A 114,226-nucleotide genomic window follows, 5' to 3' on the forward strand; every position below is an offset into this window, starting at 1 on the left:
GAGAGAAACAGAACGATGGACAACGAAGCGGTTGGCTCCGTGCGGGTCCTGGCACCGACGGGCATGCTCGGCGCCGGTTTTCCCGACATCACGATCGAACGCGGCCTGGAACTGGGCGCCGACGTCATTTCCGTGGACGGCGGCAGCACCGACTCCGGCCCCTACTACCTGGGCTCTTCGCAGCCCAAGACCACGCGCGCGGCGGTCGCCCGCGACCTGCGTGTGCTGCTCAAGGCCGCAGCACACGCGGACATCCCGCTGATCGTGGGCTCGTGCGGCACCAGCGGCACCGACAACGGTGTGGACTGGGTCGCCGGCATCGTCGCCGATCTCCTCGCCGAGGAGGGTCTGGACCTGCGGGTCGCGCGCATCTACAGCGAGCAGGACGCCGGCCGCCTCAAGGAGCGGCTGGCCGACGGCCACATCCGCCCGCTGCCCCCGCTGGGGGAGTTGCAGCCCGAGACGCTCGACGACTGCACGCACATCGTCGGCATGATGGGACACGAGCCGATCGTCGCCGCCCTGGAGGCCGGCGCCCAGGTCGTGCTCGCGGGCCGCGCCACCGACACGGCCGTCGCGGCCGCCTACCCCCTCATGAAGGGCATGCCGGCCGGACCGACCTGGCACGCCTCCAAGATCGTCGAGTGCGGCGGGCAGTGCACCAGCAACCCCCGCTCCGGCGGGGTGCTGGCCACCATCGACGCCGACGGTTTCACCATCGAGCCGCTCCACCCGGAGGTGTCGTGCACACCGATCCTGGTCGCCGCGCACATGCTCTACGAAACCGTGAACCCGTACCGGATGCGCGAGCCCGACGGCACCCTGGACGTCAGCGAGGCCACGTACACCGCCCTCGACGACCGCCGAGTGCGCGTGGAGGGCTCCCGGTTCCACGTCGCCGAGCAGCACACCGTCAAGCTCGAAGGCGCCCGGATCACCGGCTACGAGACGGTGTCGTTCAGCGCCATCCGCGACCCGCACATCCTCGCGAACATCGAGGACTGGGCCCACCTGCTGCGCGTGACGCTCACTGAGCGCGTCGAGCAGACCCTCGGCCTCGGCGCGGACAAGTACACCTTCGACGTGCGCCTCTACGGCTACAACGCCGTGCTCGGTGAGCACGACCCGGCCCAGGGGCCGCCGCGTGAGGTCGGCGTCATGCTCCTCGTCAACGCCCCGGACCAGGCCACCGCCACCGCCGTGGCGAAGATCGCCAACCCTCTGATGCTGCACCTGCCGACCCCCGACATGAACTACCTGCCGAGTCTCGCCTTCGCCACCTCGCCCGCCGAGACCGAACGCGGACCCGCCTACGAGTTCGTGCTCAACCACGCCGTCGACAGCATTACCCCCACCGACATGTTCCGCATCGAGACCGAGGAGCCCGCGCACCATGGCTGAGACCGGCCCCACCACCCTCGCCGACCTGTCGTTCGAGGTCCGCTCCAAGAACGCCGGACCCTTCTGGGTCACTATGGAACTCTTCCTGCGCAACGCGGAGGCCTACCGCATCGCCGCCGACGAGGCGTTCCTGGACGAGCGCACCGTCGCCCGCCTCTACGGCGTGCTCCCCGACGAGATCCAGATCTTCCGCATCCCCTCGCTGAACGTCGTCAAGATCTCCTTCCCGCGCCCCGTCACCCAGGCGTCCCTGCACGACCGTGACGTTCACTCCGGTCAGCACCACGTGCCCCTGGCCATGCTGCCCGTGCCCTCCGCCTGACGACATTTGGGCCCTTCACCGGCCTCTCCATATCGAGGTTCCATGGCAGCGCGTAAATCCGGTGAACGGGGTGCCTTATGTCAGATGGTCAGAATACGTTCGAACCGGTCGTCGTCCCGGCCGCGACGGCCCGGCCGGAGGAGTACGACACCGCGACCCGGGCCGCGCTCGACCACACCGACCGCCAGGCCGTGCGCACCGTCGCCGACGGCCGCCCGGAGTCCACCCGCAGAAGCTACGCCCAGGACTGGGCGAGCTGGACGAAGTTCTGCGCCTCCTCCGAGGTGCCCGTGCTCGCCGTCACCCCCGGCACGCTGGTGATGTTCGTCGAGCGGTTGTGGACCCAGCCCGGCGGGAGGAAGGGGACGTGCACCGCGCCGTCGACCATCGACCGCCGCCTCTCCGGCACTGTGGTCTCCGCCCGCGCCGAACACGGCGTGCGGCTGGAGGCCGGCGGAGAGATGCCGCGACGGGTTCGGGGAGCGATCTACGAGCCGGCCGACTCACGGGATCCGCCCGTCGAGGTGCAGGACCGTGTGCTCGTCGACCCGGCCCAGGTGCTCGAGGTCGGCGAACGGTACAGCTCGTTCGGGCCGGGTCGGGCCGAGGGGGAGAAAAATTGAGCACCGCACTCAACTTCCCTGGTCACGGCTGGATTTGATGTGCAGGACGAGCGAGATGATCGCACCGGTCACGACGGCGAAGGCGGCGCCGCCGTAGTTGTCCTGGGTGATGCTGCCGGCGGCGATCACGGTGCCGATGACGAGGGGGAAGCCGGTGGTCATGCTGTCGTTCTTCTTCACGAGAGCTCTCCCGAGGGGTGGACCGGAGCTCTTGCCCCGTGAGCATCGGGCTGTTCCTGGTGAGAGGTCCTGGCCACACCGGGGTCAGCCTGCCGCGTCATGATGGCGCCCGCCTGCGCGGCCGACCAGGGCGAAGACGGTCAGGGCGACCGTCGCCGCGGACCCCGTGGCCAGGGCATCCGCCACGTACCGGCCCAGATCCGGCCGCAGGACGTCCACGAGCCCGAACAGCACGACAGGCCCCGCGAGGCTCGCCGCGACCGCGGCCCGCCAACAGCGGTGACGCGCGAAGAACCACTGGGCCAGCCTCAGGCCGATCAGGGGCGCGACGGACAACTGCGGCTCGTCGAGGGCTGCGAGCACGCCGTGTCCCAGACCGCTGACCGCCCAGCAGACGGCGATCACGAGTGCCGCCTCACTCCAGGGCACGGGCCGCTTCACTTGTGCCGCCCGACGGTGGCAGCCCCGGCCCGACGGCGTGCCCGCCGCCGGGATACGTACGCCGCCGTGATCGAGCACACCAGGAACGGCTCGACAGCCCAGTAGGTCATGGCCATCAGCCGGGCCGGCTCCTTGCCGACCAGCCTGGTCACCATCCTGACGGCCATACAGGGACCCATCAGCACGTAGCCGAGCTCCCAGGCGCGGACCACCCGCACAGGCCCCCCGGACGGCTTCGGCGGCCGGAGCACAGCCGGCCCTCCCCACCACGCACAGCCCAGCCCCACGAACGCCATGAACACTCCCCCGGCCGTCTCCAGCGGATCGGCCTGGACCCCGAGCCTCCGCGTCTCACTCTCTCACTTCACGCGACCCCAAACGCCAAGGGCCGCCCCGATTCGACAGGATGGCAGTCCGGACGCGACGCCTCATCTGCAGGGCACGGCAGACAACAGGCGCGGATGCTTTCCGGCATCCGGCAATGCCCTCACCCCCCGCGAGCGCGACGCGCTGGTCCTCCTCGCCGGCGGCGACGCCGACGTCGCCGCCGCCCTCGGCATGCGGGAGAGCACCGTCACAGCACACGTCAGCCGCATCCTCACCGCCCTGAACGTCACCAACCGCGTCCAGGCGGCCCTTCGGGCCCAAAATGCCGGGCTGACCGGTACTTGACATGTACTGCTTCCTACCGGCCGGGCGTCGGGGGTCCTTCCCTCTGCTCGCCGCTCTCGCCGCCCCGGCGCGGGGAGACCGCGGACTGGTCCTCCCGTTCTCCCCGCGCCTGGGCCGGCAGGTTCCCCGGAAGCATCCATGTGCAGGCGTCCGGGGCGAAGGCGTGCAGCCGCTCGACGAGCCGCCGGGTCGACCAGGGCCGACAGAAGGTGTTGACGCCGGGAAGGCCGAAGTGGGAGCCGGGGCTGCCGGAAGTGTTGTGGACGGTGGCGCGCAACGCCTCGTGCAGGGCCTTCTGAGGGGCGTCCTCGACGTCGCGCCTGACCTCCGGGGCTGCGTGACCGTCGGCGCGCAGCTGGGTCAGGGCGGCGCCGACGCAGCAAGGCCGTGCTTCCAGGACGGTCCCGACAACCATGGGAACCGACCGTAGTGACAGCCACCGGAGGGGAAAATGGCCTGATTTAGAACCTGTACGAGTGAATTTTCATGATGCGCGCAAAGAGTCCGCTTCCTTCCGTGGTTGGCTACTGGGCATGACGACGAGGGAGGAAGTGTCCGGGGTCGAGGGCCCGCCCCCGGTCACGAACACGCCGGAGGGGCATCTCCCGTATTCCGGCGGCTGGTTCTGCCTGGCGCTTTCGCGGGAGCTCGTTGAGGCCCACCAGGACCTGCGGATCTGGAACACCGAGCGCTACGTGCCCCGTCCCCGGCTCGCCGCGAGTGACGAGGCCACCGGCTTCTTCCGGCACGGGGCCCGGCAGTTCCATCCATCGCCCTGACCCACGTGAGGGTGGTCGACGACCACTTCCCTGAGCGTCGTCCCGGGCCGTCGGCGCCGCATCGCCTCACCTCAGGGGCCTGCCGGGAGAGAAGGGCGGGCCCCGGCAGCGAAACGACAGCTGTGGCTTACGCCCCTCCGACCACGCGCGGGCCAAGCTCGGCAGCGCCTGAACAGCGCGGGCCCGCTGACCGTATCTCTCCCCAGATCACGCAACCCCCGGAAGGGACACATCCGCATGACCAGCGCATCGCATCAGCTCGCATCGGGACCGGCCCGTCGAACCGTCGTGGCGGCCGCCGGAGCGGCGGGCCTCGCCGTCGCGCTGACCGCCTGCGGAGGCTCCGACGATTCCTCCGGCTCGTCCGCGGACTCCACCGCCACCGGCGGCTCCACGGACAACAACGAAGCGAGCGGCAACGGTCCGGACGGCGAAAGCGACGCTCCCGCCGGTGCCGCGCTCGCCTCGACCGCCGACATCCCCGAGGGCGGCGGGAAGGTCTTCGCCGACAGCAAGGTGGTGGTCACCCAGCCGACGGCGGGCGAGTTCAAGGCCTTCTCGGCGACCTGCACCCACCAGGGGTGCGCGGTGAAGAGCGTCGCCGACGGAGTCATCAACTGCCCCTGCCACAACAGCAACTTCTCCATCGCCGACGGCAGCGTGCAGAGCGGTCCCGCGACCAAGCCGCTGCCTGTCATGGAGATCACCGTCAGCGGGGACTCGATCACCCTCGCGTGAGCCGTCGGCGCCGGACCGTACGGCGCCGACGGACCCATGCCGGTCGGCACACCGTCCGTGGTCGCGAGAGTGCCGACCGGGGACAGGACGTGACGGGCCATCGCGGAGGTGCGGTCAACGGGCACCCCGCGATGGCATCCGTCTGCGGCCGGCGGGGAGGTCCGGTCGCCCTTGCGCGGAGAAGGAAGACGACTCACCCTTTTCTGACGTGATGTCAGAGGATTTCTCTGGCACGACGTGAGAGAAGAGGAGGCCGTATGACTGCCACGCAGCGCCGGGGCCGGAAGATCATGATGACGCCGGGCGAACTGGACGACTTCCTCACCACCCAGCGCACCTGCCGGGTCGCCACGGTGTCGGCCGACGGCGCGCCCCATGTGAGCACGCTCTGGTTCGCCTGGGACGGCACCTCACTGTGGCTGTACTCCGTGGTGCGCTCCAAACGCTGGGCGGACCTGCGCCGGGACCGGCGGGTGGCGATCGTGGTGGACACCGGCGAGGAGTACGACGAGTTGCGCGGCGCGGAACTGTCCGGGCGGGTGGAGTTCGTGGGCGAGATACCGCGCACCGGCGAACTCCGCGCCGAACTCGACTTTCCCGAGACGCTGTTCGCGCGCAAGAACTTCAACCTGGACGAGATGCCGCACGACGGCCGGCACGCCTGGATACGGCTGACCCCGGAGAAGGTCGTGTCCTGGGACTTCCGGAAGCTGGGCGCGCGGTAGCGGGCCCGGCCCGAGGGGCCTCGGGCCGGGCCCCAAGGGCCCGCCCCGAGTCTCCCTCTCCTCGCTCGCCCCTCACGGGACCACACGCCTAGGCATACGTCCTGGACTCCTCCGTCTCCGGTCCGATCGCCTCGCCGATCGCCTCGCTCAGGGGCCCGATGTCGTCCGCGGTGAGCGTCGACACGGTGACGCGGATGCCGGGCGGGGCGCCCATCCGGAAGCGGGCACCGGGCGCCACCGCCCACCCCGCGTGCAGCAGCCGCGCGACGGCACCGGTCTCGTCCGGCACGGGCACCCATACGTTCATGCCGCTGCGCCCGTGCGCCGTGACCCCCTGTCGGCCCAGCGCCCCGATGAGGGCGTCCCGGCGCCGCCCGTACTGCGCCGCCACCGCCGCCGGGTCCACCGCGCCACCGGTCCAGAGCCGGAGCACCGCGCGCTGGAGCGTGCGGCTGACCCAGCCAGGCCCGAGCCGCTGCCGTCCGCGGACCCGGTCGAGGGTGACCGCGTCCCCGGTGAGCACGGCGAGCCGCAGGTCGGGGCCGTACGCCTTGGCAGCCGAGCGGACGAAGGCCCAGCTGCGGGTGGGACCGGCGAGGGGGTGCAGGGGGAGGTCGACGATGTGATGACCGTGGTCGTCCTCGATCAGCAGCGTCTCCGGGTGGTCCGCGAGCACCGCCCGCAAGGCCCGCGCACGCGCCGCGCTCAGTGCGGCACCGGTCGGGTTCTGCGCCCGGTCCGTGACGATCAGCGCGCGTGCCCCGCCGGTCAGCGCCCGCCGCACGTCGCCGGGGAGCGGCCCCTCGTCGTCGACGCCGACCGGGACGGTCCGCAGGCCGAGCGCCGGGACGAGGTCCAGCAAGCTGCCCCATCCGGGGTCCTCCACGGCCACCGCGTCGCCCTGCCTGAGATGGGCCGCGAGCACCCGCTCCATCGCGTCGAGGGCGCCGGAGGTCACGGTGACGGGGCCGTCGGGGACGCCGTCGGCGTCCAGTCCGGCGCGGGCGAACCGGGCCAGCCCGGGCTCCACGGGTGCGTGCCCGTAGAGCACCGGTTCCCGGTCGCCCTGTTCGGCCGCGGCGGCGAAGGCCTCGGCCAGCGGGGGCAGCAGCGCGGGGTCGGGGTTGCCGTCGGAGAGGTCCCGTACGCCCCGCGGGACCTCCACCCGGACGGCGTCGCGTGCCGTGGTGGCCGGCCTGGGCCGCACCCGGCTTCCCCGACGGCCCGCGGTCTCGATCACCCCTCGCTCGCGCAGGGTGCGGTACGCGGACGCGACGGTGTTGGGGTTCACCCCGAGCCGGTCCGCCAACTCCCTCATGGGCGGAAGCAGTTCGCCCGGCCGGAGTGCGCCTTCACCCACCGCTCCCTCGATGCTCGCCGAAATATCCGCAGCACGCCGACCCGTGATCCGATAATCTTCTAGCACAAAATCAATTATGCACTAGTGCAATGGAGAACGCCATGGCAGCGTCCCGGCCACAGCAGCAGCCCGCCGACACCGGCCCTTACCGGCCCACCGAGCGCACTGTCCCCACCCGTTCCCCGGCCCGTGCCGCGTACGACAGGGGCCTGGTGCACGCGATACTCGACGAGGGTTACGTCTGCCACCTCGGTTTCGTCCGCGACGACGCACCGGTGGTGCTGCCCACGCTGTACGCCCGGATCGCCGAGCGTCTCTACGTACACGGTTCGACGGGCTCGCGCCCGCTGCGCGCGGCGGGCCTGGCCGACCCCGGGCTCCCGGTCTGCCTGACCGTCACCCACGTGGACGGGCTGGTGCTGGCCCGCTCGGCGTTCCACCACTCGATCAACTACCGCTCCGTGGTGGTGCACGGCCTCGCGTACGACGTGACCGACCCCGAGGAGAAGCGGCAGGCGCTGGACGCCCTCGTCGACCACGTCGTCCCCGGCCGCGCCGCCGACTCCCGTCCGGCGAACAAGAAGGAGCTGGCCGCCACGGCGGTGATCCGCCTCGACCTGACCGAGGTCTCCGCCAAGCTCCGCACCGGCGGCGTGAACGACGAGCCGGAGGACCTCGCCCTCCCCCACTGGGCCGGCGTCGTCCCCTTGACCCGCGCGTACGGCACCCCGCTCGCGGACCCCGCCCTGCCCGCCGGCACGGAACCGCCGGAGTACCTGGCGGCCCTGTGACACCGCGCCGCCGCCCTCGAAGGGGGCGCGCCGGACGTCGTCACCGGACCGCGACTGTCGAGGCCGGGCCATGCTCCTCCTTCGAGGAGAGGTCCTCCCTCGGGTCAGGCCTCTCCTCGAGGGCCCGCGTCGTCACGCCGGCGCCGCGTCCCCCTCCACCCGTCCGGTCCGCGCGCCCCGCGCCTCGTCGAGCGCGAGTCCCGCGACCGAGCCGAGCATCAGCAGGGTGCCGGCCAGCATGGCAGGGGTGAGCCGCTCGCCGAGCAGGGCGACGGCGAGCACCGCCGCGCTCACCGGCTCAAGAAGCATGATCACGGACACGGTGGCAGACCGTACGACTGCCGCGCCCGCGAAGTACAGACCGTAGGCGAGAGCCGTCGGGATCGCGGCGACGTACACCAGGAGGCACAGCAGCAGAGCGGGATCGCCGCTGTACGGCACCAGCCCTTCGACCGCGGCGAACGGCAGCAGCAGCACGCTGGTGACGGCGAACGCCCCGACGGTCGTGCCGGAGGCGTCCAGACCACCGTTCCGCCCCCACCACCGGGTGAGCAGGGTCATCGCCGAGTAGCCGGCCGCGGCCAGGAGCGCGAGCAGGATGCCCCACGGGTCCACGGTCGTCTCCCCGCCGCCGAGGACGAGCACGGCGAGCCCGGCGAGCGCCCCCACGACGGCGGCGGCCCCGCCCCGGCCGAGCCGCTCCCCCAGGAACAGTCGCGCGCCGAGCGCGATCAGCACGGGTCCGGCGCCGAGAGTGACGACAGTGGCCACGGCAAGTCCCGTGGCGGCGACGGCCGCGAAGTAGGCCGTCTGGAACACGGCGAGCCCCACCCCGGTGGCCACGGCCCGCCGCACCCGGGAACCCGGCGCCTCGGTCACCACGGGCCGGGCGCGCGGGACCAGCATCCGGGCGCCGAGCAGCAGCGCCAGGCCGGTCGCGCAGCGCCAGAAGGAGAGGGCTATCGGCCCCATGTCACTGGTCCGGTAGACCAGTGACGCGGCGGCGCCCGCGGTGCCCCAGGCGGCGCCGGCGACGATCAGATAGAGCAGGCCTCGCCCGACGGGCAGGCCGGAGACGGTGTTCGACACGTTTTCTCTCCGCAGATACACACAGATACGCGCGCGTACGCACCCCTCGCAGAGGTGCCTGCGCTGCGCGAAAGGCCGGATGGAGGCCCCGGGTCAGGGCCGGATCGAACCGGTCCCGCGGGGCCCGCGGACTGCGTCTGCGGGCAGCACCACGACACCCGGCGGCAGCACGCCGGGCGCGGTGAGCTCAGGGCCCGCCTCAGGCGGCGGGCGGCGGAAGAACACGTGCACGCGCATGCATGATCAGCACCCTAGATCGACGTTCCCCGCGTGGACAACTCTCTTTCGGCTCCCCCGCTCGCCACCGGGCGGTCGGGGCTTTTGGCCGGCGCCGAGGACTGGGCGATGAACGCGCCCGCCAGCACCACCGCGCCGCCGATGATCTGCGGCGCCGACAGGTGCTCGCCGAGCAGGACCCAGGCCAGCACCGTGGCGATGACCGCTTCGAGGCAGGCCACCACCCCGGCGACCTGCGGCGAGAGCCTGCGCACGGAGAGCACTCCGGTGCCGTACGCGGCGACCGTGGCGACGAGGACGATCCAGGCGAGCAGCACAGAGGCCGCGACCGGGGTGCCGTCCATGCGCGCGCTGCCCGCGAGCACCGACCAGTCCATGGACCAGGGGCGGGCGACGACGGTGAGGACGGCGGCGCCCACGAGCAGGCCGTAGGCGATCACACCGAGCGGGTCCGGCGCCCGGTCGCCGTGGTCGCTGCCCTGGTCGGAGAGGACGAAGTAGCCGACCTGGCAGCATGCGGCGCCGAGCGCGAGCAGCAGTCCGACGACGTCGAAGCCGAGGCCGGACCACACCTCCACGACACAGGCCAGTCCGCCCACCGCCAGCACCACACCGACCGCCGCCGCCCGGGTCACCGGCCGCCGCTGCACGAACCGCACCCAGCCGAGGACGAGCGCGGGCGCCAGGTACTCGACGAGCAGCGCGACGCCGACGGGGATACGGGATATGGCGGCGAAGTAGAAGGCCTGGACCCCGGCGACGGCGAACAGCCCGAACCCGGCCAGCAGCGCCGGATGGCTGCGCAGGAGAGCCCGGTGGCGCACGGCCAGCGGCAGCATGACCACGGCCGCGCCCGCCACCCTCAGCCACACGACGTGCAGCGGGTCCAGGCCCGCCTCGATCAACGGCTTGGCGGCGACTCCCGATCCGCCGAAGGCCACCGCGGACAGGAGCGCGAGACCGAGCCCGACGCCCTTCCCACGGGTGCTCCGGACGTTCCGAGTGCTGGCAGAGGTAGGCACCGGCACATGATGTCAGGCGTCGACAGGAGCGTCACCCCCCATAACACCTGTCTCATGGGCTGGACGGCTGGACACGATGGTCCGGCGGCAGGAGGGAACCGTCCCCGGCGGAGAGCCGCCCGGCCCTCACCCCGCTCTCAGCCCCTCAGCCCCTCAGCCCCTCAGCAAGCGGGGTCGCCGGCCCATGCCTCGAGCCGGGCGGACAGGTCGCGGAAGTCGATGGCGGCATGCTCGAGCACCTCCACCGCCCGCGCCTGCGGGTCCGCGATGATCGCCGCGAGCAGGTCCACGCCGCGCGCGGGCCCGCCATGACGTGCGGCGCGTTCACGGGCGTACTCCAGACCGGCCGCCGCCAGCGGCGAGAACCCGGCGGCCCGCGCCACCACCGGGGCGGACCCGGAGTCCTCGACGGCGCTCTGCCAGCGCAGGCCGTAGCCGATGCTGCGCTGGACCAGGTAGCCGAGCAGCCGGGCGGTCCGCGACTCCTCACCGAGGACCGCGCGCACCTCGGCGTCGGACTCCAGCAGCGAGTGCAGCAGATGGGCGGTGTCGATCTGGCGGTCCGCGTCCCTGACCGCCCTGCGGCGGGCACCGCTGACCACCGCCGCCAGCTCCACACTGAGTCCGGCACCGTGTTCCGCGCGGTGAACGCCCTGCTCCTGGGCCTTGCCGGCCGACGGCCGGGGGATACGGTGTTGCACGTCTCCCACCACATCAGCCCCGCGGGTCCGTGGCATCCCCGGCGGGGAGCATCTTCCTGTCCCACAGGAAGTGGACACGTCGGTCCGCAATCTCCTCCTTGGGAAGGAGAATCAGCCCCGCTTCCCCTCGGGGCACACCCGCCACCGCAGCCCGAGCCGAAGAGACGGCCGCCCGGCCGAGGTCGGCGCGGAGGCTCGCAGACACGCAGACACGACGGTGCCCCGTGGATCACTCCACGGGGCACCACGTGTACGCCGGCCGACCACCCGGTACCTCAGGCACCCGGGCTCAGCCTTCAGTCCTCATCCTCAGTCGTCGTTGGCGAGGATGAGATACAGCTTCTTGCGGGCTTCGTTGACGACGGCGAGCGCCTTCTCGCGCTGCTCCTTGCTGCCGGTCTTCCAGACCTGCCCGAAGGCCTCCATCAGGCCGAACCCGGCCTGCCGGATCTCACTCAGCGCCTCCCAGTCGACCCCGCGGGAGGCCTCCTCCCAAGGCGCTTCGGGACCTTCCTCGGCCGCCGTACGACCGGTGTCGGTGAGTGCGAACAGCTTCTTGCCGCCCTCGGACTCACTGACGATCAGCCCCTCGTCCTCCAACAGCTGGAGGGTGGGGTACACCGAGCCGGGGCTGGGCTTCCACGCTCCGCCGCTGCGCTCGGCGATCTCCTGGATCATCTCGTAGCCGTGCATCGGCCGGTCCTTCAACAGGGCGAGGATCGATGCCCGTACGTCACCGCGCCGCGCCCTCCCCCTGGGCCCGCCGCGCCCTCGTCCGCCCCAGGGACCGTGCCCGAAGCCCGGACCGAAGCCGGGGCCCCCGGGGCCGCCCGGCCCGCCGGGACCGAAGGGCCCGAATGCGGCCCGCAGCCTGTCGAAGTCGCCCCGGCCACCCCTCGGACCACCGTGACCATGTCCATGCTCGAAACCATGGGTACGCATCGCAGCCACTCTCCATTCCATCGTTGATCTGTCGCGATATCTCAACGATATATCGGAGAGGTGGTGGCGGCAACCCTGCCGTCACGGCGACCGCTCCGTCCCGTGGCTACGCGGAGCGCGGGGCGGGAACCGTCGGCGGGGCGGGAACCGGCGGCGACCCGGTCGGCGGCGTCGTGACCCCTGAGAGGATCGGCGCATGGCCGACTCGCCTCTGCGCATCAACGCCCTCATCGTCGACGCCACCGACCCCGAGCGGCTCGCCGCGTTCTGGTCCGAGCTGCTCGGCCGCCCGGTCGTGGGTCGCACGGGGCCCTACGTGTGGATACGACGCGAGAACGGTCTGGGTCTGGGTTTCCAGCAGACCGGCGAGCCCAAGTCGGGCAAGAACCGCATGCACTTCGACGTCACCTCACCCGACCCGGCTGCGGAGCAGCGGCGGGTAGAGGCACTCGGCGGGCGTCGGCCGGCGGAGTACGCGGACGGCGGTTTCCTGGTGATGGCCGACCCGGAGGGCAATGAGTTCTGCATCATCCCCGAGGGCCCCTTCGAACTAGACGACGAGGGGCGGGCGAACTACCTCGCCCCACCGACGCCACCCCCTGGGTCCGAGGCCGCCTCGGCTCCTTGACGGCCGGCCACCGGATCAGCGCCGGAATCCGGTCCGGTGTCTTCGGATTGGCCTTGGCCCGCGGCTCCGTCCACGCCCTACCGTCGGGGGATGCGCATTCGAATCGTCGACGCCTTCACCGACCGGCCCTTCGCCGGCAACCCGGCCGGAGTCCTGCTCCTGGACACGGACGCGTTCCCGGACGACGGCTGGCTCCAGAACGTCGCCCTAGAGGTCAACCACGCCGAGACCGCCTTCGCGCACCCGCTGCCCGGGAGCGGGGACGCCGACTGGGCGCTGCGCTGGTTCACTCCCGTCGCCGAGGTCGCCATGTGCGGCCACGCGACCCTCGCCACCGCCCACGTCCTGCACACCACGGGCTCCCACGAGGGCCCCGTCCGGTTCGCCACCCGCAGTGGCGTCCTCGTCGCGGCGCCGGCCGAGGACGGTTCCGTGACCCTGGACTTCCCCACGGCCCCGCTCACCCCCCTCCCCCTTCCCGAAGGGTTCGCCGAGACGCTGGGGGCCGAGCCGCTCACCGCCTTCGACACCGGTCCGAACGTCGGCGACCTGCTGGTCGAGGTCTCCGACGAGCGGACGGTCCACGCCCTGCGGCCCGATCTCAAGGCCCTCGGCGCCCACTCCGCGCGCGGCGTCATCGCCACCGCCCGCGCGGAAAACCCCTCCCTGGGATACGACTTCGTTTCCCGCTGCTTCTTTCCGAACGTCGGCATCGACGAGGACCCCGTCACCGGCAGCGCTCACACCGCGCTGGCCCCCTACTGGTCCGAGCGTCTGGGCCGCACCGCCCTCACCGGCCTCCAGGCCTCACCCCGCTCGGGCCGCGTCCGTACGGAACTGCGCGGCGAGCGCACCCTGCTGGGCGGCCGGGCGGTGACCGTCATCGAGGGTGAGCTGCAGAGTGCCGCGCTACCGCGCGGCAGGGCCATGAAACACGGCGGACCGACGGGCTGAGCCGGACCCGGGGACGAAAAGGGGGCGTACGGCACCACCGCACGCCCCCTTCCCGAATCGGTTCACGCGGTAGGCAGCCAGCCCACCTTGCCCGCGAGCAGCGCGTACCCCACGAACGCCCCGATGTCGAGCAGCGTGTGCGCGACCACCAGCGGCCCCACCCTGCCCCAGCGGCGGTAGAGGTGGACGAACACCACGCCCATGACCATGTTGCCGATGAAGCCGCCGATGCCCTGGTAGAGGTGGTACGAGCCGCGCAGTACCGAACTGGTCGCCATCGCGGCGCCCGGCGACCAGCCCAACTGCTCGAGCCGGCGCAGCAGATAGGCGAGGACGATGACCTCTTCGAGAATCGAGTTCTGCATCGCCGAGAGGATCAGTACCGGGAACTTCCACCACACCTCGGGCAGCGCCTCGGGCACCACGGTGAGGTTGAAGCCGAGGCCGCGCATGGCCAGGTAGAAGGCGATGCCGCTGCTGCCGATGGCCGCCGCGACCGCCGCCCCGCGGCCGAGGTCGGACCAGGGCCGGGTGCGGTCGAAGCCGAGGGTGCGCAGTCCCGCGCCCTCGCGGATCAGGAAGTGGGCGACCAGCGCGACGGGGACCAGCGCGCTGGTGATTCCGAAGAGCTGCCAGGCCAGGTCGAGCCAGGGACGGCCCGGTGCCGCCGAGCCGTTCAGCGTGGCCGCCTGGTCCTTCAGTCCGCCCGGCCGGGTGACCGAGCCGACGAAACTGATCAGCGCGGACACCGCGCTCGCACCGAGTGACACCGCGAGCACGAGCAGCGTCTCGTCGCGGAGCGTCTTCCGCGTGAGCCGCCGCCGAGGATACGCATCGGCCTCCGGGCCCGCCTCCGCCTGCACGCCTGCCTCCACATCACCGATCCGTCCGATCGGTTCAGTATGAAGGCACCGGTCGGGGGCCCGACGGGCGGTCCGCACCCGGTGGCCCCGTGCCCTTCCGCGGCCGGCCGTGCCGTCGGCGGTCCCCGGGCGGCCCTCCTTCCGGCTGTCCGGGGCGCGTCCGCCCGCCCGCTCGGAGGGTCAGCCCGCGGGCACCGGCTCCGGCAGCCCGACGGGCCAGGCGTGCACCGGCTCGCCCCGCAGCATCAGCTCACGGTAGCGCCGGGTGGTGGCCGCCAGCGCCGCCTCCCGGGACAGGCCCCCGTCCAGTGCCCGGCGGAAGGTCGCGGCCTGCCAGCTCGCGCCGTTCTGCCGGCGCCGGCAGCGTTCCTCGATCACACCGAGGTACAGGTCCCGGTCCGCGGGTTCGATGCCCCACGCGTCCAGTCCCGCCTCGGCCAGCGGCAGCAGTTCGTCGCGTACGAGGGCGACCGCGTCCACCTCTGCCGTGCCCCCGTAACGCCCGCGCCGTGGCCAGGTGAAGCGGGCGTCGATGCCGTGCTTGCAGGCGGCGTCGAAGTTGGCGGCGGCGGCCTCGAAGGGCAGTCGGGTCCACACGGGGCGGCTGTCCTCCGCGAGGGCACGGACGAGGCCGTAGTAGAACGCCGCGTTGGCGACCACGTCGACGACGGTGGGCCCGGCGGGCAGGACCCGGTTCTCCACCCGTAGGTGGGGCACGCCGTCGGCGACGTCGTAGACCGGGCGGTTCCAGCGGTAGACCGTGCCGTTGTGCAGGACGAGTTCCGCGAGCGAGGGGGTGCCGCCCCGGTCCAGCACGTCGAGCGGATCCTCGTCGTCGCAGATCGGCAGGAGTGCGGGGTAGTAGCGCAGATTCTCCTCGAAGAGGTCGAACGCCGAGCCGACCCAGCGCTCACCGAACCAGGTGCGCGGCCGCACCCCCTGGGCCTGGAGCTCGGGCGGACGGGTGTCGGTGGACTGCTGGAACAGCGGCGGCCGGGACTCGCGCCACAGCTCACGCCCGAAGAGGAAGGGTGAGTTGGCGCCGACGGCGATCTGGGCGGCGGCGACCGCCTGGGCCGCGTTCCACACGTCGGCGAAGCGGGCCGGGGTGACCTGGAGGTGCAGCTGCACCGAGGTGCAGGCGGCCTCCGGCGCGATGGACTTGGAGGTACAGCTGAGGCGTTCCACCCCCTCGATGTCGAGCCTGAAGTCCTCCCCGCGGGCGGCCACGATCTGCTCGTTGAGCAGGGTGTAGCGGTCGACGGCGGAGAGGTTCGAGGAGACCAGGTCGTCGCGGTCCAGCGTCGGCAGAATGCCGATCATCACGATTCCCGCGTCCACCTCGGCGGCTTTCCGATCCGCGTACGCGAGGGAGGTGCGCAGTTCCTCGGCGAGCCGGTCGAATACCCGACCGTCCAAACGGTGTGGGGCTATGTTGACCTCCAGGTTGAACATGGCGAGTTCTGTTTGGAAGTCGCGGCTCGCAATCCGCTCGAGGACTTGCCCATTCAACATTTTGGGCATCCCGTCGGCACCCGTGAGATTCAATTCGATCTCCAGCCCCATGAGGTTCCTGGGGCGGTCGAACCGCTTCTCCGCCAGGAGTCGCTCCAAACCCGTCAGACACCTGCGGAGCTTGTCGCGGTAGCGCTGGCGATCGGACAGGTCGAACCCGCCTGCCACGACCTTCTCCCCCATCGAAGCCTCCCTCCTTCTCTGACGGGCGGCCCGGCGACCGGCCGCCGGGTACCGGTCCACAGTGGAGGATGCCCAGCGGATGCGATTGATAACGCCCCGAAGTGACCTGTCGGCCGCTACGCTGATCGAAGGTGACCAGTGGCACATTCACGCGGCATGGCCGGCACATGATCGACAGCGCACGTTACAAGGCGACGGCGAACTCGTGAAAAACGCCGACGACAATAGGCCTACCACTGCGCGGCCATTTATCGAGGTCATCGCCGTATGCCTGGCCGAGAATCGGGATAATTCCCCCGTTTCATCGTCCAGAAGTGCCCTTGCTCCGCGGGTCGAAAACGGCTAGCCGAAACATACTCCGAACACGCGTCGTATAAACTCCATGGACAAGGCAGAAGGTTGGCGCCCACGGTCGAGTGATCCAGCCGACGAGGTGACGTGCGGCACTCCTCACCCCCACCTCTCGTACTCAGACCCCCGGCCCCTGCCTTCCGGCCTCCGCGAGCTGACAGCGCCGTCCGCCCCGCCCTCGCGTCACTGTGCCTTCGAATGAGAGGCGACCCACCATGCCCCTGCATGTCCCCCCGGCTCCCGCGCCCGCACTGCGTTCCGTCCTGACCGCACTGTCCTCCCCCACCGCGGTCAGCGAGGCCCGAACTCCCTCCCTCCTCGGTGCCGAGGGGATCGCTTCGCCCGAACTGCCGCTGCCCGTGCACGTCCTGGACCGGGTCACCACCGAGGGCGTGTCCGCGACGCGCCTGACTGGCTGGCGCTTCCTGATCCGCTGCGGCGACCGGGCGGTGGCCGCGGCGGACACCGTACTCACCCCCGACGGCTGGACCTTCTCCCGCTTCTTCGAGGGCCCCTACATCGCCTCCACCGAACTGGCCCTGCGCCAGGCCGAGGCCCTGCCGCAGTCGTACCAGCCCCGGCTGCTGTCGGTACCCGGCCTCTACATGCTGGCCCTCTGGCTGCACGGCGACCGCACCGCGGACGGCGCCACCGGCCATCCGGCAGCCACCGACCTGCTCGTCCCGCTCGCCCCGGCACCGCCCGGCATCGCGGCCCACCGCCCGTACCGGGCCGCCGAACTCCTCCCGGTGCTGACCCACCGGGTCACGCCCGACCGGCTGCTCGGCTCGCCCGCCTGACGTCTCTCACCTCGCGCGAGCCCTCTTTCCGCGCCCTTGCCCCTCCCGCACCTCCTTCTCCCGCGCCTCGCTCTTCCGTGCACCGCCGCCGGACCGCCGGCGGCGGTGCACGCCCTCACCGGAACCACGAGGAAGCCCGACGTGGCCCTGGGCACCGGAGCAACCGGAGCCCAGGACCGGACTAGCCTCATCCGGCCATGCGGAACCACCCGAAGTGACAGGGCAGTTGAGCTGAACCGTCCACCAGGGTGACGCGTCATCAATCTGTGAAGGGCGGTGCCGCGAAATCCCTGCGGATCGCCGCCCGAGGGGCAACACTTGTTTCCGACCGGCCTGTCTCAACGGGCCCATCACAACGGGGGGCGGCCATGAACGAAGCTTCACGCCGCGGAACTGAAACGACAGCCAGCCCACAGGTCACGCCAGAGCGAAAGATCCCATCCATGTGCCAGCACCAGTCACCCTGCCCCGCAGCCGATTCCGCCGACCGGGAGTCCGCCCGCCTCGTGGCGCACCACCCGGAGCAGGGCTGGAGCCTGCTGTGCAACGGTGTCGTGCTCTTCGAGGACACCGGTGAACTCCTGCCCGACGGCAGGTGCATCGCCCCGCAGCGCTCCCGGGGCGCCATCCAGGTGATGACCACCGCCTAGCTTTGCCGGGCGGAGCGGAGCCCGCCCGCCCACGGAACACCAGGGGCCGGACCACGGGACTCCCGCGACCCGGCCCCGACGCGCATCCAGATCTGTCACACTCCGTCACGTACCGGGCGCGTGTGCGTCACCCCTTGGTCACGCCCGCGGTCAGGCCGCCGACGAGCCGGCGCTCGGCGACCGAGGAGAAGGCGAGCACGGGAACCATGGCCAGGACGAGGTAGGCAAAGACACGCGCGGTGTCCGCGGAATACTGGTCCTGGAACCGCTGGACGCCCATGGGGATGGTCCACACAGCTTGTCGTCGAGGAGGTAGGGCTCCTTGGCGACCGGCAGCAGACCGTCGGCGAACGCCTTGGTGGAGCCGGTGAGGTCCTCGACGAGCCCCGCGTCGACCTGCTGCTCGAGTACGCCGCCGCCCCAGGTGTGGAAGATGTCCGGCAGCTTCCCGGAAGCGGTCAGCGCGGTCGTCTTGGACTTGTAGGCGTCGTTCTCGAGCTGCACGATCTTTGTCTTGACCACCGGCACTCCGGACCACGGCTCCTTCGGAGGTCCGGTTCGAAGCGGCCGATCAGTGCGCGACGACGATCCCCAAGACGCCGGGCGGCGCCGCATCACTTCCGCCGAGGCATGCAAAACTTTCGGATCATCCGGCGAACCTTACGGTCGAGGGTGCGGAACCACTCACCCTCATCGCCCCCGCGCCGCCCGGCCCCGCCGCCCGCCCTATCGTGATCGGCATGCAGTCCTACACGATCGGCCAGGCAGCGCGGCTGCTCGGCGTCAGCCCGGACACCGCTCGCCGCTGGGCGGACGCGGGCCGGGTCACCACCCACCGCGACGAAGGCGGACGGCGGCTCATCGACGGGCGGGACCTGGCCGCGTTCTCCGTGGACCTCGCGAAGGCCGGCACGGCCGAGGAGGGCACGCCGTACACCTCGGCGCGCAACGCCTTTCCCGGCATCGTCACGGCGATCAAGCTCGGCGACGTGGCCGCCCAGGTCGAGATCCAGGCGGGCCCGCACCGACTGGTCTCGCTGCTGACCCGCGAGGCCGTCGAGGAGCTCGGGCTGGAGGTCGGCATGGAGGCCACGGCGCGGGTGAAATCGACAAACGTCCATATCGACCGTGCCTGACGCACGGCAACGGCCCCGCGCCTGCCCTGGGCCCGGGCCCCGCAGGGCAGGCGGGGGACGACGAAGGGCTCCGCCCCGGCCGCATGGCCGAAGCGGAGCCCTTCCACTCCTCGGTACGGGTCCCGCTTACAGGTACCGGTACCGGGCGTTGCTCCTCGGTCGCCGGTCCCGGCCCCGTGGGGCCCCGCCGCGTCAGTCCTCGTACGCCTCCAGCGGCGGGCAGGAGCACACCAGGTTGCGGTCGCCGAAGGCCTGGTCGACGCGGCGCACCGGCGGCCAGTACTTGTCGGCGGCACTCACGCCGGTCGGGAAGACGGCTTCCTGACGGCTGTACGCGTGCTCCCACTCCCCACCGAGCGCGGCGGCGGTGTGCGGGGCGTTGCGCAAGGGGTTGTCGTCCGCCGGCCACTCGCCGGAGCCGACCTTCTCGATCTCCGCGCGAATCGCGATCATCGTCTCGCAGAACCGGTCGAGTTCGGCCAGGTCCTCGGACTCGGTCGGCTCGATCATCAGCGTCCCGGCCACCGGGAACGACATCGTCGGCGCGTGGAAGCCGTAGTCGATCAGCCGCTTGGCCACGTCGTCCACGCTCACGCCGGTCGCCTTGGTCAGGGGGCGCAGGTCGATGATGCACTCGTGCGCGACCAGCCCGCCGGGACCGGTGTACAGCACGGGGTAGTGCGGCTCGAGGCGCTTGGCGATGTAGTTGGCGCTGAGTACCGCCACCTGGGTGGCCCGCTTGAGCCCCTCGCCGCCCATCAGCCGGACGTACGCCCACGAGATGGGCAGGATCCCCGCCGAGCCCCACGGCGCCGCCGAGATGGGCCCGATCCCGGTCTCCGGCCCGGCTTCGGGCTGCAGCGGGTGGTTCGGCAGGTACGGCGCCAGGTGCGCCCGCACGCCGACCGGGCCGACGCCGGGACCTCCGCCGCCGTGCGGGATGCAGAAGGTCTTGTGCAGGTTCAGGTGCGAGACGTCCCCGCCGAAGTGTCCGGGCTTGGCCAGCCCGACCAGCGCGTTGAGGTTCGCGCCGTCCACGTACACCTGGCCGCCGGCCTCGTGCACGGCCGCGCAGATGTCGGCGACGTGCTCCTCGAACACCCCGTGCGTCGAGGGGTAGGTGATCATCAGCACCGAGAGCTCGTCGCGGTACCGCTCGATCTTCGCGCGCAGGTCGTCGACGTCGACCTCGCCGTCCTCGGCCGTCTTCACGACGACGACCTTCATGCCGGCCATGACGGCGCTGGCGGCATTGGTGCCGTGCGCGGAGGACGGGATGAGGCAGACGGTGCGCTGGTCGTCGCCGTTGGCCCGGTGGTAGCCGCGGACGGCGAGCAGCCCGGCCAGTTCGCCCTGGGAACCCGCGTTGGGCTGGAGGCTCACCTTGTCGTAGCCGGTGACCTCCGCGAGCCGGTCCTCCAGCTCGTGGATGAGCGTGAGGTAGCCCTGGGCCTGTCCGGCCGGCGCGAAGGGGTGCAGCTGCCCGAACTCGGGCCAGGTGATGGGCTCCATCTCCGCGGTCGCGTTGAGCTTCATGGTGCAGGAGCCCAGCGGGATCATGCCGCGGTCCAGCGCGTAGTCGCGGTCGGCGAGCCTGCGCAGGTAGCGCAGCATCGCGGTCTCGGAGCGGTGCTGGTGGAAGACGGGGTGCGTCAGGTACTCGTCGGCGCGCAGCAGGGCGTCCGGGAGGGTGTTCCGCGCGGCCGCGTCCAGGGATTCGACGTCTCCCTCGACACCGAAGGCGCTCCACACGGCGGCGAGCCGGTCGCGCGTGGTGGTCTCGTCGCAGGCGATCGAGACGAGGTCGGCGTCGACGAGGTGCAGGTTGACGCCGTTGTCCCGGGCGGCGGCCACGACCTCGGCGGCCCGCCCCGGGACCCGGACGGTCAGCGTGTCGAAGTAGGAACCGTGGACGATCTCCACGCCGCCGGCCCGGAGCCCTTCGGCGAGGACCGTCGCGTAGCGGTGGGTGCGCCACGCGATCGTCCTCAGCCCCTCGGGGCCGTGGTAGACGGCGTACATGCCGGCCATGACCGCGAGCAGCACCTGGGCGGTACAGATGTTGCTGGTGGCCTTCTCGCGGCGGATGTGCTGCTCGCGGGTCTGGAGCGCGAGCCGGTAGGCCCTGTTCCCGTCCGCGTCGACGGAGACGCCGACGAGCCGGCCGGGCAGGCTGCGCGCCATCTTCTCCTGCACGGCCATGTATCCGGCGTGCGGTCCGCCGAATCCCATCGGTACGCCGAAGCGCTGCGTCGTGCCGACCGCGATGTCCGCGCCGAGTTCGCCGGGGGACGTCAGCAGCGTGAGGGCGAGCAGATCGGCGGCGACGGTGACGAGCGCGCCCAGCTCGTGCGCCCGGTCGATCACCGGCTTGATGTCGCGTACGGCACCGGAGGCGCCCGGGTACTGGATCAGCACGCCGTTGATCTCACGCTCGGCGACCTCGGCGGGGATGCCCTCGCTCAGGTCGGCGACGACGACCTCGACGCCGGCCGGCTCGGCTCGGGTCCGGAGGACGGCGACGGTCTGGGGCAGCGCGTCCGCGTCGACCAGGAACAGGCCCTTCTTGTTCTTGCCCATGCGGCGAGACAGCGCCATCGCCTCGGCGGCCGCGGTGCCCTCGTCGAGCAGGGAGGCACCGGAGGTCGGGAGGCCGGTGAGCTCGGCGACCGTGGTCTGGAAGTTCAGCAGCGCCTCGAGCCGTCCCTGCGAGATCTCGGGCTGGTACGGCGTGTAGGCCGTGTACCAGGCGGGATTCTCCATGACGTTCCGCAGGATGACGGGCGGTGTGAAGGTCCCGTAGTACCCCAGCCCGATCATGGAGCCGAGCACCTCGTTGCGGTCGGCCAGCGACTGCAGCTCGGCCAGCACCTCGGGCTCGGTCCGGGCGCCCGGCAGATCCAGCGCGTCGGCGTTCTTGATCACATCCGGGACCGCGGCGGCCGTCAGCTCGTCGAGCGAGCCGTAGCCGACCTGCGCGAGCATCTTGGCGCGGGCCTCGTGGTCGGGGCCGATGTGACGCTGCTCGAAGGGCGTTCCCTGTTCGAGCTCGGAGAGGGGAATGCGATGGGCGGTCATGTGCGGAGGCCTCCTGGTCCGACGACCTTCGAGGGGCACCATGGCGGGTGCCCGGACGGCCTCCCCCTCTGTCATCTCAACCTGAGAGCTTCACCGGCCGCCTGGGGCGGCCGGCTTTCACCGTCGGTGAGAGCGGGAGCCGTCGACACCCGCTCTGCTTTCCAGAGTGACCTCGTCCATGCGGTACGTGGGCCTGAGAGATTCCGGGGAGGATTTGCTCCTTCGGCGCCCTCCTATGGTGCAAAGAGGGCTCTCCCGCACGGGGTCAGCAGCCGCTGCCAGGGTACCAGCGAGGGCAAGACCCGGACTTTCGAGTGGCCGCCCCGCCGATTGTGCCGTTTTGTAGTGCTGACGAATCCTTGCGACCCGTGGAGGGCCCGTGCAGACCGACATCGATCCGCGCAACCTGATCGGCCGCAAGGCGTTCGACCGCAACGGCAACCGGATCGGCACGATCGACGAGGTCTACCTCGACGACGCCACCGGCGTGCCGGAGTGGGCGGCGATACGCACCGGCTTGTTCAGCAGGGACGCCTTCGTCCCCCTGGAGCCGAGCGAGCTGATCGACGGCGGCCTCCACATCCCCTTCGAACGCGCTCTGATCAAGGACGCCCCCGACTTCGGTGTGGGCCGCCATCTCTCCCCGGAGCAGGAACTCCAGCTCTACCACCACTACGGCCTGGACACGGCCCCCCCGGCCCCGCTCCCGGACCACGACTTCGGCAGGCTCGCCGGCAGGGACGACTCCGCCTGACGAGATCACCCGCGGCGCACCCGAGCCACCGCCCCCGTACCGGCCCTTGAACCCTGGCTGCCCCGGGCGGCCCGGCCGTCCCGGGTACTCCGGGCGTCGCCGTCGGCCCCGCCGTGGGCGCCCTCACCGCCCCGGCCGTCACCGCCCTGACCGTTCTCGCCGCTCGGGTCTCCCCCGCCGTCCTCGCTGTCCCCGGGGCTTCGCTCCACCAACGGCAGCGGATCCGCGGGGTGCAGGTCCCGGTCGTCGGTCCGGAAGGTCCTCACCCGCCCCGGCGCCGACCCGGGCGTCTCGAACCGCACCGTGACCCGCCCGAGGCCGCTGCCCTGGACCCACCCATGGCCGTACTCGCTGTGCCTTACGTCGTGCCCGGCCGGCCAGCGCCGCTCGGCGCCCGCCTGTTGCCGTTCTTCCACGGGCACCGCCGCCTCCGCTTCCTCGCCCGGCGGCTCCTTGTCCGGCTCCCCCGCCGCCTGCGCGAACAGGTCCTCCTGCGTGTAGTCGGCGAGCCCGCTGACCCCCACGCCCAGCAGCCGCACGCCGCCCGTCGTGTCGACCGAGTCCAGCAGCCGCGCCGCCGCCTCACGCACCACCGCCGGATCGTCCGTGGGCCCCCGCAGGGTCTCGGAGCGGGTGAGCGTCGAGAAGTCGTACCGCCGCACCTTCAGCACGATGGTCCGTCCCGACAACCCCGCTGTCCTCAGCCGGCGCACACAGCGGTCCGCGAGGCGCTGCACCTCCACCCCGACCCGCACCCGGTCGTGGATGTCCACGTCGTAGGTGTCCTCGACCGACACCGACTTCGTCTCCCGCTCGGCCACCACGGACCGATCGTCCTTCGCCAGGGACATGGCGTGCAGGGCATGTCCGTGTGCCTTGCCGAGCAGGCGTACCAGCTCGTCCTCTCCCGCCTCGGCGAGGTCCCCGACCGTGTGGATGCCGACCCGCCGCAGGTGGTCGCCGGTGGCCGGTCCGACACCCGGCAGTGTCCGGACCGGCAGAGGCGCCAGCAGGGCCCGCTCGGTCCCCGGCTCGATCAGCACCAGCCCGTCCGGCTTGGCCTGCTCCGAGGCGATCTTCGCCAGCATCTTGGAGGCCGCCAGCCCCACCGATCCGGTGAGTCCCGTGACCGCCCGTATGTCCGCGCGCAGCTTCGCGCCGGCCAGCCGGGCGGACCGCTCGTCCCAGGCCGCCCCTCCGGCCTCCAGATCCACGAACGCCTCGTCCAGGCTCAACGGTTCCACCAGGGGCGACAGCGCCCGCAGCAGCTCCATCACCTGGCCGCTGATCGACCGGTAGAAAGCGAAGCGGGGGACGAGATACGCCGCGTTCGGCGCGAGCCGCCGCGCCTGCGCCATGGGCAGCGCTGAACGGACACCGAAGACCCGGGCCTCGTACGAGGCGGTGGCGACCACACCGCGCGGCCCGAGCCCGCCCACGATCACGGCCTTCCCGCGCAGGCTCGGCTTGGACGCCTGCTCCACCGAGGCGAAGAAGGCGTCCATGTCGAGATGCAGGACTGTGGGCGCGGATCTCACATCCCCGATGCTGCCCTACGCCACTGACAATGCCCCGCCGGGCGTGCCGCCGCCCCGGACAGTGCGGACCGCCCGGCCGTGCAGACTGCTCAGACGGCGCGGTTGCGCCGCCTCGCCAGCTCGTCCGCCGGGTTGGGGCCGATCAGCGTCTCCCCGGTGTCGACGCGCTCCCCGTGCAACTGCGACAGCGCGCTCTCGACGTCCCGCCACACCACGCCCACGGCGATCCCGAAGATCCCCTGGCCGCCCTGGAGCAGGGCATGGACCTCGTCCGGCGTGCCGCACTCGTAGACCGTGGCGCCGTCGCTCATCAGCGTCATGCGCTCCAGGTCGCGGAAGCCCCCCTCCCGCAGGTGCTGGACGGTGGTACGGATGTTCTGCAGTGAGACACCGGTGTCCAGGAACCGCTTGACGATCTTCAGGACGACGACGTCCCGGAAGCTGTACAGCCGCTGTGTCCCCGAGCCATGGGCGGGCCTCACACTCGGCTCGACCAGCCCCGTGCGAGCCCAGTAGTCCAGTTGCCGGTAGGTGATGCCGGCGGCCGCGCAGGCCGTCGGGCCCCGGTAGCCGATCTCCTCGGACGCCATGGACGTCGCCGCCCCTCCGCTGCTCGGCACGGCCGCCGGTCGCTGCGGAGCAGGATCGGCCGCGCTGCCGTGATGGGCATACGCCCCGCTCGCGCGGAGCTGAGAGCCTGGGGGAGGGTACGGACCGCTCACCCCGAGACCATGTCCGGGGGCACCCCCAGCCGTACCGTCGCCGGTGCTTCTCACGCCGACCTCCGTCCTTGACCTGCCTCCCCGACGGTAGGCAGTCACCAAGGGTGCGTCAACGATCGCCACACTCGGCACGCCGAGTGATAATCACCCTAAGAGTGGTTTCCCGTGCCCCACCGCGGGGAAAGGCTAGCCGAATGCCCTCCGCGCGGGCCGCGCGAGGCTCTCACGCACCGCGGTTCCGAGCGGCATCCGGCGGGACGGCCGCCGCCCCTCACTGGCTGCTGGAGCCGAAATCCTCCGGCGAGATCTGGTCGAGGAACTCGCGGAACTTCTCCACCTCGTCCTCCTGCTCGTCCGGGATGGCGATCCCCGCGTCGTCGAGCACCGTGTCGCTGCCATAGATCGGCGTACCCGTACGCAGCGCCAGCGCTATGGCGTCGGACGGCCGGGCACTCACCTCGACCCCGCTGGCGAAGACCAGCTCCGCGTAGAAGACACCCTCGCGCAGGTCTGTGATGCGCACTTCCGTGAGCTCCTGGCCGACGGCTTCCAGAACGTCCTTGAAGAGGTCGTGGGTCAGCGGGCGCGCGGGAGCCATACCCTGCTGGGCGAAGGCGATGGCCGTGGCCTCCCCCGGGCCGATCCAGATGGGGAGGTACCGGTCGCCTCCCACTTCACGCAGCAGCACGATCGGTTGGTTCGAGGGCATTTCGACCCGGACACCTACGACATCGAGCTCGTTCACACAGTAACCCTAGGCCGTGCCCGGGACGTTTGGGTAGTCGGGCCCGGATCGGGCGGCCGATCCGGACCCTTCTCGCCTCAGGGCAGCCGCACCCCGAGCGCCGCGCTCACCAGCGCGGCGTGCAACTTCACCGTGAGACCGGCGAGCTCCTTCGTACGCGCCTCCGCGTGCGCCCTGGTCTGCGGGTTGCGGTGCCGTTTGAGCGGGGCGACGACCTGGTCGACCAGTCCGGCCTCCCGGTCGGCGGCGGCCTTCATCGCCCTCAGGTGCCGCGGCTCGATCCCGAACCGCCCCAGCTCGGTGAGGAGGCCGGCGACGGTGACCGCCTCGGCGTCGTACACCTCGTCCTCGACCGGCGCGAGCAGCCCGTACGACTCCCACTCCGCGAGCTGCTGCTGGTCGACGCCGGCCGCCGCCAGCAACTGGGCCCTCCCGATCCGGGCCGCTGTCGCGCGCGGGTCGGCGGACGGCTCAGGGCCGGTTTCCCCGTCCCGCGGCCGGGCCAGTGCCGGAAGCGGGAGGGCCTCGCCGCGCTCCATGGCGTCCAGGTGCTCGCGGATCACCTTGAGCGGCAGATAGTGGTCCCGCTGCATCCTCAGGACATGGCCGAGACGCTCCACGTCCCCGGCGCTGAACTTGCGGTACCCCGAGGGGGTCCGCTGCGGCTCGATGAGCCCCTCCGACTCCAGGAAGCGGATCTTGGAGATGGTGACTTCGGGGAATTCCTCGCGCAGCACGTTCAGCACCGTGCCGATACTCATCAGTCCAGTTTCCGCGGCGGCGGTACCGTGCCCGGCACCGCCGCTCGGTGTATGAAGCATGGACCTTCCCTGGGGTCAGGGTGTCCCGGACGGAGTCCGGGGAGGGTCAGTAACCCCGCTGGCTCGCGTAGAAGACCAGCCGGTACTTGCCGATCTGCACCTCGTCACCGTTCGACAGACCGACCTGGTCGATCCGCTCGCGGTTGACGTACGTGCCGTTCAGGCTGCCCACGTCGGCCACGGTGAACGAACCGTCCTGGCTGCGGCGGAACTCCACGTGCCGACGGGAGACCGTCACGTCGTCCAGGAAGATGTCGCTCTGCGGGTGGCGTCCGGCCGTGGTCAGATCGCCGTCCAGCAGAAAGCGGCTGCCCGAGTTCGGCCCGCGGCGCACGACCAGGAGCGCGGACCCCATCGGCAGCGCGTCGACGGCCGCCTGCGCCTCCGGGGACAGCGTCGGCACCTGCGTCTGGCCGGTGACCTCGGCGTCGTACGCCTCGAGACCGGAGATGGAGATGGTGGACGTCGTCTCGGAGGGACGCTCCGGGACGGCTCCGGGCCTGAGCGGGGCTCCACAGTTCGAACAGAAACGGCTGTTCTCCGCGTTGCGGTTACCGCACCTCGTGCACACCAAGGCCGACATGGACGGATCCTCCTGCCCACCGGGGGCCTGGGACGCGTACGGGGCGGAGAACCCTCCACCCGTACCTGAGGTTGACGGTTGCCCGAAACCTATGCCGCTCGACTGCGCAGGGTCAACCGACGGCGCGCCCTGGCCTCCTGCAACGTTCTCACCCGGACCGCCGACCTGATCCCGGTACAGCGGACGCGGTGCCTCCGCGTCGGGCTGTGCGCGATGACGAGCGGTCGCATTGTCGCGGCCTTCTCGCGCGCTCTTGCCGAACAACTTCCCAAACAACTTCACGGGCGATTCCCCTTGACCTCAACAGACCCGCCCGTGGGGCAGGACGAACCCTGACTGAACACACTGGCCGACCCGGACATCCTCACAACGTCCGTATCCACCAGACAGTTTCCACCACGCACCACCCATTCGGTGCGGCGACCCCCCGCAACCTCTTGCTCTCGCCGGTCGCCCTCCATGCACCCCCGGTTCACTGCGAGGACGACCGAGCGTAGCCAGGCTGCTTCGCCGACCGCAAGGCATCCACGACGATCTTGGTCGATCGCTCCACCGAGGCGGTGGCCTGTTCCTTCTCGAGAGTCTGCACCACTCCTCCAGGGATGTTGAGCGCCGGCTCGAGGTCCTGCGGCTTGCCGATGACCTTGAAACGATAGGGGGCGGTGATCTTGTTCCCGTCGACGCTCACTCCGTCGCCGGAATCCGACAGGTAGGTGCCCGCCACGACCCGTACGCCGTTCACCTGAATGGCCTCGGCGCCGGCCGCGCGCAGTTCCTGGACCGCGTCGAGCAGCATGTTCGACTCGACCATCCCCTTCGGGTCCTCGACGACCAACGTGATGCCGGGGCCCTGTGCAGCCACCGTGCCCGCCAGAATGCCGAGTTGGCGTTCCCTCTCGAGCGTCTGCCGGCGAGCCTCCTCGGCCTGGTCCGAGCTGTTCTCGAGCTCGTCGCGCTGCTCCTCGAGTCCTTGCTTCTCGTCCTCAAGACGCTCTGTACGGTCATCGAGTTCATCGAGGATGCGGACGAGATCCTCCTGGCGTGCGCCGCGCAGGGCACTGTCGCCCTCGCTGTTCGAGGCCACCTGGACGGCCAGTCCGAAGCCCAGGCCGAACAGCAGGAGAGCGACGATGAGTTGGGCCCGGGTGATCCGTGGCGGCCACAGGCCTTTCACCAGCCGCTGCCGTCCGGACAGATCGGATCCCAGCCGCTCCGGCGGCGCCTCCTCCTCCGTGGACGCGGAGGAGGCGCTCGCGGGCGCCTCGTCGGGCAGTTCCTTCCGGAAGCTGTCACCGGTCGCCGCGGCGGGACGCGGCGCGGGAGCGGGACGCGGCGCGGGAGCGGGGGTCGGTGCCGGAGCGGGGGTCGGTGCCGGAGCGGGGGTCGGTGCCGGAGCGGGGGTCGGTGCCGGAGCGGGGGTCGGTGCCGGAGCGGGGGTCGGTGCCGGAGCGGGGCGGGGCGGGGACTCCTGGCGGGCTCCGGGGTCCGTGTGCGGTCCGGCCGGCGGCTCGGGCGTCATCCTGTCGTCCTGACGGGGGTGCTTGTGCTCGGGCTCGTGGTCCTGGTCGCTCATCGGTCTCACGCCCGGAAGACGTGCCGGCGGATCGCCGCGGCGTTGGAGAAGATCCGGATACCGAGGACGACCACCACGCCCGTGGACAGCTGGGCACCCACGCCCAGCTCATCGCCGAGGAAGACGATCAGCGCGGCAACGACCACGTTGGACAGGAACGACACGACGAAGACCTTGTCGTCGAAAATGCCGTCGAGCATGGCCCGCAGCCCGCCGAAGACGGCGTCGAGGGCCGCCACGACGGCGATCGGCAGGTACGGCTCGACGACCGCCGGAACCTCGGGCCGGACCAACAGGCCGACCACGACTCCCACGACGAGGCCCAGTACGGCGATCACGATGTGCCTTTCTCAGGTGCGGTCTCGGTTATCGGTTGAGCAGTTCGGACGATCACACTCGGTGCGGCGGGCAGCCGGAGGTCGTCCTCCACCGAGAGAGCGGTACGGATGTCGTAGTTCTCCTGCAGGGCATGCAGATACAGCCCGTCCGAGCTGTTCTGGAACCGGCTGCTCAACTGGCGGCCGTCCCCCACGGCGAAGACCGTGTACGGGGGTACCAGCGGCCTGTTGTCGACCAGTATCGCGTCTCCCGCCGCCCTGATCGCCGAGAGGGCGGTCAGCCGCTGCCCGTTGATGGAAATCGCCTCGGCGCCGGACTCCCACAGGCCATTGACCACACGCTGCATGTCCCGGTCGCGGACCCGCCCGGTGTCGGAGAACCCGGTGGTCGAACGAGCGTCGCCGTCTCCGCCGGTGCTCGTGTCCTTGGCGTCGTTCACCACGAGCTTCACGCCGGGCCCGTGCACCGCGACAGCGCCCGCCAGGACGCCCACCAGGTCGGTGCGGTTGCTCTGGCCGCTGCGCCTGAGCGCCTCGCGCTGCCGCGCGCTCACGTCGGCGCGGAGGGCGTCGATGCCGTCCTCGAGCTTGTCCGCCGCCTCGGTTTCCCGGTCGATCCTGTCGATCAGTTCCTCGCGCTCCTTGGCGACGACGGGAGCCTCAGCTCTGGCCTGCGCGGCTCCGACGGTCACCACCAGGGCCGCGAGGACCAGACCGCCGGCGAGCCCCAGTTTCGCCCTGAGGGTCTTCGGCATGCCTCCGGTGCCGTCGGCCTGCTTCCGCGCGGCAGCCTCGGCGTATCCCTCGTCGAGGCTGTGGTCCATCACGTTGGTGATCAACGACATGGACGCGTCCGGACGCGGTAGCCGCTGGGGGGTGCTCCGAACGGGGGGTTGCTGCGGCATGCCGCACATCGTCGCATGCCGCGGGCGCTACCTCCGAACGGGCCTACGTGCGTGCCGGACAGGCCCCGTCGGGGACACTTGTCCGGCACGCACGCGGACCGCTCTTCGCCCGGTTCCGGCTACCGTCCGGCGCTGTCCACAACTGCTGCCCACTCGTCGAGCAGAGCCTGGGCGGAGGCGTCGTCGGGGCCCTCGGCCCACAGGTGGGTGACCGCCTCGGCCGGGTCGGGCAGCACCATCACCCAGCGGCCGTCGGCTTCCACCACACGCACACCGTCAGTGGTGTCCACGAAGCGGTCACCGGCCTCCTCGACGACCCGCCGCATCACGAGTCCCTTGACCGCCCACGGGGTCGCCAGGTCACGCCTGATCACGTGCGCACGCGGGATACGCGCATCGATCTGGCTGAGCGTGAGCTGCGTCCTGGCCACCAGGCCGATGAGCCGGACAAAGGCCGCGGTGCCGTCGTAGACCCTGTTGAACTCCGGAACGATGAAACCGCCCTTGCCGTCCCCGCCGAAGATCGTGCCCTCCTCACCGCCCACGCGGGTGAGGTCGTCGGGCGAGGTGGTCGTCCACTCCACCTGGGTGCCGTGGTAGGCCGCCACCTGCTCGGCGATCCTGGTGGTGGTCACGGGGAGCGCGACACGACCGCTGCGCCGCTCGGCCGCGATGAGGTCGAGCATGACGAGCAGCGCCCGGTCGTCCTCGATGATCCTCCCCTTCTCGTCGACGAGGGAGAGCCGCTCGCCGACCGGGTCGAACCGCACACCGAACGCGGCACGGGAGGATGCCACCATCTCGCCGAGCCGCACCAGTCCCGACCGCCGGACATCTGCCGTCTCGGTCGGCCTGGACTCGTCGAGCCCCGGGTTGATGGTCAGCGAGTCCACTCCGAGCTTGCCGAGCAGACTCGGCAGCACGAGCCCCGCGCTGCCGTTGGACGCGTCCACGACCACCTTCAGCCCGGACTCCGCGATTCCTGTGATGTCGACGTTCCGCAACAGCGAGCCGGTGTACGAGTCGAAGACACTCGCCGGGAAGTGCAGATCACCGATCTCGCCCGGGAACGCGCGCCGGTACTCCTGCCGCGCGAACACCCGGTCCAGTTTGCGCTGGCTGCCCTGCGAGAGGTCGGCGCCCTGCCCGTCGAAGAACATGATGTCGACGGAGTCCGGTACCCCGGGAGTGGTCCGGATCATGATGCCGCCCGCGCTGCCCCGGGCGGTCTGCTGCCGGGCCACGGGCAGCGGTACGTTCTCCAGGTCCCGTACGTCGATGGCGCTGGCCTGCAGCGCGGAGATGACCGCACGCTTCAGGGCTCGGGCACCGCGGGAGTGGTCCCGGGCGGTGGTGACCGTCGATCCCTTCTTCAGCGTCGTCGCATAGGCGCCGGCCAGCCGAACGGCAAGTTCAGGCGTGATCTCGACGTTCAGGATTCCCGACACCCCGCGGGCGCCGAAAAGGTGTGCCTGTCCTCTGGACTCCCAGATGACCGAGGTGTTGACGAACGCACCGGCCTCGATCGTCTTGAACGGGTAGACCCGTACATTGCCCTGGACAATGGATTCTTCACCGATCAGGCACTCGTCGCCGATGACGGCGCCGTCCTCGATTCGCGCCGCGCGCATGACGTCGGTGTTCCTGCCGAGCACGCAGCCCCTCAGGTTGCTGTGCGGTCCGATGTACACGTTGTCGTGGACGACGGCCCTGTGCAGGAAGGCCCCGCTCTTCACCACGACGTTGGATCCCACGACCGTGTGCTCACGTATCTCGGCGCCGGCTTCGACCTTGGCGTAGTCGCCGATGTAGAGCGGTCCGCGCAGCACGGCATCGGGATGTACTTCGGCGCCCTCGGCGACCCACACGCCCGGAGAGATCTCGAAACCGTCGATGTCGACGTCGACCTTGCCCTCGAGAACGTCGGCCTGCGCCTTCACATAGCTCTCGTGCGTGCCGACGTCCTCCCAGTAGCCCTCGGCGATGAAGCCGTAGATGGGCTTGCCTTCCTTCATCAGCTGCGGGAAGACGTCCCCGGACCAGTCGACGGGCACGTCGGGCTCGACATAGTCGAAGACCTCGGGCTCCATGACGTAGATCCCGGTGTTCACCGTGTCGGAGAAGACCTGTCCCCAGGTCGGCTTCTCCAGGAAGCGCTCGACCTTGCCTTCCTCGTCCACGATGGTGATACCGAATTCCAGCGGATTGGGCACCCGGGTCAGACAGACCGTGACCAGCGCACCCTTCTCCTTGTGGAAGTTGATCAGCTCGGTCAGGTCGAAATCCGTCAGCGCGTCGCCGGAGATGACGAGGAAGGTGTCGTCCTTCAGTGCCTCCTCGGCGTTCTTCACGCTCCCTGCGGTACCGAGTGGCTTCTCCTCATTGGCATAGGTGAGCTCCATTCCGAGCTCTTCACCGTCACCGAAATAGTTCTTGACGAGCGACGCCAGGAACTGGACAGTCACAACGGTTTCGTTGAGCCCATGCCTTTTGAGCAGCCGCAGAACGTGCTCCATGATCGGCTGATTGGCCACCGGCAGGAGCGGCTTGGGCATGCTTGAGGTCATAGGCCGAAGGCGCGTGCCTTCGCCCCCAGCCATCACGACGGCCTTCATGTCGGAAGCGTCCTCCTCTAAGAGACGACGGTCTAGCCGACTTCACCCGTCAAGATTGTCCCGCACTTTTCCACTGCGGGCCATCGCGCGACGTTGCGCGTGCCAATCAGCGAGTTCAGCCGGCCATGGCGTCCGCACGAACCAGGCGGCGGACCTGCACCACGTAGAGGACTCCTGCCCACCAATAGAGGGTTGTACCCCATCCGGCGAACGCCCATCCGAAAATAGCAGCGAGTGACGAGATCCAGCCACTACCGTCACTGAGCAGGAGCAACGGGAAGGCGTACATCAGGTTGAAGGTAGCTGCCTTCCCAAGGAAGTTCACCTGCGGGGGCGGATAGCCGTGCCGCCGGAGGATGCCCACCATCACCAGGAGAACCAGCTCACGGGCCAACAGTACGGCCGTCAACCAAAGCGGAAGAATCTCGCGCCAGGTGAGACCGACAAGGGTCGAAAGAATGTAGAGCCGGTCCGCCGCTGGATCCAGAAGCCGGCCGAGGCTGCTGATCTGGTTCCAACGGCGCGCGAGCTTGCCGTCCAGATAATCACTGACACCGCTCAGAGCGAGCACCAAGAGCGCCCAGCCGTCGCTCTTCGGGCCACCGAACTCCGGTCGGAGGATCAGCCACAGGAAGAGGGGCACGCCGAGAAGCCGCGCCATGCTGAGGATGTTCGGGATGGTGAGGACACGGTCCGTCTGGACGCGAGTCTCCTGGACCTCCACCCGGGGACCTCCTGGGGGAAAAGTATTGATGATGCTCATTGACCCTACCTCAAAACAAAAAAGCTCTGGCTCTCGGGCTGCGTGCCCAAGAGCCAGAGCTCTAAAAGGAGTTCGGCGGCGTCCTACTCTCCCACAGGGTCCCCCCTGCAGTACCATCGGCGCAATAAGGCTTAGCTTCCGGGTTCGGAATGTAACCGGGCGTTTCCCCTACGCTATGACCACCGAAACACTATGAAACAGACAACCGCACCATGTGTGGCACATGGGGTCGTTCGTGGTTTCAGAACCAACACAGTGGACGCGAGCAACTGAGGACAAGCCCTCGGCCTATTAGTACCGGTCAACTCCACACGTTACCGTGCTTCCATATCCGGCCTATCAACCCAGTCGTCTACTGGGAGCCTTACCCCATCAAGTGGGTGGGAGTCCTCATCTCGAAGCAGGCTTCCCGCTTAGATGCTTTCAGCGGTTATCCCTCCCGAACGTAGCCAACCAGCCATGCCCTTGGCAGGACAACTGGCACACCAGAGGTTCGTCCGTCCCGGTCCTCTCGTACTAGGGACAGCCCTTCTCAAGACTCCTGCGCGCGCAGCGGATAGGGACCGAACTGTCTCACGACGTTCTAAACCCAGCTCGCGTACCGCTTTAATGGGCGAACAGCCCAACCCTTGGGACCGACTCCAGCCCCAGGATGCGACGAGCCGACATCGAGGTGCCAAACCATCCCGTCGATATGGACTCTTGGGGAAGATCAGCCTGTTATCCCCGGGGTACCTTTTATCCGTTGAGCGACGGCGCTTCCACAAGCCACCGCCGGATCACTAGTCCCGACTTTCGTCCCTGCTCGACCCGTCGGTCTCACAGTCAAGCTCCCTTGTGCACTTACACTCAACACCTGATTACCAACCAGGCTGAGGGAACCTTTGGGCGCCTCCGTTACTCTTTAGGAGGCAACCGCCCCAGTTAAACTACCCATCAGACACTGTCCCTGATCCGGATCACGGACCCAGGTTAGACATCCAGCACGACCAGACTGGTATTTCAACGACGACTCCACCCGAACTGGCGTCCGAGTTTCAAAGTCTCCCAGCTATCCTACACAAGCCGAACCGAACACCAATATCAAACTGTAGTAAAGGTCCCGGGGTCTTTCCGTCCTGCTGCGCGAAACGAGCATCTTTACTCGTAGTGCAATTTCACCGGGCCTATGGTTGAGACAGTCGAGAAGTCGTTACGCCATTCGTGCAGGTCGGAACTTACCCGACAAGGAATTTCGCTACCTTAGGATGGTTATAGTTACCACCGCCGTTTACTGGCGCTTAAGTTCTCAGCTTCGCCACCCCGAAGAGTGACTAACCGGTCCCCTTAACGTTCCAGCACCGGGCAGGCGTCAGTCCGTATACATCGCCTTACGGCTTCGCACGGACCTGTGTTTTTAGTAAACAGTCGCTTCTCGCTGGTCTCTGCGGCCACACCCAGCTCAGAGGGAAAACCTCATCACCGGACATGGCCCCCCTTCTCCCGAAGTTACGGGGGCATTTTGCCGAGTTCCTTAACCATAGTTCACCCGAACGCCTCGGTATTCTCTACCTGACCACCTGAGTCGGTTTAGGGTACGGGCCGCCATGAAACTCGCTAGAGGCTTTTCTCGACAGCATAGGATCATCCACTTCGCCACAATCGGCTCGGCATCGGGTCTCACCCTTATGCCATCCGGATTTACCTGGATGACGGGCTACACCCTTACCCCGGGACAACCACCGCCCGGGCTGGACTACCTTCCTGCGTCACCCCATCACTCACCTACTACGGGTTGGGTTCGTCGGCTCCACCACTTTCCTTTCCCCGAAGGGTCCGGAACGGCTTCACGGACTTAGCATCGCCCGATTCAATGTTTGACGCTTCACAGCGGGTACCGGAATATCAACCGGTTATCCATCGACTACGCCTGTCGGCCTCGCCTTAGGTCCCGACTTACCCTGGGCAGATCAGCTTGACCCAGGAACCCTTGGTCAATCGGCGCACACGTTTCTCACGTGTGTATCGCTACTCATGCCTGCATTCTCACTCGTCAACCGTCCACCACTGCCTTCCGGCGCGGCTTCACCCGGCAGACGACGCTCCCCTACCCATCACAGCGGGCGTTGGCCCTATAGCTGCAATGACACGACTTCGGCGGTACGCTTGAGCCCCGCTACATTGTCGGCGCGGAATCACTAGACCAGTGAGCTATTACGCACTCTTTCAAGGGTGGCTGCTTCTAAGCCAACCTCCTGGTTGTCTGTGCGACTCCACATCCTTTCCCACTTAGCGTACGCTTGGGGGCCTTAGTCGATGCTCTGGGCTGTTTCCCTCTCGACCATGGAGCTTATCCCCCACAGTCTCACTGCCGCGTTCTCACTTGCCGGCATTCGGAGTTTGGCTAAGGTCAGTAACCCGGTAGGGCCCATCGCCTATCCAGTGCTCTACCTCCGGCAAGAAACACGCGACGCTGCACCTAAATGCATTTCGGGGAGAACCAGCTATCACGGAGTTTGATTGGCCTTTCACCCCTAACCACAGGTCATCCCCCAGGTTTTCAACCCTGGTGGGTTCGGTCCTCCACGAAGTCTTACCTCCGCTTCAACCTGCCCATGGCTAGATCACTCCGCTTCGGGTCTTGGGCATGCTACTGCGTCGCCCTGTTCGGACTCGCTTTCGCTACGGCTTCCCCACACGGGTTAACCTCGCAACACACCGCAAACTCGCAGGCTCATTCTTCAAAAGGCACGCAGTCACGACGTTGAGTGCAAGCACTCAACGCGACGCTCCCACGGCTTGTAGGCACACGGTTTCAGGTACTATTTCACTCCCCTCCCGGGGTACTTTTCACCATTCCCTCACGGTACTATCCGCTATCGGTCACCAGGGAATATTTAGGCTTGGCGGGTGGTCCCGCCGGATTCACACGGGATTTCTCGGGCCCCGTGCTACTTGGGTGTCTCTTCAACGAGCCGTTGACGTTTCGGCTACGGGGGTCTTACCCTCTGCGCCGGACCTTTCGCATGTCCTTCGCCTACATCAACGGTTTCTGACTCGCCTCATGGCCGGCAGACCATGAAATAAGAGATCCCACAACCCCGCATGCGCAACCCCTGCCGGGTCTCACACGCCTGCGGTTTGGCCTCATCCGGTTTCGCTCGCCACTACTCCCGGAATCACGGTTGTTTTCTCTTCCTGCGGGTACTGAGATGTTTCACTTCCCCGCGTTCCCTCCGCATACCCTATGTGTTCAGGTATGGGTGACAGCCCATGACGACTGCCGGGTTTCCCCATTCGGACACCCCCGGATCAAAGTCTGGTTGACGACTCCCCGGGGACTATCGTGGCCTCCCACGTCCTTCATCGGTTCCTGGTGCCAAGGCATCCACCGTGCGCCCTTAAAAACTTGGCCACAGATGCTCGCGTCCACTGTGCAGTTCTCAAACAACGACCAACCACCCGTCACACACCGCTGACGCGATGCTGTACCGGGGTCGGCACTGAAGGCAGCCGATACGGCCGTGCCCTCAGACACCCAACAGCGTGCCCGACCGGTCCCCGTCCGAGGATCGTGCTTTCCACACCCCCGGCAAGGGGGGCAGTACTCGCAGTCCTCGGCCCGAAACGACCGGCCGACTAATCAACGTTCCACCCATGAGCCACCAGCACCGGACGTGCGCCGGTGTACTGGCCTCTGGCCGGGCGAACCCGGCGAGAAGTGCTCCTTAGAAAGGAGGTGATCCAGCCGCACCTTCCGGTACGGCTACCTTGTTACGACTTCGTCCCAATCGCCAGTCCCACCTTCGACGGCTCCCTCCCCACGAGGGGGTTGGGCCACCGGCTTCGGGTGTTACCGACTTTCGTGACGTGACGGGCGGTGTGTACAAGGCCCGGGAACGTATTCACCGCAGCGATGCTGATCTGCGATTACTAGCAACTCCGACTTCATGGGGTCGAGTTGCAGACCCCAATCCGAACTGAGACCGGCTTTTTGAGATTCGCTCCACCTCGCGGTATCGCAGCTCATTGTACCGGCCATTGTAGCACGTGTGCAGCCCAAGACATAAGGGGCATGATGACTTGACGTCGTCCCCACCTTCCTCCGAGTTGACCCCGGCGGTCTCCCGTGAGTCCCCAACACCCCCGAAGGGGCTTGCTGGCAACACGGGACAAGGGTTGCGCTCGTTGCGGGACTTAACCCAACATCTCACGACACGAGCTGACGACAGCCATGCACCACCTGTACACCGACCACAAGGGGGCGCCTGTCTCCAGACGTTTCCGGTGTATGTCAAGCCTTGGTAAGGTTCTTCGCGTTGCGTCGAATTAAGCCACATGCTCCGCTGCTTGTGCGGGCCCCCGTCAATTCCTTTGAGTTTTAGCCTTGCGGCCGTACTCCCCAGGCGGGGCACTTAATGCGTTAGCTGCGGCACCGACGACGTGGAATGTCGCCAACACCTAGTGCCCACCGTTTACGGCGTGGACTACCAGGGTATCTAATCCTGTTCGCTCCCCACGCTTTCGCTCCTCAGCGTCAGTAATGGCCCAGAGATCCGCCTTCGCCACCGGTGTTCCTCCTGATATCTGCGCATTTCACCGCTACACCAGGAATTCCGATCTCCCCTACCACACTCTAGCCTGCCCGTATCGACTGCAGACCCGGGGTTAAGCCCCGGGCTTTCACAATTGACGCGACAGGCCGCCTACGAGCTCTTTACGCCCAATAATTCCGGACAACGCTCGCGCCCTACGTATTACCGCGGCTGCTGGCACGTAGTTAGCCGGCGCTTCTTCTGCAGGTACCGTCACTTGCGCTTCTTCCCTGCTGAAAGAGGTTTACAACCCGAAGGCCGTCATCCCTCACGCGGCGTCGCTGCATCAGGCTTGCGCCCATTGTGCAATATTCCCCACTGCTGCCTCCCGTAGGAGTCTGGGCCGTGTCTCAGTCCCAGTGTGGCCGGTCGCCCTCTCAGGCCGGCTACCCGTCGTCGCCTTGGTGAGCCGTTACCTCACCAACAAGCTGATAGGCCGCGGGCTCATCCCTCACCGCCGGAGCTTTCAACCCCCGCCCATGCGGGCGGGGATATCATCCGGTATTAGACCCCGTTTCCAGGGCTTGTCCCGAAGTGAGGGGCAGATTGCCCACGTGTTACTCACCCGTTCGCCACTAATCCACCCCGAGGGGCTTCATCGTTCGACTTGCATGTGTTAAGCACGCCGCCAGCGTTCGTCCTGAGCCAGGATCAAACTCTCCGTGAATGCTTTCCCGTGATCGGGAGAACACCACGAGAGCGGAACGGTCGGGCGGAATGGGCCCCACCGTTCACAGCGTCCTCGCTGTGTTGTTCTTCAAAGGAACCTCGTCCCGGCCTGCTGGCCGAAGACGGGGTATCAACATATCTGGCGTTGATTTTTGGCACGCTGTTGAGTTCTCAAGGAACGGACGCTTCCTTTGTACTCACCCTCGCGGGCTTTCCTCCGGGCGCTTCCCTTCGGTCCTGCGTGTCCGACTCTATCAGATCTTTCCGATCCGATTTCCTCGGGCTGTTCGCCTTCCCGGGGTTCCGCATTTCGCGTTTCCCTTTCCGGCGACTCCGACTTTATCAGTGTTTTCCCTGCTCCCTGACCACCGTCCTGCGAGAACGCAGAAGTTGACCCCGGGATAGGATCTGACAAGTTGGATTTGCTGCGGGGTAGTGACGCAAGATCGCGCCGTCCGGCCCCAGGCAGGTGCCCGACTGTACAGGGGGCCGCGGAGCAGGTGCAAATCAACAAGAAGAAGTGGTCTAGACCTCTAATCGGTTCTCTCGTACGGAACCGGTACTACCTATGACATACGCTGCATCACAGTGCGCCGTCCGAGACCGACAGTGACGGGCCCTTACCGATCTCCGCCCCTGGGAGGCTTCCCATGACCACCGTGACATCCCCGCTCGCAGGACGGGCGATCGGACTCGACTCCGTGCCCGATCCCGTCTTCTCCGGGGCCATGGTCGGCCCGGGTATGGCGATCGACCCCCTGCGGGAGCCCTCCACGGCTGTCTCCCCCGTCGACGGTGTCGTCGTCTCTCTGCACCCGCATGCGTTCGTCGTGGTCGACGAGAGCGGTCACGGCGTCCTCACCCATCTCGGCATCGACACCGTGCAGCTCAACGGTAACGGCTTCGAACTGCTCGTCAACAAGGGCGACACCGTGACTCGCGGTCAGGGTGTGGTGCGCTGGAGCCCTGCGGCAGTCGAGGCCTCCGGCAAGTCCCCGGTGTGCCCGGTCGTGGCCTTGGACGCCACGGTGGAGGCACTCTCCGAACTGCGCGACGACGGCGAGGTCAAGGCCGGCGACTCCCTCTTCCTCTGGAAGTGACGCCGGTGCCGTCGCCCGACGGCAAGCAGGGCAACCCACACGGCGGCGGATAGCGCCGCATTACCGGAGACAGGTGAGATGGAGACAACGCTGCGAGGCGTCGGTGTGAGCCATGGTGTGGCGATCGGCGAGGTTCGGCACATGGGAACTGCGGTCCTCGAGCCGCCGGCCAGACAGATCCCGGCCGAGGAGGCGGAGCGTGAACAGGGACGCGCCCGCAAGGCCGTGGAGGCGGTGGCGGCCGATCTGATGGCGCGCGGCAATCTGGCGGGCGGCGAAGCCCAGGCGGTCCTCGAGGCCCAGGCCATGATGGCCCAGGACCCCGAGCTGATGACGGACGTGGAACGTCGCATCGTCGAAAGCAGTACCGCCGAGCGTGCGGTGTACGACGCGTTCGCCGCCTACCGCGAGCTGCTGGCCGCTGCCGGTGAGTATCTGGCGGGTCGCGTGGCCGACCTCGACGACGTGCGGAACCGCATCGTCGCCCGGCTGCTCGGGGTTCCGATGCCGGGTGTCCCGGACAGCGACGAGCCCTACGTCCTCGTGGCCCGTGATCTCGCCCCGGCGGACACGGCGCTGCTGGACCCGACCCTGGTGCTCGGTTTCGTGACCGAGGAAGGGGGACCCACCAGTCACAGCGCGATCCTGGCTCGGGCGCTCGGTGTGCCGGCCGTGGTGGCCCTGCCCGGTGCCGGTGAGCTCGCCGAAGGAACACTGATCGCCGTCGACGGCAGCACCGGTGAGATCTTCGTGAACCCGAGCGAGGAGAAGAAGGGGCAGCTCGAGGCCGCGGCGGCCGAGCGTCGGGCGGCGCTGAGCGCGTCGACCGGGCCCGGTGCGACCGCCGACGGTCACACGGTGCCGTTGCTGGCGAACATCGGCGGTCCGGCGGATGTGCCGGCCGCGGTCGAGGCGGGCGCGGAGGGTGTCGGTCTCTTCCGTACCGAGTTCCTCTTCCTGGACGACAGCAAGAACGCTCCCTCCGAGGAGAAGCAGGTCGCGGCCTACCGTCAGGTGCTCGAGGCGTTCCCCGAGGGCCGTGTGGTCGTGCGGGTGCTGGACGCGGGCGCGGACAAGCCGCTGGACTTCCTCACCCCGGCGGACGAGCCGAACCCGGCACTGGGCGTGCGCGGTCTCCGGTCTCTGCTCGACCACCCCGAGGTGCTGCGTACCCAACTGTCGGCGCTCGTCAAGGCCTCGGAAGGGCTGTCCGTCCACCTTGAGGTGATGGCCCCGATGGTGGCGGACCGGGCCGATGCCAAGGCCTTCGCCGACGCATGCCGTGAGGCGGGGCTGCACGCGAAGTTCGGTGCGATGGTCGAGATTCCGTCGGCCGCACTGCGGGCGCGCTCGATCCTGCAGGAGGTGGAGTTCCTGTCGCTGGGGACGAACGACCTCGCGCAGTACACGTTCGCCGCGGACCGTCAGGTGGGGGCGGTGTCCCGGCTGCAGGATCCGTGGCAGCCCGCACTGCTCGACCTGGTGGCACTGGCGGCGGAGGCCGCCAAGGCCGAGGGCAAGAGCTGTGGTGTCTGCGGTGAGGCCGCGTCCGACCCGTTGCTCGCTTCGGTGCTGACCGGTCTGGGTGTCACCTCCCTCTCCATGGGTGCGGCGTCCATCCCCTATGTGCGGGCGGCGCTGGCGAAGTTCACTCTGGCGCAGTGCGAGCGGGCCGCCGCCGCGGCCCGTGCGACGGACAGTGCCGAGGAGGCCCGTAGGGCCGCTCAGGCGGTGCTGTCGGGCGAGTAACAGGGCAGGCAGGACACGGTGGGCGGGCTGACGATCGCCGCCGCTGTTCCCGAAGGGGCGCTCCACGCAAGGGGCGCCCCTTCTTGGCGGCCGCTCCCCGTTTCCCTCTCCGTTCCGCGTCCCCTTTCTGTTCGGGGTTCAGTGGTGGTGGGACGGGCTCGGGTCCTCCCCGAGGTCGGGCGGCTCGCAGTAGTCGACGTTGGACTCGGGCGGGATGGGGTCTCCCGATTCGATGTCGGTGCAGTAGGCGTCGAAGACCTCCCCTGCGGTGAGGGGCTCGAGGCCATGGGCGCGCAACCGCCAGCCGTGGACACGGTCGGGGGTGCCCGGGGCGGTGGTCCGCAGGACGAGCCCGCCCGGCTTGTCGGTGGCGAGGCCGACGGCCAGCACCGTGGTGAATTCGAGGATCTCGGTGTCGTCCAGTTCCAGGTGTCCGCCGTTGTCGTCGGCGTGGAGGACGGCGACCAGGGTCTCGGGTGGTCCGGAGACGCTGCAGACGAGGTGCCGGCTCCCGGGACCCGCCGTGTCGAGGATGCGGACGAGCAGCCGGGAGGCTCGGGTGAAGGCTTCGCGGCCCAGGTCCTCGCCGCACGAGGGGCAGGCGCCGAGACGCGCGAGGAGCATGGTCGCGTACTCCCAGGTCGCGTGGCGGACGCCCTCGTCGACGAGGGCGGGCAGGAGGTCGGTCAGGGGCTGCCCCTCGTAGGGGACGGTGGCTCCGGTGGCCGCGAGTTCGGCCGTGAAGCGGGTGCGGCTGGTGTGGCTGTCCGGGTCGAGGCCGCGTTGTGCGCAGAACTCCGTGTACTCCTCGGGGTCGAAGAGGGCCAGTGTGGTGTGGCTGCCCTGCAGGGCCCGTGTCCTGAGGACGGCCTCCACGTGTTCGAGGTAGATGCCGTGGTCGTCGAAGAGGAAGCTTCGGTAGTGCCGCATGGCTCGGAAGTCGTGCTCGTCGGTCAGCAGCCCGATGGTGCCCGCGATCTCGCGGCGCAGGACGCGTCGCATGGTCCGGTGGTCGGTGTACGTCATGTCTCCCCCTGCACAGTCGATCAAGGTTCACTCACAGTAATCGGGGGCACTGACAACGGCGTCCGGGCGGGCGGCAGCGGGCCGGGCTGGCGGGCAGGGTGAGGTCAGGCGCGTTCGCGGGCCAGGTCCTCGTAGAACGTGAGCAGCTCCAGATTGTCGACGGAGCCGGCGTTGACCGCCTTCTCCAGCGGTGTGCCCTGGAGAAGGCGTTTGACCGGGACCTCGATGCGTTTGCCGGTCAGGGTGTGCGGGACGCCGGGCACCTCGATGATCTCGTCGGGGACGTGGCGTGGGGACAGTTCCTCGCGGATGGTCCGCTGGATGCGGCCCTTCAGTCCCTCGTCGAGCACGGCGCCCGGTGTCAGGTGGACGAACAGGGGCATCCAGTAGCCGCCGTCGGGCTGTTCGATGCCGATGACGAGGGATTCCCTGATCTCGGGAAGGCGCTCGACGGCCTCGTAGATGTCCGCCGACCCCATGCGGACGCCTTGGCGGTTGAGCGTGGAGTCGGAACGGCCGTGGATGACGACGGAACCTCGGGAGGTGAGGGTGATCCAGTCGCCGTGCCGCCAGACACCGGGATAGGTGTCGAAGTAGCTGTCGTGGTAGCGGCTGCCATCGGGGTCGTTCCAGAAGCGGATCGGCATGGACGGCATGGGATGGGTGACCACGAGCTCGCCGACCTCGTCGGTCAGGGGCCTGCCGTTCGGGTCCCAGGACTGCAGGTCCGTGCCGAGGCAGGGTGCCTGCAGCTCGCCGACGTGGACGGGGAGGGTGGGGACGGCGCCGGCGAAGCAGGAGCACACGTCCGTGCCGCCGCTGACGGAGGCGATCCACAGGTCGTCGCGCACCTCGTCGTGCAGCCAGCGGAAGCCGTCGGGCGGGAGGGGGGAGCCGGTGGTGGCGACGCACTGCACCGCTGAGAGGTCGAAGTCGCGCGAGGGGTGCACATCCGCCTTGCGGCAGGCCATGACGTATGCGGCGGAGGTGCCGTAGAAGGTGGCGCCGGTGCGTTCGGCGATCCGCCACTGGGAGCCTGTGTCCGGGTAGCCGGGGCTGCCGTCGTACAGGACGATCGTCGTTCCGGTGAGCAGGCCGGAGACGAGGAAGTTCCACATCATCCAGCCGGTCGACGTGTACCAGAAGAAGCGGTCCTCCGGGCCCAGGTCGCAGTGGAGTCCGAGCTGTTTGAGGTGTTCGACCAGGATGCCGCCCTGGGACTGGACGATCGCCTTCGGCAGTCCGGTGGTGCCGGAGGAGTAGAGCACCCACAGGGGGTGCTCGAAGGGCACCTGCTCGAAGACCGGTTCGGTGTCCGCGGAGGTGAGGTCCTGCCAGTCGAGTGTCCCGTCCGGGGCGTCGGTGCCGAGCAGGGGGATGTGCACGACGGCGCGCAGGGTGGGCAGTTCACGGCGTAGTTCGGCGACGACGTCGCGGCGGTCGTGCTCCTTGCCGCCGTAGCGGTAGCCGTCGACGGTGAACAGGACGACCGGTTCGACCTGCTGGAAGCGGTCGAGCACACTGCGGGCTCCGAAGTCGGGCGCGCAGGAGGTCCACACGCCGCCCACCGCCGCGGTGGCCAGGAAGGCGACGACGGCCTGCGGGATGTTGGGCAGGTAGCCGCTGACGCGGTCGCCGGGGCGTACGCCGAGGGCGCGCAGTTCGGCCGCCAGGGAACCGACCTGGCGGCGCAGCTCGGCCCAGGTGACGGGCCTCGGGTCGTGGGTCTCGTCGACGTGCAGGAGCGCCGGCTCGTCCGCGCGGGTCGCGGCGGCGCGCAGGGCGTGTTCGGCGTAGTTGAGGGTGGCACCGGGGAACCACTGGGCGCCGGGCATCGAACGGTCGCCCAGTACGCGCGCGTAGGGGGTCGAGAAGCGGACGTCGAACCACTCCGTGACGGCTTTCCAGAAGGTTTCCGGCTCGTCCACGGACCAGCGGTGCAGCGTGGCGTAGCCGCCCTCGGCGGGGGCGCCGTGGTGCTCGGCCGCCCACGCGTGGAACGTGGTGATCCGGGCGCGGGCGATGCGTTCCGGATCTGGCTGCCAGAGCGGCTGGGGGTTCACGGTCGACATGGGCTGCTCCCGGACTGTGCGCGTCGTGTGCGTCCTGCGCGCACGGGCTGGGGTGTGCGCGTGACGCGGCTGACAGGGACGATGCCACGTGATCGTCTTCCGTACCAGGGCACGGCCCACATGCTCCCGGTCGTGAAGATGTGGTCCGATCATGGGTGAACGGCAGTTGAACGCCACTCGTGCGAGGTGCGGACAGTGGCAGGGTGAGCACCATGGACGGTCGTGACCTGGTGCGTTCGATGAGATCGGTCGGCTCGGTGGGGACGGCTCAGGGTTTGCGTACCGTACGGGCAGCGTGGCGCAGGCGGCGGGCCGATGCCACCGGGCTGCCACCGCGCGGGGCGGAGCGCGCGCGGACTCCGGGGCCGGTACGGGAGGTGGAACCCGGGCCCGGGGGTGGTGTCGTCCGGTTCGGCCGTTCCGAGCTGCGGATCCGCGTCGCCGTGAACGGGGCCGTCTTCTGGGGCTGGGACGGGGCGGCTCCGGAGCCGTCGTACGCGCTGGCCGGGCGCTGTCCCGACCCGGATCCGCGGGCGGTGCTGGAGCCGGACACCAACGGCGGCTGGCGGGTGGTCGCCGAGCGGGTGACGGTCGCCGTCTCGTGGCACGGCGCGGTGGAGGTGCTCACTCCGGGTGGTGTGGTGCTGCGTCGGGAGCTGCCGCCGCGGTGGTGGGAACCGGTGGCGGGGGGCCCGGCGCGCTGGATGCAGCGGTCCGAGGTGCGTGCCGACGCCCGGTTCTTCGGGCTCGGGGGACGGGCCTCGGGGCCGAGGCTGCGGGACGGCACCTACCGGCTGTGGAACACGGGTCCCGGTCGCGGTTCCGAGGCCGGCGGCGATCCGTTTCCCCTCACGATGCCGGTGCAGCTGGTACTGGCCGACGCGGGCACACATCTCGCGTTCCACGACTGTTCGTGGGACGGCACCGTGACGCTGCGGGAAGGCGCGGAGGGCGCCGGCTCCGGGCACGACCGGGCGGGGACCAGCGAGCTGCGGATGGACGGGGGCCCGCTGCGCTGCTGGGTGATGGTGGGTACTCCCGCGCGGGTGCTGCTCGCCTGGGCGTCGCTGACCGGTGCTCCCGCGCTGCCGCCCGCGTGGGCCCTCGGTCATCATCACGTGCAGTGGGGCGACGGCGGTGAGCAGGAGGTGCGGCGGGCCGTCGCCGGCCATCAGGAGCACGGACTGCCGCTCGACGCCGTCCACCTCGGTAGCGGTCATCACGACGCCCACCAGGGGTTCACCGTGGACCGGGAACGGTTCCCCAAGCTGCCGGCTCTCGCCGACGAGCTGCGGCGGGACGGGATCCGGCTGGTTTCGGTCGTCGGTCCGGCGGTTCCCGCCGGGGACGGTCACGCCGTGTACGAGGCGGGGGCGGCCCGGGACGCGTTCGTGCGGGACGCCTCGGGGGATGTCGTCCGGGGTGTGTCCTGGCCCGGGGACGTGGTCTTCCCCGATCTCACGCACCCGCGCGTGCGCGCGTGGTGGGGTGGTCTGTACGCGGAGCGGCTGGAGCAGGGGTTCGCGGGCTTCTGGCACGACATGGACGAGCCGACGTCGTTCGCCGCGTTCGGGGAGCCGACACTCCCCCGCTCGGCCCGTCACGCCCTGGACGGGCGGGACGGTGATCATCGTGAGGCGCACAACGTGTACGCGTTGTGCATGGCCAGGGCGGCCCACGAGGGGCTGCGGGCGCTGCTGCCCGAGGAGCGGCCGTTCCTGTTCTCCCGCTCGGGGTGGGCCGGCATGCAGCGCTACGGCGGGGCCTTGCCGGGGGAAGCGGCCACGGGCTGGCCCGGACTGCGGGCGTCGCTGGCCCTGGTTCTGGGGCTCGGGCTGTGCGGTGTCCCGTACGCGGGGCCGGACGTCGGCGGCACCGGCGGGAATCCTTCTCCCGAGCTGTATCTGCGGTGGCTCCAGCTGGGCGTCCATCTGCCGCTGCTCCGTACCCGCGCGGGGGCGGGGCACAGGGAGCCGTGGGAGTTCGGTGCCGAGGTGCTGGCGCACGCGCGCGCGGCTCTCGTCGAGCGCCGGCGGCTGCGGCCGTACCTCGTGACGCTGTCGCATCTGGCCCGACGGACCGGTGCTCCCTGTGTGCGGCCGCTGTGGTGGTCGACGCCGGAGGAGCGTGCGCTGCGCGACTGCGAGGACGCCTTCCTGCTGGGCGACAGCCTGCTGGTGGCGCCGGTGCTGGTGGCGGGCGCGGAACGGCGTACGGTGCGGCTGCCCGGCGGGCGCTGGTACGAGACGGCGACGGGCCGGGCGTTCGACGGGCCTGCCCGGATAGTGGTCGACGCGCCCCTGGACCGCATTCCGGTGTTCGCCCGCGCGGGCGCCGTCATCCCCGTGTACGGGGAGGACGGCGGGCTGGAACTGGAGGTGTGGGCGCCCGTCAGGGGGCGGGCCGGTGGCGGGACGGTCGTCGCGGACGCCGGCGACGGCTGGGAGGAGCCGGGCGTCGAGCGGTACACCGCCCGCTGGGCGGGGTCCCGGATCGTCGTCGAGCGGGAGGGCGGGCACGGCACCGGCGGTCTGCCCCACCCGGTGCGTGTCCGCGGGCTCGGACCGGACTGAGCGGGGCGGGTGAGAGCCCGGCCCCGTCCGTGCCCCTGCGGCCGGCCGGGCCAGGCCGTGGGGTCATATGTACCGGCCCTCGAACCAGGCTTGCACGGCGCGCGTGTGCAGCGGGAAAGCGAGCTCCTCCGCGCGGCGCAGCAGGTGCCAGCCCTCCGTCTCGGCCGTGGCGGCCGACGGCGGCAGCCCTTCCGCGGGGCGTTCCGGGAGCAGGCCGAACAGCAGCAGGTGCCCGTCGGGCGAGCTCATGGCCTCGGCGAGGCGTACGTCGCGGCTCGCCGCGTCGATGCCGGTCTCCTCCCGGAGTTCGCGGACGACGGCCTGGCGCCAGTCCTCCCGGTCGTCGATGTAACCGCCGGGCAGGGCCGTGCCTCCGCGCGCGGGGGCGATGGTCCGGGTGATGACGACCAGGGCGGTGCCCTTCGGGTCGTACACGGGCTGGAGGGCGACCGCGACCGGCAGCGGGTTGCGATAGGCGGCTGTGCCGCATGCCGGACAGGTGCGGGGCCAGCCGGAGACGCCCTCGCCGAAGGGCGTGCCGCAGCTCGAGCAGTGGGAGTCCGGCACGGGATCGGGGCCGGGGGTTTGGGTTCTGGGCACGCGCGGACTGTAACCGATCGGGGCGGGGGCGTCTCCGGGGGGCCGCTCAGCGGTGGCCGGCGAGCGATCTCCGGGACACCGGGAAGTCGAAGTAGGTGTCCGGACGGGCCTCCGGCTTGAAGGTGTAGTGCCACCGTTCCTCGGCCAGGTTCACGAAGCCGAGGTCCTCCAAGGTGTTTTTGAGGAGCGTCCGGTTGGCCCGCTGTTCGCCCTGTATGCGGGGGTCGAGGGTGTGGCTGAGGGTGTCGAAGCAGTCGTAACCGGTGCCCATGTCGACGGAGTTGTCGGGGAACCGCTCGTCCTGGTCCGCGAAGCAGGGTGTGAGGGGTTCTCCGGGGCGGTACGGGCGGGTCGGCGTGGCGGGGAGCCGTACGACGGTGAGGTCCACGGTCGAGCCGCGGCTGTGGCCGGACTTCTCGGCGATGTAACCGTCGGCGAACAGCCGGGACTTGTCGACGTTCGGGTAGAACTCGGCCTTCATCGCCTGGTCGTCGGGGTCCTTGGCCCAGCGTACGAAGTGGTCCACGGCGCGTTGGGGCCGGTAGCAGTCGTACACCTTGAGGGAGTAGCCGCGGGGCAGCAGCTTCCGCTGGGCCTCGTGGAGGGCCCGGGCCGCGGGGCGGGTGAGGATGCACAGCGGCTCCCGGTAGCCGTCGATGCGCTCGCCCACGAAGTTGTGCGGGGTGAAGTAGCGGATCTCCTGGATGATCGTCGGGTCCACGCTGCTCAGCGCCACGAAGTCCTTCGGGGCCCTGGGCTCCGGCGTGGCCGGGGCGGATGCTGCGGGGGCGGTCGCGGCGGTCGTCGCCGTCAGGGCGGCGAGTGCGGTGACCAGAGTGCGTACCGCGGCGGAGAGTTGTGTCATGTCTCCTGCATCTATCAGGAGGCGGGGTCGACGGGGAAGCACTCTGTCCCTGTTCGCTCGCCCGTGACACGCTCCTGACGACTCGTCGGGAGTATTGGACGAGGGTGAGGGAGATCCGTTGTCGCGCCGCGGCCGGGTGCGGTCGTACACCGGCCCTCCGGTACCGGGCTCCATCGCCTTGTGCGAGCAACCAGGGACTTCCGTGGGAGCCGTGCACGTCGATCGCGGTGGAGTCGCCCGCCGTGCGGACGGTGGTGCCGGGCAGGACGGCTCTCGGGGCCGCCGTCGCCGGGCCGACGGGTGGGCAGGGAGGTGGAGGCCGTCGTCGGCGTGCTCCGTGAGGGCGGGAAGACGTCCTGGCCGACCTGGCACTTCACAACCGACGGGGGCGACCGGGCGCCGGGAGGGCGCCGGCACCTCGGGAGGAGGTCCGGCCGGGTCGCCTCGGGTTCAGGTGGTGACGGCCTGCCGGCGCCGTGCCGCCTGTGCCATGGCGTGCTGGACGACGCCGATGAGGATCGTCTTGACCGACTCCCGGTCCCGGGCGTCGCCCATCAGGAGCGGTACGTCCGGGTCGAGATCGAGGGCCCGGCGGATGTCGTCGGCCGGGTACCGTACGGCTCCCTCGAAGCAGTTGACGCCGACGAGGAACGGTATGGAGCGCCGCTCGAAGTAGTCGATGGCCGCGAAGCAGTCCTCCAGCCGCCGGGTGTCGGCGAGGACGACGGCGCCGAGGGCACCTTCGGCTAGCTCGTCCCACATGAACCAGAACCGTTCCTGGCCGGGTGTGCCGAAGAGGTACAGCACCAGGTCCTCGCGGAGCGTGATGCGGCCGAAGTCCATGGCCACCGTGGTGGTGTTCTTGGTCTCCACCCCGCTGAGGTCGTCGACCGGGCGCCCTGCCTCGGTGAGCAGTTCCTCGGTGCGCAGCGGCCTGATCTCGCTGACCGCGCCGACGAGCGTGGTCTTGCCCACGCCGAAGCCGCCGGCCACCAGGATCTTGAGCGTGACGGGCTCGACCGGGGGCTTGCCGCGCTCAGAACGCCCGAAGATCATCGTACTTTTCTCCTGCTCGGTGAGGGTCGGGCGGTGGACCGTAGCCGCCACCGCCGGGGGTCTCGATGACCAGTACGTCGTCGGGGCGGACGTCCGCCGAGTCGCTGCCGTCCAGTGCGGTGACGGTGCCGTCCGCGCGGTCGATCCGGTTGGCGCCGGGCGCGCCGGGCGCGCCGCCCGCCATGCCGTACGGGGGGATCCTGCGGTGCTGGGACAGCGTGGAGACGGTCATGGGTTCCAGGAAGCGGATGCGGCGGACCGCGCCGTCCCCGCCGTGCCACCGGCCCGCTCCGCCGCTGCCCTCGCGTACGGCGAACTCGTCGATGAGGACGGGCAGGCGCCACTCCAGGACCTCGGGGTCGGTGAGGCGCGAGTTGGTCATGTGGGTCTGCACGGCGGACGCGCCGGGAAAGCCCTCTCCCGCGCCCGAGCCGGAGGCGACGGTCTCGTAGTACTGATGGCGGGCATTGCCGAAGGTGACGTTGTTCATGGTGCCGGAGCCCTCGGCCTGGACACCGAGCGCCGCGTAGAGGGCGCCGGTGATGCTCTGGGAGGTCTCCACGTTGCCCGCGACGACGGCGGCCGGCGGCCGGGGCGCCAGCATGGAACCGGGCGGCACGATGATCCGCAGGGGCCGCAGACAGCCGTCGTTGAGCGGGATGTCGTCGGCCACCAGGGTGCGGAAGACGTACAGGACGGCCGCGTTGACGACCGAGAAGGGGGCGTTGAAGTTGGTGGGCAACTGCGTGGTGGTGCCCGTGAAGTCGATGGTGGCGGAGCGGTCCGCGCGGTCCACGCGTACGCGCACCCGGATGACGGCCCCGGAGTCGGTCTCGTAGGCGTACTCGCCGTCGTCGAGGGCGTCGATGACGCGGCGGACCGCTTCCTCCGCATTGTCCTGGACGTGCCGCATGTAGGCCTGGACCACGTCGAGGCCGAAGTTCTCGATCATCCGGCCGACCTCGTCGACACCCTTCTGGTTGGCGGCGATCTGGGCACGCAGGTCGGCGAGGTTGGTCTGCGGGTTGCGGGAGGGGTACCGCGCGTCGGTCAGGAGGCGGTGGGTCTCCTCCTCGCGGAACCGTCCGTTCTCGACGAGCAGCCAGTTGTCGAAGAGGATGCCTTCCTCGTCGATGGTGCGGCTGTCGGCGGGCATGGAACCCGGGGCGATGCCGCCGATCTCGGCGTGGTGGCCGCGTGAGGCGACGTAGAAGAGAACGTTTCGGTCACCCTGCGTGGTGTCGGCGGACCCGGTGCCGAAGACCGGGGTGATCACGGTGACGTCGGGGAGATGGGTGCCGCCGTGGTAGGGGTCGTTCACGGCGTAGGCGTCCCCCGGGCGCATGGTGGAGCCGCGCCGCCGGATGACCTCCTTGACACCGATGCCCATCGAGCCCAGGTGGACGGGAATGTGAGGGGCGTTGGCCACCAAGTTTCCGTCCGGGTCGAAGAGGGCGCAGGAGAAGTCCAGGCGCTCCTTGATGTTGACGGACTGGGCGGTGGACTCGAGGCGGGCGCCCATCTGCTCGGCGATGGACATGAAGAGGTTGTTGAAGACCTCGAGCAGAACCGGATCGGCCTCCGGGGCGGATTCGGTACCGGGATCGGAACTCTGCGTAATCGCGACGCGTTCCATGACCACGTGCCCGTCGTCGTTCGGAGCGGCCTGCCAGCCTTCGTCGACGACGGTCGTGGAGCCGGCCTCGGTGATGATCGCCGGTCCGGTGACCGCCTTCCCGGGGGGAAGGTCCTCGCGGCGGTGGAGGGGGACGTCGCGCCAGGTGCCGCCGGTGTGGAGACGGACGGAGCGCGGGGCGGCCGGGCGGCCTTCGTACGGGGCGAGGGCGGAGAGGTCGGGGGGTTCGGTGATGCCGGTGGCTTCGACGGAGAGGGCTTCGACGACGATCGGGCGGTCGAGCGTGAAGGAGTACGTGGCGCGATGACGTTCTTCGAAGGCGCGGCGCATGGCGGTGGGGTCGGTCAGTTCGACGGTGAGGGTGGTGTCGGTGCCGTCGTAGCGGAGCTGGGCCCGGCGGGTGACCTCGATCCGGTCCTCGGGGACGTCCTCGGCAAGGAGTTCGGCGCGGGCCGCCGCTTCCAGGTCGTCGGCGATCCGGTGGACGCCGGGCATCGCGGCGGGCTCCAGGGGTGCTTCGGCGGAGCGTTCCCGCATGGCCGTGGTGTCGGCGAGGCCCATACCGAGTGCGGAGAGGACGCCCGCCAGGGGCGGCACGAGGACGGTGCGAATGCCGAGGGATTCGGCGACCCTGCACGCGTGCTGTCCGCCCGCGCCGCCGAAGGTGGTGAGGGCGTAGCGGGTGACGTCGTGGCCCTTCTGGACGGAGATCCGCTTCACCGCGGCGGCGATGTTGGCGACGGCGATCCGCAGGTAGCCCTCGGCGACCTGCTCCGGGGTGCGGTCGTCGCCGGTCTGTTCGCGGATCTCGCGCGCGAGGCCGGCGAAGCGGTCGCGGACGAGGCCGGCGTCGAGGGGCTGGTCGCCGTTCGGGCCGAACACCGCCGGGAAGTGGGCGGGCTGGATGCGTCCGAGCATGACGTTGGCGTCGGTGACCGTGAGCGGGCCGCCGGCCCGGTAGCAGGCGGGACCCGGGTCGGCACCGGCCGAGTCCGGGCCCACGCGGTAGCGGGAGCCGTCGAAGTGGAGGACCGAGCCGCCGCCGGCGGCGACGGTGTGGATGTCCAGCATGGGCGCGCGCAGCCGTACGCCGGAGATCTGTGTGGTGAAGACGCGTTCGTAGTCCCCCGCGAAGTGGGACACGTCGGTGGAGGTGCCGCCCATGTCGAAGCCGATGACCCGGTCGAAGCCGGCGAGCTGCGACATGCGGGCCATCCCGACGATGCCGCCGGCCGGCCCGGACAGGACGGCGTCCTTGCCACGGAACTGCGCGGCTTCGGCGAGGCCGCCGTTGGACTGCATGAACATCAGCCGTACGCCGTCGAGCGCGTCGGCCACCTGCCGGACGTAGCGGCGCAGTACGGGCGAGAGGTAGGCGTCGACGACGGCCGTGTCGCCGCGGGGAACGAGCCGCATCAGCGGGCTGACCTCGCTGGACAGCGAGATCTGCGGGAAGCCGATGCGGGCGGCGAGTTCCCCGACCGCCTGTTCGTGGGCCGGGTGGAGGTGGCTGTGCATGCAGACCACGGCGACGGCCCGGATGCCGTCGTCGTGAGCCCGGCGCAGCGGCCCGTCGAGGGCGTCCAGGTCGGGGGCGCGCAGGACGGTGCCGTCGGCGGCGACACGTTCGTCCACTTCGACGACCCGTTCGTACAGCAGCTCGGGCAGTTCGATGCGGCGGGCGAAGATGGCGGGGCGGTTCTGGTAGGCGATGCGCAGGGCGTCGCGGAAGCCGCGGGTGACGACCAGGAGGGTGCGTTCGCCGGTGCGCTCCAGGAGGGCGTTGGTGGCGACCGTGGTTCCCATACGTACGGACTCGACGGGATCGCGGGAGCCGGCCAGCAGTTCGCGGACACCCGCGACCGCCGCGTCGGCGGCGGGTTCCGCCCCGCCGGGAGGACGACCGGGCCGATCGAGGGCCGGATGGTCCGACAGCAGTTTGCGTGTGAGGAGTCGTCCGTCGGGTCGACGGGCGACGATGTCGGTGAAGGTGCCGCCTCGGTCGACCCAGAATTGCCAGCCTGTCACGTCAGTACCCCGCTTCCGCGCCGCTCACAGCGCCCGGAGGCCGTTGATCACGTCGCGCAGAATACTCTCGTCCGGCAGTTCGGCAGGGGGAACGGGCCGGTTCACGTGGACGGACTCGAGATCGACGAGATCGCCGACGAGGACGCGCACCACTCCGATCGGCAGGTCGAGTTCCGCCGCGAGTTCGGCGACCGTCTGCGGTGTGTCCCGGCACAGCTCGACGATGTCCACGTGTTCCGGGGAGAGTGTGGGGTCGCTCTCCGGATCGTCCGCGCCGGGCTCGGTGACGACCACCGCGATCAGGTCGAGGCGGTGCTGGGCCGCACTCGAAGTGCGGCCCCGCGTCATGGCATACGGACGGACGACCGGTCCGGCCTCGTCGTCGAACCAGTGGCTTCTTCCCTCACCGTCAGCACTCATGCCGTCCCACTACCCGCCCGGGGGCAGATCGGTACGCGGTTCGGTTCCCAGATGCGGACCCACCCGCTTCACGAGGAGGGTCATCTCGTAGGCGACCTGCCCGACGTCCGAGTCTACGTCGGCGAGAACGGCGAGGCAGCTGCCGTCCCCGGCGGCCGTGACGAACAGGAACGCCTCGTCGAGTTCGACGATGGTCTGGCGGACACTGCCTGCCTCGAAGTGACGGCCCACCCCCTTGGCGAGGCTGTGGAACCCGGAGGCGACGGCGGCCAGATGCTCGCTGTCCTCGCGGGTCAGCTCCTGGGAGGCCCCCGTGGCGAGGCCGTCGCCGGAGAGGACGACGGCCTTTCGGATACTGGCGACGCGGGCCACCAGGTCGTCGAGGAGCCAGTTGAGCTCCCCCTTGCCGTCGTCGGCGTGGCCGGTCGTGTGCGGTGCGGTCATCGACCGTCCCCCTTAGTCGTTCCTGGTCGTTCCTGGTCGTTCCTTGCGGTGCTCGCTGCCCCGCCGGAGGCGCCGTCGCCCGCGGCGTTCTCCTCGCGGCCACGCTGCCAGCCGCGCTGGAGCGAGGCCATGCGGCTGCGTACGTCCTCCGCGTCCCGTTCGACGGGCTGGGATCTCTCCTCGTTCCGTGGTGGCACGCTCCGCTTGAGCTGGGGGGCGAGGCTGGCCTGCCGTACCCGCCGGGGCAGCGACGCGGTGCCAGCCGGGCCTGCGCCCGTGTCCTGCGGGGCGCGGCCGGAGCCTGGCTCCGCCGCCGGGCCCGCCGCGGAGTGCTCGTGGCGGGCGTGCGGCGTGCCCGTGGGGTGTCCGGAGCCGCCCGGAGGGTCACCGTCGGCCGGGGCGGGTGGGCCGTCGTCCCGGGCGGAGCCTCGGGGCGCCCGGTTCGCGGGCCGGTCGTCGGCGCGTGCACCGATTTGGGGGCGGGACTCCGCGCCCCGCCGGCGGGCGGGCAGGGGTGGCGGTTTCTCCCCGCCGGCTGGTCCCGGATCCCGGTCCGGGGAGGGCTGCCCGCCGCGTCGGCGGGTCGGCAACGCGGGCGCCGGTTCCTGTTCCGGGCGGGCGGACGACGTACCGGTGTCCTGGTCCGGCTTCTCCCGGCGGGCGTGCTCGTCGCCGACGGGACGTCCGTGCGAGCTGACCAGCTTGGGCGTTCCCCTGCGGGGCGGCGGGACCGCGGCGCCCGCCCGGCCGTGCGAGTCCGGGTCCGGTCCGTCCGTGTCCAGGTCCGGTCCGTCACCGTTGCCCTTGCCGATGCCGGTGGCCGGTGGGTGGGACTCGCGGCGGCGGCCCGGCCGCTCGTCCTTGGGACGGGCCGGGGATCGGCGGTGGCCGAACAGGCCGCCGCGCTCGTCGTCCTCGTCCCTTGGCGCGCCCGGGTAGTCGTCGAGGGCGTCCAGGTCGACAGGGGCCTCGAGTTCGACCGGACCGTTCAGGAGCGAGGCGGACAGTCCGGGCAGTTGGACGGGCACCCGGGAGAGCGTGAGACGGCGGCTGTCCTCCGGCTCGCTGTCCTTGGCGCGCCGGGGCCGGTCGAGGCGGAAGCCGGCGCCGTTGGTGTCCGGGGCGTCGTCGGTGAGGAGCACGTCCGGGATGAAGACGACCGCGGTGGTGCCGCCGTAGGGAGACGGCTGCAGGGAGACCCGGACGTTCTGCCGCTGCGCGAGACGGCTGACCACGAACAGTCCGAGGCGGTCGGTGTCGGAGAGTTCGAACTCCGGTGTCTCGGCGAGCCGCAGATTGGCGTCGAGCAGCGCCTCGGCGGCCATGCCGAGACCCCGGTCGTGGATCTCCAGGGTGAAGCCGTTGGCGACGCGCTCCCCCAGGACCTGGACGGCGGTGTGCGGCGGGGAGAACACTGTGGCGTTCTCCAGGAGTTCGGCCACCAGGTGGGTCAGGTCGGCGACGGCGGGGCCGGTGACGGCGACCCGCGGCAGCCGGCGGACCTCGATGCGCTCGTAGTCCTCGACCTCGGCGACGGCCGCGCGCACGACGTCCATGAGCTGGACGGGTTTGCGCCACTGCCGGGAGGGCGCGGCGCCGGAGAGGATCACCAGACCCTCGGCGTGCCTGCGCATGCGGGTGGTGAGGTGGTCGAGGCGGAAGAGGTCGGCGAGTTCCTCGGTGTCGTCGGTCCTGCGCTCCATGGTGTCCAGGAGGGTGAGCTGTTTGTGCAGCAGGACCTGGCTGCGACGGGCGAGGTTGACGAAGACCTCCGAGACCCCGGAGCGCAGTTCGGACTGTTTGACGGCCGCCTCCACGGCGGCCCGTTGCAGGGTGTTGAGGGCCTGGCCGACCTCGCCGATCTCGTTCCTGTCGTACTCCAGGCGCGGGACCTCGGTCTCGACGTCCACCTGTTCGCCCGCCGAGAGGCGCCGCATCACGCTGGGCAGTCGCACGCCGGACGCCTCGTGGGCTTCCAGGCGCAGCTGCCGCAGGTCACGGATGAGGCCGCGGCCGATGCGCACGGACAGGAAGAGCGAGACGAGCAGGGCGATCAGGCCGAGGAGACCCGCGACGACGGCCTGGGTGATGACGCCCATGGCGACGGGCCGGACCCGGTCCTGGTATCGGTCGGTGGCCTGGTCGTTGAGGGTGCCGAGTTCCTCGAGCACATGGCCGGCTGCGGTGTCCCAGCTTCTCGCGGTGATGCCGCGGGGCGGTCCGGTGCCGGAGGAGAGGGCCGCCTCCTCGGCGACCCGCAGCGGCGCGGACGCCGCGTTCTTCCAGAAACTCTCGTAGCGGTCCCGTTCCGCCGCGGGCAACTGCGGCAGACCGGCGTCGTACAGCAGCGTGCGCTGGGCCACGAAGTCGGAGATGTCCCGGGCCTCGGAGCGGGACAGCGCGCCGACGATGAGGGCGGAGCCGAGCAGGGCGTCCTCGCGGGCGAGGAGTTCACGGGCCCGGGCGAGGCTGACGAGGGCGCGGTACTGCTTGTCCAGCCCGACGTCGTCGACCACGTGCAGACCGGCCAACAGGGTGTAGCACGGGTCGACCAGCCGGTTGTAGAGGTCGAGGGCCTGAGAGCGGTCGACGGTGCCGTCCTCGACACTGCGGCGCAGGGACTCGATGCCGTCGAGGGAGTCCAGTACCGCGCTCAGCGCTTCGGTGTCCTGGCCCATCGCCTCGCGCACATCGGGGTCCGCCGTGTTCTCCCGGACTCTGCTGACGGCCTTGTCGGTGGCGGCGCGGCTGCGGCGGAGTGCGGCGAGCCCGTCGGAGGCGCGCGGGTCGGCAAGATGGACCAGAGTCTGACGGCGCTCCTGCTGGAGGACACGGACGGTGTCCTCCACGGGGTAACCGACCTCTTCCATCACCGACGACACATCGAGCAGATGGCTTGCCTCACGGCCCGTCAGCAGGGTGGTGAAGGCCCAGATCGTCGTCAGGGACACCAGCGGCACGAGAAGCAGCGCCACGATCTTCCGGCGGATGGACTTCCCGCGAAAGCGCATGGCCTCCCCCAGCTCGGCCCCCGGGACAGCCGGGAGCACACCTGTGCGTCAACAAACGGCGCGAGCCTACTACCGTGCCACGGCCAACTCGAAGAGCTCTCCGGAATCCGAACTTCCGCACCGACGGCGAGACATGGTGAGTTGTCCGGGCATTGGGGGAGATTGCCTCCCGGTTCGCAGAGGAGGCCGACGGAACGAGCCGCGGCACCCGCGAGTAGGATTTGGCCGATTCCTTTTCTTACTCGGGAATCTTTGTGACGCGCCCTTCGTCCTTCTCTGTGGGTGATGGGGGCGTAATCGGCCACAGGAGCCATGCCCCATATCCGGGCGGCGTAAATCAGTGCAAGCCGGGCAGTCGTTGGGGACCCGGGTCTTCGGACCCGGAAAAGCGGTCTGCCGGCGGTGGGGAGTGACACATTGATGGGCACGGCGGAGCGGTACGGGTCGCCCGAGGGCGACCTGGTGGTGGAGCGGCCGGACGACGAGACTGCGAACAGCGGTGCGGCCGCGGCCGGGAGAGTCGCGGTCGGCATCCAGGACCTTCCCACGACCAGGACTGACGAGGTATCGGCGGGCGTGACCGGGACAGGGGACGGCGAGGACCGGACCGGAACCGCCGCGGGCATCGCCGGACCCGGGATACCGGCCACCGGGAAGACCGGTGGGAGCCACGGCGCGGGGGACGGGGCTCACCGGCAGCCGGACCACCGGCCGTTGTGGGTCGAGGAGCCCGCGCGGCGGCGCCGGCTGCCGGATCCGGTGCGGACGTCGGCCGTGCGGGCGGTCCTCATCGTCGCGATCACGCTGATTCAGGCCATGGTGGCCTTCCTGTGCACGCTCGCCGGTTCCTGGCTCGCGTTCCCCATGATCATCAGCAGCATCGTCAGCACCATCCTGGCCACCTGGGGTGTCCTCGACGTGTGGGTGACCCGCCAGGTCTGGAACCAGCGCAACGGCGTGGTGTCCGCACCCAGCAGCACCGCGCGGGCCCTGCGGCGCGAGCGGCGCCGTGCCCGCCGCCGGGAGCGGTCCGCGCAGCGTGCGCAAGCGCGAATACGCCGACGGGGTGGCGGGGCCGGTCAGCTGTCCCACCCCTGACCCGGCCGCTCCGCCGTCCTGCGGGACACGTGGGCGGTCCGGGTCCCGCTCGCCCGGGCCCCGGCCCGGGCGAGCGGGGGGGGAGGATGCCTGCTCAACCGTTCGCCGGGGCAGGCCTCTTGAACATCCGGGTGGCCGTGATCTCGCTGTGCACGGCTTCCTCGTCGGAGGTCTCCCGCGGCAGGCCCGGCCTCAAGTGCTCCTCGACACTGATGTACTTGAGGCCCGCTCGCAGGTCGGCGTCGTTGCGCAGACGGATGACCAGGGGGAACTCCGCGAGTGCCGTCGTGTCGAACAGGCCGGTGGTGTAGAGGAGCTGCACACCGAGCGCGTCGGCCACGGCCCTCTGGAGCTCCAGCAGGTAGGTGGCGTTGGCGCGGCCGATGGGGTTGTCGAGGAACAGGGTGCCGGCGTGCCGGTGCCGGTCGCGGCCCCGGTCGTTGGAACGCAGGGCGGCCATCGTGCAGTACAGGGCGATGGCGGCGGTGAGCAGCTGCCCTCCGGAGAACACGTCGCCCATCTGTCCGACGGGAACCCGCTCGGCGCGCAGCACGGCGTCCGGCTTGAGGATCTCGACGGCGATGCCCTTCGGCCGGAGGGCGGCGGCGACTCCGCGCAACAGCAGGGACATGCCGTCGCGGCGCAGGTCGGAGTTCTTGCGGACGGCCGCGCGGGTCGCCTCGTCGACGACCTCGCCGAGCCGCTCGGTGAGGGTCGCCTGGTCGGGTTCCTCGAAGCGGATACGCAGGAATTCCTGCCCCGACCACTCGCCGAGTCCTTCGGGCAGCCGCGACAGCCGCTGGGCGGAGCGCAGAGTGGCGAGGGCCGATTCGACGAGCCCTCTGAGCCGGTCCACGATCGAGTCGCGGTTGCGTTCCAGCTGTTCCAGTTCGTCGGTGAGCACCCGGAGCCTGGGTGCGAAGGCGTCCGCCCACTTCTGGGCGTGCTCGGGCAGTGCCGAGGCGGGAAGCTCGCGGATCTGCTGCCGGGCGGGGGTGCGGACCTGCTCGTAGCGTGTGGAGTTGGCGTGCCGGACAAGGATGTCGCTCGCCTCGCGCACCGTGGACTCGGCGGCGGACAGGTCGGCGGCGCAACCGCGGAGCGACCTGCGGGCCTCCGCGGCGGACCGGCGGGCCTCCTCGGGGCTGCCGGGATAGGGCTCGGGCTGCTCCGGTTCCTCCTCGGAGGTGTGTTCCCGCAGCAGGTCGCGGAGCATGGCGGCGATCTCGTCGAAGCCTTCGGCCGCGTCCTCGGCGCCGCGGTGCGCGGCGAGGAGATCGCCGTGGATCTCCCTGGCGCTGTCCAGTTCCCCCGTCCGGGAGGCCAGTTCGGTCGTGGCGGTGCGCAACAGCGCCTGGGCGTGCTCGGCGTCGCGCGGCACCATGTCCTCGGGGAGCGCGGTGTGCTGCCCGCCCTCCTCGGGCGCCAGCCGCTCAGCCTCGCCACGCAGTCGCCCGAGCTGCTCGCTCGCGCTCGACATCCGGGTCTCCAGGAGCTGCACCAGTTCCTCGGCGCGGGCCGCGGCGGCCTGCCGGCTGGGACCGTCCGAGCCGTCGGGTGACTCCAGCAGTTGCTCCGCCCGGTTGCGGACCTTGTTGCTCAGCCGGTCCAGCTCCGCGCGGGCCGCGCTCTCGTCGCTCTCCGCACGGGCCTGCTCGGCGCGCAGATCGGCACCGACGCCGACCTTCTCGTACACCTGGGACGCGGCACGGTACGCCTCCCGCAGAGCGGGCAGGGAGATCCGCGCCGGCTCGGCGCCGGCCCCGACCGCTTCGTCGGATACGTCGTCGGGGGCGCCCGCGATCTCGGAGCGCTCGGCGCGCAGCGCACGCGCGGTGCGCCGGGCGTCGTCGGCTGCCCGCTGCGCGCCGCGCCGGTCCTCGTCGGCGGTCCTCGCGCGATCCAGGCAGGCCTGGGCGCGGGCCTCGGCCTCGGCGGCGTCGTCGGCCAGTTCGCGCAGTGTGGCCTGCCAGCCCGCCCGTTCGCGGAGCCGGAAGGCGAGTCCCGCGAGGGCGTCGGCGGCGCGACGTGCCTTCTGCGCGGTCTCCTGGAGCTCGTCACGCACCCGGGCGGCCTCGGCGGCGGCCTCCTCGGCCTCCGCCCGCACGGCGCGTGCCTCGGCCAGTTCCGCCTCGGACTCCTCCGCGAAGGCGCGGGCGTCATGCGCCGCGCGGGCCAGTTCGGTGAGCCGGCCGGGCGGGCAGCCGGTGCGCCAGGAGGTGAGCCGCGCGGTCAGCTCGCGGTCCTTGGCGAGCCGTGCCGCGAGCGCCCGGATCTCCTCGTCGCGTGCGGTCGCGCGGGCGCGCAGTGTCTGCCGTTCCTCGTCGGCGGCGTGTTCGTCGTGCATGGCCGGGTTCGGCGGTACCAGGAAGACGTCGCCGGTGTCCGCGCCCGGTGCCGGGGTCGGCGCGAGGAGGGCGGCAGCCGTGCCGACGGCGACCGCGGAGCGGGGCAGCAGGGCGGCGTCGCTCAGGGCCGCACGGGCACGGGTGTGGGATTCCGGGTCGGTGATGACGACGCCGTCGACCAGTTCCGGACGGGCGGCCAGCACGCGCGCGTGGTCGGCGGGGTCGACGGCCTGGGCGAGGTAGCGCCAGCCGGGCAGGGCGGGAATGCCGTGCTCGCCGAGCAACTCGACCGTGGCCAGCACGTCCGGTCCCGGCGGCAGCAGCCCGCCGTCGCCGAGGGCGCCGAGGATGCGGGCGTCGTCGGCGGCGGCGGTGCGCAGTTCGAACAACTGGCGTTCGGCGGAGGTGACCGCCTCCTCGAGCAGTTCGCGCAGGTCGTCGGCGAAACGGTCCAGTTCCGTGGCGGTGAGGGCGCCTTCGGTGACGGGGCCGTCGCCCGGTTCGGCGTCCGTGTCGGGGCGGGGCCGCGGAACGGAGGGGCGGGACTTCGTTCCGGGCAGGCCGAGGAGTTCGGTCGGCCGTTCCTCCGCGGCGAGGGCCTGTGCGGTGCGCAGCTCGCCCTCGTGGGCGCGGCCGGCCGCCGTGGCCGCGTCCGCCGCGCGGGCGGCGGTGAGTTCCGCCCGGGCTTCGACGGCGGCGGCTTCGCGCGCCTGCTCGGTCGCCCGGTGGGACGTCTCACGAGCCGCGTCCCAGGCGGTGACCGCGGTCTTCTCCGCGTCGCTGGCCGCGAGCGCGGCGCGGGCCGGGTCGGCGTCGGGGGCGCTGTCGTCGAGCCAGCCGGCCCGGACTGCCTCCGTGGTCTCCTGCTCGACCTCGGCGAGCCGCTGCCTGAGATGACCGATCTCGCTGCGGGCGCGCTGCGTCTCGGTGGCGGCGGCGGTGGCGTCGCGGTGGGCGGTGTCGCTGACTTCCTGGAGGGCGGCGGACCGCTCCTCCTCCTCGTTGGCGAGGTTCTCCGCGTTCTGCGCGGCCGTGTGCAGGGCGCGTACGAGGTCGACGGCGGCCTTGGCGCGGGCGGCGAGCGCGGGCGCCGCGTCCCGCTCGGCCTCCTGGATCACGGCGGAGACCCTGGCGACCCTGTCGGCGGCGGCGCGGTGGCGCAGCGCCGCCTCGGCGGCCTGCCAGGCCGCGTACAGGGTACGTGCGTCGGCGAGTTCGCGCTTCTGCGCGGCGGCGGACTTCTCGGCCGCCGCCAGCGCCAGTGAGGCGTGCCGGTAGGCGATCTCCGCGGAGATCAGCGCGCTGTGCTCGCGGGCCGTCCCGGCCCGGGTGACGGCGTCGGCGGCGACGGTGACCCGGTGGGCGAGGTCGGCGGCCCGGACGCGTTCCTGGCGGCCGCGCGCGGAGAGCCTGCGGGCCAGGGTGCGGGTGCGTCGCTCGGCCGCGGTGTGGATCTCCCGTGCCTGGGTACGGGCGCCGGTGGCTTCGACGATCCGGCCGAGCAGTTCGGCGGACCCGGCGGTGAAGTCCCGCTCGGCGATCAGCTCGGCGCGCCGGCCCAGCTTGTTGCCGAAGCCGCCGACCAGGTCGGCGAGTCCGTCGGTGTCGCGGGTGTCGGTGACGGCGCGCAGCAGCAGGTCGGTGAAGTCGGAGTCCTTCTTGACCGCGAAGAGGCCGGCGGCCTCGCCCTCGTCGGCGTTCATCTCCCTCTGGTAGCGGAAGAGTTCGGGGTCGAGCCCCAGGTCGCCGAGGTGCTCGGTCCAGCGCTCGTGGGTCTCCTCCCAGTGCACCTCCAGGTGCGGATACGTCTTGCCCGCCTCGGTGAGCGCGTCCCGGAAGCCCTTCATGGTGCGGCGGCGGCCCCGCGCGCCCGACTGGCCGTCGGCGGGCGGCCGTACTGCGGTGGCCTCGGCGACGGGAAGGTTGTCCAGGCTGAGCCCCGGACCGGGGCGCAGTGAGTACCAGGCCTCGGCGAACTTCCTCGGGTCGTTGGAGACCTGGCGCCCACGCCATTCGCTGACCTTGCCGACGACGACGCACTCGCCGGTCAGCACGTGCTGCCATTCCAGGGCCACATGGCCGCAGTCGTCGGCCAGCAGGAACTTGCGCAGCACTCCGGAGCTGGCGCCGCCGAGGGTGTTGCGGTGGCCCGGGAGCATCACGGAGAAGATCAGTTTCAGCAGGACGGACTTGCCGCCGCCGTTCTCCAGGAAGAGCACCCCGGCGGGCGCGGGGCGACGGGGCGGGCCGACGGGCTCCTCCGCGAAGAACTCCGCCTGCGTCGGCGCGGGTTGCGGCACGGTCTCACCGACACCGCGCAGGTCAAGCACGGTGTCGGCGTAGCGCGCACCGGCGGGCCCGATGGAGTAGAGGCGGACCCGGGACAGCTCGTACATGGCGGACTCTCGAAGTCTTCGGCAGGTCGGGGTGGTTCGGGACGACAGGGAGGAACGGGGAGGTGGGCGCGGACAGGACAGCGGTTTCGGACGGCGGTCGTGGGCAGCGGTGCTGGAGCGGCTCAGGTGGAGTGGAAGGGCAGACCGGCGTCGGCCACCAGGTCCAGGTCCTCTCCGCTGTCCGCGGGCAGCAGGGTCGGGGTGCCGTCGGTGACCGGGACGACGCCCAGCTCCAGCAGTTCGGCCAGGGCCGCGCTGCCGGCCAGGTCGCGCACCTGGAGCTGGTAGCGGGCCGTTGTGCGGTAGGTGCCGCCGTTGTCGTCCCCGGTGCGTTGCAGGAAGCCGGAGTCGGTGAGGAAGGTGACGGCCTTGGCGACGATGCCGGTGGTCGAGCCCGCGAGCCTGCGGGCGTCCTTGGTGGCGCCGGTCGCGCTGCGTCTCGCCCAGACCCGCCAGGCCGTCTCCAGCCCGGGGGCGTCGCTGGCCGGGTCGGTGTTCTCGCCCTGTTCCGCGGCCCGCTCCTCGAGCCGATGGCAGGTCTGGCGCACGAAGGCGTCGACACCGTTGACGGTGACCCGCCCGATGTAGCCGTCGTCGGCGAGGTCCTCGGGGCGGGGGAACGCCATGACGGCGACGGCGAGGTGCGCGAGCCCGTGCAGGAACCTGTCTCCGCCGTCGGCGGAAGTACGCCGCGCGTAGTCACCCATACGGACGGCGAACACCGAGTCCTCGGCGGCGGTCACGGCCATTCCGGCACGCGGGGACACCTCCAGGACGATCAGCCCGAGGCCTGTGGCCACGGCGTCGGCGAGCCGCGCGAACGACGGGTCCTCGCGGTAGCGGCGCAGCAGGTCCGCGTACTCCTGGTCTCGGGCCGGCTGGAGCTTGGGCTGGAGGCCGAAGGCGACGAGCCGCGCCGCGTCGGCCGCGTCGGCGGTGGTGACGGCGCCGCTCGCCGGTGCGGCGGTGGGCTCCGCCTCGCTCCACTCGGCATACTCGGTCACGGACACGGTTCCTCCTCGCACAGGACGACGACGGGGGCGGCAGGGACGACGGGGAGGGCGATGACGACGCCGCGGGCGGCACGGACCGTACGGGCGGTGCGGCCGGCGGCCCCGGGGCCGCCGGCCGCAGCCGGCTCCCGGATCGCGGGCGAAAGGCTCGTCACGCCGCCTCCGTCCGGTCCGCCGCCATTCCCGCCGCGTCCAGCAGGGCCGTGCCGACGATGAGGTCGGCGCCGCCGAACTCAGGGTCGTCCAGCTCGACGCCGTCGTCCACCGCGAAGAGCAGCCGCCGCTCGCCCTGGCGGTAGGCGGTGCCCACCGGGGGGCTGGCCGCATGGACCGCCAGCAGTGCCACCAGGTAAGGGAGTTCGGGGTCCTGACAGCGTGCCTCCGCGAGCAGTCCGGACAGCCGGCGGGGCGCGTCGGCCGGCAGTTCCAGCAGCGCGGTCGCGGCCACCAGCTGCTCCTCGGTGAAGCGGCTGTCGTCCGGTGTGGCGATCAGGTCGGGGTCCGGCATCTCGGCGCCCAGGTGCTCCCGCTCCACCGGCGGGGTCAGCAGGATGTCGACGAGATCGGCGACCCGGACGGAGACCGGTGTACGCAGTCCGGTACCGCGGGCGAAGAAGGTGTCGGTGACCCGGACCGCCTGTTCCAGGGGGAGTGGGAGCAGCGGCGCCAGGAGGTGTCCGTAGAGGTCCGTGCCCGAGGACGACGTAGGGGTGGCGAAAGCCTGCCGGTCCTGTTCGGCGCGGAACAGCGGGCCGGCCTCCAGCAGCCGGGACTGGAGCTGGGTGTGCCTGCGGATGCAGTCCTTGACGATGTCCACCAGCTCGGCGGCCCTGCGCTTGTGCTCCGGCTCCTCCGACTCGTCGCGGGCCTTGCGGATGTTGGTGAGGATCGCGTTCTCGTGGCGGTATCGGTCCGCGACGTGGTCCAGGGCCTCGACGATCATGTCCGGGACGGCAGCGAGCCAGTCCACCGCGCGCACATTGCGCCGGGTGGCGTCCAGGGCACGGCGCAGGGTTTCGGAGTACTGCACGGTCCGGTAGCGGGCCTGCTCGGCGGCGAGCTGGGCGTCGGCGAGCCTGCCCCGGCTGATGAGCACCTCGAGCTTGACCTCGGCGGCGATCTGGGCGCTGGTGACATCGGTGTCCAGGGCGCCGACCAGGACGTTGACCGCCTCGTCCGTGGTGCGGAGGTAGACGGTGCCGCCGGGGCCGGGAACCTCCTCGATCAACTTGAAGTCGTAGTCGCGGCGGACATAGGAGCCGTCCGCGCCGAACACGCCGTACACCGCGCGGAAGCCGCGGTCGACGCTGCCGACGTTGATCAGGTTCTCCAGGACCCAGCGGGCCACCCGCTCGTGCTCGGCGGCGGGCCGGCGCGGGGCCTGGGCGGCGATGCGCGGGATGAGCCGGGCCACTATCTGGTCGTGGTCGGCGCCCGTGTCGAAGTCCATGTTCAGCGTCACCAGGTCGATGGCCGCCAGGGCGATCTCCGCCATGCCGTACACCGAGTACTCGCCGGCCAGGTTGGCCTTGCGCGCGTCGAGGTCGTGCAGCGGCGCGGTGCAGGCGAGCGCGCGCAGCCGCCGGGCCAGCCCTTCGTCGGCCGCCGGGCCCGGCGCGGGCCGCGGCCCCGCGCTGAGCTGGGGCGGAGCGCTGTCCGTCGATGCTGGTGAAGTCACGGTGCACAGACTAGGTCCTCGATCTGACAACGACCCAAACGACGCAGATGCGTCACGGTGTCGCGGTTGTCACACGTCCTGTTCCTCCTCCCTCGTCCTGCGCCGGTGCGCCTCCGCTTCACTGCGGCAGGGCGCCGCTGAATCCCTGGGAGGTGCCCGGCCGCTGCTCCCCTGCCGACAGCGCGGCCAGTGCCGCCGACACCGATGCGGAGGCCCGCAGGTCGAGCCGGATGCTGGTGCCCCGCGCGCGATGCCGCAGTTCGTCGGCGGCGAGCGCGAGGAGCTGGGGCAGCAGGTCGGTGCACCGGCGGGCCACCCATCCGGTGCCGGCGGTGGCCATCCACCACAGGCTCGCCCCCGGGGTGGGTGCCGCGGACTGCGGGTCGGGCGAGGGCGCCGGCCCGGCCGCGAGGCCGCGTTCCACCAGCAGCGCGTGGAACCGCACGGCCAGTTGGCGGTGCCCCCGCTCGCCGGGATGCATCCGGTCCACGCTCCACATCGCACGGTCGGTGACCCAGTCGCCCTCGCCGGCGTGCAGGTGCACCGCGCCGTACCGGTCGGACAGCGCGTGGACGACGGTGTTGACCGCACGCTGTCGCCGGGCCAGCGGCCCGGCCAGTGCCCCGGGCAGGCCCATGACGCCGCCGGGATCGGGCAGGCACGCGGTGAGCAGCACGGCGCCCTGGGCGGTGCAGGCCGCGTACACCCGGTCCAGTCGTCTGGCCACGGCGTGGATGTCGAAGCTCCGGCGCAGGGTGTCGTTGACCCCGACGACGACCGAGACCAGGTCGGGCCCCAGGTCCAGTGCCACGGGGAGCTGCGCTTCGAGCACGTCGTGCGTCTGCGCCCCGCTTCTCGCGAGGTTGGTGAACAGCGAGGGCTCCTCGCCGAGCGACCCGGCGAGCAGCGCGGCCCAGCCCCGCCATCCGCCGTCGGAGCGATCCCCCACACCCTCGGTCAGCGAGTCCCCGAGCGCCACGAAGCGCACGGGTCTCCCGGCGGGTCTCACAGCGGACCTCCCGGCAGCGCCGCGGGCGCGGGCCGGCCCGGCGCCACGTCCTCCCGCGCGCCTTCCCCCGCGCTCTCCCACGCGTGGTCCCGTACGGCCGCCTGTCGCGGCGCCTCGTGGGCGTCGAGGAACGCCGCCACCGCCGCCGCCCATCCGAAGCGTTCCGCACGCGCGCGTGCCCCCTCGCGCCGCTCCGTCTCCGGCCGTCCCAGCAGGAGTTCGACGGCGTCCGCGAACGACTCCCCCCGGTCCGCCGCCGTCGCCCCGGAGGAGCCGATCACCTCCGGCAGCGCGGAGGAGGAGCTCGCCACCACGGGTGTGCCGCAGGCCATCGCCTCCAGCGCGGCGAGCCCGAAGGTCTCCGCGGGTCCCGGCGCCAGACACACGTCGGCGGAAGCCTGGAGGGCGCCGAGGAACGTCCGGTCGAGGACGTGGCCCAGGAAGACGACGGGCAGTCCGCGTTCCCGCGCGCGCTGTTCGAGCCGCTTCCGCAGCGGCCCGTCCCCGGCCACCACCAGGACCGCCCGCCGTCCGCGCCGCCGCAGCGCCTCGAGCGCGTCCAGCGCCGTACCGGGCCGTTTCTCCACGGACAGCCGGGTGCAGGTCACCAGCAGGGTCTCCGTCGCGCGCGCGTAGCGGGCCCGCACGGAGGGGTCGCGCAGCGCGGGGCGCCGCTCCGTCAGGTCGACGCCGAGCGGTGCCCGTACGATGTTGCGGGCCCCGATCCGGGCGAACTCCCGCTCGGCGAACTCGGTGGTGCACACCACGCGTGCGTACGTGTGGGCGGTACGGACGTTGAGGGCGTCGGCGGTGCGCCGCGCGGCTCCCTCGGGCATTCCCCAGGTGCGCAGTACTCCGTCGGCGGTCTCGTGGGAGACCATGACCGCCGGCACCCGGGCCCGCCGCGCCCATCTCCCGGTCCAGCGCAGGGTCGTCCGGTCGGACACCTCGAGCCGGTCGGGGGCCAGGTCCTCGAGCAGGGCGGTCAGCCACCGCTTGTCGGTGAGGACGCGGTAGCCGCCGGTGCCGGGCAGCAGCGGTCCCGGCAGGGTGATCACCCTCCCCTGCTCGGTCTCCCGGTCGCTCGCCCGGTCGCCGGGGACGACGAGTACGGACTCGTGCCCCGCCGCCCGGTAGCCCTTGCCGAGCTCCCGCAGCGCGGTGCGCAGTCCGCCGGAGGCCGGTGCGACGAAGTTCGCGAGCCGCACGATCCGCAGCGGACCTCCGGCCCCCTGGGCACCGTCCGCCGGCGGCGGCGTGCGGACCGCCGGGGCTGCGGCGGACGGGGGCCCGGCGGACGGAGCACCGGTCGGCGGAGCGCCCGTTCCCGCGGTCCCGTTCATGCCGCCACCGCCGTCCGGCGCCCGGTCAGCACGTCCGCGTAGTGGCCGATCAGCTGGTCCCCGACGGCGGCCCAGGTGCGTCCCTCGACCATCGCGCGCCCCGCCGCCCCGTAGGAGGCGCGCAGTCCGGGGTCGGCGGCCAGGGACCGGACCGCGTCCCGCACGGCGGCGGCGTCGCGCGGCGGCACCAGGAACCCGGTGCGCCCGTGGACGACCAGGTCCAGCGGGCCGCCCACGGCGGGCGCGACCACGGGGATGCCGCTCGCCATGGCCTCCTGCACGGTCTGGCAGAAGGTCTCGAAGGGGCCCGTGTGGGCGAAGACGTCCAGCGAGGCGAAGATGCGGGCGAGTTCGTCACCGGTGCGGCGCCCCAGGAAGACGGCGCCGGGCATGGCCTGTTCCAGGTTCGGCCTGCTCGGTCCGTCGCCCACGACGATCACCCGTACTCCGGGCAGGGTGCTCGTCCCGGCCAGCAGCTCGACCTGTTTCTCGGGGGCGAGCCGACCGACGTAGCCGACGAGCAGCTCACCGTTCGGGGCGAGTTCCCTGCGCAGCGCCTCGTCGCGCAGGCCGGGTCGGAAGCGGACCGTGTCCACGCCGCGCGGCCACAGTTTGACCCTGGGAATGCCGTGCGCCCGGAGGTCGTTCCGTGCGGCGCCGGACGGGGCGAGGGTGAGGTCGGCGGCCGAGTGCACGGACCTGATGCGGCGCCAGGCCGCGGCCTCTCCGACACCCATGTACGTGCGGGCGTACCCGGCGAGGTCGGTCTGGTAGACGGCGACGGCGGGCAGTCCGAGGCGCGAGGCCGTCGCCATGCCACGTACCCCGAGCACGAAGGGGCTGGCCAGGTGGACGAGGTCGGCCCGGTGCTCGGCGATCGCCGCGGTGACGCGTCGGCTGGGGAGAGCGACGCGGACCTGCGGGTAGCCCGGGAGCGGAAGGGAGGGGACCCGGACGACGGGGCACGGAGCCCGGTCGTCGGGCTCGTCGCCCGCGGTGGCGGGGGCGACGACGACGGGGGCGTGACCGCGGTCGACGAGGTGCCGGGCGGTCTGGAGCGCGCAGTGAGCCACGCCGTTCACATCGGGGGGAAAGGATTCGGTCACGATGACGACTCGCATACGGGTGTTCTCGCCGTGCCGGGCGTGGCCACGTCAACGTGGATCTTTCCGGTGGGGGAACGTCCTATGAGCGTTGCCTCGCACACCCATGCGGGCCGAACGCCATCCATGCGCGCCTGACCCGCGGGTCATCCCTTGTTCACAGTGCGCGCGCCCGGGCGGTCACACGACGGTCTCCCCGGGACCGATCCGGCTGCGTACGGCGGTCTGCACCTCGGCCTCCTCCGCCGGGTCGGCGGCGAGCCTGCGCAGGCGCTCGACGACCCGGGTGTCGCCGGTCTCCGCGTGCCGCGCGGCGATCTCGCGGGTGGACTCCTCGCAGTCCCAGAGGCACTCGACGGCGAAGCCCCTGCCGTAGGAGGGGTCGGTGGCGGCGAGGGCACGGGCGGCCCGGCCCCGCAGGTGGGAGGAGGCGGTCTCGCGGTAGATGTGGCGGAGTACGGGAGCGGCGCAGGCGATGCCCAGCCGTCCGGCGCCGTCGACGAGGGTCCACAGGGTCGGCGCGTCGGGGCCTTCACCCCGCACCGCCTCGCGCAGAGCGGCAAGAACCAGGTCGCGGTCCTGGACACCGCCCCGGCAGGCGAGGACGCGGCCGGCGGCGGCGCCCAGAGCGTCGGGCCGGCAGGCCCAGCGGCGCGCACGGTCGACGGCGGCGAGGCTCCGCATCCGTTCGAAGGCGTCGAGGGCGGCTTCCACGACGGGCGCCGGCCCGGTGGCCACGGCGCGCTCGATCAGGGCGAGGGCATCCGGGTCGTTGCCGTCGGCGAGGTAGCGCAGGGCGGTGCAGCGGGCGCCCTCCGTGCCGTCCTCGGCGGCACGGAGGATCTCGGACCGGTTCTCGGGGCCGGCCACGGCGGTGAGGCAGCGGGCGGCCGGGACATGCAGGGCGGCGCCGCGCTCGATTCCTTGCTGGGCCCATGCGAACACGGCCTGCACGCTCCACCCGGGGCGGGGCCCGGTGGGGCGCATCTGCCGCTGCCAGCGGTCGAAGCAGCCGGCTTCCTGTGCGGCCCGCACCCGCGTGGCGACGGATGTGCGCGGATCGTCGGCCCACAGGCGCCAGGGGCGTGGTTCGAAGGCGTCGCGGACGGTGACGGCCAGTTCGGCCTCGCCCTCGGGGTCGGTGGCGAACCGTGCGAGTACGGGGGCGGCGAGGGCGCGCAGGCCCGCGTCGTCGTCCCGCAGGGCCAGTTCGTCCAGGGCCCAGGCCCAGTTGGCGCCCTGGGCCGCATACCTGCGCAACAGGACGAGTGCGTCCCGCCTGCCGTAGGAGGCCAGATGGCCGAGTACGGCGAGGCTGAGGCCGGTACGCGACTCGTCGGTGTCGAGGACGTCCTCGGCATCGAAGAGGTGGGCCTCGATGGCGTCCAGTTCGCCGTGCAGGTCGAGGTAGAGGCGGGCGTAGTAGAGGGAGCGGTTCTCCACCTGCCAGTCGTGGCGCGGGTCGTGGAGCACGCAGTGGTTCAGCGCTTCGAGCGTTTCGGAGCGCGGGGCGGTGAGCGCGTGCAGCGTGCCGTCGCCGCGACCCCGCTGGAGCAGGCCGAGCAGCGTACCGCTGGGCGCTATGACCGGATCGAACATGGGAAACAGCCTCACATCAAGCGTCGACGCAACCGGGGACCTGCATTACCTGGCCGCGTGCCAACACGTCGGGGCGCCCGCCGTTTCCTGCTTGCTGTAGACCATCTTCCTCTGCCTCTCGTCGGTGGCCCCTGCGGGCCGCATCACGGCCCGCGTGGTGCGGCAACATCTGCCCAGCCATCGCGTCCGTGAATCACGTCGTCATGATGACCCGGCGGTCACATCTGCCGCGACCGAATTCCGGCGACCTCGTACCGCTTCCCCGTTTACCGTGGGTTTCCGCCGCCGTTCCCGTGCCTTCGCCGGTCGGAGCGGGCGCGCCCGTGCGGCTCAGTGCCGCTCGGCGCGTTTCGCCGGTGCGCTTCAGTTCGCGCCGAACAGCTCGAGCAGCTCCGCGCGGTCGAACATCCGGGCCGTGTCGACGGCCGAGGGAGTGCCGGCGGCCGGATCGGCACCGCCCTGCAGGAGGGCCTTGACCACTTCGGTGTCGCCCTTGAAGGCGGCTCCCGCGAGCGGGGTCTGTCCCCGGTCGTTGATCCGGTCGACGTCGGCGCCGCGCTCCAGCAGCGCGCGGACCGCGTCGGCGTGGCCGTGGTAGGCGGCGAGCATCACGAGCGAGTCGCCGCGGTCGTTGGTGAGGTTGGCCGGCACGCCCGCGTCGACGTAGGCCACCAGTTCCTCGGTCCGGCCGCTCCGGGCCATGTCGAAGATCTTGGTCGCCAACTCCACGACCTCCGGGTCGGGGCCTTCAGTCATATCGGCCGGACCACCTCTCACCACGGATCATTCCGCATATCGGGGACGGGGCGTACGTCTGCGAGCGGTGCAGAGCCGTACAGGTGAATCGCCAGAATACTGGCTCGCGCGGCACATGGGCCGACGTGCCCGAGGTAAAGATCACGGCAGATCCGGCCGTGCGCAACCGCCCGCGTCGTTCAGGCCGGGAACAGTCCGCCGACCGGGCGAAATCTGACGATCTTCACCCGCTTGCACCTTTTATCGTATGGATACATCCTGTGATCCTGGAAGTACTCATGGTGACTGTCCCCCCGCGAACCAGGAGAACTCACATGATCCTCTCGATCTCAGGCGTCGTCCTGCTCGGCGTCGTCCTCTTCATCCTCTGCCGCAAGGACGGCCTGAGGCCGTTGCACGCCTTGGTGGCGATGCTGTTCGGCTTCTATCTGGCCAGTACGGCCATCGCGCCGAGCATCAAGGCCGGCGGCGAGAGCCTGGCCGGCCTCCTCGGCGGCATCAGGTTCTGACCCCGGTCCCCCAAGTCCCCGCCCACCCGTATCCCATGCCCTGGAGGCAGCAGTGGCCCGGCGTCCCCTCCCCCGCATCCTGAGCAACCGCGGCGCTCACCTCGCCCGGAGCCGGGAGCTGGCCCGGACGGCGGCCGACAGCGCCACCGACATCCTCCACCCACTGATCACGATCGTGCGCGGACTGCGCCGACTGGCCTCGGCCGGACGGCGCAGGGTGGCCGACACCCCCAAGGACCGGCGCGGCGCGCTGCTCTTCCTGGTGGCGTCGGTGCTCCTGGTCGTGCTGCTGCTCCCGTACGGTCCGCTGCTCGCCGCCATCGCCCTGATGGCGGCAGCGGCCTGGCAGGGCCGGGACCGCGCCCCGGCCGCGCCCAAGGGCCCCGACGAGTCGCAGGCCCAGCGCCTGAAGTCGCTGTACGACGCCCTGGTGCCGTACTTCTCCTCGGCCGGTGACCCCGACCCCCTCTACACCCACGGCGGCTCGTGGGAGAAGGCCTTCCCGGCGTACGAGTTCGACGGGACGGGCCGCATCACGCACCTGGTGGTCGTCTACCCCGCGTACTACACCGACGGCGAGGCGGAGTCCCGCGCGCGGATCGAGCATCTGCTCGCCGCCAAGTCGGGGCGCGGCCGCGAATACCACTTCGCCTGGGACGAGGAGGGCAACCAGCTCACGGTCCAGGTCCTCGCACCGCTGCCCGCCGACATCGCCGCCCAGCGTTTCGTCACGTCTCCCGGGGAGACGGTCCTCGGTTTCACCGACCCCATGCAGGTGCACCGGACCCTGCCGCTCGCCCACGGCGAGGAGCAGCGCGACGTCCCCCCTGTCGTCTGGCGCACCGGCATCCGCTCCACCGCGCCTCATCTGCTGGCGGCCGGGCAGCCCGGCAGCGGCACTTCCACCCTGCTGCGCTCCGTCGCCCTCCAGGCGCTGCGCCACGGCGACGTGGTGATCGTCGACGGTGGCGGCACCGGTGAGTACGCGTGCCTGACCGGCCGGGACGGCGTGCTCGCCGTCGAGTGCGGCCTGGCGGGAGTGCTGGAGAGTCTCCGGTGGGCCGCACACGAGACGGAGCGCCGCCTGATCGCCGCCAACCGCGCCCACCAGGCGGGCGATCCGCCGCCCGAGGACACCAAGCGGCCGCTGTGGATCCTGCTGGACCGCCCGAGCGCGTTCACGCACCTCGCGGCCGCCGACGGCCGGGAGGACCCCCAGTCGCTGCTCCAGATCCCGCTGCGGCACGGCCGCCCGGCGAACGTCACGGTCGTCGTCGCCGATCAGATCGACAGCCTGGAGACCCTCAGCGACGCGGTACGGCAGCACACGCGCGCGCGTGTCCTGCTCGGACCCGCGACTCCGGAGCAGGTGACGGCCGTCCTGGGCGCTCCCCCGCACACCACGCCCCTCGATCACGTCCCCGCGGGTCGCGGCTACGCCCGCCTGGGCACGGGCCCGGTGCACCGCCTCCAGGTCCCGGCCACACCCGACCCGTACGACGACACGACCGGCGCCGACCACCGGAAGGCGGTACTGGACCTGCTCCCGGCCCGCTCCGCTCAGGGCGACGCACAGACGGAGCCGACGCGGACGGCCCCGGAATCCGGCCCCGTGCGCAGGACTCCGGCGGACGCGACGTTCACGGACAAGCACTCCCTGGAGAAGAAGCCCGTGGACCCGGCCACCACGGACAGGACCGTCACAGAGCCGTATGCGGCAGGCACGGCGGACACAGCGGATACAGCGGACACGGACACGGACACGGCTCCTCCGGAGCCGGTTCCCGTGGAGACGGCCGCCGCCGAATCCTCCTGAAGGCCCGGTCCGCACCAGCGGGCACACCCGCGCCGCCCTCGCGCGCAGGCACCGCTGCGTCCGCTACGCCACGAAGATGCGCGGTGCCTCCACCCCCGACGTCCCGCCGTTCTCGACCATCCGTGCCGCCGCGGCCAGCCGTACCGCGGCCTCCTCGGCCACCGCCCCGCCCACGGTGAAGGGCAGCCGCACGTATCCCTCGAACGCTCCGTCGACCCCGAAGCGGGGCCCCGACGGTGCCCGTACTCCGACGCGTTCTCCGGCCTCGGCGATCCGCGATCCCGAGAGCCCCCCGGTGCGCACCCACAGGGTGAGTCCGCCCCGCGGAACCTCGAACTGCCAGTCGGGCAGCTCCCGGCGCACCGCGCCGACCAGCGCGTCCCGGTTCTCCCGGGCCTGTGCGCGCCGGAGCTCCACGGCCCGCTCCCAGCCGTCCGTGCCGAACAGCCAGTTCACCGCCAGCTGCTCCAGAACGGGCGTGCCCAGATCGGCGTACGCGCGCGCGGCGACGAGGCTGCGGATCATCTCGGGGGCCGCGCGCACCCAGCCGATGCGCAGGCCGGCCCAGAAGGCCTTGCTCGCCGAGCCGACCGTGATCACCGTGGACCCGGCCGGGTCGAAGGCGCACACGGGGGGCGGCATCTCCACGTCCGGGTCGAGCCAGAGCTCGCTCATCGTCTCGTCGGCGACCAGCACCGTGCCCGCCGAGCGCGCCGCCTCCACGAGCCGGCGGCGCTGCTCCTCGTCGGCCAGCGCGCCGGTCGGGTTGTGGAAGTCCGCGACGACGTACGCGATGCGCGGTGCCGCCTCGCGGAGCACCTGGCGCCAGCGGTCCATGTCCCAGCCGGCCAGCCCTTCCGCCATGGCCACGGGGACCAGCCGGGCCCCGGCCTCCCGCATCAGCTGGAGGATGTTGGCGTAGGACGGCGACTCGACGGCGATGCGCTCGCCCCGTCCGCCGAAGAGGTGGCAGATGGCGTCGATGGCGCCCATGGCCCCGGTCGTCACCATGATCTGCTCGGGCATGGTCGGGATGCCCCGCGCGGTGTACCGGTCGGCGATCGTCGCGCGCAGCGCGGGCAGTCCGGCCGGGTAGTCGCCGTGGGTGTGCGCGTAGGGCGGCAGTTCCTCCAGCGCGCCCTGCACGGCGCGGGTGAGCCAGGGTTCGGGCGCGGGCAGCGCGGCGCAGCCGAGGTCGATCATCGAACCGAGGGCCTCGGGGGGCAGCGGTTCCAGCCCTCGCGCGGGGACCGGGTTTCCGGCCGGGACGGCGGTCCAGCTGCCGGCACCGCGCCGCGACTCCAGGAAACCCTCTCCTCGCAGCGCCTCGTAGGCGGCCGCCACGGTGGTGCGGCTGACGGACAGGGCCAGGGCCAGTTCCCGCTCGGCGGGCAGTCTGGCGGCCACGGGGACGCGCCCTTCGAGCACCAGGAGCCGGACGCCGTCGGCGAGGGCCCGGTAGGCGGGCGGGCGGCGGGTACCGGGGCCGGCCGGGCGGTCCTGCTGGGAGTTGAGCAGCCGGGCGAGCTGCGCCGCACCCACCGCTGAGGTCCACTGCGCCATTCGAATCAGTCCACCTTCCCTGAATTGGCCATGGATGAGATCTCCATCCGTGCCACAGGGTGTCACGCATCGGTCCACTTCCACCACAGGGGGACACCTTGTCCAGCCACCCACCCCGGCACGGACATCTCGCACGGCGGCTGTTCCAGCTGTACGCCGGGCTGGCGTTGTACGGCGCGAGCTCGGCGCTGCTGGTCAGGTCCGGGCTCGGCCTGGAGCCATGGAACGTGCTGCACCAGGGCCTGTCCGAGCGCACGGGCCTGTCGATGGGCGTGGTGCTGACCGTCCTGGGTGCGGCCGTGCTGCTGCTCTGGATCCCGCTGCGCCAGCGCCCGGGGCTGGGAACGGTCTCCAACGTCCTGCTGATCGGCGCGGCCATGGACGCGACCCTGAGGGTGGTGCCCGAGGCGCACGGCACGGTCCTGCGCGTGGTGGCGACGGCGGCCGGCATCGTGCTGAACGGCGCGGCGACGGGGCTGTACATCGCGGCGCGCTTCGGGCCGGGGCCGCGCGACGGGCTGATGACGGGGCTTCACCGGCGCACAGGGGTGTCGATCCGGCTGGTACGCACGGTGATCGAAGTCACGGTGGTCGCCACGGGCTTCGTCCTCGGGGGCACGGTGGGCGTGGCGACCCTGCTGTACGCGGTGACGATCGGCCCGATCGCCCAGCTGTTCCTCCGGCTGTTCGCAGTCCCCCCGGCATCCGACGGCCTCGCGGTCGTTGCCGCGGGTCAACCGCGCGGGGTGATACTGCGTCCGTGACCCCACCGATACGCCACCCCTACCTCGACCATCCCGGCCCGATCGCCTTCGCCCACCGCGGCGGGGCCGCGGACGGCCTGGAGAACACCGCGCGCCAGTTCCGGTGCGCCGTCGAGGCGGGCTACCGCTATATCGAGACCGACGTCCATGTCACCCGCGACGGCCGGCTCGTCGCGTTCCACGACGCGACCCTGGACCGGGTGACGGACGGAGCGGGCCTGATCGCCGACCTGCCGTGGCGGGACGTGGAGCAGGCGCGTGTGGCGGGCCGGGAGCCGGTGCCCCTGTTCGAGGAACTGCTCGCCGTCTTCCCCGGGGTGCGGTGGAACGTCGACGTCAAGGCCGAGCCGGCCCTCCTGCCCTTCCTGGAGCTGATCGAGCGAACGGACGCCTGGGACCGGGTCTGTCTCGGCTCGTTCTCCGAGGCCCGCGTGGTGCGTGCCCAGCGGCTGGCCGGGCCCCGGCTCGCGACGTCGTACGGCACCAGGGGGGTGCTGAATCTCCGGCTGCGGTCGTGGGGGGTACCGGTGACGGTGCGCCGGTCGGCCGTCGCCGCCCAGGTGCCGGAGGCCCGGTCCGGCGTCCCGGTGGTGGACCGCCGCTTCGTGCGCACCGCCCATGCGCGCGGGCTCCAGGTGCACGTGTGGACGGTCAACGAGCCCGAGCGGATGCACCGGCTCCTGGACCTGGGTGTGGATGGCATCATGACCGATCACATCGACACACTGCGCGAGGTCATGGAGGACCGCGGGATCTGGGTCTGACACCCCGCCCGGCCACCGAGCGCGTTCACGGGGAAGCGAGGGCACGGGTGGGCAACGACACCGTGCGGTCATCTGCGGCGGACGAGGCGGCCGGCCGACGGTACGAGCAACGCGGCTGGTACGTCTACGACTGGGCGTGCTCCGTGTACTCCACGAGCGTGCTCACCGTGTTCCTCGGCCCCTACCTGACCTCGGTCGCCGAGGCCGCCGCGGACCCTGACGGGTTCGTGCATCCGTTCGGCATTCCGGTGCGCGCGGGGTCCTTCTTCGCGTACGCGGTCTCCCTGTCGGTGATCCTGGCCGTGCTCGTGATGCCGCTGGTGGGCGCCGCCGCCGACCGCACCGGCCGCAAGAAGCCGCTGCTCGCGGCCGCCGCCTACACCGGGGCCGCCGCGACGGCGTGCATGTTCCTCCTCGACGGCGAGCGCTATCTGCTGGGCGGCGTGCTGCTGGTCGTGGCGAACGCGGCGCAGTCCGTGGCGATGATGCTCTACAACTCCTACCTGCCGCAGATCGCGACGCCCCAGGAGCGGGACGCGGTCTCCTCGCGGGGCTGGGCCTTCGGCTACGCGGCGGGCGCCCTGGTCCTCGTCGCCAATCTGATCCTCTACACCGCCCATGACAGCTTCGGGCTCTCCGAGGGCATGGCGGTCCGCGTCTGCCTGGCGTCGGCGGGCCTGTGGTGGGGCGCCTTCACCCTGGTGCCGCTGCGACGCCTGCGCGACCGTCGTGCCCCCGCGCGGGAGGCGGGCGCCCCGACCGGTTTCCGGCAGCTCGCGGCGACCCTCCGCGACATGCGCCGCCACCCGCTGACGCTCGCCTTCCTCCTGGCGTACCTGGTCTACAACGACGGCATCCAGACGGTGATCTCGCAGGCTTCGGTCTACGGCTCGAAGGAGCTGGGGCTCGGGCAGTCCACTCTCATCGTGGCCGTGCTGCTGGTCCAGGTGCTGGCGGTGGTGGGTGCGCTGGCGCTGGGCCGGCTGGCGCGGATCCACGGGGCGAAGCGGACGATCCTCGGCTCGCTGGTCGCCTGGACGGTGACCCTGGCCGCCGGGTACTTCCTGCCCGCCGGGGAGCCGGTGTGGTTCTTCGTCCTGGCCGCGGGGATCGGCCTGGTCCTCGGCGGCAGCCAGGCGCTGTCCCGGTCGCTGTTCTCGCACCTCGTGCCGCCCGGCAAGGAGGCCGAGTACTTCTCGGCCTACGAGTTGAGCGACCGCGGGATGAGCTGGCTCGGGCCGCTGCTGTTCGGGCTGACCTACCAGTTCACGGGAAGCTACCGGGACGCGATCATCTCGCTGGTGGCCTTCTTCGTCCTCGGTTTCGCGCTGCTCGCGCGGGTACCCGTGCGCCGGGCCATCGCCGCCGCGGGAAATCCCGTTCCGGAGAGGATTTAGCACTCGGCACGAAAGGGCGGTAGTGTACGCGTTTGGCCTGCCAGGTGTACCGTTACTGCGCGTCAAAGATGCCGAAACGCTGTGTCATACCTGTCATCAGGTGTGACAAACCGGGCGCCGGTGGGTACTGCACTGGTTGAGAAGGCTGCGGCTACGACGGCGACACATGGCCCGGAACGGGAATCTTTACCGCCGACCGGACGTTGACCGGATGACGACGACAGCGACACCTGTCCTGTGGGCGACAAGCCCGGGAGGCACGATTCATGAGTGAGCGAGCTCTTCGCGGCACGCGCCTCGTGGTGACCAGCTACGAGACGGACCGCGGCATCGACCTGGCCCCGCGCCAGGCCGTGGAGTACGCATGCGAGAAGGGGCACCGCTTTGAGATGCCCTTCTCGGTCGAGGCGGAAATCCCGCCGGAGTGGGAGTGCAAGGTCTGCGGTGCCCAGGCACTCCTGGTTGACGGCGACGGCCCCGAGGAAAAGAAGGCCAAGCCCGCGCGTACGCATTGGGACATGCTGATGGAGCGACGTACCCGAGAGGAACTCGAAGAGGTTCTCGAGGAGCGTCTCGCCGTTCTCCGCTCCGGTGCGATGAACATCGCGGTTCATCCCCGGGACAGCCGAAAGTCGGCTTGATCCCGGCGAAGGATCCGGGCGGGGGAACCCAGCACAGCAGCACAGAGGACCGCGGGCGCCGTACCAGTTGGTACGGCGCCCGCGGTCCTCTGCGTGTCCGGCCGGCCTGCCGGCGTCCGGCGTTCCGCGGCTCTCGGTCCTCGGCGGCTCCCGCCGGCTCTCAGCGGGAGAGCGGCGGGCGGGGTCCTTGCGGGAAGCCGTCCGGCGCGGCCCCGGGCTCGTCCCGGATCACCTCGCCCTGGACGACCTTGCCGTCGGGCCGGTGGATACGCGCCTGCTGGAAGGCGTCGCCCAGGGAGCCCCGGGCGGCCTCGCGGAGCTTGTGCTCGAGGGTGCGCTCCGCGTAGCGGCTCACGGCCTTCTGGACCGGGGGCACGAGCAGGAGCAGACCGACCGCGTCGGAGATCAGGCCGGGGATGATCAGCAGCAGTCCGCCCAGCATCATCAGGCCGTTGCCCTCGCTGTTCGGCCGCGGCTCGGTCAGCACGCCGTTCTGCTGCTGTTGCAGCGTTTCGGTGAGGCTCTTGAAGGCGCGCCGGCCGGCCCGCTTGATGACCACCGAGCCGAGAGCCAGACCGGCCAGCAGCACCAGAAGGACCATCAGCCCGTTCGACGCCCCGGCGACGACCGTGAGCAGCCAGATCTCCAGCACCAGCCACGCGGCGACGCCGAGCGGCAGGAAGGTACGCAGCCTGGAGCGTCGGGGCCGGGCGGGGTTCGAGGTCTGAGCGCCAGTCGTCATACTCCCAGTGTGCCGAACGCCGGCTCAGTACGGGATAAGCGGGACCTCCGGAACAGCGGGCCACCCGGGACACGCCGCGCCGGGGGTCCGACCGAACAGGCGGGACCTACGACTTGGCCCGCTCCGTGGGTTCGGACCGCTCCGTAGAGCCGGACCGCTCCGCCTCCGTCGGCCCGGCGGCCCGCTCGCTCGGCTTCGGCTGCCCGGCCCGCTTGTCGTCCTCGCGTCCGAGGACCTTGCCGACCCTCTCCCCCACGCCCCACGCCGTGACCCGCCACAGCGCCTCGACGAGGATGTCGCGGCTCATCTTCGAATCGCCCAGTTCCCGCTCGACGAAGGTGATGGGCACCTCGACGACGTGGTAGCCGGCCCTGACCGCGCGACGGGCGAGGTCGACCTGGAAGCAGTAGCCCTGGGAGGCCACCTCGTCCAGGCCGAGGCCCTCCAGGGTCTCGCGCCGGAACGCGCGGAAGCCGCCGGTGATGTCACGCAGCGGCAGATCGAGCGCCATGCGCGAGTAGAGGCTGCCGCCGCGCGAGATGTACTCACGGGACTTGGGCCAGTTGACCACCCGGCCGCCGGGCACCCAGCGCGAACCGAGCACCAGGTCGGCGCCCTTGAGCGCGGTGAGCAGCCGGGGCAGTTCCTCGGGCTGGTGGGAGCCGTCGGCGTCCATCTCGACCAGTACGCCGTAGCCGTGCTCCGCACCCCAGTGGAAGCCCGCGAGGTAGGCGGCGCCCAAGCCCTCCTTGCCCTTGCGGTGCAGCACCTGGACCTGGTCGTCCTCGGCGGCCAGTTCGTCGGCGAGCGCGCCGGTGCCGTCGGGGCTGTTGTCGTCGGCCACGAGAACGTCCGCCTCGGGAACGGCCTTGCGCACCCGGCCGACGATGGCCTTGATGTTCTCCGCCTCGTTGTAGGTCGGAATGATCACCAAGGCCTTGCCGAGCGGGCCGAAGGTCCTCCCCTGGGCATCCGCCGCGCGGGTCCCGTCGCCGTCGTTCACTGCAGCCCCTTCGTCTCCTGTGCAGGGTCCCACCATAGTGGTCACAGCCCCTGCGATGACGTGGAAGGACGTTCGTACGATGCTATGGATGTCCGAAGGTCTTTCGAGGGTCGGGCAGCAGCGTGCCCTTGCGTGTACGACGGAGGAGGCCCGGCGCCCTTCGGGCCGACCTGGGACCCGCTGGCTGCGGGTCGACCTGAAGCCGTTGTCTACTGAGCGACCGGGCCCCACCCGGGGTCACACCTTCCCGACCCGCCGGAACGTTCCCTCGGCGTCGCGCCGACGCTGAGCCGGCTCCCAGTGGCGATGGACCGTGCGGCACACCGTCCCTGACCCAGCGGCGCCGCCGCGAGTGAGCGGAAGTTCCCGGTCGGGCGTCGGTGTCCCCGGCCGAACCTACCGGCCTCCCGCCGCTGTCTGTCAACAACCGTGCGCCCCCGCGCCACGTGGTTCTCATGCCTGGTCGCCGGGAGGACGCGCAGGTCGCGCAGGTCGCGCAGGTCGCGCAGGTCGCGCGGCGGGGGTACGCCACATGATCGTCGCCGGACGGCCGGCGTGGATCACTCGCCCGGTCGCACGAAGACCGTGCGTCCGCCGACCACCGTGCGCCGGCAGACCGGCAGGTCACCACCCGGGGTCAGGTCCGGCAGGCCGGGGGTGCCGGAGCGGGGGTCGGTGGACCAGCGTGCCACCCGGTCGTCGGGCGCCTGCACCACGAGAGCGCCGGTGTGCCAGACGGCGTAGTCGGCGGGCGCGCCCGGCACCAGGACGCCCGCGTCGTCGCGCCCGATCGCCCGCCAGCCGCCGCGCGTGTGCGCGGTGAACGCGGCGCGTACGGAGACGCGGTGCTCCGGCGTGCGGTGGAAGGCGGCAGCCCGGACGGTGCCCCACGGGTCGAGAGGGGTGACCGGGCTGTCGGAGCCGAAGGCGAGCGGGACACCGGCGCGCAGCAGGGCCGCGAAGGGGTTCAGGGTGCGGGCCCGCTCCACGCCCAGGCGTTGGGCGTACATACCGTCCTCGCCGCCCCACAGGGCGTCGAAGGCGGGCTGGACGGAGGCGGTCAGGCCCAGCTCGGCGAAGGCGGCGATGGTCGAGGGGGTGAGCATCTCGGCGTGTTCGACACGGTGCCGGGCGGCGCGGACGCGGTCGAGGCCGACCTTCTCGGCGGCGGCGCGCATTCCCCCGGTCACCGCGGCGACGGCGGCGTCGCCGATGGCGTGGAAGCCCGCCTGGAGGCCCGCCCCGGTGCAGTCGACGACGTGGTCGGCGATCGCGGCGGCGTCGAGGTGGGCGGTGCCGGTGTGGCCGGCGTCGGCGTACGGGGCGTGCAGGCACGCGGTGTGCGAGCCGAGGGCGCCGTCGACGAACAGGTCGCCCGCGGCGCCGACCGCGCCCAGTTCGCGCGCCTTGGCGACGTTCCGCTCGGCCCAGTAGCCGACGACGCGCGGGCCGGGGCCTTCGGCGGCGAGCCGCAGCAGGCCGGTGAAGTCGTCCTCGGAGGAGATCTCCGGGCCGCCGCACTCGTGGACGGTGCCGATGCCGAGCGAGGCGGCGTGCGCCAGTGCGGCGCGCTGGGCCTCGGTGCGCTGGGCGGACGTGACGGCGCCCAGGGCGGCGGCGCGTACGGCGTGATGGGCGTCGCCGGTGAGAGGCCCGTCCTCGCGGGTGAACTCGCCGGCGTCCTCGCGGGCGAGGAGGTCGAGCAGCGCGGTGCTGACCACCGCGGAGTGGACGTCGATCCGGCTCAGGTACAGAGGGCGCCCGCCGGTGGCCGCGTCGAGTTCGGCACGGGTCGGTGGACGGCCGCCGGGCCAGCGTGCGGCGTCCCAGCCGTGGCCGAGCAGGATCCTGTCGGCCGGTCGGGCGACGGCGAACTCCCGCACCCTGTCCAGTGCGGCCTCCAGGGAGGGCGCCCCGGACAGGTCGAGGCCGGTGAGCGCCAGTCCGGTGGCCGTGGTGTGCACATGAGCGTCGGTGAACGCCGGGGTGACCAGCGCCCCGTCGAGGTCGATCACCTCGTCCACCCCGTCCGCGAAGGAGTCGGCGGCACCCTCGGAACCGACCCAGGCGACCTGGCCGCCCTCGACGACCATCGCGGTGGCGAAGGGGTCGGCGGGGCTGTGGACCTCTCCGCGGCGGAGCAGGACGGTGCGCGGCGGGTCTGTGTGCTGCGGGGCGGTGCGTTCGCTCATGGCCCCCAGTCTCGCCCCTCGGAGGGCCCGGCCCGCACCCAGGGCCGCTGTTCAACGCCCTGGATGCGCCCTGATACTCCCGCGCACGCCGACGCTCCCGTGCGGATGACGGTTTCAGACGCGTGGCGGCCGGGCCTCGTACGGCGTGGACAGGACCACGGTCGTCCGGGTGGAGACACCCGCCAGCGAGCGCACCCGCGCGAGCAGTTCCTCCAGTTGGTGCGGGGTGGCCACGCGCACCTTGAGGATGTAGTTCTCGTCGCCCGCGACGCTGTGGCAGGCCTCGATCTCGGGCACGCCGGCGAGGCGGTCCGCGATGTCGTCGGGGGCGCTGGGGTCGAACGGTTTGACCGAGATGAAGGCGGTCATGGGCAGGCCGACGGCATCCGGGTCGACCACCGCGGCGTAGCCGCGGATGACTCCGCGCTGTTCCAGTCTGCGCACCCGCTGGTGCACGGCCGACGTGGACAGGCCCGTGGCCTTGCCCAGGTCTGTGTAGCTCATCCGCCCGTCCTTGACGAGCAGCTGCACGATCTGTCGGTCCAGCTCCTCCATGGCGCAAGAACCTACAGTGCCGTTGATCCCGTCGGATACCTGAGCCGTCCAGGTCATGGCCGGTTCGTGATGTGCCGGGCGCCGTCCCGTCCCGGGCGGGGGACAAAGCCGTTGCAGGGGGCACCACGGTTGACGTGTGACGAACGCCACAGCATTCGAACGGTCTCCGTGATGTTCTCGTGATTACCCCCCATGGGGGACGGGAAGTGCTTGCTGTGGTCGAGGCCGCAGCGCCTTCACGGCCCAGCCCGAGGGGGAGAACCCATGCAGAGTCTTAAGCGCCCTGGTCGCAGCACGCCCAAGCGGCAGCAGCCGGTCGTCGAACTCGTCCCGGAGTACGTCGATCCCGACGCGTTCGACGACGAACTCGACGCGTACGACACCTTCGAGATGTACCGGGTCGTGTGCCCGGACTGCGCGCAGCCGATCGCCCTGCTCGCGGACGAGGAGGTCCTGCCGGAGCACGCGCTGTGCGCCACGCCGTGGAACCCGTTCGGGCTGACGGTCTGCGCCGGTACGGGCCGAAGCGCCGACGACGCCCGGCCGGCGGACGAGTCCGCGACGCCCCAGGAGCAGGACACCGCCCTGCTGCTGACGCTCCCTCAGGGACTCGACTGGCGCACCCAGCCGTTCTCGCACGTCGGAGGTCCGGCTTCGCGCCCGATGAGGATCCCCGCCATGCGGCGCCACGCGGCCTGAGCCGTCCCCGGCCGCCCCGTCCGGAGCCGGGCCGGCCCACGGAAGCGCTCCGGACGCGCCGGGCGCACCCGGCGTACCGGCGCACGCGCGTCACTCCCGCCGGGCGCACCGCGACCGCACTGCGCGGTGCGCCGCCGGGTGCCGGAAGCCGGACCGTCCGGGGCCGGCCGTTCATCCGGTCGGCCGCGAACGCACGCACTATTCGGGCGGTCGGTGACCTGCCCGGCCGCTCCCGCGTTGCCCAGGCATGACGACCCCCACGCGCTCGACGACCGGGCGTCAACGACTTGCCCTCGCCCCGCCGTCCAAACCGCCGTCCGAACCGCAGCCCGCACCGCAGTCCATGGTCCGCACCGCGGTCGCGCCGCTGGCCGTACCCGTTGCGCCGCCGCCACCGCCCCAGCTGCCGGATCCGCCGATCTACCGGGACCTGATGCGGGCCTGGGCCGACGAGGGCCGTGCCCTGCCCGGACGGCACGACCCGGAGTGGGTCCGGCTCGCGGCGCCCTGGCAGGGGCTCGGTCGGTTCAGCTCGTCTGCGGCCCCGCGAGATGGCGGGCGATGACCATGCGCTGGATCTGGTTCGTTCCCTCGACGATCTGCAGGACCTTGGCCTCGCGCATGTAGCGCTCGGCCGGGAAGTCCGCGGTGTAGCCGTAGCCGCCGAGGATCTGGACGGCGTCGGTGGTGACCCGCATCGCCGTGTCGGTGCAGTGCAGCTTCGCCATGGCCGCCTGCTTGGCGAACGGCCGCCCGGCGTCCCGCAGTCGGGCCGCCGCGAGATACAGCGCGCGCCCGGCCTCGATCTGGGTGGCCATGTCCGCGAGCATGAACCGCAGCCCCTGGAAGTCGGCGATCGGCCGCCCGAACTGCCGTCGCCCGGACGCGTAACCGAGCGCCTCGTCGAGCGCGGCCTGCGCCAGGCCGATCGCGCAGGCCGCGATGCCGAGCCGTCCGCCGTCCAGTGCCGACAGGGCGATCGCGAAGCCCTGCCCCTCCTCGCCGATCCGCCGGTCGTCGGAGACCCGTACGCCGTCGAAGTGGACCTGCGCGGTGGGCGAGCCCTTCATGCCCATCTTCTTCTCCGGTACGGCCGCGCTCAGCCCTTCGGCGTCGCCGGGGACCAGGAACGCGGTGATTCCGCGCGGGCCCTCCTCGCCGGTGCGGGCCATGACGGTGTAGAAGTCCGCGATGCCGCCGTGCGTGATCCATGCCTTGGTGCCGGTGAGCGTCCAGTCTCCCCCGCCCTCACGCACCGCCCTGGTGCGCAGTGAGGCCGCGTCCGACCCGGAGGAGGGCTCGGAGAGGCAGTAGGCGCCGAGCAGGTCCCCGCCGAGCATCACCGGCAGGTACTCGGCCTGCTGCTCCTTGGTTCCGTGGGTGGCGAGCGCATAGCAGGCGAGGGTGTGCACGCTGACCCCGAGGCCGACGGTCAGGCGGGCCGCGGCAAGTTCCTCGAGGACCTGGAGGTAGACCTCGTACGGCTGGTCCCCGCCGCCGTACGCGGAGTCGTAGGGCAGGCCGAGCAGTCCGGAGCCGGAGAGCAGGGCGAAGGCCTCGCGCGGGAAGCGGGCCGCGTCCTCCTCCTCCGCCGCCTTCGGGGCGATCTCGCGCTGTGCGATGTCTCGGACGAGCGAGATCAGGTCCCGCGCCTCGTCCGTGGGCAGTTGCCGGTCCACCGGCTGCGGGGCGTGGTCGGACATGGCGACGCTCTCCTCCCTGTTCGGGCATGACGGCGGTTCTGCGCCTCGGGTTGGGGGCGGCTCCGCCGGGGTTGTTCCGGCGCCTGGCCAAGGGATCGGCCTCCGGGTCTCGGAGACAGCCGGCCAGCCGCTGTGAGCTGTGAGTATGCCCGATCGAGCAGGGCGCGTCACTTGTTAACGACCGCTTACTCCAAGAATTTTCCGGACACCGGAATTGGTCCGCACCATTGACCGCACTGGTCTAGTCCTCCTACTGTTTCGCTCCATCGAGTCACCGCGTTCACGCCACACCGTGTTCATGTCGAACGACTCGCGTTTCCCCTCCCCCACGAGGAGACACACCGGATGCCGTCCCCTCACCCCCATCGCCCCCTGCGGGCACTCGTGTCCGCCGCCTGCGCCGCCGCGCTCGGCGCCGGACTGCTCGCCGGCTCGGGCGCCTCGACCGCCGCCGCGGCGGCCCCGGCTCAGGAGGCCGCCGCGGGTTCCAAGGTCATCGGGTACTTCACCGAATGGGGCACCTACGACCGCGCGTACCACGTCAAGAACATCGAGACCTCGGGCTCCGCGGACAAGCTCACGCACATCAACTACGCCTTCGGCAACGTCACCGGCGGCAAGTGCGCGATGGGCGACGCCTACGCGGCCACCGAGCGGGCCTACACCGCCGCCGAGTCCGTCGACGGCGTGGCCGACACCTGGGACCAGCCGCTACGCGGCACCTTCAACCAACTGCGCGAGCTGAAGCAGAAGCACCCCGACCTGAAGGTGCTGTGGTCGTTCGGCGGCTGGACCTGGTCCGGCGGCTTCGGCGAAGCCGCGAAGGACCCGGCCGCGTTCGCCCGGTCCTGCTACGACCTGGTCGAGAGCTCGAAGTGGGCCGACGTCTTCGACGGCATCGACATCGACTTGATCGGCGCGGTCAGGTAGCCGCGGGCGGGCACGCCTGGGACGGAGGTTCCACGGGGGACCTCCGCCCCAGGCGCGGCGTCCGTCGTGTCAGGCGTCGCGGCGGGCGGGCTCCGGGGCCGGGTGCGCGGGGTCCAGTTCCTCGATGGCGCGCATGGCTCCGCCGAGCGTCTTCACCAGCAGCTCGCACATGGTCTCGCGGGGCAGCCCGGGGCGGTCGATCCAGTCGAGGGTGGCGCCCTCGACGCTGCAGACCCAGGACAGCAGGCCCATCCGCGCCACGGGCGTGATGTCGGCGGTCCCGTACGCGCCTTCGGCGATGGTCGCGACGATCGCCTCGCGCACCCCGTCCCGGACGGCGTGCACCTCGACGTCGAAGCCGACGCCGCCGCTGACGATCGTGCGGTACGCGGCCTGGTTGTGCTCGGCGTAGCGCAGATAGCCGTCGACGGTGCGGTGCACCCGCTGGGCGGGCGGCAGTTCGACACCACCCGCGGCGAAGGCGACCAGGCCTGCGACCGAGTCCTGGATGATGGCGAGGTAGTAGCCCCGCTTGGAGTGGAAGTAGTAGTAGATCAGCCCCTTGGCAACATGCGCCTGACGTGCGATGTCGTCCATGGAGAGCGCGTCGTACGACGTGTCGGCGAACAGTTTCCTGCCGATGGCGATGAGTTCGGCACGACGTGCCAGCGAACGCTCGGTGCTGCGCGCTCCGGGACGCACGGCGGACTGCTGACTGATGTTCAATCCTCACCTGGTTTCCTGCGGAGGGCGGGACATCCGCAGTATGGCAGGTCGGCCTCGGGGGAGGGCGGAGCCGTCCGGAGCCCGGAACAGCCCGAAGGCCGGCGCGGCCCGAAGGTCAGAGGAGTCCGAGCTGCGTCACGAACATCGCGACGACCACGACGAGGATCCATCCCATGAGGTGCTCGAGGATCTTCGGGCCGTCCTCCCGGGGGCCTCCGGTGCGAGCACCGGGGACGGCGGGGGCGGTGACGGTGGCTGCGTTCGCGGTCATGGCTTCTCGCTGGTCTCGGGGGGCCGTGGACTCCCCCACGACCCTGTCCACCTTGCCACCGCAGGCGGCTTTTGCGGCCGAGAGCTTGGTCACACGGTACGTGCCGGTCCGTGCGGCGGGCCCTCCGACGCCCTTCGGACGACCGGACGGAGCCCGCCGCACGGACCGGTTCGGCGCAGGTGCCGAGCTGTACGGCTCCCGGGTACCGGTGCACCGTCCGGCACCGCCCGGGAGCGCAGGCATTCAGCCGGCAGAGCGGTCTCTGGCTGCCCCGGCTCCCGTGCTCAGCTCGGTCTCCGCAGCCCGGCCCCGGTCCTGGAGGGAAGCCGGGCTGCCGGCCCCCGTCACCGGGATCACGGCCCGGGAGCGGGCGAGCAGCCGGCCCGGATTTCCAGCCCGCAGTGGGCCGCGCCGGTCGAGGGCCCCCTGCACCTCGTCGTGCCGGAGGAACATCGACTCGCCGGCCGGGACGCGCCCGGCCCCAGCGAGCCGACGGCCGGTCCCCGGGTACTCGGCCCCTTCGGTGCCAAGGTGTATCCGCAGCGCTGCACCGAGCGCGCGGGCTTCGCCCCGGAGGTGCCCGGCCCCACCGGCTGCTTCATCGCCCGCGCCCTCGCCGCCGCGGGAAGGAGCGTCTCCCTGGTGGTCAGGTCAGTCCGAGCGACCGCAGAACGCGCTGCTGACGTGGTGTTGAACCGACGGGCCAGAAGATGTAGCAGACTCCACCCGTTCCCCCTCTGACCTTCCCGTTCGCGTCGTATCGCTTCGTCCGCAGCCAGATGTTCTCCCATTCGCGGCGCCGGTAGACACGGCGGACCGACGTGTTGTCCGGGGAGGCGGGGTCGTTGGCGACGACGTCGCCGTCGGGAGTGAAGCCGATCACGGTCATGAGATGCCCGGCGGTGCCGTACCCCGCTCCGGTCAACTCCTCCTCCCGGAAGGACTGGGACGTGATGACCGGGACGCCCGCCGCGATCAGCGTCTCCAGGTCGGTCAGCGAACCGAGCCGGGTGACAACGCCCTGAAGACCCTCGAAGGTGGCCGCGTAGGCCACGTTGAACGGCCAGTTGCCACAGCCCGCGTACTGGTGGTCGTAGGTGTGGCGGGCCGCGTGGCACACCTGCGGGTCGGCGTAGGACGGGTCGACCCAGGCCAGTTGCTCCTCGGTGAGCCGGCCGCCCCAGTACTCGACGATCATCTGCGAGGAGGTCGGACTGCACCAGGCCTCGCCGCCGTTGTCGTACTCCGGGTACTGGCCCTTGTGGATCTCCTGCGAGTAGCGCGGGACGATCAGCTCCCGGGCCGTGCGGGGCGTGGACGCCGGGACGGTGAAGCGGTCGGGGATGTCGGAGCCCATCGCCCCGAGCCGCCACACGGTCGGGGTGAGCTTCGTTCCGGGACGGCGGTAAAGGGTCAGCCGCAGCCGGTACGAGACCAGGCGCAGGCCCGAGGCCGCGTCGTCGACGGCGAGGGTGTCGGTCCACACCGTGCTCCGGCCGTCGCTCTGGTCGTCCACCGAGGTGCGCCGGATGTCCTGGTCGTCGGCCGCCCAACGGCCCATCACGTACCAGGGGGTGTCGGTGCCGTCCGTGTACGTGCCCTGCAGCTCGGTCTGGATCCAGGTGCCGCCGGGGGTGCGCGCGTTCCAGGAGACGATGGCCTCCGTCGCCGGCACGGTGAGCCGGTGGACGGGCGAGGTCCAGGTCGCGTACTCCCATGCGGCGGTGCGGTCGGTGTGCGGATCGGTGTAGTCGGTGGTGCCGGCCGCCTTCGCGATCACCAGGCCGGGGCGGACGCCCGCGACGGCCCGGGTGCCCTCGGCGCGGCCGGCGCGCCAGTCGCCGTACGAGGTCCAGGCCCGGTTGTCGACGCGGCGGGCCGCGGCCGCTTCGGGATCCGCGGAGCCGGCGGACCGGCCGGTCGCGGTGCCGGCGGAAGCCGGGCCCGCGCTCGACGCGACGGTGGCGACGACCGCCGCGGCCAGGAGGGATCTGCGGGACGGCTGTTCGGCTCTGCTCATGGGCGAAGGACCCCCCAGGTGTCGGAGTCGGACTCGGAGTCGCCCCGCCCGGTGGACACGGGTCCGAGGGACCGTGTCCACCGGGTGGGACGACGCCCGCCCACTATGGACGCACCGGGGCTGGGCCCGCCAGCACCCCGGGCCGTGCCGCGCCGACCGTCATCGGACTCGACCAATGGCACGCGTGGTGGCGGCAGGCGGCCCGGCGTTTCGGCCGGTCCGGCGGCCCGGCGGCTGTGCGGCTGTGCGGCTGTGCGGCTGTGCGGCTCGTTCCGTGAGGGCGAGCAGGTCCTAGAGTGGGACTCCGCCACCGTCTCCCCCACCCGACCCGCCTCACCCCGGAAACCCGCCATGCATGATCTCGTCTCCCGCATTCGCCGGCTCGCCCCCTCCTGTGGACCGGTCCGGCTGGTCGGTGTCGACGGGCACGCCGGCTCCGGGAAGTCCACGTTCGCCGGGCGGCTGGCCGACGCGCTGGACGGCGCCCCCGTGCTGCGGCTCGACGACATCGCCAGCCACGAGGAGCTGTTCGGCTGGACCGGGCGGCTGTTGAGCCAGGTGATCGGTCCGCTCGGCCGCGGCGAGCAGGCGTCCTACACCCCCTACGACTGGCGGGCCCGCGCCTTCGGGCCGCCGCGCCCGCTGCCGTCCGCCCCGGTGGTCGTCGTCGAGGGCGTCGGCGCGGGGCGGCGGGCGCTGCGGCCGTATCTGGCGCTGCTGCTGTGGATGGAGCTGCCCGCGGAGGCCTCCTGGTCGCGGGGACGGGCGCGGGACGGGGAGGAGCAGCGGGACTTCTGGGACGGCTGGGTCGGGGCGGAGCGGCGGCACTTCGCCGACGACCCGTCACGTCCCTTCGCCGACCGGCTGGTTCGGGAGTGCGATAAGGGATATGAGGTGCTTCCCGGGCCTGCGGGGGCTGCCGATCCGAACCCTTCCGTCACGCACGGTGACGGATCGTCCGCAACGTGTTGAACCTGTGAAGAACCCCTTCCGGGCAAGGCACCGGAGTGCTCCAACTTCGCTTGACCGGGGGACCGTACAGGTCTTACGTTCTCAATGTGCGGCCGTTCGGAGCCGCCCGCAGACGCGAAGCCCCCGGTTGTTCCCCCGTGATCGGGGGCTTCGTTCTGACTTCTTCACCTTGCGTGGACGCCGAGCGGCATATGACGATCACCCTCGGTCACAGCGTGGTGCGGACGCTCCTCTTCCCCGTCGTCCCCCTGCGGGTACGGCCCTCTACGGAGGTTGCGGCGCCGCAGGTACGATGCCTTCGGTGCGGCCTACGGACGCTGCTTCGCGCACCGTGCAACTCCGGTCCGCGGCACAGCGGTTCGCCTCAGGGCAGCCAGCGGGCGAGGGCCGGTAAGGCATACCGACGGGGCACGGTTTGTGGGGGACGTGATGGACTTCGGCACGCAGGGCCCGCAAGCCCCTGCCGACCTCGCCTGGCTGCGGGGCGTGGACGCCTACACGATGGGCGCCTATCCACAGGCCGAGGAGGAGTTCCGGGCCGCGGTGCGGATCGACCCGGGGATGGCGGACGGCTGGCTCGGTCTGCACGCGCTGCGCGTCGACACGACGGCCTCGCTGCTGCGGATGTTCCGGCACCGGGACCGCTTCGGCGAACAGCGCGCCCGGCACCACCGCACCCTCAACTCCTGGTACTGGCTCGGCTGGTGGGTGCAGCCGGTGCTGGAGAGCCCGCGCGATCTGCTGCTCGCGCACGCCTCCCACTGGCTGGACGGCCGCCATGTCCCCGAGCTGGACCGCGCCCTTGCCGGACTCCCTCCGGTGGACACCGACCCGCAGGTTCGCTTCCTGCACGCCTGCCGCGCCTATCTGGTCAAGGACTGGGAGCAGTTGGTCCGGCACACCGACCCACTGCACGGTGATCCGCTGCTCGGGATCGAGACGGGTCTGTTCGGCGGGATGGCCCGGGTGCGTCTGGAGATGTACGGACAGGCCGAACCGCTGCTGTCGGCGGCCCTGATGCGCTGCCGCAGCGAGCAGCCGCAGCGCAAGGAGCTGCGTTACTGGCTGGCGCGCGCCCACGAGGGCACCGGCCGCAGCGCCGCCGCACTCCCCCTCTACCGGGCGGTGCACCGGGTCGACCCCGCGTTCATGGACACGTCGGCCCGGCTCGCCGCCATCGCCGAAGGGGACGGCTACGACGACTCGGCCGACCTCGGCGCGGTCACGCTCGGCGGGGCGGGCGGGGATCTGCTGGACGGCCCTGACACCCTCGACCCGCTGTTCGACACCGAGGGCCGCGATCTGATGCTGTCCGAGGAGGAGCCGCCCACGCCCGTGCCGCCGGTCACGGGCCCCTCGGTGCGCGCGAGGGCGGGCGACCCGGTGACTCCGCTGCCGACCGGCCCCACCGATCCCGCCCTCCTGGAGGAAGCACTCGCCGAGCTGGAGCGCATGGTCGGCCTGGAACCGGTGAAGCGCCAGGTCAAGGCGTTGTCGGCACAACTGAACATGGCGCGGCTGCGGGCCGGGCAGGGGCTTCCGGTGCAGCCGCCGAAACGGCACTTCGTCTTCTCCGGGCCGTCCGGCACCGGCAAGACCACGGTGGCCCGCATCCTGGGCCGGGTCTTCTACGCCCTCGGGCTGCTCGGCGGCGACCATCTCGTGGAGGCCCAGCGGGCCGATCTGGTCGGCGAGTACCTGGGCCAGACGGCGGTGAAGGCCAACGAGCTGATCGACTCCGCGCTCGGCGGGGTCCTCTTCGTCGACGAGGCCTACGCGCTCTCCAACTCCGGCTACGGCAAGGGCGACGCGTACGGCGACGAGGCGCTCCAGGTTCTGCTGAAGCGGGCCGAGGACAACCGCGACCACCTGGTGGTCATACTGGCCGGCTACCCGGAGGGCATGGACCGCCTCCTGGGTGCCAACCCCGGTCTGTCCTCCCGTTTCACCACCCGCGTCGATTTCCCCTCCTACCGGCCCCTCGAACTGACCGCGATCGGCGAGGTACTGGCCGCCGAGAACGGCGACGTGTGGGACGAGGAGGCACTGGACGAACTGCGGTCCGTCGCCGGGCACGTGGTGGACCAGGGGTGGATCGACGAGCTGGGCAACGGGCGCTTCCTGCGGACCCTGTACGAGAAGAGCTGCGCGTACCGGGATCTGCGGCTGTCGGCGTATCCGGCGTATCCGGGCACGCTGACCCGGGAGGACCTGGCGACGCTGCGGCTGCCGGATCTGATGCAGGCGTACGGGGAGGTGCTGTCCGGGCGGGGGCCGCAGGACCCTCCGGCGGCGTGACACCGACGGGTCCCCACGGTTCCTGCCCGGCACCCCGCCGGTACGCGCTCCGGCGCTTGCTCCCGGAACACCGCGCCCCTGACGTCAGCCGGTGAGCGCTCCCTTCTGGGCACCGTCCCTGGGTTCGGTCACCCCGACAGCCGCTCCCGTGCCGGACTGCGCTCCGTTGTCCGGCGGCGATCCGGTGCCGGGACGCGTTCCGGAGTGCGGCGGCGATCCGGTGCCGGGACGCGGCGCGCCGTTCGTCCGCGTGCCCGGTCTCTCGTGGTGCGCCGGGTCCCGGACCTCGCCCACCAGCAGTTCCAGGACGTCCTCCAGGGCCACCAGGCCCCGTACCCGGCCGGACGCGTCGGTCACCTGGGCGAGGTGGGTGGCGGCGCGGCGCATCACGGTGAGGGCGTCGTCGAGCGGGACTTCGGGCCCGAGGGTCGGCATGCGCCGCCAGAGCCGCTGCGGCACCGCCCGCTCGGGCTCCTCCAGGTCGAGTACGTCCTTGACGTGCAGGTACCCCATGAAGCCGCCGTCGGCCACGGCGACCGGGAACCGGGAGTAGCCGGTACGGGCGGTGAGCTCCACGATCCGGGCCGGGGTGACCCCGGGGCCGACCGTCACCAGTGACTCGCGGGGCAGCAGGACGTCCGTCACCGGACGGGAGCCCAGTTCCAGGGCGTCCTCCAGGCGCTCCGCCTCCTCGGGGTCGAGGAGGCCCGCTTGGCCGGCGTCCCCGACGAGCCGGTTGAGCTGCTCGCTGGTGAAGACGGCCTCGATCTCGTCCTTCGGCTCGACGCGGAAGGCCCGCAGGACAACCCGGGCGCAGGCGCCGAGGGCGACCGTGACGGGTCTGCACAGGCGGGCGAACCAGACCAGTCCGGGGCTCAGCCACAGCGCGGCCCTCTCGGGGGCCGCCATCGCGAGGTTCTTCGGAACCATCTCGCCGATGACGAGGTGGAAGAAGACCACGACGGCGAGCGCGATGACGTAGCCGAGCGGATGAACCATGCCGTGCGGCAGACGCATCCATCCGAAGACCGGCTCCAACAGGCGGGCGACCGTCGGTTCGGCGACCGCGCCGAGGGTCAGCGAGCAGACGGTGATGCCGAACTGGGCCGCCGCCATCATCTGCGGCAGATGCTCGAGCCCGTACAGGGCCTGGCGGGCCCGTGCGGTGCCGAGCGGTTCGATCTGGCTGCGGCGCACGGAGACCAGCGCGAACTCGGCGCCCACGAAGAAGCCGTTGGCGAGGACGAGCAGCGCGGCGAACAGGAGGTGCAGCAGGCTCATCCGGCTGCCTCCACGAGCGGCGGGGCCGCCTCGGCCGCCCGGACCAGGCGTACGCGCTCGGCGCGGTTGTGTCCGACACGGCGCACCGAGAGCCGCCAGCCGGGCAGTTCCGCGCGGTCGCCGACGGCCGGGATCCGGCCGAGCAGATCGGCGACCAGGCCGGCGACGGTCTCGTAGGGCCCCTCGGGCACGTCGAGGCCTATGCGGAGCAGAACGTCGACGCGGACGCTGCCGTCGGCGTCCCAGGCAGGGCTGCCGTCCTCCGGCGGAGCGGGGACGGGCTCGGAGGCCTCGCCCAGCAGGTCGTCGTGTTCGTCCAGGACCTCGCCGACGATCTCCTCGACGATGTCCTCCAGGGTGACGACGCCGGCCGTGCCGCCGTACTCGTCGACGACGACCGCGATGGGCTGCCCGCGGCGCAGTCGTGCCAGCAGCGGCCGTACGGGCAGGGATTCGGGGACGAGCAGCGCGGGTCGGGCGATGCCGCCGACGGGGGTGCGCAGCCGGTCGGGCGGGGACACCGCGAGGGCGTCCTTGAGGTGGACCATGCCGACGACCTCGTCGATCCGCTCCCGGTAGACGGGGAAGCGGGACAGGCCGGTGGCCCGGGTCAGGTTCACCACGTCCTCGGCGGTCGCGGAGTCCTGCAGGGCGCTGACCTTCACGCGCGGGGTCATGACGTGCTGCGCGGTCAGCCCGGCCAGGGACAGGGTCCGTACGAAGAGGTCCGCGGTGTCCTGTTCCAGGGCGCCGGCCCGCGCGGAGTGCCGGGCCAGGGAGACGAGTTCGCCGGGGCTGCGAGCGGAGGCGAGTTCCGCGGTCGGCTCGATGCCCAGAGTGCGCACGAGCCGGTTGGCCACGGCGTTGAGCCCGGCGATGACCGGGCGGAACACGCGGGCGAAGGCGTGCTGCGGGCCGGCGACGAACCGCGCGACCTGCAGGGGACGGGACACCGCCCAGTTCTTGGGCACGAGTTCGCCGATGACCATCTGCACGGCGGAGGCCAGCAGCATGCCGATGACCACGGCGACGGTGGAGACCGCGCCGGTGGGGACGCCGATGCCGGTGACGGGGCCGTGCAGCAGTTCGGCGAGGGCGGGTTCGGCGAGCATGCCGACGACCAGGGAGGTGAGGGTGATACCGAGCTGGGTGCCGGAGAGCTGGAAGGACAGTTCCTTGAGTGACTCGACGACCCGGTGGGCGCGCCGGTCTCCGCCGGCGGCGGCCTGTTCGGCGTCCGGCCTCTCGACGGTGACCAGGCCGAACTCGGCGGCCACGAAGAACCCGTTGGCGAGAATCAGCAGGAATGCGGCTGCGAGGAGCAGCAGGGGGGTGGTCATGATGCCGCCGCTCGCGCACGGTCGCGGACCTCGGGGAGCGGGTTCGCGCTATGTGGACAGGGGGCGGCGCACGTACTGCAGGACGATCCGTCCATCGCCGGAGAGGGTCACTCCTCGGATAGCTGGAGCCCCTGGGGCACCGGGCGGGGCGGCAGGGGCGAGGGCGCGGTCGTCGCGCCCGTGTCCGACAGATTAATCAAGACAGGGGCGACCGCGGCAGGGTGGACGACCCCGAGGTGTCCCCGACGTGTTCCCGAGATGTCCCCGAAGCGTTCCGGATCAGCCCTGGGAGGTTCCGGGGCCGGGGGTCGTGGTCCGTGCCACGGCGAGCGCCCGCAGGGCCCGCGCGTCGGCGATGGCACGCTCCCGGGCGATGCCCGGCTGGATGCCGAGCACCGGCAGGCTGGTGCCGTCGCTGAGGTCGAGGAAGACCCAGGGATCACCCGGACGGAGGTTCACTCCAAGGATCTGGGCCCACTCCAGCCGGCGCCGGGTCACGATGTTGACGACGGTGACGCCCGTCTCGTCCGCGTCGACCCTGGGCCGGGCCAGCAGGACCAGGACTCCGGCCAGGAGGGCGGCGATGAACACGAAGCTGAGGCGCTCGCCCGGGTTGACCTGCTTCAGCAGCAGCGCGATCAGGGAGATGGCCACGAAGAGCGCGACGGCCGCGCTGAGCAGCACCGCGCGGGTGCGGCCCGGCCGGAAGGTGACGGGCAGGGCGGGCAGGTGGTCCGACGGGGCGCCCGGGGCGGGATCCGGGGTGGTGTCGGGGGTGGTGTCCGGCATGGTGCGGCTCCGGGATCGGTCCGGGTCAGAGACGGCAGGCGTGGATGGCCGTGGTGAGGATGGCCCGGGCGCCGAGGTCGTAGAGGTCGTCCATGATCCGCTGGGCGTCCTTGGAGGGGACCATGGCGCGGACGGCGACCCAGCCCTCGTTGTGCAGCGGGGACACGGTCGGGGACTCCAGGCCGGGGGTCAGCGCGACGGCCTTCTCCAACTGCTCGACCCGGCAGTCGTAGTCCATCATCACGTAGGTGCGGGCGACGAGGACGCCCTGGAGGCGCCGCAGGAACTGGCCCACCTTGGACTCGACGGTGTCGTCGGCCCCGGCCTCGGCGCCGGTACGGCGGATGACGACGGCCTCGGAGGTCATGATCGGTTCACCGATGACCTCCAGGCCCGCGTTGCGCAGGGAGGTGCCGGTCTCGACGACGTCCGCGATGACTTCGGCGACGCCGAGTTCGATGGCGGTCTCGACGGCGCCGTCGAGGTGGACCACGGAGGCGTCGATGCCCTGCTCGGCGAGGTACCGCGCGACGATGCCCTCGTAGGAGGTGGCGACCGTGCTGCCGTTCAGGTCCGCGACGCTCCTGGCGGCGCTGGGCTTGGCGGCGAAGCGGAAGGTGGAGCGGGCGAAGCCGAGGGGCAGGATCTCCTCGGCTTCGGCTCCGGAGTCGATCAGGAGGTCGCGGCCGGTGATGCCGATGTCGAGGCGGCCGGACGAGACGTAGATGGCGATGTCGCGGGGGCGGAGGTAGAAGAACTCGACCTCGTTGACCGGGTCGACGATCCTCAGTTCCTTCGACTCCCGGCGCTGCTGGTAGCCGGCCTCATGCAGCATCTCCGCCGCAGGGCCTGCCAGTGAACCCTTGTTGGGGAGTGCGATGCGCAGCATGAGGTCGGCTTCCTTTGCGGTCCGGCGGTGTCAGGGGTGGTGGGGGGCCCGCGCTCACAGGTGGGCGTAGACGTCGTCGAGGGAGATGCCTCGGGCGACCATCATCACCTGGACGTGGTAGAGCAGCTGCGAGATCTCCTCGGCGGCCGCTTCCTTGCCTTCGTGCTCGGCGGCCATCCAGACCTCGGCGGCCTCTTCGACGACCTTCTTGCCGATGGCATGGACGCCCTTTTCCACCAGTTCGGCGGTGCGGGAGGTGGCGGGGTCGCCGTGCGCGGCCTTGTGCTGGAGCTCGGTGAAGAGCTCCTCGAACGTCTTCTTGGACATGGTGGTCCTTACCCTACGCGGTGTCGGGGGCTGCTCACCGCCAGGGTTCGGATACCGAACGCAGCGTGGCCGCGGTCGCCACCGCCGCCGTGACCGCCTCGTGCCCCTTGTCCTCGGTGGAGCCGGGCAGTCCGGCGCGGTCCAGCGCCTGCTCCTCGGTGTCGCAGGTGAGCAGGCCGAAGCCGACGGGCACGCCGGTGTCGGTGCTGACCTGGGTGAGCCCCTGGGTGACGCCCTGGCACACGTATTCGAAGTGGGGTGTGCCGCCCCGGACGACGACGCCGAGGGCGACGATCGCGTCGTAGCCTCGGCCGGCGAGGACCTTGGCCACGACCGGGAGTTCCCAGCTGCCGGGGACCCGCAACAGGGTCGGCTCGTCGATGCCGAGGTCGTGCAGGGCGCGCAGAGCGCCGTCGACCAGTCCGTCCATCACCTTCTCGTGCCACTGCGCCGCGACGACGGCGACGCGGAGGTCCCCCACGTTGCGTACGGACAGTTCCGGTGCACCCTTGCCGCTCACGTCTCTCCTCGGTGATTCTCTTGCCGGCCGCCGCGGTCAGGGTCTCCTGCCGGCTGCCGTGGTGGATGGTTGTCCCGGGCGGGCGCTGTCACTGGTTGCCGCAGGCGGGCACGGTCGGCGTGTCCAGCCAGGGCAGGTCGTGGCCCATCCGGTCGCGCTTGGTGCGCAGGTAGCGGATGTTGTGCTCGCCGGCGGTGACGGGCATCGGCTCGCGTCCGGTGACCTCGATGCCGTACCGGACGAGGGCCTGGGACTTGTCGGGGTTGTTGGTCAGCAGGCGGACTCCGCGTACCCCGAGGTCGGCGAGTATCCGCGCGCCGGCGGCGTAGTCGCGGGCGTCGGCGGGCAGGCCGAGTTCGAGGTTGGCGTCGAGGGTGTCGCGTCCGCGTTCCTGGAGTTCGTAGGCGCGCAGCTTGGACATCAGGCCGATGCCTCGCCCCTCGTGTCCGCGCAGGTAGACGACGACGCCCCGCCCCTCCGCCTGGATGCGGTCCAGGGAGGCGTCCAACTGGGGGCCGCAGTCGCAGCGCTGGGAGCCGAAGATGTCGCCGGTGAGGCATTCGGAGTGGACGCGCACCAGGACGTCCCGGCCGTCGCCGATGTCTCCGTGGACGAGGGCGACGTGCTCGACGCCGTCGACGGTGGAGCGGTAGCCGTAAGCGGTGAACACGCCGTGGGAGGTGGGCAGCCGGACCTCGGCCTCGCGGCGGACGGTGGGCTCGGAGCTGCGGCGGTAGGCGATCAGGTCCTCGATGGAGATGATCGTCAGGCCGTGCTTGCGGGCGAACGGGACCAGTTCGGGCAGGCGCAGCATCCGGCCGTCCTCGCCGGCGATCTCGACGATGGCTCCGGCCGGGCGCAGTCCCGCGAGGCGGGCGAGGTCGACGGCGGCCTCGGTGTGGCCGTTGCGTACGAGTACGCCGCCGGAGCGGGCGCGCAGCGGGAAGACGTGGCCGGGGCGGACGAGGTCGGCGGGCTCGGCGGTGCCGCTCGCGAGCAGTTGGAGCGTGGTGGCCCGGTCGGCCGCAGAGATGCCGGTGCTCACTCCGTGGGCGGCAGAGGCGTCGACGGAGACGGTGAACGCCGTCTTCATCGACTCGGTGTTGTCCTCGACCATCTGCGGGAGGCGGAGCCGGTCCAGTTCGTCGCTCTCCATGGGGGCGCAGATCAGTCCGCGGCATTCGCTCATCATGAAGGCGACGATCTCGGGGGTCGCCTTCTCGGCGGCGACGACGAGGTCGCCCTCGTTCTCGCGGTCCTCGTCGTCGACGACCACGACGGGGCGGCCGGCCGCGATGTCGGCGATGGCCTGTTCGACCGGGTCGAGCATGGGGTTCTCGAACTCCTCGGTGCGGTAAAGGATCGGTGCCGTGCTCATGCCGGCGCTCCTTCCAGTGCGGGGCGCGCGTCCTCGCGGGAGCGCAGCCACCAGTCGCGCAGTCCCCACAGGACCAGCGCGCCGTAGATGACGTAGACGAAGCCGGAGAAGGCGAAGCCGTTGGCGAAGTTCAGCGGTACACCGACGAGGTCGACCAGCAGCCAGGCGAACCAGAACTCGACCATGCCGCGGGCCTGGGCGTACATGGCGACGATGGTGCCGACGAAGATGTACGCGTCCGGCCAGGGGTCCCAGGACAGGGACGGGAAGGCGGTGAACAGGCCGCCGACGGCGAGGGTGCCGACGGCCGCGAGGCCGATCAGCGCGCCGCGCTCGCGCCAGGTGGCGAACCGCACCGCGAGGGAACCGTCCTGCGCCTGCTGCCGGCCGCGGTTCCACTGCCGGAAGCCCCACGCGGCGACGAGCATGACGACGATCTGCTTGCCCGCGCTGCCGGAGAGGTGGGCGGTGGCGAAGGCCGTGAAGAGGATCAGGCCCGAGACGAACTGGGCGGGCCAGGTCCAGATGGAGCGCCGCCAGCCGAGGGCCAGAGCAACCAGACCGATCACGTTGCCGATCATGTCCGACCACTTGATGTGCTGGTCGAAGAGGGTGAACGCCTCGGAGTTCAGCCAGTTCACTTGGTGGCCCCCTCACCGATCGTCCGGTCGCCGATCAGCCGCTCGACGTATTTGGCGATGACGTCCACCTCGAGGTTGACCGGGTCGCCGCTCTGCTTGAGTCCGAGGGTGGTCAGGGCGAGGGTGGTGGGGATCAGGCTGACGGTGAAGAAGTCCTGTCCGGCGTCCACGACGGTGAGGCTGATGCCGTCGACCGTGATGGAGCCCTTCTCCACGACGTAGCGGGAGAGTTCGGCGGGGAGCGAGATCCTGACGATCTCCCAGTTCTCGGACGGCTCACGCCCGAGGATCCGGCCGGTGCCGTCGACGTGCCCCTGCACGATGTGGCCGCCGAGGCGGGCGCCCAGGGCCATGGGGCGTTCGAGGTTGACGCGGGAGCCGACGGCGAGGGCGCCGAGGCTGGAGCGATTCAGGGTCTCGGCCATCACGTCCGCGGTGAACTCGTCGCCCTCGTGGTCCACGACGGTGAGGCAGACACCGTTGACGGCGATCGAGTCGCCGTGCTTCGCGCCCTCGGTGACGGCGGGGCCGCGCAGCCGGAAACGACAAGCGTCGTCGAGGGTCTCGACGGCGGTGATCTCGCCCAGTTCTTCGACGATTCCGGTGAACACTTCCCGGGTCCTCCTGCCTCTTCGGGCACGGACTCCGGGGCTGTCGATGACGACAGAAAAACGGGCGGAGGCACCGGGGGCGACGCCGGACGGAGCCCGCCACGAGGACGGACCGGTACGGCGGCGCGCATGAATGCCCGCCCGCCGCGCACTGCCTCCCATCCGGACTTTAACCGTCGGTCCAGGAATTTCACCTGGTCAACCGGCCACTGGAAGCGGCCGGGTCGCGGACTGTAACCGCCGGTTCGGACTTTCACCGACCCCGGAGTGCGCTGCTGCTGGTACAGGGCCAGTGTGCCACGCCCGCCCACCGTCCACGCGGGCACCGGGTGTGGGCTGCCTCACAGGAGGTGACACCGCACGCCGTCACCGCCGGGCGGGCTCCCGACGGACGGCTCGCGCCCGCCCGACCGCCGCCCCCTTTCGCACCTTTGGACATCGCCGGAGTGCGCCGGAACACCCCCGCAGTTGGTCCATACCTATTGACGCAATGGTCTAGTCCTCTTACCGTCTGCTGCAGTCCCTTCCAGAGACCGGCCCGGCGGCGGTGACGACGGCCCTTGCCCGCCGCCGGGCCTCACCACTGTGCCCGCGGGGCCTCGTCACCGTGCCCGCCGGTCCCGTGTCACATTCCCGGCGGCGGTTCCGTCTCCCTCCTGATGAACTTGACGAAGGTGCGCCGGCGGGAGCGCCTTCGTCCGACGACAGGACCTGAGGAGCTGAACGGCATGACCACGACCCTGGTGACCGGCGGTACGGGAACCCTCGGCCGGCACGTCAGCGAGCGGTTGCGGACGGGCTCGCAGGAGGTGCGGGTGCTCAGCCGGCACTCCCGGCCGTACGCCGTCGACCTGCGCCGGGGCGGCGGTGCGCTGGACACGGCCGTCACGGGGGTGGACACGATCGTCCACTGTGCGAGCACGCCGCGCGGCGGCGACGAGGAGGCGGCGAAGAACCTCGTGGCGGCGGCGCGGCGGGCCGGGGTGGGACACGTCGTCTACATCTCGATCGTCGGTGTCGACCAGGTGCCGTTCGGCTACTACAGGACCAAGTTCGCGGTGGAGCGGCTGATCGAGGAGTCGGGGCTCGGCTGGACCGTGCTCCGTACGACCCAGTTCCACGACCTGGTGCTCACCCTCCTCCAGGGACTGGGCAAGTCTCCGGTGATGCTGCTGCCGGCCCGTGTGAAGGACCAGCCGATCGCGGTGACCGAGGTCGCGGACCGTCTGGCGGAGCTGGCCCGGGGCGGACCCGCGGGGCGCGTCGCGGACATGGGCGGGCCGGAGGTGCGCATGCTGGAGTCCCTGGCGCGTTCCTACCTGGAGGCCACGGGCCGCCGCCGCGCGGTGGTCAAGGTGCCCCTCCGGGGCGCGGCGTACCGCGCCTTCCGCGCCGGCGGCCATCTCGCCCCGGAGCACGCGGTGGGCAAGGGCACCTTCGAGGAGTTCCTGGCGGCGCGGGCGGAGCACGTACGCGCGGGCAAGTGAGCGCGTACCGGGCGGGCGAGCGCCCCGGGTGATTGAGCCGCCACGGACGCAGAGGCGCGTACGCGGTGCCGGGGGAGCGTGTCTCAGAGGGCGTGGCCCCGCACGGTGGGGCCGAAGAGTTCGTCCTGGGCGTGGTCGCGGGCCGTCAGGAGGGCGCCTCGCAGCACCGCTTCGCCACCCAGGACACTCGCCCGCACCTCGGTGGGCAGCGGTGACATCCGGGCCGTCCGGTCCCGCACGCGGGCGGCGAGTTCCTCGCCGCCCGCCTGTCCGATCTCCCCGCCGAGCACCACGCACCCGGGATCCAGCAGCGCGGCCACCGACGCGACCCCCACGGCGACACGGTCGGCGAGGGCGTCGAGGAAGCGCGCGTCCGCGGAGCCCGGCTCCTTCCCCGCCCGTGCGGCGGCCGCCCGTACCGCTCCCGCCGCCGCCGGTTCCCCTCCCGGCTCGGCCACGACCCCGTACTCCCCCGCCAGTTCCGTGACCGCCGCCGCCGACGCGAGGGAGTGGAAGCCGCCGCCGCAGTCCGTGGCCGACGGCAGGCCGGGCGTGCCCGGGACCGGCAGGAAGCCGATCTCACCCGTGCCGCCGGAGGCGCCCCGGCGCAGGGTGCCGTCCAGGATCACGGCCGCGCCGGTGCCGTGGCCGAGCCACAGCAGGACGAAGGTGTCGCGGTCGCGGGCGGCCCCGTCGCGCTGCTCGGCCAGGGCGGCGAGGTTGGTCTCGTTCTCGAGGCTGACCCGCGCCTCGGGCAGCCGGTCCTGAAGCGCGGCGACCAGCCGGCGGTGCCATTCCGGCAGCCCCGTGGAGTCGCGCAGGTCGCCGCTCGCGGGATCGATCAGCCCCGGGGCGCCGACGCCGACGGTGTGCAGCCGGTCGGCTCCCGCCTCCTTCAAGGTCCGCTCGACCAGGGTCACCGCCCGCTCCACGGCCGGGCCCGTCCCGGCGGCCGGCGCGATCGGTGCGGAGGCCTCGGCCAGGACCGTGCCGACGAGGTCGGACACGACCACCGCGACGCCCTCGGTCCGCACGTCGAGTGCGGCCAGGTGCGCCCGGTCGGCGACGATCCCGTAGACCTTCGCGTTCGGCCCGCGCCGTTGTTCCCCGGCCTCTCCGACCACGGTGATCAGCCCGGCCGCGGTCAGCCGCTCGGCGAGGTCGGCGACGGTCGGCCGGGACAGCCCGGTCAGCTGCTTCAACTGCCCGGCCGTCAGCGGTCCTTCCTGCTGGAGCAGCCGTAGGGCGAGCCGGTCGTTGATGGCTCGGGCGGTGCTCGGGGATGCGGCCATGGCGTGATCCTTCCAGATCTGCGGTCCGCCGTCGGCGGGCGGCGGCGATGACGGCGGCCGGACCGGACCGGCGGGGCGAGCAGGCCGGAGCGAGGGGCGCCGGACCGGACTGTGCCGTGCCATGCCGGACCGGACTGGCGAAAATCCCCTTATCTTTCAGGCAGGGTACCTGATAGTTTACCCGGCGCGTCAGGGATGCCTTGGGCGACCGGGAGGGGCGGGACCATGAGTGCAGAGGTGTACGGGCAGCACGAGGTGCGGCGGGCGCGGTACGCCGTGGGGGCGGTGTTCGCCGTGCACGGCGCCGTCACGGGCTCGTTCGCCACCCGTGTGCCGTGGATCCAGGACCATGCCGGCGTGAGCCCCGGGCAGTTGGGGCTCGCGCTCGCCTTCCCCGCGCTCGGCGCGTCCCTCGCGATGCCGCTGGCGGGGTGGGTCAGCCACCGCTTCGGCGCCCGGGCCGCACTGCGCGGGCTGATCGCTCTGTGGACGCTCGCGCTGGTCCTGCCGTCCGTCGCCCCGAACCTGCTCACCCTCTGCCTGGCCCTGTTCGTCTACGGCGCCACGGCCGGCATGTCCGACGTGGCGATGAACGCCCTGGGCGTGGAGGTGGAGAACCGGCTCGACCGGTCGATCATGTCCGGGCTGCACGGCATGTGGAGCGTCGGCGCCCTGATCGGTTCGGCGGCCGGCACGCTCGCCGCGCACCTCGGTGCGGACGCCCGGCTGCACCACACGCTCGCGGCCGGTGTCCTGACCGTGGCGGGCGTCCTCGCGGCCGGCCACGTCCTCGATCTGCGGTCCGCCCCGGACGAGGAGCCGCCGCCGAGGTTCGCGCTGCCGCCCCGCTCCGCACTGCTGATCGGCGCGATCGGCTTCTGCGCCGTCTTCGCGGAGGGCGCGAGCCTCGACTGGTCGGCGGTCTATCTGCGCGACCGGCTGGAGGCCTCGGCCGGTCTCGCGGCGGCCTGCACCACCGGGTTCACGCTCACCATGGCGGTCGCCCGGATCGCCGGGGACCGGGTGGTGGACCGCTACGGTGCGGTGCGCACGGTCCGCGCGAGCGGTGTCGTCGCCGTCGGCGGCGGACTGCTGATCGTCCTCGCGCAGCACCCCGCGGCGGCGATGGCAGGCTTCGCGCTGATGGGTCTCGGCATCGCGGTGGTGGTGCCGCTGTGCTTCGCCGCGGCCGGCCGCAGCGGCAGCAACCCGAGCCTCGCCATCGCGGGCGTCGCGACCATCACGTACACCTCGGGACTGATCGCTCCGAGCGCGATCGGGCTGCTGGCCCAGGCGACCAGTCTGATGGTGTCGTTCGTCCTGGTCACGGTGTTGTCGTGCGGCCTGGCCGGCTTCGCGGGCGTGCTGCGCGGCGGGGACCGGGTGAAGATCATCCGGCCGGACGCGGCCGTTCCCGGCCCACGGACCTGAAAGCCCCGCGGACCGTCTCGCCGGACTCCCTCCCCGGGGCCGCGGATCACGCTCGGGTGCGGGCGGGCCCGGCCCCGCCCTCCCTCGTGACCGGAGCATGCCCGATCAGCCCTCACAATGGTCCGGACACGCTGCACGAACGACGAAAGCGACAGCTCATGGATCTCGGCGTCCGCTGGACACTGCACGGCGACGGACGCACACCGGCCCCCGGTGCGGTGGTCCGTCCCGACGAACGGCTCTCGTGGCCCCGCACCGCGGGGTTGGGGGCCCAGCACGTCGTCGCGATGTTCGGGGCGTCGTTCGTCGCACCGGTCCTCATGGGTCTGGACCCCAATCTCGCGATCATGATGTCGGGCGTCGCGACCATCGTGTTCCTGCTGGCCACGCGTGGCCGGGTGCCCAGTTATCTGGGCTGCTCGCTCTCCTTCGTCGGCGTCGCCGCGGTCATCCGGGCCCAGGGCGGGTCCAGCGCCACCGTCACCGGCGCGGTGTTCGTGGTCGGGGCCGCGCTGTTCCTGGTGGGGCTCGCGGTACGGCACTTCGGAGCGCGGATCATCCACGCCGCGATGCCGCCGATCGTCACCGGTGCGGTGGTGATGCTGATCGGCTTCAACCTGGCGCCGGTCACGGCCGCCACCTACTGGCCGCAGGACCAGTGGACCGCCCTGTTCGTGATGCTGTTCACCGGTCTGGCGGTGGTGTGTCTGCGCGGTTTCTGGTCCCGCATCGCGATCTTCCTCGGGCTGGTCTTCGGGTACGTCCTGTCCTGGGGCCTCGACCGGGTCTTCGGGCAGATCCACTCCGCGGACGCGAGCGGTGCGGTCACCGATCACTGGCGCCTGGACCTGTCGGGCGTCGGCCAGGCCGACTGGATCGGTCTGCCGACCCTGCACGGCCCGTCGTTCGAGTGGTCGGCGATCCTGGTCGCCCTGCCGGTCGTCATCGCGCTGATCGCCGAGAACGCCGGGCACGTCAAGGCCGTCGGCGAGATGACCGGCGACAACCTCGACGACAAGCTGGGCACGGCCATCTCCGCCGACGGCGTCGGCTCCATGCTGTCCACCGCCGTGGGCGGCCCGCCCAACACCACGTACTCCGAGAACATCGGCGTGATGGCGGCGACCCGCGTCTATTCGACCGCCGCGTACTGGGCGGCCGCGGGTTTCGCCCTGCTGTTCGGCCTCTGCCCGAAGTTCGGCGCGGTCGTGGCGGCCGTCCCCGGAGGTGTGCTCGGCGGCATCACCGTCATCCTGTACGGCATGATCGGCCTGCTCGGCGCCCAGATCTGGACCAACGCCAAGGTGGACCTGCGCAATCCGCTGAACCTGGTGCCGGCCGCCGCCGGCATCATCATCGGCGTCGGCAACGTCACGCTGGAGTTCACCGACACCTTCTCGCTCAGCGGCATCGCGCTCGGCACGCTCGTCGTCATCACGGGCTACCACGCGCTGCGCGCCTTCGCGCCCGCCCACCTCAAGACGCAGGAGCCGCTGCTGGACGAGGGCACCTCGTCCTACGACACGAGCGGCAACGACGCCGAGGCCGGCACGAGCGGTGGGAAGGGCGACGGCGAGGCGGACGGCGAAGGCGGTCAGCGCGCCAAGTCGTAGGCGTACGACGGGGTGAAGGTGCCCGGCGCCCCCTTGCAGCCGTCCGACTCCCCCGGCAGCTTGACCCACAGGTAGGCGTCGATCCCCGCCTCGCCGGTGCTGAGTGTCGGGGCCCGGCCGAGTGTGCGGCCCGCGGGGTCGCACCACTCGCCGTCGGCCGGAGCACCGTTGCCGTTGCGGCTGGTGTCGATCACCGCGCCGAGGCCCGGCGGGCCGCCGAGGGCGTCGAGCACCCGCCGGTCGTAGGCGACCTCGTCGGCGGTGGCGTGGAAGTTGGAGACGTTGCTGAAGACGCCGTCGGAGGAGGCCGCCGACGCGGCCCCGGCCTGCCGCAGCCAGCCGGCCTGTTTCACGGGCGCGTTCCACCCGGAGTGCCCGGCATCGTAGTAGACCCGTGCCCGGGGGTTGGCCTCCTTGAGCACCCGTCCGGCGCGGGCCAGCGAGGCGAAGCGGGCGGTGCGCTCGCCCGCGGAGAGGCATTCGACCTGGGCGAGGGAGTCCGGCTCCAGGATCACGACGACCTCGCCGGACCCCAGCCCGGCGGCGAACCGGTCGATCCAGCCGTCGTAGGCGTCCAGGTCGGGCGCTCCTCCCTGGGAGTGCCCGCCGCAGTCACGGCCGGGTATCGCGTACGGCACGACGACGGGCACCTGCCCCCGCGCGGCGGCGCCCGAGGTGACCGCGCGGACCCGTGCGGTCAGGGTGTCCGGTGAGTAGTCAGCGAACCACACCGCCGCGGGCCGGTCGCCGATGCGGGACTCTATGACCGCCCGGCGTGGATCGCCGGGGTTGGCCCGCACCCAGTCCAGGACCTGGGACTCGGGGTGGCGGTAGAGCCGGGTGGACGCCGCGCCGGACCGCTGCTCCGGCGCGCTCCCGGACGCGGACGCCGTGGCACTCGCCTTCCCCCGCTTCCCCTCCTTCCCGGCCTTCTCAGGACCGGGCTTTGGAGAAGCGGACGGGGAGGGTTCGGCGGGCGACGGGGACGGCACGGCGGGCAGTGGTTCCAGCCGGGGCGACGCGGTCACCCCGGGCGGCCGTGCCTCGTCCGAGCCGCGGTCCCCGCCGAGGGCCGAGAGCATCCCGGTGGCGGTGCCGACGGCCACCACGACGGAGGCGGCCGCGACCATGGTGCCGCGCCGGGCCACGCCTCTGCGCGCGGATCGCCGAGCGGCCAGGCGTTGGGCACGCGAGCCTGACACGTACTGCTCCCCCTCCCCCACGGCGGGCGCGTTACCCCGTTCCGGGGAAGCGTCGGTCCCGCCGCCACGGGCACCACACTAAAGGTGCGAATCTGCGCTCATGGCGCGATGCGAGCAAGTCCACACCCCTGTAGACACGGTCGTCTCCCGTATGCGCGCCCTCGACTCCGCCCTGCCCCGCCGGGACGGGATCGCGGTCTTCAACCGGGTCTACCTCACGGTGACGACGGAGGCCGACCGGCGCATCGACGCGGGTCCGCTCGCGGACGCGCGGGCGGCGGTCACCCTGAACGTGGTGTTCGCCGAGCGTTATCTGGCCGCCGTCGAAGCGGTGTCCGAGGGGCGCCGCCCGCCGGCCTGCTGGCGTCCGCTGTTCCAGTTCCGCCACCATCCCGGCGTACGTCCGCTGCAGTTCGCGCTGGCGGGCATCAATGCGCACATCGGTCATGATCTGGCGCTCGCCGTCGTGGACACCTGCCGTACCCTCGATTGCGAACCCGCTTGGCTGGAGGATGAGTTCGAGCAGGTGGGTGATCTGTTGACCGCGCTGGAGGAGCGCATCCGCGAGGACCTGATGCCCGGTCCCGACCTCCTCCAGCTCGCCGATCCCCTCACCCATCTGGCCGGCGCGTGGAGCCTGGACCGCGCCCGGGACGCCGCGTGGACGACGGCCCGCGCGCTGTGGGCGCTGCGCGGGCTGCCGGACGTCGCCGAGGAGTTCGCCGCGCGTCTCGACCTGGCCGTGGGCTTCGCCGGGCGCATGCTGCTCACACCGCTGCCCGGCTGAGCGGAACCGGGCCGGCCGGCCGCGGCGCCCGCGGTGCGGCCGGGTTCAGTCGTCGGAGAGTTCCACCGGCGCGATCTCGTCGTACACGTCACCGGGCCCGGGGTTGGACGCGTCGGTCCCTCCGCCGAAGTGGTGCATGACGCCCCAGACGGCGTTGAGCGCGGTCTGGACGGCGCCCTCGGCCCAGCCGGCCGTCCAGGAGATGTCGTCGCCGGCGAGGAAGACGCCCCGCTTGTCCTCGGGCAGCCGGTCCTGCATGAAGTGCGTGAACAGGCGCCGCTGGTACCGGTAGTGACCGGGCAGGTTGGCCTTGAACGCGCCCATGAAGTAGGGCTCGTTCTCCCAGGAGACGGTGACCGGGTTGCCGATGATGTGCTTCCTGACGTCGACCTTCGGGTAGATCTCGCCCAGCGACTTCAGCATGACCTCCATCCGCTCGTTCGGTGACAGCGGCAGCCACTTCAGGCTGTCGTCGCACCAGGTGTAGGACAGGCAGATGACGGCGGGCCGGTCCGGGCCGTCGTCCAGCAGATAGGTACCCCGGGTCATGCGGTCGGTCAGCGTCATCGACATGACGTCCCGCCCCGTGTCCTCGTCCTTGTCGAGCCAGAAGGGCCGGTCGACGGGCACGAAGAGCTTGCTGGACTCCATGTAGTGGGTGCGCTCGATGGCGCTCCAGTGGTCGATCGGGAAGAGCGCGTCGTCACAGGCGATCTTTGACAGCAGCATCCAGGACTGGGCGGTGAAGACGGCCGCCCGGTAGGTACGGACGTCTCCGTTCGCGTCCGTCACCGTGACGCGGTGGCCCGCGGTGCGGTGCAGCCGCGTCACCGCCGGTCGCGGCTCGCCGTCCACGTGCAGGGTCTTCAGCGAGGTGCCGTAGGGCCAGTGGACGAGCTTCTCCGGTTCGCGCTCCCACAGGCGCAGCGGCAGCTGCTGCGAGCCGCCGACGATGCCCCGGTGGTGGTCGTCGGCCTCGGTGTAGACGACGCGCAGGATCTCCAGGATGGAGTTGGGGAAGTCGGTGTCCCAGCCGCCGGTGCCGAAGCCGACCTGGCCGAAGATCTCGCGGTGCCGGAAGGATCTGAAGGCCTCGGAGTCGCAGAGGAAGCCGTAGAAGGTCTGGTCGTCGAACTTCTCGACGAGCCGGGACCAGATCTCGCGGATGCGCGGGACGTCGCGCTCGCGCAGGGCGCGGTTCATGTCGGAGAAGTCTGCGCCCTCCTCCAGGCACCGGGCCCAGGCGTCGGCCACGTCCCGGTAGACCTGCGGGAGGTCGTCGAGGGTCTCGGCGTAGTGGGACTCGCCCTTGAGGTCGACGACGGTCGACGGTGTCGACGCGGCGAGGGGGTTGGGAAACGGGCGGGTCTCGAGGCCCACCAGGTCGATGTAGTGCTGGAGGGCCGTGGAGGACGGCGGGAAGCGCATCGCGCCCATCTCGGCCGTGAGCGCGGGGTCGCAGCCCTCGAATCCGACGGTGCGCAGCCGGCCACCGATCCGGTCGGCCTCGTACACGACGGGCTTGAGACCCATCTTCATCAGCTCGTAGGCGGTGATGATGCCGGACAGGCCGCCGCCGATCACCGCGACCTCGGTGCCGTGTTCCGTCGCGGGGATCTGGCCGAGGCCCGCCGGGTGCGCGAGGAAGTCGTCGTACGCGTAGGGGAAGTCCGGGCCGAACATGGTGATCGGCGGCTGCTGCTCGTCGGCGTGCTCGACGGCGTTGGGCACCGTGGACGTCATGGGGTGCGGACTCCTTGCGCGGAAGATGTCGGAGCGGGGGCGGGAGCGGGGGCGGGGTTCAGCCGAGGGGCCCGTACAGGGCGGGGCGGCGGTGCCGCAGATACGGGTTGTGCTCGCGGGAGGCGGCGAGGAGCACGGGGTCCGCGTCGGCGATCACCAGTTCCTCGCCGCGTCCCGCCCGGGTACGGGCGGTCCCGTCGGGTCCGGCGAGGGTGGAGAGCCCCGCGAACTCCCACTCGCCCTCGTGGCCGGCCCGGTTGACGTACGCGATGTACATCTGGTTCTCGAACGCCCGTACCGGCACGAGGGACTCGGCGACGAACTGGAACGGATGCATCAGCGCGGTGGGCACCAGCAGGAGATCGGTGCCGGCCAGGGCGTGGGCGCGCGCGTTCTCGGGGAACTCGATGTCGTAGCAGGTCAGCAGGCCGACGGTGAGGCCGTGCAGTTCGGCCTGGACGACCTGCTGGTCTCCGGGGGCGAAGTGGTCCTGCTCGAAGGGGCCGAAGAGGTGGGTCTTGCGGTAGTTCGCGAGGCGGGTGCCGTCCGCGGAGACGAGCTGGGTGGAGTTGTGGACCGTGTCGCCCACGCGCTCCGGGTAGCTGTAGGCGATGGCGAGCCCGTGCCGGGTAGCCGTCCGGGCGATCGCGTCGGCCGCGTCGCCGTCGGCGGGCTCGGCGAGCACCGCGATGTCGTCGCCGATCGCGTATCCGGTCAGGAACAGCTCCGATGTGACGAGCAGCCCGGCGCCGGCCGTGGCGGCACGGCCGGCGGCCTCGTCGAGGACCTTGAGGTTCTCGCTGACGGAACCGGGCCGTCCGGAGCTCTGGAGCAGGGCGGTGCGCATGCGTGTTCCTCGTCGGTACGCGGGAGGGCGGGGGAGGCGGGCGGAGGGCCGCCGGGAGGGATCGCCTAGACGGTACGGTCGGCCGGCTCGGCCGGGCAAGAAGTGGCCGTTGCGCATCGGTGAGCGGATCATTGCGTCCGGTGCGGGATCAGCGGCGATTCGTTGCGTGCTCCCGACCGGGGCCTGCCTGCGACCGGAGTCGCAGGGGGGCAGGCACGGCGTCGGGGCCTCGGCGACCTCCCTCTCACGCGCGCAGAGGCCGCCCTCCACCGCTGTACGCAATACGCCACCGCGTGAAACCCGGCTGGGACGCTCTCCGTGGTCTCCGTCGTCACCACCGCGCCCGGCGCACGGAGCCGGCGCACCGGCGTCACCGTCCGCGACCGGGGCCCCGACCGCGACGTCGCGTGGGCGTGTCGGTAAGCGGGACGGGGGGTCACAGCTCCCGGAGCCGTGCCACGATCTCGCGCAGGAGTTCCGGGTCGGTCGCCGGCCCGCCCGTGCGGCGCGGTGCGCCGATCCACACCAGGCCGGCTCCGGCCAGGTCCGCGAGGAGCACCCGGACGACGGTCAGCGGCAGGTCGGCGGCCGCCGCGAGTTCGACGACCGGCAGGGGGCCCCGGCGGCGCACCAGGTCGAGCAGGCGGGTGCGGGTGTGGTCGACACCGGGCTGCGCCAGGCCGGACTCCACGGCACTGACCTGGGACAGCAGGGTGATGGTGGGCCCGCCCGAGGGACGGGTCCGGCCTCGCGTGACGGCGTAGGGCCGCACCATCAGGCCGGTCTCGTCCTCGTACCAGTGGTCGTCGTGCGGGTGATCGTCGTCGTACCGGTGGTCGTCGTCGGTCACGGCAGCGAGGACACGCCCTCCGTCTCCTCCGTCTTCTCGGGCACCTCGGACACCTCTGACACCTCGGACTCCAGGTGCGCCAGTACTTCTCCGGGCAGCAGGACCGCGGCCGTCGTCCCGCCGTACGGGGACTCGTGCAGCGTCACCTCGATGGCATGCCGTGCGGCGAGCCGGCCCACCACGTACAGGCCGAGCCGGTCGTGGCGGGAGGGATCGAAGCCATCGGGGTGGCCGAGGGTGCGGTGAGCCTCGTGGAGCGGCCCGGAGTCGAGGCCGGGTCCCCGGTCGTCGATGCGCAGGACGTAGCCGCCGCGCTCCCGGCCGGTGCGCAGTGTCACCCGGGTGTGCGGGGGTGAGAACACCGTGGCGTTCTCCAGGAGTTCGGCGACGAGGTGGACGACGTCCGCGACGGCGTCCGCGGCGACGCCGACCCGGTCCATCGGCGGGACCTCCACGCGCACGTAGTCCTCGATCTCGCTCACCGCGGAGGAGACGACGTCGGCGATGGGCACGGGGCGGCGCCATCTGCGGCCCGGGGCGGCGCCGGAGAGGATGATCAGGTTCTCCGCGTGGCGCCGCATCCGGGTGGTGAGGTGGTCGATGCGGAACAACTGCTCCAGCATGTCGGGGTCGTCCGTGTGCCGTTCCAGCGTGTCGACGAGTTTCAGCTGCCGGTGCACCAGGGTCTGGTTGCGCCGGGCGATGCTGAGGAGAACCGCGAACAGCCCGCGGCGCAGGGTGGCCTGCCGGACGGCGGCCTCGACGGCGGCGAGGCGGGCGGCGTTGAAGGAGCGGCCGACCTGGCCTATCTCGTCGGACTCCGCCTCCCCGTCGGCCAGCGGCGGTGCCTCGGCTGCCGCGTCCACCTCCTCGCCGGCGCTCAACCTGACCATGACATCGGGCAGCTGGCGGGTGGTCAGCAGGTCCGCCGCGTCCCGCAGTTCCTCCAGCCGGCGGGAGATGCGGCGGGCACCGCGCACCGCCCACCACAGGGACAGGCCGATGGCCGCCAGCCCGAGCCCGCCCACGACGGCCGCCTTGATCAGCTCCTGATGGGCGAAGCTCCGGCCGCGTTCGGCGGAGTTGAGGGCCGCCTGGGTGCACAGCTCCATGTAGCGCTTGACGGCCCGGTCGGTGGTCGTGCGCCAGGATTCCGCCGCGACGGCCTCACCGGCGCGCTCCGGCCCCGCCCGCAGCAGCGCCTCCTCGCTCCGGGTCAACTCGCCGTGCAGTTCGCCGCGCTGGAATTCCTGGAACAACGCCCGTGAGTCGGCCGGCAGGTCGGCCACATACGTCCGCTCGAAGACCCGGCGGTGCCCGATCGCCGCGGTGAGCGTGTCGTACTGCCGGTCGGTCAGTCGGCCGGCCGCGCGCGCCCCGGCGACGAGGGCGTCCTCGCGGGAGACGAACTCCCGCACCCGGACGAGCTCGACGACGACCTGCGCCTCCCGCGCGAGCTGCCCGGCCTGCAGGGCGGTGAGGGCGGACTGGATGTCGAATCCGGGTTCCACGAGCGCACCGTACTCGTCGACGGCCCGGTCCCAGGAGATGTCGCGGGCCAGCACTCGATGGCGCAGTCCCTCCAGTTCCTCGACGGCGCCGACCATGGCGTCGAGGGCCTCGCGCTGCGGGCCGGAGAGCCGGTCTCGGTCGCCGTCCCGGATCGCGTCGCGCATGGCGTTCACGGCGCGGTCGGTGCGGCGGTGCTGCTCCATGAGGTCCAGGGTCGCGGACTTGCGGTGGCTCGTCCCCAAGTAGGCGGCGGCCAGCCGCCGTTCGATCTGGATCTGCCCGATCGCCGTGTCGACGGGCGTGCCGAAGTCCTCGTACACGCCCTGCAGCCGGGTCAGTGCGCGCAGTTCGCCGGTGACCGACACCATGGCGAAGGTCCACAAGGCCAGCAGGGCGAGCGCCGGTGCGAACGCAAGC

General features: G+C 71.3%; 95 protein-coding genes, 3 rRNA genes, 4 pseudogenes and 2 riboswitches (1 of these 104 only partly in view). Of the genes and pseudogenes, 33 read left to right on the forward strand and 69 right to left on the reverse strand.

Annotated features, from left to right (window positions below; genetic code table 11):
• The first annotated feature begins 15 nt into the window (after positions 1–15).
• The 3 genes from OHB56_RS07720 to OHB56_RS07730 all read left to right on the forward strand — a co-directional run bounded on the left by OHB56_RS07720 (position 16) and on the right by OHB56_RS07730 (position 2,346).
• A complete protein-coding gene (locus OHB56_RS07720; RefSeq protein ID WP_406352367.1) occupies positions 16–1,401 on the forward strand; it encodes an acyclic terpene utilization AtuA family protein in 1,386 nt (461 codons plus the stop codon).
• Positions 1,394–1,723 (forward strand): DUF4387 domain-containing protein, encoded by a 330-nt coding sequence (locus OHB56_RS07725; protein ID WP_326751595.1) that lies wholly within the window; start codon positions 1,394–1,396, stop codon positions 1,721–1,723. Before OHB56_RS07720 ends, OHB56_RS07725 begins: the two co-directional genes overlap by 8 nt.
• A gap of 77 nt (positions 1,724–1,800) precedes the next feature.
• Positions 1,801–2,346, forward strand: coding sequence for a hypothetical protein (locus tag OHB56_RS07730; RefSeq protein WP_406352369.1), 546 nt, complete (start codon positions 1,801–1,803; stop codon positions 2,344–2,346).
• Between the two features lie 9 nt (positions 2,347–2,355).
• On the opposite strand, the gene OHB56_RS07735 is transcribed toward OHB56_RS07730, so the two are convergent.
• From OHB56_RS07735 to OHB56_RS07745, 3 genes are all read right to left on the reverse strand, one after another.
• On the reverse strand, positions 2,356–2,526 hold the full coding sequence (locus OHB56_RS07735; RefSeq protein WP_326751597.1) for a hypothetical protein: 171 nt from the start codon (positions 2,524–2,526) through the stop codon (positions 2,356–2,358).
• An 84-nt stretch (positions 2,527–2,610) separates the two neighbouring features.
• Positions 2,611–2,955, reverse strand: a complete 345-nt coding sequence (locus tag OHB56_RS07740; RefSeq protein ID WP_406352370.1) for a hypothetical protein — start codon at positions 2,953–2,955, stop codon at positions 2,611–2,613.
• Positions 2,956–2,963: 8 nt separating this feature from the next.
• Positions 2,964–3,263, reverse strand: coding sequence for a hypothetical protein (locus OHB56_RS07745; protein ID WP_406352372.1), 300 nt, complete (start codon positions 3,261–3,263; stop codon positions 2,964–2,966).
• A gap of 190 nt (positions 3,264–3,453) precedes the next feature.
• Here OHB56_RS07745 and OHB56_RS07750 point away from each other — a divergent pair.
• A pseudogene (locus OHB56_RS07750) lies at positions 3,454–3,639 on the forward strand (LuxR C-terminal-related transcriptional regulator); the annotation flags it as partial.
• 13 nt (positions 3,640–3,652) lie between these two features.
• Here the strand turns inward: OHB56_RS07750 and OHB56_RS07755 are convergent.
• Complete coding sequence (locus OHB56_RS07755; RefSeq protein ID WP_406352373.1) at positions 3,653–4,054, reverse strand: hypothetical protein; 402 nt, start codon at positions 4,052–4,054, stop codon at positions 3,653–3,655.
• Between the two features lie 118 nt (positions 4,055–4,172).
• Between OHB56_RS07755 and OHB56_RS07760 the strand changes: the two genes are divergently transcribed.
• The 3 genes from OHB56_RS07760 to OHB56_RS07770 all read left to right on the forward strand — a co-directional run bounded on the left by OHB56_RS07760 (position 4,173) and on the right by OHB56_RS07770 (position 5,881).
• Positions 4,173–4,418, forward strand: a complete 246-nt coding sequence (locus tag OHB56_RS07760; RefSeq protein WP_406352374.1) for a hypothetical protein — start codon at positions 4,173–4,175, stop codon at positions 4,416–4,418.
• A gap of 237 nt (positions 4,419–4,655) precedes the next feature.
• Positions 4,656–5,156 carry a Rieske (2Fe-2S) protein gene (locus OHB56_RS07765; protein WP_406352376.1) on the forward strand — a complete coding sequence of 167 codons (501 nt, stop codon included), beginning with the start codon at positions 4,656–4,658 and terminating at the stop codon, positions 5,154–5,156.
• 257 nt (positions 5,157–5,413) lie between these two features.
• Positions 5,414–5,881, forward strand: a complete 468-nt coding sequence (locus OHB56_RS07770; RefSeq protein WP_326751603.1) for a pyridoxamine 5'-phosphate oxidase family protein — start codon at positions 5,414–5,416, stop codon at positions 5,879–5,881.
• A gap of 88 nt (positions 5,882–5,969) precedes the next feature.
• Here the strand turns inward: OHB56_RS07770 and OHB56_RS07775 are convergent, their stop codons facing one another.
• Entirely contained in the window at positions 5,970–7,307 is a 1,338-nt protein-coding gene (locus OHB56_RS07775; protein WP_406352378.1) for an aminotransferase class I/II-fold pyridoxal phosphate-dependent enzyme, read from the reverse strand.
• 35 nt (positions 7,308–7,342) lie between these two features.
• On the opposite strand from OHB56_RS07775, the gene OHB56_RS07780 reads away from it, so the two are divergent.
• On the forward strand, positions 7,343–8,032 hold the full coding sequence (locus OHB56_RS07780) for a pyridoxamine 5'-phosphate oxidase family protein (protein WP_326751605.1): 690 nt from the start codon (positions 7,343–7,345) through the stop codon (positions 8,030–8,032).
• A 132-nt stretch (positions 8,033–8,164) separates the two neighbouring features.
• On the opposite strand, the gene OHB56_RS07785 is transcribed toward OHB56_RS07780, so the two are convergent.
• The 4 genes from OHB56_RS07785 to OHB56_RS07800 form a co-directional block, all read right to left on the reverse strand.
• Complete coding sequence (locus tag OHB56_RS07785) at positions 8,165–9,121, reverse strand: EamA family transporter (protein WP_326751606.1); 957 nt, start codon at positions 9,119–9,121, stop codon at positions 8,165–8,167.
• Between the two features lie 251 nt (positions 9,122–9,372).
• Complete coding sequence (locus OHB56_RS07790; protein WP_406352381.1) at positions 9,373–10,386, reverse strand: EamA family transporter; 1,014 nt, start codon at positions 10,384–10,386, stop codon at positions 9,373–9,375.
• A gap of 155 nt (positions 10,387–10,541) precedes the next feature.
• Complete coding sequence (locus tag OHB56_RS07795) at positions 10,542–11,081, reverse strand: Clp protease N-terminal domain-containing protein (RefSeq protein ID WP_326751608.1); 540 nt, start codon at positions 11,079–11,081, stop codon at positions 10,542–10,544.
• 309 nt (positions 11,082–11,390) lie between these two features.
• On the reverse strand, positions 11,391–12,023 hold the full coding sequence (locus OHB56_RS07800) for a PadR family transcriptional regulator (protein WP_079035189.1): 633 nt from the start codon (positions 12,021–12,023) through the stop codon (positions 11,391–11,393).
• Between the two features lie 196 nt (positions 12,024–12,219).
• On the opposite strand from OHB56_RS07800, the gene OHB56_RS07805 reads away from it, so the two are divergent.
• Positions 12,220–12,651, forward strand: a complete 432-nt coding sequence (locus OHB56_RS07805) for a VOC family protein (RefSeq protein ID WP_326751609.1) — start codon at positions 12,220–12,222, stop codon at positions 12,649–12,651.
• A 90-nt stretch (positions 12,652–12,741) separates the two neighbouring features.
• Positions 12,742–13,605, forward strand: a complete 864-nt coding sequence (locus OHB56_RS07810) for a PhzF family phenazine biosynthesis protein (RefSeq protein ID WP_326751610.1) — start codon at positions 12,742–12,744, stop codon at positions 13,603–13,605.
• A gap of 62 nt (positions 13,606–13,667) precedes the next feature.
• On the opposite strand, the gene OHB56_RS07815 is transcribed toward OHB56_RS07810, so the two are convergent.
• Positions 13,668–14,468 carry a type II CAAX endopeptidase family protein gene (locus OHB56_RS07815; RefSeq protein WP_364742525.1) on the reverse strand — a complete coding sequence of 267 codons (801 nt, stop codon included), beginning with the start codon at positions 14,466–14,468 and terminating at the stop codon, positions 13,668–13,670.
• Positions 14,469–14,648: 180 nt separating this feature from the next.
• On the reverse strand, positions 14,649–16,166 hold the full coding sequence (locus OHB56_RS07820; RefSeq protein WP_326751612.1) for a glutamate--cysteine ligase: 1,518 nt from the start codon (positions 16,164–16,166) through the stop codon (positions 14,649–14,651).
• A 566-nt stretch (positions 16,167–16,732) separates the two neighbouring features.
• Between OHB56_RS07820 and OHB56_RS07825 the strand changes: the two genes are divergently transcribed.
• Together OHB56_RS07825 and OHB56_RS07830 are read left to right on the forward strand one after the other, a co-directional pair.
• Entirely contained in the window at positions 16,733–17,317 is a 585-nt protein-coding gene (locus OHB56_RS07825) for a hypothetical protein (protein ID WP_406352384.1), read from the forward strand.
• 443 nt (positions 17,318–17,760) lie between these two features.
• Positions 17,761–17,967, forward strand: coding sequence for a DUF5999 family protein (locus OHB56_RS07830; protein ID WP_055596959.1), 207 nt, complete (start codon positions 17,761–17,763; stop codon positions 17,965–17,967).
• A 127-nt stretch (positions 17,968–18,094) separates the two neighbouring features.
• On the opposite strand, the pseudogene OHB56_RS07835 reads toward OHB56_RS07830, so the two are convergent.
• Positions 18,095–18,259, reverse strand: a pseudogene (locus tag OHB56_RS07835) (carbohydrate ABC transporter permease); the annotation flags it as partial.
• A pseudogene (locus OHB56_RS07840) lies at positions 18,256–18,492 on the reverse strand (ABC transporter substrate-binding protein); the annotation flags it as partial. The pseudogenes OHB56_RS07835 and OHB56_RS07840, both read right to left, overlap by 4 nt.
• 215 nt (positions 18,493–18,707) lie before the next feature.
• On the opposite strand from OHB56_RS07840, the gene OHB56_RS07845 reads away from it, so the two are divergent.
• Positions 18,708–19,103: a helix-turn-helix transcriptional regulator gene (locus OHB56_RS07845; protein ID WP_326751615.1), complete on the forward strand. Its 396-nt coding sequence runs from the start codon at positions 18,708–18,710 to the stop codon at positions 19,101–19,103.
• Between the two features lie 192 nt (positions 19,104–19,295).
• On the opposite strand, the gene gcvP is transcribed toward OHB56_RS07845, so the two are convergent.
• Positions 19,296–22,181 carry an aminomethyl-transferring glycine dehydrogenase gene (gcvP, locus tag OHB56_RS07850; RefSeq protein ID WP_326751616.1) on the reverse strand — a complete coding sequence of 962 codons (2,886 nt, stop codon included), beginning with the start codon at positions 22,179–22,181 and terminating at the stop codon, positions 19,296–19,298.
• A 171-nt stretch (positions 22,182–22,352) separates the two neighbouring features.
• Positions 22,353–22,449, reverse strand: a riboswitch (glycine riboswitch).
• 111 nt (positions 22,450–22,560) lie between these two features.
• Between gcvP and OHB56_RS07855 the strand changes: the two genes are divergently transcribed.
• On the forward strand, positions 22,561–22,935 hold the full coding sequence (locus tag OHB56_RS07855) for a PRC-barrel domain-containing protein (protein ID WP_055596964.1): 375 nt from the start codon (positions 22,561–22,563) through the stop codon (positions 22,933–22,935).
• A 5-nt stretch (positions 22,936–22,940) separates the two neighbouring features.
• On the opposite strand, the gene OHB56_RS07860 is transcribed toward OHB56_RS07855, so the two are convergent.
• The 13 genes from OHB56_RS07860 to OHB56_RS07920 all read right to left on the reverse strand — a co-directional run bounded on the left by OHB56_RS07860 (position 22,941) and on the right by OHB56_RS07920 (position 38,779).
• Positions 22,941–24,473, reverse strand: coding sequence for a DNA polymerase IV (locus OHB56_RS07860; protein ID WP_406352386.1), 1,533 nt, complete (start codon positions 24,471–24,473; stop codon positions 22,941–22,943).
• Positions 24,474–24,562: 89 nt separating this feature from the next.
• Positions 24,563–25,249 carry a MerR family transcriptional regulator gene (locus OHB56_RS07865; RefSeq protein WP_079035191.1) on the reverse strand — a complete coding sequence of 229 codons (687 nt, stop codon included), beginning with the start codon at positions 25,247–25,249 and terminating at the stop codon, positions 24,563–24,565.
• A 217-nt stretch (positions 25,250–25,466) separates the two neighbouring features.
• Positions 25,467–25,940, reverse strand: coding sequence for a bifunctional nuclease family protein (locus OHB56_RS07870; RefSeq protein ID WP_003988851.1), 474 nt, complete (start codon positions 25,938–25,940; stop codon positions 25,467–25,469).
• A gap of 77 nt (positions 25,941–26,017) precedes the next feature.
• Positions 26,018–26,761 carry a MerR family transcriptional regulator gene (locus tag OHB56_RS07875; protein WP_326751618.1) on the reverse strand — a complete coding sequence of 248 codons (744 nt, stop codon included), beginning with the start codon at positions 26,759–26,761 and terminating at the stop codon, positions 26,018–26,020.
• A gap of 46 nt (positions 26,762–26,807) precedes the next feature.
• Positions 26,808–27,626, reverse strand: coding sequence for an FHA domain-containing protein (locus OHB56_RS07880; protein ID WP_079035192.1), 819 nt, complete (start codon positions 27,624–27,626; stop codon positions 26,808–26,810).
• Positions 27,627–27,816: 190 nt separating this feature from the next.
• Complete coding sequence (locus tag OHB56_RS07885) at positions 27,817–28,863, reverse strand: DUF881 domain-containing protein (RefSeq protein WP_406358966.1); 1,047 nt, start codon at positions 28,861–28,863, stop codon at positions 27,817–27,819.
• A 59-nt stretch (positions 28,864–28,922) separates the two neighbouring features.
• Entirely contained in the window at positions 28,923–29,255 is a 333-nt protein-coding gene (locus tag OHB56_RS07890; protein ID WP_055597844.1) for a small basic family protein, read from the reverse strand.
• Positions 29,252–30,100 carry a DUF881 domain-containing protein gene (locus OHB56_RS07895; RefSeq protein ID WP_326751620.1) on the reverse strand — a complete coding sequence of 283 codons (849 nt, stop codon included), beginning with the start codon at positions 30,098–30,100 and terminating at the stop codon, positions 29,252–29,254. Before OHB56_RS07895 ends, OHB56_RS07890 begins: the two co-directional genes overlap by 4 nt.
• A gap of 179 nt (positions 30,101–30,279) precedes the next feature.
• Complete coding sequence (locus tag OHB56_RS07900) at positions 30,280–32,775, reverse strand: mannose-1-phosphate guanyltransferase (RefSeq protein WP_326751621.1); 2,496 nt, start codon at positions 32,773–32,775, stop codon at positions 30,280–30,282.
• A gap of 115 nt (positions 32,776–32,890) precedes the next feature.
• Positions 32,891–33,499 (reverse strand): CDP-alcohol phosphatidyltransferase family protein, encoded by a 609-nt coding sequence (locus OHB56_RS07905; protein WP_055692599.1) that lies wholly within the window; start codon positions 33,497–33,499, stop codon positions 32,891–32,893.
• 109 nt (positions 33,500–33,608) lie between these two features.
• A 5S ribosomal RNA gene (gene rrf, locus OHB56_RS07910) occupies positions 33,609–33,725 on the reverse strand.
• A gap of 84 nt (positions 33,726–33,809) precedes the next feature.
• Positions 33,810–36,932: ribosomal RNA gene (locus tag OHB56_RS07915) — 23S ribosomal RNA — on the reverse strand.
• A gap of 317 nt (positions 36,933–37,249) precedes the next feature.
• Positions 37,250–38,779, reverse strand: a 16S ribosomal RNA gene (locus OHB56_RS07920).
• Together the 16S, 23S and 5S rRNA genes form the textbook arrangement of a ribosomal RNA operon.
• Before the next feature lie 652 nt (positions 38,780–39,431).
• On the opposite strand from OHB56_RS07920, the gene OHB56_RS07925 reads away from it, so the two are divergent.
• Positions 39,432–39,881 (forward strand): PTS glucose transporter subunit IIA, encoded by a 450-nt coding sequence (locus OHB56_RS07925; RefSeq protein ID WP_406352390.1) that lies wholly within the window; start codon positions 39,432–39,434, stop codon positions 39,879–39,881.
• Between the two features lie 78 nt (positions 39,882–39,959).
• Positions 39,960–41,630 (forward strand): phosphoenolpyruvate--protein phosphotransferase, encoded by a 1,671-nt coding sequence (gene ptsP / locus OHB56_RS07930; protein WP_388441054.1) that lies wholly within the window; start codon positions 39,960–39,962, stop codon positions 41,628–41,630.
• Between the two features lie 138 nt (positions 41,631–41,768).
• Here ptsP and OHB56_RS07935 read toward each other — a convergent pair whose 3' ends face one another.
• Both OHB56_RS07935 and OHB56_RS07940 read right to left on the reverse strand, forming a co-directional pair.
• Positions 41,769–42,656 (reverse strand): hypothetical protein, encoded by an 888-nt coding sequence (locus OHB56_RS07935; protein ID WP_326751623.1) that lies wholly within the window; start codon positions 42,654–42,656, stop codon positions 41,769–41,771.
• Between the two features lie 104 nt (positions 42,657–42,760).
• On the reverse strand, positions 42,761–44,728 hold the full coding sequence (locus OHB56_RS07940; protein WP_406352392.1) for an acetoacetate--CoA ligase: 1,968 nt from the start codon (positions 44,726–44,728) through the stop codon (positions 42,761–42,763).
• A gap of 212 nt (positions 44,729–44,940) precedes the next feature.
• Here OHB56_RS07940 and OHB56_RS07945 point away from each other — a divergent pair, with 212 nt between their 5' ends.
• Positions 44,941–47,301 carry a glycoside hydrolase family 31 protein gene (locus tag OHB56_RS07945; RefSeq protein ID WP_406358968.1) on the forward strand — a complete coding sequence of 787 codons (2,361 nt, stop codon included), beginning with the start codon at positions 44,941–44,943 and terminating at the stop codon, positions 47,299–47,301.
• 63 nt (positions 47,302–47,364) lie between these two features.
• Here the strand turns inward: OHB56_RS07945 and OHB56_RS07950 are convergent, their stop codons facing one another.
• The 7 genes from OHB56_RS07950 to OHB56_RS07980 all read right to left on the reverse strand — a co-directional run bounded on the left by OHB56_RS07950 (position 47,365) and on the right by OHB56_RS07980 (position 57,361).
• Positions 47,365–47,901, reverse strand: coding sequence for an NUDIX domain-containing protein (locus tag OHB56_RS07950; RefSeq protein WP_055594404.1), 537 nt, complete (start codon positions 47,899–47,901; stop codon positions 47,365–47,367).
• Between the two features lie 46 nt (positions 47,902–47,947).
• A complete protein-coding gene (locus OHB56_RS07955) occupies positions 47,948–48,766 on the reverse strand; it encodes a M15 family metallopeptidase (RefSeq protein WP_406352394.1) in 819 nt (272 codons plus the stop codon).
• A 450-nt stretch (positions 48,767–49,216) separates the two neighbouring features.
• The gene (locus OHB56_RS07960) at positions 49,217–49,822 is read right to left on the reverse strand and encodes an ATP/GTP-binding protein (RefSeq protein ID WP_351128942.1); all 606 of its coding nucleotides are present in this window, start codon (positions 49,820–49,822) and stop codon (positions 49,217–49,219) included.
• The gene (locus tag OHB56_RS07965) at positions 49,803–53,486 is read right to left on the reverse strand and encodes a hydantoinase B/oxoprolinase family protein (RefSeq protein WP_406352397.1); all 3,684 of its coding nucleotides are present in this window, start codon (positions 53,484–53,486) and stop codon (positions 49,803–49,805) included. Before OHB56_RS07965 ends, OHB56_RS07960 begins: the two co-directional genes overlap by 20 nt.
• 24 nt (positions 53,487–53,510) lie before the next feature.
• Positions 53,511–53,906, reverse strand: a complete 396-nt coding sequence (locus OHB56_RS07970) for a DUF742 domain-containing protein (protein WP_326751629.1) — start codon at positions 53,904–53,906, stop codon at positions 53,511–53,513.
• 9 nt (positions 53,907–53,915) lie between these two features.
• Positions 53,916–54,350, reverse strand: a complete 435-nt coding sequence (locus OHB56_RS07975; RefSeq protein WP_055594409.1) for a roadblock/LC7 domain-containing protein — start codon at positions 54,348–54,350, stop codon at positions 53,916–53,918.
• Positions 54,347–57,361: a nitrate- and nitrite sensing domain-containing protein gene (locus OHB56_RS07980; protein ID WP_406352399.1), complete on the reverse strand. Its 3,015-nt coding sequence runs from the start codon at positions 57,359–57,361 to the stop codon at positions 54,347–54,349. The genes OHB56_RS07975 and OHB56_RS07980 overlap by 4 nt, the downstream gene beginning before the upstream one ends.
• Before the next feature lie 420 nt (positions 57,362–57,781).
• Here OHB56_RS07980 and OHB56_RS07985 point away from each other — a divergent pair, with 420 nt between their 5' ends.
• Positions 57,782–58,459: a hypothetical protein gene (locus tag OHB56_RS07985; RefSeq protein WP_406352401.1), complete on the forward strand. Its 678-nt coding sequence runs from the start codon at positions 57,782–57,784 to the stop codon at positions 58,457–58,459.
• A gap of 94 nt (positions 58,460–58,553) precedes the next feature.
• Here OHB56_RS07985 and OHB56_RS07990 read toward each other — a convergent pair whose 3' ends face one another.
• The 9 genes from OHB56_RS07990 to OHB56_RS08030 all read right to left on the reverse strand — a co-directional run bounded on the left by OHB56_RS07990 (position 58,554) and on the right by OHB56_RS08030 (position 71,704).
• Positions 58,554–63,203, reverse strand: a complete 4,650-nt coding sequence (locus tag OHB56_RS07990) for a hypothetical protein (RefSeq protein ID WP_406352403.1) — start codon at positions 63,201–63,203, stop codon at positions 58,554–58,556.
• 122 nt (positions 63,204–63,325) lie between these two features.
• A complete protein-coding gene (locus tag OHB56_RS07995; protein WP_406352405.1) occupies positions 63,326–64,207 on the reverse strand; it encodes a hypothetical protein in 882 nt (293 codons plus the stop codon).
• Entirely contained in the window at positions 64,204–64,371 is a 168-nt protein-coding gene (locus tag OHB56_RS08000) for a hypothetical protein (protein WP_326751634.1), read from the reverse strand. The genes OHB56_RS07995 and OHB56_RS08000 overlap by 4 nt, the downstream gene beginning before the upstream one ends.
• Positions 64,368–65,894, reverse strand: a complete 1,527-nt coding sequence (locus tag OHB56_RS08005; protein ID WP_326751635.1) for a hypothetical protein — start codon at positions 65,892–65,894, stop codon at positions 64,368–64,370. The genes OHB56_RS08000 and OHB56_RS08005 overlap by 4 nt, the downstream gene beginning before the upstream one ends.
• A gap of 118 nt (positions 65,895–66,012) precedes the next feature.
• Positions 66,013–66,873 (reverse strand): SGNH/GDSL hydrolase family protein, encoded by an 861-nt coding sequence (locus tag OHB56_RS08010; RefSeq protein ID WP_406358969.1) that lies wholly within the window; start codon positions 66,871–66,873, stop codon positions 66,013–66,015.
• Positions 66,874–66,899: 26 nt separating this feature from the next.
• Positions 66,900–68,246 carry a glycosyltransferase gene (locus tag OHB56_RS08015; RefSeq protein ID WP_406352407.1) on the reverse strand — a complete coding sequence of 449 codons (1,347 nt, stop codon included), beginning with the start codon at positions 68,244–68,246 and terminating at the stop codon, positions 66,900–66,902.
• On the reverse strand, positions 68,243–69,367 hold the full coding sequence (locus tag OHB56_RS08020) for a glycosyltransferase family 4 protein (RefSeq protein WP_406352408.1): 1,125 nt from the start codon (positions 69,365–69,367) through the stop codon (positions 68,243–68,245). The genes OHB56_RS08015 and OHB56_RS08020 overlap by 4 nt, the downstream gene beginning before the upstream one ends.
• 162 nt (positions 69,368–69,529) lie before the next feature.
• Positions 69,530–70,948 carry a HEAT repeat domain-containing protein gene (locus OHB56_RS08025; protein ID WP_326751639.1) on the reverse strand — a complete coding sequence of 473 codons (1,419 nt, stop codon included), beginning with the start codon at positions 70,946–70,948 and terminating at the stop codon, positions 69,530–69,532.
• Positions 70,949–71,311: 363 nt separating this feature from the next.
• Entirely contained in the window at positions 71,312–71,704 is a 393-nt protein-coding gene (locus OHB56_RS08030; protein WP_326751640.1) for an ankyrin repeat domain-containing protein, read from the reverse strand.
• A 314-nt stretch (positions 71,705–72,018) separates the two neighbouring features.
• Here OHB56_RS08030 and OHB56_RS08035 point away from each other — a divergent pair, with 314 nt between their 5' ends.
• Both OHB56_RS08035 and OHB56_RS08040 read left to right on the forward strand, forming a co-directional pair.
• Entirely contained in the window at positions 72,019–72,213 is a 195-nt protein-coding gene (locus OHB56_RS08035; protein WP_326751641.1) for a hypothetical protein, read from the forward strand.
• A 52-nt stretch (positions 72,214–72,265) separates the two neighbouring features.
• Positions 72,266–74,029 (forward strand): hypothetical protein, encoded by a 1,764-nt coding sequence (locus tag OHB56_RS08040; protein ID WP_406352411.1) that lies wholly within the window; start codon positions 72,266–72,268, stop codon positions 74,027–74,029.
• Positions 74,030–74,092: 63 nt separating this feature from the next.
• Here OHB56_RS08040 and OHB56_RS08045 read toward each other — a convergent pair whose 3' ends face one another.
• The gene (locus OHB56_RS08045) at positions 74,093–75,592 is read right to left on the reverse strand and encodes a PLP-dependent aminotransferase family protein (protein WP_406352413.1); all 1,500 of its coding nucleotides are present in this window, start codon (positions 75,590–75,592) and stop codon (positions 74,093–74,095) included.
• 98 nt (positions 75,593–75,690) lie between these two features.
• Between OHB56_RS08045 and OHB56_RS08050 the strand changes: the two genes are divergently transcribed.
• The 4 genes from OHB56_RS08050 (at position 75,691) to OHB56_RS08065 (ending at position 79,158) form a co-directional block, all read left to right on the forward strand.
• Positions 75,691–76,356 (forward strand): hypothetical protein, encoded by a 666-nt coding sequence (locus OHB56_RS08050; RefSeq protein ID WP_326751644.1) that lies wholly within the window; start codon positions 75,691–75,693, stop codon positions 76,354–76,356.
• Complete coding sequence (locus tag OHB56_RS08055) at positions 76,353–77,120, forward strand: glycerophosphodiester phosphodiesterase (protein ID WP_406352415.1); 768 nt, start codon at positions 76,353–76,355, stop codon at positions 77,118–77,120. The genes OHB56_RS08050 and OHB56_RS08055 overlap by 4 nt, the downstream gene beginning before the upstream one ends.
• Before the next feature lie 47 nt (positions 77,121–77,167).
• Positions 77,168–78,517: an MFS transporter gene (locus OHB56_RS08060; RefSeq protein ID WP_406352417.1), complete on the forward strand. Its 1,350-nt coding sequence runs from the start codon at positions 77,168–77,170 to the stop codon at positions 78,515–78,517.
• A 266-nt stretch (positions 78,518–78,783) separates the two neighbouring features.
• The gene (locus OHB56_RS08065) at positions 78,784–79,158 is read left to right on the forward strand and encodes an RNA polymerase-binding protein RbpA (protein ID WP_003977404.1); all 375 of its coding nucleotides are present in this window, start codon (positions 78,784–78,786) and stop codon (positions 79,156–79,158) included.
• 160 nt (positions 79,159–79,318) lie between these two features.
• Here OHB56_RS08065 and fxsA read toward each other — a convergent pair whose 3' ends face one another.
• From fxsA to OHB56_RS08085, 4 genes are all read right to left on the reverse strand, one after another.
• Positions 79,319–79,900: an FxsA family membrane protein gene (fxsA, locus tag OHB56_RS08070; RefSeq protein ID WP_406352419.1), complete on the reverse strand. Its 582-nt coding sequence runs from the start codon at positions 79,898–79,900 to the stop codon at positions 79,319–79,321.
• Positions 79,901–80,006: 106 nt separating this feature from the next.
• A complete protein-coding gene (locus OHB56_RS08075; protein WP_326751648.1) occupies positions 80,007–80,903 on the reverse strand; it encodes a polyprenol monophosphomannose synthase in 897 nt (298 codons plus the stop codon).
• Positions 80,904–81,463: 560 nt separating this feature from the next.
• Complete coding sequence (locus OHB56_RS08080; RefSeq protein WP_406352421.1) at positions 81,464–83,095, reverse strand: amidohydrolase; 1,632 nt, start codon at positions 83,093–83,095, stop codon at positions 81,464–81,466.
• Positions 83,096–83,209: 114 nt separating this feature from the next.
• Positions 83,210–83,650: an Lrp/AsnC family transcriptional regulator gene (locus tag OHB56_RS08085; RefSeq protein ID WP_042173992.1), complete on the reverse strand. Its 441-nt coding sequence runs from the start codon at positions 83,648–83,650 to the stop codon at positions 83,210–83,212.
• A gap of 264 nt (positions 83,651–83,914) precedes the next feature.
• Here OHB56_RS08085 and OHB56_RS08090 point away from each other — a divergent pair, with 264 nt between their 5' ends.
• Positions 83,915–84,349 carry a hypothetical protein gene (locus OHB56_RS08090; RefSeq protein WP_326751650.1) on the forward strand — a complete coding sequence of 145 codons (435 nt, stop codon included), beginning with the start codon at positions 83,915–83,917 and terminating at the stop codon, positions 84,347–84,349.
• Between the two features lie 247 nt (positions 84,350–84,596).
• Positions 84,597–84,914, forward strand: coding sequence for a hypothetical protein (locus OHB56_RS08095; RefSeq protein ID WP_326751651.1), 318 nt, complete (start codon positions 84,597–84,599; stop codon positions 84,912–84,914).
• Here the strand turns inward: OHB56_RS08095 and OHB56_RS08100 are convergent.
• Positions 84,877–86,052 (reverse strand): acyl-CoA dehydrogenase family protein, encoded by a 1,176-nt coding sequence (locus OHB56_RS08100; RefSeq protein WP_055596745.1) that lies wholly within the window; start codon positions 86,050–86,052, stop codon positions 84,877–84,879. The genes OHB56_RS08095 and OHB56_RS08100 overlap by 38 nt on opposite strands.
• Positions 86,053–86,397: 345 nt before the next feature.
• On the opposite strand from OHB56_RS08100, the pseudogene OHB56_RS08105 reads away from it, so the two are divergent.
• A pseudogene (locus OHB56_RS08105) lies at positions 86,398–86,961 on the forward strand (glycosyl hydrolase family 18 protein); the annotation flags it as partial.
• A 90-nt stretch (positions 86,962–87,051) separates the two neighbouring features.
• On the opposite strand, the gene OHB56_RS08110 reads toward OHB56_RS08105, so the two are convergent.
• The 3 genes from OHB56_RS08110 to OHB56_RS08120 all read right to left on the reverse strand — a co-directional run bounded on the left by OHB56_RS08110 (position 87,052) and on the right by OHB56_RS08120 (position 89,999).
• Positions 87,052–87,708 carry a TetR/AcrR family transcriptional regulator gene (locus tag OHB56_RS08110; protein WP_326751652.1) on the reverse strand — a complete coding sequence of 219 codons (657 nt, stop codon included), beginning with the start codon at positions 87,706–87,708 and terminating at the stop codon, positions 87,052–87,054.
• Positions 87,709–87,823: 115 nt separating this feature from the next.
• Complete coding sequence (locus tag OHB56_RS08115; protein ID WP_107098660.1) at positions 87,824–87,979, reverse strand: SCO1431 family membrane protein; 156 nt, start codon at positions 87,977–87,979, stop codon at positions 87,824–87,826.
• Between the two features lie 646 nt (positions 87,980–88,625).
• Positions 88,626–89,999, reverse strand: coding sequence for a peptidase C39 family protein (locus tag OHB56_RS08120; protein WP_406352424.1), 1,374 nt, complete (start codon positions 89,997–89,999; stop codon positions 88,626–88,628).
• A gap of 351 nt (positions 90,000–90,350) precedes the next feature.
• Between OHB56_RS08120 and OHB56_RS08125 the strand changes: the two genes are divergently transcribed.
• Together OHB56_RS08125 and OHB56_RS08130 are read left to right on the forward strand one after the other, a co-directional pair.
• Positions 90,351–90,971 carry a hypothetical protein gene (locus OHB56_RS08125; protein WP_326751654.1) on the forward strand — a complete coding sequence of 207 codons (621 nt, stop codon included), beginning with the start codon at positions 90,351–90,353 and terminating at the stop codon, positions 90,969–90,971.
• Positions 90,972–91,400: 429 nt separating this feature from the next.
• Positions 91,401–93,269: an AAA family ATPase gene (locus OHB56_RS08130; RefSeq protein ID WP_406352426.1), complete on the forward strand. Its 1,869-nt coding sequence runs from the start codon at positions 91,401–91,403 to the stop codon at positions 93,267–93,269.
• An 84-nt stretch (positions 93,270–93,353) separates the two neighbouring features.
• On the opposite strand, the gene OHB56_RS08135 is transcribed toward OHB56_RS08130, so the two are convergent.
• From OHB56_RS08135 to OHB56_RS08175, 9 genes are all read right to left on the reverse strand, one after another.
• Positions 93,354–94,550, reverse strand: a complete 1,197-nt coding sequence (locus OHB56_RS08135; RefSeq protein ID WP_406352428.1) for a hemolysin family protein — start codon at positions 94,548–94,550, stop codon at positions 93,354–93,356.
• Positions 94,547–95,890 carry a hemolysin family protein gene (locus OHB56_RS08140; RefSeq protein WP_326751657.1) on the reverse strand — a complete coding sequence of 448 codons (1,344 nt, stop codon included), beginning with the start codon at positions 95,888–95,890 and terminating at the stop codon, positions 94,547–94,549. The genes OHB56_RS08135 and OHB56_RS08140 overlap by 4 nt, the downstream gene beginning before the upstream one ends.
• A 279-nt stretch (positions 95,891–96,169) precedes the next feature.
• Complete coding sequence (locus tag OHB56_RS08145; protein ID WP_326751658.1) at positions 96,170–96,679, reverse strand: PH domain-containing protein; 510 nt, start codon at positions 96,677–96,679, stop codon at positions 96,170–96,172.
• A gap of 25 nt (positions 96,680–96,704) precedes the next feature.
• Positions 96,705–97,568: an ATP phosphoribosyltransferase gene (hisG, locus tag OHB56_RS08150; protein ID WP_326751659.1), complete on the reverse strand. Its 864-nt coding sequence runs from the start codon at positions 97,566–97,568 to the stop codon at positions 96,705–96,707.
• 54 nt (positions 97,569–97,622) lie between these two features.
• The gene (locus tag OHB56_RS08155; RefSeq protein WP_010046365.1) at positions 97,623–97,895 is read right to left on the reverse strand and encodes a phosphoribosyl-ATP diphosphatase; all 273 of its coding nucleotides are present in this window, start codon (positions 97,893–97,895) and stop codon (positions 97,623–97,625) included.
• A 34-nt stretch (positions 97,896–97,929) separates the two neighbouring features.
• The gene (gene ribH, locus OHB56_RS08160; RefSeq protein ID WP_326751660.1) at positions 97,930–98,415 is read right to left on the reverse strand and encodes a 6,7-dimethyl-8-ribityllumazine synthase; all 486 of its coding nucleotides are present in this window, start codon (positions 98,413–98,415) and stop codon (positions 97,930–97,932) included.
• Positions 98,416–98,503: 88 nt separating this feature from the next.
• Complete coding sequence (locus OHB56_RS08165) at positions 98,504–99,793, reverse strand: bifunctional 3,4-dihydroxy-2-butanone-4-phosphate synthase/GTP cyclohydrolase II (RefSeq protein ID WP_406352431.1); 1,290 nt, start codon at positions 99,791–99,793, stop codon at positions 98,504–98,506.
• Positions 99,790–100,434 (reverse strand): nicotinamide mononucleotide transporter family protein, encoded by a 645-nt coding sequence (locus tag OHB56_RS08170; protein ID WP_326751662.1) that lies wholly within the window; start codon positions 100,432–100,434, stop codon positions 99,790–99,792. Before OHB56_RS08170 ends, OHB56_RS08165 begins: the two co-directional genes overlap by 4 nt.
• Positions 100,431–101,045: a riboflavin synthase gene (locus OHB56_RS08175; RefSeq protein WP_326751663.1), complete on the reverse strand. Its 615-nt coding sequence runs from the start codon at positions 101,043–101,045 to the stop codon at positions 100,431–100,433. Before OHB56_RS08175 ends, OHB56_RS08170 begins: the two co-directional genes overlap by 4 nt.
• 144 nt (positions 101,046–101,189) lie before the next feature.
• Positions 101,190–101,320, reverse strand: a riboswitch (FMN riboswitch).
• 453 nt (positions 101,321–101,773) lie between these two features.
• On the opposite strand from OHB56_RS08175, the gene OHB56_RS08180 reads away from it, so the two are divergent.
• Positions 101,774–102,532 (forward strand): SDR family oxidoreductase, encoded by a 759-nt coding sequence (locus tag OHB56_RS08180; RefSeq protein WP_406352433.1) that lies wholly within the window; start codon positions 101,774–101,776, stop codon positions 102,530–102,532.
• A gap of 83 nt (positions 102,533–102,615) precedes the next feature.
• On the opposite strand, the gene OHB56_RS08185 is transcribed toward OHB56_RS08180, so the two are convergent.
• The gene (locus OHB56_RS08185; RefSeq protein WP_326751665.1) at positions 102,616–103,824 is read right to left on the reverse strand and encodes an ROK family transcriptional regulator; all 1,209 of its coding nucleotides are present in this window, start codon (positions 103,822–103,824) and stop codon (positions 102,616–102,618) included.
• A 225-nt stretch (positions 103,825–104,049) separates the two neighbouring features.
• Between OHB56_RS08185 and OHB56_RS08190 the strand changes: the two genes are divergently transcribed.
• Positions 104,050–105,255, forward strand: a complete 1,206-nt coding sequence (locus OHB56_RS08190; protein ID WP_406352435.1) for an MFS transporter — start codon at positions 104,050–104,052, stop codon at positions 105,253–105,255.
• A gap of 158 nt (positions 105,256–105,413) precedes the next feature.
• Positions 105,414–106,868 carry a uracil-xanthine permease family protein gene (locus OHB56_RS08195; protein WP_406352437.1) on the forward strand — a complete coding sequence of 485 codons (1,455 nt, stop codon included), beginning with the start codon at positions 105,414–105,416 and terminating at the stop codon, positions 106,866–106,868.
• On the opposite strand, the gene OHB56_RS08200 is transcribed toward OHB56_RS08195, so the two are convergent.
• Positions 106,850–107,998, reverse strand: coding sequence for a glycoside hydrolase family 6 protein (locus tag OHB56_RS08200; RefSeq protein WP_326756926.1), 1,149 nt, complete (start codon positions 107,996–107,998; stop codon positions 106,850–106,852). The genes OHB56_RS08195 and OHB56_RS08200 overlap by 19 nt on opposite strands.
• A 172-nt stretch (positions 107,999–108,170) precedes the next feature.
• Here OHB56_RS08200 and OHB56_RS08205 point away from each other — a divergent pair, with 172 nt between their 5' ends.
• Positions 108,171–108,857, forward strand: a complete 687-nt coding sequence (locus OHB56_RS08205) for a DUF5995 family protein (protein ID WP_406352439.1) — start codon at positions 108,171–108,173, stop codon at positions 108,855–108,857.
• 45 nt (positions 108,858–108,902) lie between these two features.
• Here the strand turns inward: OHB56_RS08205 and OHB56_RS08210 are convergent, their stop codons facing one another.
• From OHB56_RS08210 to OHB56_RS08225, 4 genes are all read right to left on the reverse strand, one after another.
• Positions 108,903–110,600: an NAD(P)/FAD-dependent oxidoreductase gene (locus OHB56_RS08210; protein WP_326751669.1), complete on the reverse strand. Its 1,698-nt coding sequence runs from the start codon at positions 110,598–110,600 to the stop codon at positions 108,903–108,905.
• Between the two features lie 58 nt (positions 110,601–110,658).
• A complete protein-coding gene (locus OHB56_RS08215; RefSeq protein WP_326751670.1) occupies positions 110,659–111,447 on the reverse strand; it encodes a carbon-nitrogen hydrolase family protein in 789 nt (262 codons plus the stop codon).
• Positions 111,448–111,883: 436 nt separating this feature from the next.
• Complete coding sequence (locus OHB56_RS08220; protein WP_326751671.1) at positions 111,884–112,297, reverse strand: DUF742 domain-containing protein; 414 nt, start codon at positions 112,295–112,297, stop codon at positions 111,884–111,886.
• Positions 112,294–114,226 carry the 3' portion of a nitrate- and nitrite sensing domain-containing protein gene (locus OHB56_RS08225; protein WP_406352442.1) on the reverse strand. 50 nt of this gene lie beyond the right edge of the window, so 1,933 of the gene's 1,983 nt are visible here — the last part of the coding sequence; the start codon falls outside the window, past its right edge — the gene reads right to left on this strand; its stop codon occupies positions 112,294–112,296. Before OHB56_RS08225 ends, OHB56_RS08220 begins: the two co-directional genes overlap by 4 nt.

The sequence above is a fragment of the Streptomyces sp. NBC_01635 genome, from assembly GCF_045209715.1.
GTDB lineage: Bacteria > Actinomycetota > Actinomycetes > Streptomycetales > Streptomycetaceae > Streptomyces > Streptomyces hirsutus.

Bases quoted from the DNA above. Each gene is read 5' to 3' on its own strand.
- OHB56_RS07810 (WP_326751610.1), top strand. From the start codon at position 12,742: ATGCGCATTCGAATCGTCGACGCCTTCACCGACCGGCCCTTCGCCGGC.
- OHB56_RS07800 (WP_079035189.1), bottom strand. From the start codon at position 12,023: ATGCGTACCCATGGTTTCGAGCATGGACATGGTCACGGTGGTCCGAGG.
- OHB56_RS07975 (WP_055594409.1), bottom strand. From the start codon at position 54,350: ATGACCGCACCGCACACGACCGGCCACGCCGACGACGGCAAGGGGGAG.
- OHB56_RS07845 (WP_326751615.1), top strand. From the start codon at position 18,708: ATGCAGTCCTACACGATCGGCCAGGCAGCGCGGCTGCTCGGCGTCAGC.
- OHB56_RS07830 (WP_055596959.1), top strand. From the start codon at position 17,761: ATGTGCCAGCACCAGTCACCCTGCCCCGCAGCCGATTCCGCCGACCGG.
- OHB56_RS07970 (WP_326751629.1), bottom strand. From the start codon at position 53,906: ATGAGTGCTGACGGTGAGGGAAGAAGCCACTGGTTCGACGACGAGGCC.
- OHB56_RS08195 (WP_406352437.1), top strand. From the start codon at position 105,414: ATGGATCTCGGCGTCCGCTGGACACTGCACGGCGACGGACGCACACCG.
- OHB56_RS08090 (WP_326751650.1), top strand. From the start codon at position 83,915: ATGCAGAGTCTTAAGCGCCCTGGTCGCAGCACGCCCAAGCGGCAGCAG.
- OHB56_RS07960 (WP_351128942.1), bottom strand. From the start codon at position 49,822: ATGATCTTCGGGCGTTCTGAGCGCGGCAAGCCCCCGGTCGAGCCCGTC.
- OHB56_RS08145 (WP_326751658.1), bottom strand. From the start codon at position 96,679: ATGCCGGACACCACCCCCGACACCACCCCGGATCCCGCCCCGGGCGCC.
- OHB56_RS07980 (WP_406352399.1), bottom strand. From the start codon at position 57,361: ATGCGCTTTCGCGGGAAGTCCATCCGCCGGAAGATCGTGGCGCTGCTT.
- OHB56_RS08115 (WP_107098660.1), bottom strand. From the start codon at position 87,979: ATGACCGCGAACGCAGCCACCGTCACCGCCCCCGCCGTCCCCGGTGCT.
- OHB56_RS07955 (WP_406352394.1), bottom strand. From the start codon at position 48,766: ATGACACAACTCTCCGCCGCGGTACGCACTCTGGTCACCGCACTCGCC.
- OHB56_RS08100 (WP_055596745.1), bottom strand. From the start codon at position 86,052: ATGTCCGACCACGCCCCGCAGCCGGTGGACCGGCAACTGCCCACGGAC.
- OHB56_RS08035 (WP_326751641.1), top strand. From the start codon at position 72,019: ATGATCCTCTCGATCTCAGGCGTCGTCCTGCTCGGCGTCGTCCTCTTC.
- OHB56_RS08190 (WP_406352435.1), top strand. From the start codon at position 104,050: ATGAGTGCAGAGGTGTACGGGCAGCACGAGGTGCGGCGGGCGCGGTAC.
- OHB56_RS08020 (WP_406352408.1), bottom strand. From the start codon at position 69,367: ATGCGAGTCGTCATCGTGACCGAATCCTTTCCCCCCGATGTGAACGGC.
- OHB56_RS08155 (WP_010046365.1), bottom strand. From the start codon at position 97,895: ATGTCCAAGAAGACGTTCGAGGAGCTCTTCACCGAGCTCCAGCACAAG.
- OHB56_RS07760 (WP_406352374.1), top strand. From the start codon at position 4,173: ATGACGACGAGGGAGGAAGTGTCCGGGGTCGAGGGCCCGCCCCCGGTC.
- OHB56_RS07990 (WP_406352403.1), bottom strand. From the start codon at position 63,203: ATGTACGAGCTGTCCCGGGTCCGCCTCTACTCCATCGGGCCCGCCGGT.
- gcvP (WP_326751616.1), bottom strand. From the start codon at position 22,181: ATGACCGCCCATCGCATTCCCCTCTCCGAGCTCGAACAGGGAACGCCC.
- OHB56_RS08045 (WP_406352413.1), bottom strand. From the start codon at position 75,592: ATGGCGCAGTGGACCTCAGCGGTGGGTGCGGCGCAGCTCGCCCGGCTG.
- OHB56_RS08015 (WP_406352407.1), bottom strand. From the start codon at position 68,246: ATGAACGGGACCGCGGGAACGGGCGCTCCGCCGACCGGTGCTCCGTCC.
- OHB56_RS08095 (WP_326751651.1), top strand. From the start codon at position 84,597: ATGACGACCCCCACGCGCTCGACGACCGGGCGTCAACGACTTGCCCTC.
- OHB56_RS07720 (WP_406352367.1), top strand. From the start codon at position 16: ATGGACAACGAAGCGGTTGGCTCCGTGCGGGTCCTGGCACCGACGGGC.
- OHB56_RS08185 (WP_326751665.1), bottom strand. From the start codon at position 103,824: ATGGCCGCATCCCCGAGCACCGCCCGAGCCATCAACGACCGGCTCGCC.
- OHB56_RS07900 (WP_326751621.1), bottom strand. From the start codon at position 32,775: ATGAAGGCCGTCGTGATGGCTGGGGGCGAAGGCACGCGCCTTCGGCCT.
- OHB56_RS07805 (WP_326751609.1), top strand. From the start codon at position 12,220: ATGGCCGACTCGCCTCTGCGCATCAACGCCCTCATCGTCGACGCCACC.
- OHB56_RS08215 (WP_326751670.1), bottom strand. From the start codon at position 111,447: ATGCGCACCGCCCTGCTCCAGAGCTCCGGACGGCCCGGTTCCGTCAGC.
- OHB56_RS08205 (WP_406352439.1), top strand. From the start codon at position 108,171: ATGGCGCGATGCGAGCAAGTCCACACCCCTGTAGACACGGTCGTCTCC.
- hisG (WP_326751659.1), bottom strand. From the start codon at position 97,568: ATGCTGCGCATCGCACTCCCCAACAAGGGTTCACTGGCAGGCCCTGCG.
- OHB56_RS07945 (WP_406358968.1), top strand. From the start codon at position 44,941: ATGGACGGTCGTGACCTGGTGCGTTCGATGAGATCGGTCGGCTCGGTG.
- ptsP (WP_388441054.1), top strand. From the start codon at position 39,960: ATGGAGACAACGCTGCGAGGCGTCGGTGTGAGCCATGGTGTGGCGATC.
- OHB56_RS07780 (WP_326751605.1), top strand. From the start codon at position 7,343: ATGGCAGCGTCCCGGCCACAGCAGCAGCCCGCCGACACCGGCCCTTAC.
- OHB56_RS07765 (WP_406352376.1), top strand. From the start codon at position 4,656: ATGACCAGCGCATCGCATCAGCTCGCATCGGGACCGGCCCGTCGAACC.
- OHB56_RS08140 (WP_326751657.1), bottom strand. From the start codon at position 95,890: ATGACCACCCCCCTGCTGCTCCTCGCAGCCGCATTCCTGCTGATTCTC.
- OHB56_RS08085 (WP_042173992.1), bottom strand. From the start codon at position 83,650: ATGGAGGAGCTGGACCGACAGATCGTGCAGCTGCTCGTCAAGGACGGG.
- OHB56_RS08025 (WP_326751639.1), bottom strand. From the start codon at position 70,948: ATGTTCGATCCGGTCATAGCGCCCAGCGGTACGCTGCTCGGCCTGCTC.
- OHB56_RS08030 (WP_326751640.1), bottom strand. From the start codon at position 71,704: ATGACTGAAGGCCCCGACCCGGAGGTCGTGGAGTTGGCGACCAAGATC.
- OHB56_RS08200 (WP_326756926.1), bottom strand. From the start codon at position 107,998: ATGGTCGCGGCCGCCTCCGTCGTGGTGGCCGTCGGCACCGCCACCGGG.
- OHB56_RS08130 (WP_406352426.1), top strand. From the start codon at position 91,401: ATGGACTTCGGCACGCAGGGCCCGCAAGCCCCTGCCGACCTCGCCTGG.
- OHB56_RS08180 (WP_406352433.1), top strand. From the start codon at position 101,774: ATGACCACGACCCTGGTGACCGGCGGTACGGGAACCCTCGGCCGGCAC.
- OHB56_RS07875 (WP_326751618.1), bottom strand. From the start codon at position 26,761: ATGCTTCATACACCGAGCGGCGGTGCCGGGCACGGTACCGCCGCCGCG.
- OHB56_RS08080 (WP_406352421.1), bottom strand. From the start codon at position 83,095: ATGAGCGAACGCACCGCCCCGCAGCACACAGACCCGCCGCGCACCGTC.
- OHB56_RS08135 (WP_406352428.1), bottom strand. From the start codon at position 94,550: ATGAGCCTGCTGCACCTCCTGTTCGCCGCGCTGCTCGTCCTCGCCAAC.
- OHB56_RS07925 (WP_406352390.1), top strand. From the start codon at position 39,432: ATGACCACCGTGACATCCCCGCTCGCAGGACGGGCGATCGGACTCGAC.
- OHB56_RS08120 (WP_406352424.1), bottom strand. From the start codon at position 89,999: ATGAGCAGAGCCGAACAGCCGTCCCGCAGATCCCTCCTGGCCGCGGCG.
- OHB56_RS07730 (WP_406352369.1), top strand. From the start codon at position 1,801: ATGTCAGATGGTCAGAATACGTTCGAACCGGTCGTCGTCCCGGCCGCG.
- OHB56_RS07745 (WP_406352372.1), bottom strand. From the start codon at position 3,263: ATGGCGTTCGTGGGGCTGGGCTGTGCGTGGTGGGGAGGGCCGGCTGTG.
- OHB56_RS07770 (WP_326751603.1), top strand. From the start codon at position 5,414: ATGACTGCCACGCAGCGCCGGGGCCGGAAGATCATGATGACGCCGGGC.
- OHB56_RS08065 (WP_003977404.1), top strand. From the start codon at position 78,784: ATGAGTGAGCGAGCTCTTCGCGGCACGCGCCTCGTGGTGACCAGCTAC.
- OHB56_RS08165 (WP_406352431.1), bottom strand. From the start codon at position 99,793: ATGAGCACGGCACCGATCCTTTACCGCACCGAGGAGTTCGAGAACCCC.
- OHB56_RS08210 (WP_326751669.1), bottom strand. From the start codon at position 110,600: ATGACGTCCACGGTGCCCAACGCCGTCGAGCACGCCGACGAGCAGCAG.
- OHB56_RS07935 (WP_326751623.1), bottom strand. From the start codon at position 42,656: ATGACGTACACCGACCACCGGACCATGCGACGCGTCCTGCGCCGCGAG.
- OHB56_RS07755 (WP_406352373.1), bottom strand. From the start codon at position 4,054: ATGGTTGTCGGGACCGTCCTGGAAGCACGGCCTTGCTGCGTCGGCGCC.
- OHB56_RS07820 (WP_326751612.1), bottom strand. From the start codon at position 16,166: ATGGGGGAGAAGGTCGTGGCAGGCGGGTTCGACCTGTCCGATCGCCAG.
- OHB56_RS08125 (WP_326751654.1), top strand. From the start codon at position 90,351: ATGCATGATCTCGTCTCCCGCATTCGCCGGCTCGCCCCCTCCTGTGGA.
- fxsA (WP_406352419.1), bottom strand. From the start codon at position 79,900: ATGACGACTGGCGCTCAGACCTCGAACCCCGCCCGGCCCCGACGCTCC.
- OHB56_RS07895 (WP_326751620.1), bottom strand. From the start codon at position 30,100: ATGTCGTTGATCACCAACGTGATGGACCACAGCCTCGACGAGGGATAC.
- OHB56_RS07825 (WP_406352384.1), top strand. From the start codon at position 16,733: ATGCCCCTGCATGTCCCCCCGGCTCCCGCGCCCGCACTGCGTTCCGTC.
- OHB56_RS07725 (WP_326751595.1), top strand. From the start codon at position 1,394: ATGGCTGAGACCGGCCCCACCACCCTCGCCGACCTGTCGTTCGAGGTC.
- OHB56_RS07940 (WP_406352392.1), bottom strand. From the start codon at position 44,728: ATGTCGACCGTGAACCCCCAGCCGCTCTGGCAGCCAGATCCGGAACGC.
- OHB56_RS07885 (WP_406358966.1), bottom strand. From the start codon at position 28,863: ATGACGCCCGAGCCGCCGGCCGGACCGCACACGGACCCCGGAGCCCGC.
- OHB56_RS07985 (WP_406352401.1), top strand. From the start codon at position 57,782: ATGGGCACGGCGGAGCGGTACGGGTCGCCCGAGGGCGACCTGGTGGTG.